Annotated in this window: 80 protein-coding genes, 2 tRNA genes and 3 pseudogenes (2 of these 85 running past the window's edge); 40 read left to right on the top strand and 45 right to left on the bottom strand. The window is 43.2% G+C overall.

Translation table 11 applies throughout. The annotated features are described in order from the left end of the window. From VYM24_RS11995 to VYM24_RS11975, 5 genes are all read right to left on the bottom strand, one after another. Positions 1–2,021, bottom strand: the 5' portion of a protein-coding gene (locus VYM24_RS11995) for a SusC/RagA family TonB-linked outer membrane protein (protein ID WP_330940127.1). Its footprint begins 808 nt before the window's first position; only the first 2,021 of its 2,829 coding nucleotides appear in the window; the start codon lies at positions 2,019–2,021; the stop codon falls past the left edge of the window. Positions 2,022–2,050: 29 nt separating this feature from the next. Further along, entirely contained in the window at positions 2,051–3,913 is a 1,863-nt protein-coding gene (locus tag VYM24_RS11990; RefSeq protein WP_291554247.1) for a RagB/SusD family nutrient uptake outer membrane protein, read from the bottom strand. Positions 3,914–3,925: 12 nt separating this feature from the next. After that, positions 3,926–7,075: a SusC/RagA family TonB-linked outer membrane protein gene (locus VYM24_RS11985; protein ID WP_291554249.1), complete on the bottom strand. Its 3,150-nt coding sequence runs from the start codon at positions 7,073–7,075 to the stop codon at positions 3,926–3,928. A 914-nt stretch (positions 7,076–7,989) separates the two neighbouring features. After that, positions 7,990–9,918 carry a sialate O-acetylesterase gene (locus tag VYM24_RS11980; protein ID WP_330940126.1) on the bottom strand — a complete coding sequence of 643 codons (1,929 nt, stop codon included), beginning with the start codon at positions 9,916–9,918 and terminating at the stop codon, positions 7,990–7,992. 26 nt (positions 9,919–9,944) lie between these two features. Beyond that, positions 9,945–12,440 (bottom strand): glycosyl hydrolase 115 family protein, encoded by a 2,496-nt coding sequence (locus VYM24_RS11975; RefSeq protein WP_330940125.1) that lies wholly within the window; start codon positions 12,438–12,440, stop codon positions 9,945–9,947. Positions 12,441–13,162: 722 nt separating this feature from the next. Here VYM24_RS11975 and VYM24_RS11970 point away from each other — a divergent pair. The 10 genes and pseudogenes from VYM24_RS11970 (at position 13,163) to VYM24_RS11925 (ending at position 25,509) form a co-directional block, all read left to right on the top strand. Continuing rightward, a pseudogene (locus tag VYM24_RS11970) lies at positions 13,163–13,400 on the top strand (hypothetical protein). A 400-nt stretch (positions 13,401–13,800) separates the two neighbouring features. After that, entirely contained in the window at positions 13,801–14,721 is a 921-nt protein-coding gene (miaA, locus tag VYM24_RS11965; protein ID WP_291554255.1) for a tRNA (adenosine(37)-N6)-dimethylallyltransferase MiaA, read from the top strand. Between the two features lie 79 nt (positions 14,722–14,800). Then, complete coding sequence (locus tag VYM24_RS11960) at positions 14,801–15,727, top strand: diacylglycerol/lipid kinase family protein (protein WP_291554257.1); 927 nt, start codon at positions 14,801–14,803, stop codon at positions 15,725–15,727. A gap of 36 nt (positions 15,728–15,763) precedes the next feature. Further along, positions 15,764–16,564 carry a 3-deoxy-8-phosphooctulonate synthase gene (gene kdsA / locus VYM24_RS11955; RefSeq protein WP_007212749.1) on the top strand — a complete coding sequence of 267 codons (801 nt, stop codon included), beginning with the start codon at positions 15,764–15,766 and terminating at the stop codon, positions 16,562–16,564. A 230-nt stretch (positions 16,565–16,794) separates the two neighbouring features. After that, positions 16,795–19,632, top strand: a complete 2,838-nt coding sequence (locus tag VYM24_RS11950) for a M16 family metallopeptidase (RefSeq protein WP_291554260.1) — start codon at positions 16,795–16,797, stop codon at positions 19,630–19,632. A 105-nt stretch (positions 19,633–19,737) separates the two neighbouring features. Beyond that, positions 19,738–21,231, top strand: a complete 1,494-nt coding sequence (locus VYM24_RS11945) for a DUF5687 family protein (RefSeq protein WP_330940124.1) — start codon at positions 19,738–19,740, stop codon at positions 21,229–21,231. 8 nt (positions 21,232–21,239) lie between these two features. Further along, positions 21,240–22,070, top strand: coding sequence for an ABC transporter ATP-binding protein (locus VYM24_RS11940; protein WP_330940123.1), 831 nt, complete (start codon positions 21,240–21,242; stop codon positions 22,068–22,070). Beyond that, positions 22,067–22,579: a C40 family peptidase gene (locus tag VYM24_RS11935; protein ID WP_330940122.1), complete on the top strand. Its 513-nt coding sequence runs from the start codon at positions 22,067–22,069 to the stop codon at positions 22,577–22,579. Before VYM24_RS11940 ends, VYM24_RS11935 begins: the two co-directional genes overlap by 4 nt. Before the next feature lie 36 nt (positions 22,580–22,615). After that, positions 22,616–23,500: a TraB/GumN family protein gene (locus VYM24_RS11930; protein ID WP_330940121.1), complete on the top strand. Its 885-nt coding sequence runs from the start codon at positions 22,616–22,618 to the stop codon at positions 23,498–23,500. A gap of 476 nt (positions 23,501–23,976) precedes the next feature. After that, positions 23,977–25,509, top strand: coding sequence for a PAS domain-containing sensor histidine kinase (locus VYM24_RS11925; RefSeq protein WP_330940120.1), 1,533 nt, complete (start codon positions 23,977–23,979; stop codon positions 25,507–25,509). A 342-nt stretch (positions 25,510–25,851) separates the two neighbouring features. Here the strand turns inward: VYM24_RS11925 and VYM24_RS11920 are convergent, their stop codons facing one another. The 9 genes from VYM24_RS11920 to VYM24_RS11880 all read right to left on the bottom strand — a co-directional run bounded on the left by VYM24_RS11920 (position 25,852) and on the right by VYM24_RS11880 (position 41,459). After that, on the bottom strand, positions 25,852–28,146 hold the full coding sequence (locus VYM24_RS11920; protein WP_330940119.1) for a GH92 family glycosyl hydrolase: 2,295 nt from the start codon (positions 28,144–28,146) through the stop codon (positions 25,852–25,854). 26 nt (positions 28,147–28,172) lie between these two features. Then, the gene (locus VYM24_RS11915) at positions 28,173–29,144 is read right to left on the bottom strand and encodes a glycoside hydrolase family 130 protein (protein ID WP_299096645.1); all 972 of its coding nucleotides are present in this window, start codon (positions 29,142–29,144) and stop codon (positions 28,173–28,175) included. A gap of 29 nt (positions 29,145–29,173) precedes the next feature. Then, on the bottom strand, positions 29,174–30,481 hold the full coding sequence (locus tag VYM24_RS11910) for an MFS transporter (RefSeq protein WP_330940118.1): 1,308 nt from the start codon (positions 30,479–30,481) through the stop codon (positions 29,174–29,176). A 13-nt stretch (positions 30,482–30,494) separates the two neighbouring features. Continuing rightward, complete coding sequence (locus tag VYM24_RS11905; RefSeq protein ID WP_291553244.1) at positions 30,495–32,771, bottom strand: GH92 family glycosyl hydrolase; 2,277 nt, start codon at positions 32,769–32,771, stop codon at positions 30,495–30,497. Between the two features lie 253 nt (positions 32,772–33,024). Next, the gene (locus tag VYM24_RS11900; protein WP_330940117.1) at positions 33,025–34,182 is read right to left on the bottom strand and encodes a DUF1735 and LamG domain-containing protein; all 1,158 of its coding nucleotides are present in this window, start codon (positions 34,180–34,182) and stop codon (positions 33,025–33,027) included. Positions 34,183–34,206: 24 nt separating this feature from the next. Beyond that, on the bottom strand, positions 34,207–35,325 hold the full coding sequence (locus tag VYM24_RS11895) for a glycoside hydrolase family 18 (RefSeq protein ID WP_330940116.1): 1,119 nt from the start codon (positions 35,323–35,325) through the stop codon (positions 34,207–34,209). Between the two features lie 35 nt (positions 35,326–35,360). Then, a complete protein-coding gene (locus tag VYM24_RS11890) occupies positions 35,361–36,980 on the bottom strand; it encodes a SusD/RagB family nutrient-binding outer membrane lipoprotein (RefSeq protein ID WP_330940115.1) in 1,620 nt (539 codons plus the stop codon). A gap of 14 nt (positions 36,981–36,994) precedes the next feature. Next, complete coding sequence (locus VYM24_RS11885; RefSeq protein ID WP_330940114.1) at positions 36,995–40,282, bottom strand: TonB-dependent receptor; 3,288 nt, start codon at positions 40,280–40,282, stop codon at positions 36,995–36,997. A gap of 256 nt (positions 40,283–40,538) precedes the next feature. Continuing rightward, positions 40,539–41,459, bottom strand: a complete 921-nt coding sequence (locus VYM24_RS11880) for a FecR family protein (protein ID WP_330940113.1) — start codon at positions 41,457–41,459, stop codon at positions 40,539–40,541. Between the two features lie 185 nt (positions 41,460–41,644). Here VYM24_RS11880 and VYM24_RS11875 point away from each other — a divergent pair, with 185 nt between their 5' ends. After that, positions 41,645–42,208 (top strand): RNA polymerase sigma-70 factor, encoded by a 564-nt coding sequence (locus tag VYM24_RS11875; RefSeq protein ID WP_291553260.1) that lies wholly within the window; start codon positions 41,645–41,647, stop codon positions 42,206–42,208. A gap of 74 nt (positions 42,209–42,282) precedes the next feature. Here the strand turns inward: VYM24_RS11875 and VYM24_RS11870 are convergent, their stop codons facing one another. Further along, positions 42,283–42,651, bottom strand: coding sequence for a hypothetical protein (locus tag VYM24_RS11870; RefSeq protein ID WP_299096657.1), 369 nt, complete (start codon positions 42,649–42,651; stop codon positions 42,283–42,285). A 373-nt stretch (positions 42,652–43,024) separates the two neighbouring features. On the opposite strand from VYM24_RS11870, the pseudogene VYM24_RS11865 reads away from it, so the two are divergent. After that, a pseudogene (locus VYM24_RS11865) lies at positions 43,025–43,347 on the top strand (IS66 family transposase); the annotation flags it as partial. A gap of 117 nt (positions 43,348–43,464) precedes the next feature. On the opposite strand, the gene VYM24_RS11860 reads toward VYM24_RS11865, so the two are convergent. The 11 genes from VYM24_RS11860 to VYM24_RS11810 all read right to left on the bottom strand — a co-directional run bounded on the left by VYM24_RS11860 (position 43,465) and on the right by VYM24_RS11810 (position 63,395). Beyond that, entirely contained in the window at positions 43,465–45,738 is a 2,274-nt protein-coding gene (locus VYM24_RS11860; RefSeq protein ID WP_299096659.1) for a GH92 family glycosyl hydrolase, read from the bottom strand. Positions 45,739–45,763: 25 nt separating this feature from the next. Continuing rightward, the gene (locus VYM24_RS11855; protein ID WP_330942240.1) at positions 45,764–47,719 is read right to left on the bottom strand and encodes a glycoside hydrolase family 97 protein; all 1,956 of its coding nucleotides are present in this window, start codon (positions 47,717–47,719) and stop codon (positions 45,764–45,766) included. Positions 47,720–47,852: 133 nt separating this feature from the next. Further along, the gene (locus VYM24_RS11850) at positions 47,853–49,811 is read right to left on the bottom strand and encodes a BT_3987 domain-containing protein (RefSeq protein WP_330940112.1); all 1,959 of its coding nucleotides are present in this window, start codon (positions 49,809–49,811) and stop codon (positions 47,853–47,855) included. 35 nt (positions 49,812–49,846) lie between these two features. Further along, positions 49,847–50,992 (bottom strand): DUF1735 and LamG domain-containing protein, encoded by a 1,146-nt coding sequence (locus VYM24_RS11845; RefSeq protein ID WP_291534689.1) that lies wholly within the window; start codon positions 50,990–50,992, stop codon positions 49,847–49,849. 12 nt (positions 50,993–51,004) lie between these two features. Next, a complete protein-coding gene (locus tag VYM24_RS11840) occupies positions 51,005–52,018 on the bottom strand; it encodes a glycoside hydrolase family 18 (RefSeq protein WP_073314851.1) in 1,014 nt (337 codons plus the stop codon). A gap of 25 nt (positions 52,019–52,043) precedes the next feature. Further along, positions 52,044–53,666 (bottom strand): SusD/RagB family nutrient-binding outer membrane lipoprotein, encoded by a 1,623-nt coding sequence (locus VYM24_RS11835; protein WP_291553274.1) that lies wholly within the window; start codon positions 53,664–53,666, stop codon positions 52,044–52,046. A gap of 13 nt (positions 53,667–53,679) precedes the next feature. Further along, positions 53,680–57,009, bottom strand: a complete 3,330-nt coding sequence (locus VYM24_RS11830) for a SusC/RagA family TonB-linked outer membrane protein (protein ID WP_291553277.1) — start codon at positions 57,007–57,009, stop codon at positions 53,680–53,682. Between the two features lie 190 nt (positions 57,010–57,199). After that, positions 57,200–59,479, bottom strand: a complete 2,280-nt coding sequence (locus VYM24_RS11825) for a GH92 family glycosyl hydrolase (protein ID WP_224321937.1) — start codon at positions 59,477–59,479, stop codon at positions 57,200–57,202. A gap of 38 nt (positions 59,480–59,517) precedes the next feature. Continuing rightward, a complete protein-coding gene (locus tag VYM24_RS11820; RefSeq protein ID WP_330940111.1) occupies positions 59,518–60,528 on the bottom strand; it encodes a FecR family protein in 1,011 nt (336 codons plus the stop codon). Between the two features lie 31 nt (positions 60,529–60,559). After that, entirely contained in the window at positions 60,560–61,120 is a 561-nt protein-coding gene (locus VYM24_RS11815; RefSeq protein WP_007212720.1) for an RNA polymerase sigma-70 factor, read from the bottom strand. Positions 61,121–61,160: 40 nt separating this feature from the next. Continuing rightward, a complete protein-coding gene (locus VYM24_RS11810; RefSeq protein WP_330942197.1) occupies positions 61,161–63,395 on the bottom strand; it encodes a GH92 family glycosyl hydrolase in 2,235 nt (744 codons plus the stop codon). A 136-nt stretch (positions 63,396–63,531) separates the two neighbouring features. Here VYM24_RS11810 and VYM24_RS11805 point away from each other — a divergent pair, with 136 nt between their 5' ends. The 5 genes from VYM24_RS11805 (at position 63,532) to VYM24_RS11785 (ending at position 70,674) form a co-directional block, all read left to right on the top strand. After that, positions 63,532–65,745: an HAD-IA family hydrolase gene (locus VYM24_RS11805; RefSeq protein WP_330942239.1), complete on the top strand. Its 2,214-nt coding sequence runs from the start codon at positions 63,532–63,534 to the stop codon at positions 65,743–65,745. A gap of 358 nt (positions 65,746–66,103) precedes the next feature. Then, complete coding sequence (gene rplU, locus VYM24_RS11800; protein WP_007212716.1) at positions 66,104–66,421, top strand: 50S ribosomal protein L21; 318 nt, start codon at positions 66,104–66,106, stop codon at positions 66,419–66,421. Positions 66,422–66,444: 23 nt separating this feature from the next. Next, positions 66,445–66,714, top strand: coding sequence for a 50S ribosomal protein L27 (gene rpmA, locus VYM24_RS11795; protein ID WP_007212715.1), 270 nt, complete (start codon positions 66,445–66,447; stop codon positions 66,712–66,714). 145 nt (positions 66,715–66,859) lie between these two features. Beyond that, complete coding sequence (gene serS / locus VYM24_RS11790; protein WP_291553290.1) at positions 66,860–68,134, top strand: serine--tRNA ligase; 1,275 nt, start codon at positions 66,860–66,862, stop codon at positions 68,132–68,134. 233 nt (positions 68,135–68,367) lie between these two features. After that, entirely contained in the window at positions 68,368–70,674 is a 2,307-nt protein-coding gene (locus VYM24_RS11785) for a bifunctional dihydroorotate dehydrogenase B NAD binding subunit/NADPH-dependent glutamate synthase (protein WP_291553292.1), read from the top strand. A gap of 270 nt (positions 70,675–70,944) precedes the next feature. Here the strand turns inward: VYM24_RS11785 and panD are convergent, their stop codons facing one another. Continuing rightward, positions 70,945–71,298 (bottom strand): aspartate 1-decarboxylase, encoded by a 354-nt coding sequence (panD, locus tag VYM24_RS11780; RefSeq protein WP_007212709.1) that lies wholly within the window; start codon positions 71,296–71,298, stop codon positions 70,945–70,947. 27 nt (positions 71,299–71,325) lie between these two features. Continuing rightward, on the bottom strand, positions 71,326–72,171 hold the full coding sequence (gene panC, locus VYM24_RS11775; protein ID WP_291551618.1) for a pantoate--beta-alanine ligase: 846 nt from the start codon (positions 72,169–72,171) through the stop codon (positions 71,326–71,328). A 246-nt stretch (positions 72,172–72,417) separates the two neighbouring features. Between panC and VYM24_RS11770 the strand changes: the two genes are divergently transcribed. Together VYM24_RS11770 and bamH are read left to right on the top strand one after the other, a co-directional pair. Next, complete coding sequence (locus tag VYM24_RS11770) at positions 72,418–73,242, top strand: glycogen/starch synthase (protein WP_007212707.1); 825 nt, start codon at positions 72,418–72,420, stop codon at positions 73,240–73,242. 20 nt (positions 73,243–73,262) lie between these two features. Beyond that, positions 73,263–74,792 (top strand): BamH family beta-barrel-assembly machinery protein, encoded by a 1,530-nt coding sequence (bamH, locus tag VYM24_RS11765; protein ID WP_330942196.1) that lies wholly within the window; start codon positions 73,263–73,265, stop codon positions 74,790–74,792. 94 nt (positions 74,793–74,886) lie between these two features. Here bamH and VYM24_RS11760 read toward each other — a convergent pair whose 3' ends face one another. From VYM24_RS11760 to VYM24_RS11750, 3 genes are read right to left on the bottom strand one after another with little or no spacing between them, the layout of a single operon-like run. Beyond that, positions 74,887–76,305 (bottom strand): glycoside hydrolase family 57 protein, encoded by a 1,419-nt coding sequence (locus tag VYM24_RS11760; protein ID WP_291551625.1) that lies wholly within the window; start codon positions 76,303–76,305, stop codon positions 74,887–74,889. Positions 76,306–76,323: 18 nt separating this feature from the next. Further along, complete coding sequence (locus VYM24_RS11755; RefSeq protein ID WP_291551629.1) at positions 76,324–77,595, bottom strand: glycosyltransferase family 4 protein; 1,272 nt, start codon at positions 77,593–77,595, stop codon at positions 76,324–76,326. 14 nt (positions 77,596–77,609) lie between these two features. Further along, the gene (locus VYM24_RS11750; protein WP_291551632.1) at positions 77,610–79,550 is read right to left on the bottom strand and encodes a glycogen debranching enzyme N-terminal domain-containing protein; all 1,941 of its coding nucleotides are present in this window, start codon (positions 79,548–79,550) and stop codon (positions 77,610–77,612) included. A gap of 191 nt (positions 79,551–79,741) precedes the next feature. Between VYM24_RS11750 and VYM24_RS11745 the strand changes: the two genes are divergently transcribed. After that, on the top strand, positions 79,742–80,443 hold the full coding sequence (locus VYM24_RS11745; RefSeq protein ID WP_330942195.1) for a rhomboid family intramembrane serine protease: 702 nt from the start codon (positions 79,742–79,744) through the stop codon (positions 80,441–80,443). On the opposite strand, the gene VYM24_RS11740 is transcribed toward VYM24_RS11745, so the two are convergent. The 3 genes from VYM24_RS11740 to VYM24_RS11730 form a co-directional block, all read right to left on the bottom strand. Further along, the gene (locus VYM24_RS11740) at positions 80,438–81,064 is read right to left on the bottom strand and encodes a LysO family transporter (protein WP_007212700.1); all 627 of its coding nucleotides are present in this window, start codon (positions 81,062–81,064) and stop codon (positions 80,438–80,440) included. The two genes, VYM24_RS11745 and VYM24_RS11740, sit on opposite strands and share 6 nt — an antisense overlap. Beyond that, positions 81,061–81,342 (bottom strand): LysO family transporter, encoded by a 282-nt coding sequence (locus tag VYM24_RS11735; protein ID WP_291551638.1) that lies wholly within the window; start codon positions 81,340–81,342, stop codon positions 81,061–81,063. Before VYM24_RS11735 ends, VYM24_RS11740 begins: the two co-directional genes overlap by 4 nt. A 407-nt stretch (positions 81,343–81,749) precedes the next feature. Then, the gene (locus VYM24_RS11730) at positions 81,750–82,349 is read right to left on the bottom strand and encodes a MarC family protein (RefSeq protein WP_291551641.1); all 600 of its coding nucleotides are present in this window, start codon (positions 82,347–82,349) and stop codon (positions 81,750–81,752) included. A 175-nt stretch (positions 82,350–82,524) separates the two neighbouring features. Between VYM24_RS11730 and VYM24_RS11725 the strand changes: the two genes are divergently transcribed. After that, positions 82,525–83,190 carry a Crp/Fnr family transcriptional regulator gene (locus VYM24_RS11725; protein WP_291551883.1) on the top strand — a complete coding sequence of 222 codons (666 nt, stop codon included), beginning with the start codon at positions 82,525–82,527 and terminating at the stop codon, positions 83,188–83,190. Between the two features lie 47 nt (positions 83,191–83,237). Here the strand turns inward: VYM24_RS11725 and VYM24_RS11720 are convergent, their stop codons facing one another. Continuing rightward, positions 83,238–84,476, bottom strand: coding sequence for a rhamnogalacturonan acetylesterase (locus VYM24_RS11720; protein WP_330942194.1), 1,239 nt, complete (start codon positions 84,474–84,476; stop codon positions 83,238–83,240). Between the two features lie 376 nt (positions 84,477–84,852). Continuing rightward, complete coding sequence (locus VYM24_RS11715; RefSeq protein ID WP_330942193.1) at positions 84,853–85,884, bottom strand: glycoside hydrolase family 88/105 protein; 1,032 nt, start codon at positions 85,882–85,884, stop codon at positions 84,853–84,855. A gap of 217 nt (positions 85,885–86,101) precedes the next feature. Between VYM24_RS11715 and VYM24_RS11710 the strand changes: the two are divergent. Beyond that, a pseudogene (locus tag VYM24_RS11710) lies at positions 86,102–86,785 on the top strand (beta-galactosidase); the annotation flags it as partial. A gap of 215 nt (positions 86,786–87,000) precedes the next feature. Here the strand turns inward: VYM24_RS11710 and VYM24_RS11705 are convergent. From VYM24_RS11705 to mscL, 6 genes are all read right to left on the bottom strand, one after another. Further along, the gene (locus VYM24_RS11705) at positions 87,001–88,617 is read right to left on the bottom strand and encodes a hypothetical protein (RefSeq protein ID WP_330942192.1); all 1,617 of its coding nucleotides are present in this window, start codon (positions 88,615–88,617) and stop codon (positions 87,001–87,003) included. Between the two features lie 12 nt (positions 88,618–88,629). Then, a complete protein-coding gene (locus tag VYM24_RS11700; RefSeq protein ID WP_330942191.1) occupies positions 88,630–89,784 on the bottom strand; it encodes a DUF4249 domain-containing protein in 1,155 nt (384 codons plus the stop codon). Positions 89,785–89,790: 6 nt separating this feature from the next. Further along, the gene (locus tag VYM24_RS11695) at positions 89,791–92,523 is read right to left on the bottom strand and encodes a TonB-dependent receptor (RefSeq protein WP_224321922.1); all 2,733 of its coding nucleotides are present in this window, start codon (positions 92,521–92,523) and stop codon (positions 89,791–89,793) included. A gap of 9 nt (positions 92,524–92,532) precedes the next feature. Next, positions 92,533–93,216, bottom strand: coding sequence for a hypothetical protein (locus VYM24_RS11690; RefSeq protein ID WP_291551656.1), 684 nt, complete (start codon positions 93,214–93,216; stop codon positions 92,533–92,535). A gap of 271 nt (positions 93,217–93,487) precedes the next feature. Then, the gene (guaA, locus tag VYM24_RS11685) at positions 93,488–95,041 is read right to left on the bottom strand and encodes a glutamine-hydrolyzing GMP synthase (RefSeq protein WP_291551658.1); all 1,554 of its coding nucleotides are present in this window, start codon (positions 95,039–95,041) and stop codon (positions 93,488–93,490) included. A gap of 350 nt (positions 95,042–95,391) precedes the next feature. After that, entirely contained in the window at positions 95,392–95,829 is a 438-nt protein-coding gene (mscL, locus tag VYM24_RS11680) for a large-conductance mechanosensitive channel protein MscL (protein ID WP_291551663.1), read from the bottom strand. Positions 95,830–95,968: 139 nt separating this feature from the next. Here mscL and gap point away from each other — a divergent pair, with 139 nt between their 5' ends. The 7 genes from gap to VYM24_RS11645 all read left to right on the top strand — a co-directional run bounded on the left by gap (position 95,969) and on the right by VYM24_RS11645 (position 103,270). Then, complete coding sequence (gene gap / locus VYM24_RS11675) at positions 95,969–96,979, top strand: type I glyceraldehyde-3-phosphate dehydrogenase (protein WP_118461732.1); 1,011 nt, start codon at positions 95,969–95,971, stop codon at positions 96,977–96,979. A 183-nt stretch (positions 96,980–97,162) separates the two neighbouring features. Next, complete coding sequence (locus tag VYM24_RS11670) at positions 97,163–99,220, top strand: M3 family metallopeptidase (protein ID WP_330942190.1); 2,058 nt, start codon at positions 97,163–97,165, stop codon at positions 99,218–99,220. Next, positions 99,217–99,738 (top strand): DUF4847 family protein, encoded by a 522-nt coding sequence (locus VYM24_RS11665; protein WP_330942189.1) that lies wholly within the window; start codon positions 99,217–99,219, stop codon positions 99,736–99,738. The genes VYM24_RS11670 and VYM24_RS11665 overlap by 4 nt, the downstream gene beginning before the upstream one ends. Positions 99,739–99,742: 4 nt before the next feature. Further along, positions 99,743–100,204 (top strand): dCMP deaminase family protein, encoded by a 462-nt coding sequence (locus VYM24_RS11660; RefSeq protein WP_330942188.1) that lies wholly within the window; start codon positions 99,743–99,745, stop codon positions 100,202–100,204. Between the two features lie 87 nt (positions 100,205–100,291). Continuing rightward, entirely contained in the window at positions 100,292–102,034 is a 1,743-nt protein-coding gene (locus VYM24_RS11655; RefSeq protein WP_044262110.1) for a S41 family peptidase, read from the top strand. Continuing rightward, positions 101,976–102,482: a 5-formyltetrahydrofolate cyclo-ligase gene (locus VYM24_RS11650; RefSeq protein WP_007215411.1), complete on the top strand. Its 507-nt coding sequence runs from the start codon at positions 101,976–101,978 to the stop codon at positions 102,480–102,482. The genes VYM24_RS11655 and VYM24_RS11650 overlap by 59 nt, the downstream gene beginning before the upstream one ends. After that, on the top strand, positions 102,479–103,270 hold the full coding sequence (locus tag VYM24_RS11645; RefSeq protein ID WP_330942187.1) for a histidinol-phosphatase: 792 nt from the start codon (positions 102,479–102,481) through the stop codon (positions 103,268–103,270). The genes VYM24_RS11650 and VYM24_RS11645 overlap by 4 nt, the downstream gene beginning before the upstream one ends. 3 nt (positions 103,271–103,273) lie before the next feature. Here VYM24_RS11645 and VYM24_RS11640 read toward each other — a convergent pair whose 3' ends face one another. Together VYM24_RS11640 and recF are read right to left on the bottom strand one after the other, a co-directional pair. Continuing rightward, the gene (locus VYM24_RS11640) at positions 103,274–103,564 is read right to left on the bottom strand and encodes a DciA family protein (RefSeq protein ID WP_007212658.1); all 291 of its coding nucleotides are present in this window, start codon (positions 103,562–103,564) and stop codon (positions 103,274–103,276) included. Further along, positions 103,561–104,673 (bottom strand): DNA replication/repair protein RecF, encoded by a 1,113-nt coding sequence (gene recF / locus VYM24_RS11635; RefSeq protein WP_330942186.1) that lies wholly within the window; start codon positions 104,671–104,673, stop codon positions 103,561–103,563. The genes VYM24_RS11640 and recF overlap by 4 nt, the downstream gene beginning before the upstream one ends. A gap of 297 nt (positions 104,674–104,970) precedes the next feature. Here recF and VYM24_RS11630 point away from each other — a divergent pair, with 297 nt between their 5' ends. The 4 genes from VYM24_RS11630 (at position 104,971) to VYM24_RS11615 (ending at position 106,525) form a co-directional block, all read left to right on the top strand. Beyond that, the gene (locus VYM24_RS11630) at positions 104,971–105,654 is read left to right on the top strand and encodes a tetratricopeptide repeat protein (RefSeq protein WP_044262115.1); all 684 of its coding nucleotides are present in this window, start codon (positions 104,971–104,973) and stop codon (positions 105,652–105,654) included. A 138-nt stretch (positions 105,655–105,792) separates the two neighbouring features. Further along, positions 105,793–106,287: a 6,7-dimethyl-8-ribityllumazine synthase gene (gene ribH / locus VYM24_RS11625; RefSeq protein ID WP_007212654.1), complete on the top strand. Its 495-nt coding sequence runs from the start codon at positions 105,793–105,795 to the stop codon at positions 106,285–106,287. Between the two features lie 73 nt (positions 106,288–106,360). Then, a tRNA-Tyr gene (locus VYM24_RS11620) sits at positions 106,361–106,443 on the top strand. 9 nt (positions 106,444–106,452) lie between these two features. Further along, positions 106,453–106,525 (top strand) — tRNA-Gly (locus VYM24_RS11615). 165 nt (positions 106,526–106,690) lie between these two features. Here the strand turns inward: VYM24_RS11615 and VYM24_RS11610 are convergent. Beyond that, positions 106,691–107,662 carry an AraC family transcriptional regulator gene (locus VYM24_RS11610; protein WP_291551695.1) on the bottom strand — a complete coding sequence of 324 codons (972 nt, stop codon included), beginning with the start codon at positions 107,660–107,662 and terminating at the stop codon, positions 106,691–106,693. Positions 107,663–107,732: 70 nt separating this feature from the next. On the opposite strand from VYM24_RS11610, the gene uxuA reads away from it, so the two are divergent. From uxuA to VYM24_RS11575, 7 genes are all read left to right on the top strand, one after another. Then, positions 107,733–108,905, top strand: coding sequence for a mannonate dehydratase (uxuA, locus tag VYM24_RS11605; protein WP_330942185.1), 1,173 nt, complete (start codon positions 107,733–107,735; stop codon positions 108,903–108,905). A gap of 25 nt (positions 108,906–108,930) precedes the next feature. Further along, positions 108,931–109,746 carry an SDR family oxidoreductase gene (locus VYM24_RS11600; RefSeq protein WP_044533066.1) on the top strand — a complete coding sequence of 272 codons (816 nt, stop codon included), beginning with the start codon at positions 108,931–108,933 and terminating at the stop codon, positions 109,744–109,746. Positions 109,747–109,868: 122 nt separating this feature from the next. Next, a complete protein-coding gene (locus VYM24_RS11595; protein WP_330942184.1) occupies positions 109,869–111,182 on the top strand; it encodes a Gfo/Idh/MocA family protein in 1,314 nt (437 codons plus the stop codon). Between the two features lie 797 nt (positions 111,183–111,979). Next, entirely contained in the window at positions 111,980–112,234 is a 255-nt protein-coding gene (locus VYM24_RS11590; RefSeq protein WP_330942183.1) for a hypothetical protein, read from the top strand. A gap of 455 nt (positions 112,235–112,689) precedes the next feature. Further along, on the top strand, positions 112,690–114,087 hold the full coding sequence (locus tag VYM24_RS11585) for an RtcB family protein (protein WP_330942182.1): 1,398 nt from the start codon (positions 112,690–112,692) through the stop codon (positions 114,085–114,087). Positions 114,088–114,152: 65 nt separating this feature from the next. Next, positions 114,153–114,854, top strand: a complete 702-nt coding sequence (locus tag VYM24_RS11580) for an RNA ligase family protein (RefSeq protein ID WP_330942181.1) — start codon at positions 114,153–114,155, stop codon at positions 114,852–114,854. A gap of 1 nt (position 114,855) precedes the next feature. Then, on the top strand, positions 114,856–115,343 hold the start of the coding sequence (locus VYM24_RS11575) for an AAA family ATPase (RefSeq protein WP_330942180.1). 619 nt of this gene lie beyond the right edge of the window; only the first 488 of its 1,107 coding nucleotides appear in the window; its start codon is at positions 114,856–114,858; the stop codon falls past the right edge of the window.

Genomic DNA, 115,343 nt, shown 5'->3' with positions numbered 1-115,343 from the left:
GGAATAATGGATGATGACGGATAGCCCACTTGTGTGAAATAAATCGGATACAATGAGCTGGTACGAGCCAAACCGCCATCCATCTTACTGGTGAAGAAATTGAAGTCGAATGTAAGTTGCCTGTTCCACATAGAACCACGCAACCCTGCCGTGAACTCTTTACGCTTCACGAAAGTCATGGCAGAGCCGTCTCCACGCTGGAACTCAGTAGCAGCCAGACCGTCATTGTCACCCCAACTATACCAACCACCGGGCTGTACCACCGGTTTGTAAAGGAAGTAACCGTCTTCATTGTCACTGGTAGTAATATCAAGATCCTGATTGATGATACCTGCCGAAGCAGTAAGCATCAAGTTGTCAAATATTGAATTTTCCATGAAATCTTCTTTTGCAAGATTCCATCCCAAAGTGACTGTAGGAGAAAACGCCGCACGGTTACCTTCGGGCAACTTTGTGGAATAAGGCATTGCAGCACTGAAATCCGCATAATATTTATGCTGATAGTTGTAGGATGCCTGAAAACCTAAATTGGCATTGGTAGTACGGTGATAATGTCCGCTACGTTGGGTCTGCCATGCATTGGCCAGCACCATGGCGAACACATTGTGGTCTTCGTTGAAAGTGTTCTGGTAATCGAACTGACCGGAAACGTTGTAGGTATAACGGTAGGCCGAATTGTTGATATTCTCAACACCACTTTTTTCATCCTTGCCATATTGCGTGATACTTGAAATGACATCATGCCCGTTATAGGTACTCCATACCGGTGCGAAAGTAGCATAAGTGCTACTATATCCCTGATCATAGGTAGAAGCATAGTCAATACCATATTTGGCACGGAAATAAAGTCCTTTAAGCAAGGGAGAAAGATTGACATCAAAACGCGTATTGAACTGGAACTGGCGGCTCACAAACTTATTGTCGCCGGCCGCGTATGCATCAGCCACCGGATTAGTGGGATTCTGCTGCGTACCACCAAAGAAGTACTTGCCATCTTGAATATAATTACTGTTAAGCACAGTGCTCAGGGAATTTTGGTCTACATCCTCAATATAACTCAACGGAATAAACGGAGACACCAGATGAGGACGTAACGTAGCAGCTTGCCCCCACCAGTCTACATTAGCCGAATAAGAATCATAAAACGTCACATTAGCATCAGCTTGCGCGGTGATAAGTTTATGCAACTTCATATCCACATTTCCACGAACAAAGAAACGGCTGATGTAGTTATCTTCCGTATTACCCACTTTAAGAAGCGAAGATTCGCGATAGTAACCGGTAGAAGTATAATATTTCACTTTCTCGCTACCGCCCGAAATTTCGGCAATCGCTTCCGAACGGTTGTATGCCTTCCTCAAATATTCGGAAGAATACATGTCGAAATCAGGATAACGATAGGGATTCAAACCCGAAGCATGATTGTAAATATCCTCCTGCGAGTAATTGGCAGTAAGACCATCATTGAGACGTGCCTCATTATAAAGGGTCATATACTCTGCCGAACCCAAATATTTCGGGTATGACTTAGGAGTATAAAAACCGCTGTTAGCGTGAATATTTATTCTGAGGTCACCCACTTCGCCACGCTTGGTGGTGATGGAAATGACACCTTTAGCCGCACGCGGACCATAGAGCACTACAGCAGAAGCTCCTTTCAAAAGGGTAATCTGGTCTATCTCGTGGGGAAGCACGTTATTCGCATCACGCACCATGCCATCTACTATGACAAGATATTCGTTGTTTCCCCAGATATTACCGTTAAAACCGCCAACTACATTGTCAACCAGACTCAAACTATAAGTTGTATATGTCTTTTCTGACATTTCTTTCATATCAATGACCGATACTCCACCCAACAGGTCATTACGGTCTATGGAACGAAATGCCACTTGCACCTTCTGAAGCGTATCGGCTTGGATTGCTTCCACCAAGTCAGCCAGCGTCTCTTGAGCGGCAACGCGTGTGTAAGCAAAGGCCAACGCCGCACAGAATACAAGTCCTTTATATATATGTTTCATTTTTTATAGTCTTTATGTTAATAAAACCATTACCAACCGGGATTTTGATAGAATTCCGGATACATCGTCACATCGCTTGTCTTGAACGGCAACCAATAGTGCTTACTTGTCAATTTACGTTCCGTCACCACCTCTTCACGGAAGTTTATAACTTTACGTTCTTTAGGCTCAGCCTTAGGGTCAAATGCCTCTGCACGATCAAACAGTTGCTTGGTTTTGATATTGTAAGGATATTCAGTCAGCAACTTCCAACGGCGCAGGTCATTGAAACGATGTCCTTCATAAGCCAGTTCCACGGCACGTTCACGACGAACTTCACCCATGAATTTCTCCAAGTCGGTTGTGTAGCCGTCAGCAACATCCCCCACACCTGCACGTTCACGGATCACATTCACCGCTTCTACAGCACTCTTTGAAAAAGAGGTAGATTTGCCGTTGGCAGAACCGTAGCCTTGCGCGGCAGCTTCGGCATACAATAAATATACTTCCGCCAAACGTAACCATGCCAAATGGAAATGAGTAGCTTTCCCATAACCATAGTCCTGATCACCCTTATTGGCACCCAATGGAATAAATTTATAGTTGAAATAGCCTGTACGACTGGTTTTCTGAGGATCGTTACAACAGTTTCCACCTTCGTAAAGATTGGCATACTCATACTCTTTATAGTCCGCTGCATTTTTGATCTGCTTGACACCATCGTAAATAAAGTTATTATAAAAACGAGGGTCGCGGTCTTTCCACGGCTGTGACTTGCTAAAGTTGGAGTTGGGATCATCAAGAGGCATACCGTTCGCCATACCAAAATAATTCACGTAATTAGCTGCAGGGCAAAGAATGATACCATCACCGTCACAAATATATGAAAGTTGATAGGAGTTCATCTGACGCCAGTAGGAATCAGCACCGAAAGTAGGGCTACGCATGATGGCTTCGGTACCACCGGGCATCAGCCAGTTCTGCTCTTTGGTATAGAACAGGTTGCTGTAATGTTCGAAATCTACCAAAGCATATTGGGTCTGGCCACCCTCTACCATTGCAAGTACCTTACCCAGAACTTCGGCAGCACGTTTACAATATTCCGCATCGTAAGAACGGTCACTGTTTTCCCCTCCGTTCTTCATCAAAGGACTACCGGCATAAAGCAGACACTTACCTAAATAAGAGAGTGCCCAGATTTTGTTGGGACGGAAAGCATTATTGCCTTTCGTACGGTTACCGGCAGCAGTATCATCCCAGTCGACTGGAAGCAGGTCAGCAGCACGCTGGAAGTCTTTTGCCATCTTCTCGGCATTTTCCTGATAGCTTTCGCGCGGCATATTGAACTGTTCGACTGGAGAAAGAGGTCTTTCCAGATATGGCAGACCACCCCAGTAAGTCGTCAGCTGAAAGTAGAACCAAGCACGGAAGAAATAAAGTTGACCTTCAAGAAAATCACGTTCTTCTTGTGTAGCATCCTTCAACATACCATTCTGCAGAGCCTCAAGACCAAGATTGGCCTGACGGATAGCATACCAGCCCCCTCCCCAAAGGGACTTGGCAAAACGGTCACCGTCCAGCGACCAACTTCTATCTAAGAAACAATCTCCCTTACCAATATAAGTACGATAGTTTCCACCATCAATGGCATATCCCATCAAGTACTCACCATTACCAGTAGTAATCACTTCATCGTCACCCCAGTTAAAAGAGCTAACCCAATAATGCTTTGCTAAATCGGGAATGACATTATACATTACTTCAATAAATCCTTGAAAATTATTAAAGTTCTTAAACGCATCTTCTTCTGAAAGAACAGAGTCAGAATCTCTTTCCAAATAGTCGGTACACGAAGTAAAAGCGAAACTGACGGAGAGCAATGCGAAAAGTATGTAAAAAATCTTATTTTTCATCTTCCGTTTATATTAAAGTGTTATTTTAAAACCTAAATTGAAACGACGCTGGGTAGGATATGCGCTCCATCCACCGGTATTCGATTCACGGTCATCAGGCATATCGGTCCAGAGGAAAAGGTTATTACCGTTGACAAACACCTTCAAGCTACTCAATCCCGAAGCCTTCAACCATTTCTCCTTAGAGAAAGTATATGAAAGTTCAGCATACTTCAAACGAGTGTATGAACCGTCAAAAAGGAAGCGGGTAGCATCTGTATATTTGCTTGCCTGATTCAGCCAGCGAGGCAGAGGTACATCAGCATTCTGATTGTCCGGACTCCAATAGCTGCCTTCGAAGAAAGCCGTATTTCGCGTACCACCCAAGCTGGTCAAGCCAACAGAACGGCTCACATTGTTTACTCCATAAAACTGAACGAAACAGCTCCAACCTTTATAATCGAAACCTATCTGAAGGTTCATTGTATTCTGTGGAATACCCGTATAGCCATAAGGAATATTATCATCCTGAGTAATCATACCATCGGCATCATAGTCAAGAATTATATAGTTACCCGGTTTACGGTTCTCATCATATTCATCATGTGCGGTACTACCATAAAGTTCATCCCAACTGTTGTAGTAGCCATGATCTACATACGAATAATTCTGATTAATGCCTTTGTTGGCCTTTTTCTGATACTCCGGCATAAGGCTGGGGTCATCCGCTTCCTTGATTTCACTTACGGCATGAGTAAGAGAAGCATTTCCCCAAAGACGCCAACTACGCGTCAGTTGCTTATTCCAACGGATTTCCAATTCGTAACCTTTGCTATCCACTTTGCCCAAATTGGCAATAGGAGCTTCCGTACCGAAGTATGAAGGAATAGCACGCTGAGTACCCGGAATCAAAATGTCGGTACGCTTTTCCTTGAAGTAGTCGAACGAACCGGAAATAACCCCTCCGAAAAATGCAAAATCTGCTGCAATATCAAGTTTAGTGGCCACCTCCCATTGAAGTTCCGGATTACCCATCTGTGTCTGTTGCCACCACTTGTAAGGACTTTTGGCAGGATCTACCCCGGTCAACGACTGACGATAATTGCCACCATTGCTCCAAACATCCATATAACCAAAACGATAATCTTTATTCCCTACCCGTAAGCCATCTTGACCAATCTGACCATAAGATGCACGGAGTTTCAACATATCCAACCACTTCAGGTTAAGCTTCTTCACCAAAGGTTCTTCCGAAACCATCCATCCGACAGCACCGGAATTGAAGAAAGCGAAACGATTTTCCGAAGAATAAAGGTCAGAACCGTTATAAGCACCATTATACTCCACCATATAGCGACTGGCATAATCGTAAGTCGCACGGAATACCCAGTTTTCACGACGAAAAGGTTGTTCGCTACCTTTTGCATATTGTTCGCGAGTGAAGTTACCCATAGCACCCACTGTATGATCACCAAATTTGTTGGAATAGTTCAACTGTACGGAATAGTCCATACGACGGTATGTTTCACCATTATTAACAGAACCCGCACCCGTTTTCCAAGCATTGTTATTCTTGAAGTCAAACTTATATAATGCATCTGTACTGATATCGGTGTATTCTTTACCAGTCTCAGGATCAATCCATTTGTGAGCTTCATCTTCCCAGTCAGTTGTATCATCCACACCACGGCCTGTTTCACGGAAAGCATTATCAAAAGCCAATTTAGCCTGCACGTTCAATCCCTTAAGCAGGAAACCAAGATCCTGTTCGAGGGTAAAGTCAGTATTCAAACGGTCATCGGTGGTATAGCCGATACCGTTAACACTAAGGTCTTCATAACTATTAGTAGCAGCCTGAGTTGGGTTAGGTTGGTAATATCCGAAAGTACCATCGCTATATACAGGCATAAAAGAGTCGGGTGCAATACCATAGAAAGCACTCCACACCAAATTTTCATACTGCCCCTGCGTGGCTTTCTTTACCGCATGAGAACCAGACAGATTAAGATGCAATTTGGTAGTCTTGGTAAGATTGAAGTCAAGGTTACTGCGTACATTTATACGATCATAGCTGAAACCCGGATCGTAACCTTTCACGTTGGTTACTTTCTTATATATATCTCCCTCATGTGCAAAGTCGGCGGAAGCAAAATACTTCACAAACTTCGTTCCACCACTAATGTTCACGTTGGCATTATAAGACGTAGCGACATCTTTCAACAGATAATCTACCCAATTCATATTAGGATAACGTTCTGCCTCAGCCTGATTCGCCGGATGACGATACTTATGCAAACGGTCCTGAGTCAGATAATAACTCCATGAATTCGGGTGATAAGCCAGTTCATTTTCTATAACTTGATTACGGAGTGAAAGCGCATCATACGCATCCATCATGTCAGGCAATTTAGAGTAAGTTTTCAGCGTCGTGCTGGCATTGACATTAATCACTGCCTTACCTTCTTCACCACGTTTAGTAGTAATCAAAATTACACCATTGGCACCACGCACACCAAATACAGCTGTTGCCGATGCGTCTTTCAATACAGAAATGGATGCCACTGAATTAATATCCACTGAAGCCATAGGACGTTCTACACCATCCACCAACACAAGCGGATCACTTGAGTTCCATGATGTCACACCACGAATAGTGATCTTCGGATCTTCATCACCCGGTTTACCTGTATCAGTCATGGTTACTACACCAGGAAGATTACCAGTCAGAGCCTGTCCCAAACTTGTCACACCACCCGTACGTTCCAAGGTTTTGGAATTGGTCTGTGCAATGGCACCTACAACTGAGGCTTTCTTTTGCTGACCAAAACCTACCACTACTACTTCTTCCAGTTGTTGGCTATCATCTTCCAAAATCACTTTAATCGGTTTTTGAACCGTTGCTTTCACTTCTTGTGATTTCATACCGATAAATGAAACAACAAGAGTTACATTATCACTAGGAACAGCCAACGTAAAATTTCCATCTATATCTGATATCGTACCTATTGAAGTGTTGCCTTTCACAACGATGGAAGCACCAATTACAGTTTCTCCAGTGCCATCAAGAACTGTTCCTTTTACCGTTACCCCATTTTGCGCTAAAGTTGGCAAGCAACTTAATAGCAACAAAACCAGCAGATAAGGGATCTTTTGGATTTTTTTTGTTACATTTTTCATTACCATTAGTTTAAGATATTAAAAACTACATTCTCTTTTTTCCACTAGCTATTATGGATAGCTTTAGCTGTCATCATACTTGCATTTCATAATCAATTAGTCTTTTAAGATTAATAATTCAACGGTTAATAATCATATTACTATTATTACATATATTAGCGTTTCATGCCATAGGAGGAAAGAAAAGTATTTTCCATACGTATCTCTCCAAACAATATAGCGTGCTTTTTCATAGCAGCAAATGTATGCATCAGAAATGGAACAGTGGGCACGATCATGCTACACATTTTTTTGATAGCATTACATCTTTCTTGTCGATGTTACATTCTTTTTTGACTGCATTTCATAAATCTGCATATCAATCTATTAATCAAACAATTACAAATAAGACAAAGAGCATATTTTGAGACATCACATAGTGGATAAAAAGCCTCTTCAAAGAGAAAAAAAATAAGCTAATAAAAAACCAAAAATTATGATATAAATGCAAGAGAAAACAATGTGGTAACGTATCACAAAAAATATGTAACCCACTTGTTAAAGCAAAAAAACAACTTTCCTTCATTTATTACGGCAACACATCCATTAACATTTTTAAGTCTTTTTGATTATATTCAACCAAGATCAGACTGGATATAGGACATCTTTCAGAAATGAATCTTAAACAATCGGAAGAAATCCCTCAATAATATCCTTAATTATAATTACCACGTACAGAAAGAAGCTTTTTGAGAACAGATACTTTATTTATCAAAGGAAGAATTAGAACAAAAAGAACTAATAGGAAAAAAGGTAAGATCCAAATTAAAAACGAGGTTGTCTCAATATGAAGTGACCCAAAAAGTTAGACAAAAAACTTTTAGATTCACTTCATATTGAGACAACCTCGTCTATTTTATGTATATTCAGTATTAAGTTTACTATCGTGATACATCCATTTGGAACGGCGAAGCCGGAAGCCCCGCTTTATTCTTCAAATTGGCCTCCTGGGGATTATCATCCCAGGCATAACGCACTTTTACCGGTTGAGTTATCCCTTCACTCCAGACCACCACTTTATTACCTTCCACGGTCGCCTCAGCCCATTTAAAACGTCCGTCCGCTCCCGCCAGCGCAAAACCTTTAAGTTGAGCTACAGGCATTAAGTCATCTGTTCCCGCCTCAAAAGACAGAATGATCTTTCCACTTTCAACAGATGCATCAGTACACAACGGACCGCTATGAACCACATCCTTATGCCCATATACCTGCTTCTTGACCTGAAGCGCTACCCTCCTTGCCAGTTCCTTCTTATTCAGCGGATGAATATCATTCCACTCTCCTAAGTCTATTGCCACAACCAAAGAGGTATTAGGCAACTTCAACGTCACCTGCCGCTGTGCTTCACGCATACCTGCCCAACCACTTTCCACAGGTTGCTGATGCATCTGCATAAAATTGGGTAGCTGCATAATAAAGAATGGCAAGTCTTCATCTGCAAATTTCACCCGCCAATCTTTAAGCATGGCAGTCAATAAAGCTTCATATTCACCCGGACGTCCTGCATTCGATTCGCCCTGATACCACAAAGCTCCCTTAAAAGTAAGATTCCGCAAAGGAAAAATCATGGAATTATACATACCAGTCGGAATGTTCTGAAAAGATACACCTCCTCTTCCGGCAGGCATTTCACAACCCAACCTATACTTCCATTGCTCGGACAAGCGAACCGTATCCCCATCTATCGCCATGCAATAGGGTTTACCTTTTACAAAGCTGGGACGACCACCGGAATTAATAAGACGTACCGTAACCAGATTCTCTCCCGCTTTCAACACCGATGCAGGAACTTTATAAATGCGCGGCGGATATTGATAGGAAGTAGTGCCTACAAAAACGCCATTCACATACACAGAGTCCGCATTTACCATACAGCCCAAACGCAATATGGCATCCTTCTCAGCCTGTCCGGATGTAAGGCAAATATTCTGCCGGAACCAGTGCGATCCACTTACCGGATAACCATCCTTACTGCCCAACTGATAAGAAAACATATTCACTTCCTCCCAGTCGGAATCATTCAATTCCGGTTCATACCATTTAACCGGAGCATGAAGACCTTCATCACCTTTATCTAAAGAGAGGTTCCAAAACCTCGACATCATTCCTCCCGCCTTATTCATCAATGCCTTGTATTCATCGGAGTTATAGATATCCCTCTCGCGCAGGTTCTTCGGGAATGCCTGAAGCGCATCTTCACTCATCCAGGCTTCAATAGAACTTCCTCCCCAACTTGAATTGATAATGCCGACAGGAACTTTCGTCTCATTATACATCTCTATTGCAAAAAAGTAAGGTAACGCGGCATAAGACTGGGCAACTTGCGGATTCAACGCTGTCCAGTTCATCTGAGATATATCTTCTTTAGGGCCATGTAAATCATTACCATAAGGAGTCTTGACATAGCGGATCATCGAATTCTCGTAAGTGGCAGTCTCCTTGCCAAACATATCCGCTACACGCGCCACCGTCAGTTCCATATTCGACTGTCCCGAGCACAACCATACATCTCCTATCAGGATATCCTTCACTGTCACTTCGTTCACTGTCAGCTCATAAGGACCACCGGCCTTCATTGCAGGAAGTGTTACCAGCCATTTGCCATTTTCATCGGTCACTACCGTGTATTTCTTCTTCTTGAGAGTTACTGTCACATTCTCACCCGGATCAGCCGTTCCCCATATCTTTATGGGACGTTCACGTTGCAATACCATCCCATCCGAAAGAACAGACGGGAGTTTCACCTTAGCCTCAGCCAACACGAAACAGATGCAGGCCAGCACTATCAATAAAGTAAATCTGTATTTCATAATCATTCCTTTCTCCATACTCTTTCTTATTTTACTGAACTCTCCGGCGCTCCCAAGAAAGAAGGTTTCAAACCTCCAAAGTCAATCATTATCTTCTGCATGACAAGTGCCGGATCAAGCGGACGGATGCGCAAGGTATGCTTTTCTTTCTTATCAAGCAAATGTTTCGTTTGGGTAGTGATGATGTGCTCCGCCTGCAATCTGCCAAGTTCACCTTTATAATCACCGTTGATGTTGACTATCTGTTCGTCGCCATCATCCAGTGAAACCGCATATCGCAGTCCTTTATAATCATTGAAATTCAATGTAGAAGAGAGACGTACGATAACTGTTGCTTCACCACTCTTCTCCGTTTCAAAGTCATATTCCAGATACATATCTTCTCCCGGAATAGCTGTGGAAGGCAAGGTAGTGACGGCTGACAAGGTACGTCCCAGATTAGGGATCGTAACCCAATTGGCAGATGCACCGTTCGCTGAACGGGTATAATGTTCTGCTTCAATAGATATATATCCATCCTTTTCTACAAACACAGGTAGCGCAGGAGCTATACGGGGCTCGGGTACAGAAGTCACTTTAGGCATTATATTGCGCTTCGGATCATTCCAGGATCTATATCCGATGTGAGTCTGATCCATGATATGATTCCATTTGCCCCCACTCATTACATGATTATAATGATAAGTCAGCACGGAGTCGCGCTCGAAACATGCACGTACCTTTTCCGCCCATTTATTGGCTTTCACATCATTGGCCTCTGCCAGTTTACGGTTCATTGCCACGGCATAGTACATATCATATAAGTTGGAACATGCCTGTATCGGGAAAAGTACCAGTTGGTCGAAAGCATCCCGGTATTCGGCAGGCATCAGATAATAAAGTTTCAAAGCATCCAGACACAATACAGCGTATTCATCTTTTACACTTTGCCATTCGTTATAATTTTCCAGGCTGTAAGTCCGGTCATTCAACATTTCCGGAGTAACCCTACGGTTGTATTTAGTATAGGTGTCGATCAGACGAGCCGCTTCTTCGGCATAGTATCCGCCAAATTGCTGACGACAGAAATCCACCGTATGCTGAAACAGATTATTTTCATTGAAACGTTTCGGTTCCCAGGCCATATCTAAAAAGAAGGTGATGGGATATTCCATCGGCTTCAAGTCACCTACGTTCACCACCCACAATTCGCGCACGCCATAGTCATAGGTCAGCATCATCTGCTCCCACGTGCGTTGTATCTGAGTAATATTTATCCATTTGGAGTTACGGGGAGCCCCTACATAGTCGAAATGATAATACATGCCGTAACCACCTTTACGAGGCTTCGCTTTCAAGTCGGGCAATTTACGTACATTGCCCCAGTTGTCATCACAGAGCAGCAGCGTTACATCGTCGGGCACTCGCATACCCTTATCATAATAATCCTGCACTTCCTTATAAAGCGCCCATACCTGCGGAGTTTCTTTTGCCTTCTTACCGGTTACTTTCTCTATGATTTTCCGCTGATCTTTCACGATATTCTGCAACAAGGAGATATTGGCATCTTCGCTCATCGGTTCATCGCCGTCGCCACGCATGGCAAGGGTGATCACCGCTTCCCAATCCTTGCAGCGTTCCATACCCTGCTGCCAGAAGTCGCGCAACACAGCACCGTTCGTAGTGTAATTCCACTCTCCTTTTCCACGACGTTTCCAGTCCTTTTGAGCCTGTCCCATCGGTTCATGATGGGAAGTACTCATCACAATTCCCATCTCGTTGGCCAACGGACCGTTCATCGGGTCATCATCGTAGAAAGCACTGTTCCACATGGCAGGCCACATAAAATTTCCTTTGAGGCGAAGCACCAGTTCGAACACCGTTTCGTAGAACTTACTATTGAACCCACCAAAGGTAGCAGACGCCCAGCCGCCTAAACTGGGCCATTCATCATTCAGGAAAATACCGCGGTACTTCACTGCCGGTTCACCATCGGTATATACACCTTCTTTAATAGATATAATATCATGCTTCTCCACCGGAACATCTGCCCAGAAATACCAGGGAGAGACACCCATCTGCCGGGAAAGCTCGTAAATACCGTAAATAGTTCCCCGCTTGTCACTACCTGCAATGACAATTGCCTCTTCTACTCCTTCCACGGGATGCTTCACCGTCTGAAGAATATATTTCTCACGTTTCCCCTTCAAATCTGCAGCTGGAATCTTTCCTGCCTGCACCAGTTGTTTAATCCATAAACTATTCTCAACAGAACCGACAATCAGCATACGGTTACCGGATGGGGAATGAATAATTTCCGGAGTAGCGCCTGTCACTTTACCTGCATCTGTCTGCAAATTAGCAACAGCCCTCAGCACTCCTTTATCTTCCTGCGAGTCTACCAGTATCGGATACGCCTTTCCTTGCTGTATCCAGGTAAAACCATTGCTCTTATTTGTCACAAAACGCTCTGCCGCCGACAAAGAGGGAAGTAACATGAAACTTACTAAACAATAAAAAATCCAACTAATTCTTGCTTTCATGGTAAGATACTTTTTAATTAACCTTCGTTTTGTACAAAGATAGTTCATTACAAAGTACTTTTCGAATCTTCGTGTTCCTATTTGCTACGGTCAATGTTACATCCCGTCTTTTCATGTTACATAAACTTACATTGATGTAACATCCGCTCAAAAAAATGGCTCTGGTCAGCCCTAAACCTGCATCTTGCCTTTGATTTACCTCCATCATTCATGTATAAGCCATGCAGTGCCTGCGGATAGATAAATCTTCAATATTTTCTTCGTTGTGAAATCTACTGCCATACTACCTTTATTTTATTGTCATTCACGCTCCACATCTTTTTGTCATCAGCGCACCCATAAAGCTTGATTCGTTATTATTAAGAAAAGAAGGAAACAAGGGGGATGGGTTGACAGCTGATTCATACCCCGTCCGCAATGAATAAAATGAAGTATCATCTTATACCTGAAAGACTGCAAGAAGAAAAAGAATATTGATGTATTGAATTACACTTGAAAACAAGTAATGCTATGATCCGGAACAAGTAATGTTGCGGATCATAGTATTGCTTGTTCTTATCAACAACAAACAATGTAATTTCAGGTAAGTCTGTATTCTGACCAATGCTAATTCGTGTTAGAACGGGTTATAAATAATCAGATTCTAAATCCTGATACCCAGACAAACAGATTGTAACCTGACTGAACAAGTTTAATGATATATTTGAAGTGTCATCCGGTTAATGCAACATCCCATCATGAGCAAACCTGTTTCTTTTTTGAGCGATTCCGAATGCCTGCAAGCCTATGATCTTATCACGCCTCAAATACCACCTCGGAGAATTGGCCTATCAATTAAATACCGACAACGAAAATATAATCCTGCACTACAAGGCTCTTCCCCACCTGTTAGAAAAAGGAGGGTTCGACCTCAGCCTCCGCAAATGGGCAGAACTGGTCAGTCTGAGGACAAAAGAATAAAAAAACAGTTCAAAGGTATGCCATTACATTGGAAGCCGTACCTAAGGAAAGGAAGTTATTACAAATAATGGGATGGAATCTTGAAAATTAGTGATTTGTCTGCAAAATACAGAAGCATAGGCATAAAAAAAGGAGTACCGCTGTACTCCAACCTTTGTTAACCTTAAATCTAATACTATGAAAAACACATTGCAAAGGTACGCACTTTTTTGAAAGTAACAAGTTCCGTGTGCGAAAACAACGTATTTATAACACCATTTAAGAGAAGACATTCTCTTTTTCACTTCCTTTTTCATATCTGGCTTTAAAACGAAGACAGGCCGCACTTTAGCATTAAAAATAATCAAGCTTATTTTGTATTGCTTTCGGTTTGCATTATCTTTGTAGAAAAAAACGACTTATGCCTGACTATGATTTGATAGCTATATTAGGTCCTACCGCTTCCGGTAAAACTCCCTTCGCCGCAGCACTGGCAGATGTTCTTGACACAGAAATCATCAGTGCAGATTCCCGGCAAATCTACCGTAGCATGGATCTCGGCACAGGTAAAGACCTGGTAGACTACACTGTGAATGGTAAACCAATCCCCTATCATCTGATTGATATTGCCGACCCGGGCTATAAATACAATGTTTTTGAATATCAGCGTGATTTTCTGATAGCGTACGAGACTATTAAACAAAAAGGGAAACTTCCTGTTTTGTGTGGAGGTACCGGTATGTATCTGGAATCCGTATTGAAAGGCTATAAGTTGCTGCCAGTTCCCGAAAATCCGGAGTTGCGTGCACGCCTTGCCGATAAATCCCTGGAAGAACTGACCGAGATGCTGAAGCAGTACAAAGCCCTACATAATACTACAGATGTCGACACCGTGAAACGAGCGATCCGGGCCATCGAGATAGAAGAATATTATGCACATACACCGGTAGACGAACGGGCGTTCCCGAAACTGAACAGCCTTATCATTGGTGTAGATATAAACCGGGAATTACGCCGTGCGAAGATATCCCGCCGCCTGCGTCAACGTCTGGACGAAGGGATGGTAGATGAAGTACGACGCCTGATAGAACAGGGCATCCAACCGGATGATCTTATCTATTACGGTCTGGAATACAAGTATCTGACTCTGTACGTCATCGGCAAACTGACATACGAAGAGATGTACAGGGAACTGGAGATTGCTATTCATCAGTTTGCCAAACGGCAGATGACCTGGTTCCGGGGAATGGAACGACGCGGCTTTACTATCCATTGGATGGATGCCGGGCTGCCTATGGAAGAAAAGATTGCTTTCGTACGAGCGAAACTCGAAGGGAATTAGTATCTTTGGGGCAACAAAGACAAAGACTGCGGGGAGAGTACAAAAATGATTATGTAGGACTTTACTAAGAGATAACAATATGAGTGTAGAACCCGAAAAGTGGGGAGTGATATACAATCCCAAAGCCGGCACACGGAAAGTGCAGAAACGGTGGAAAGAAATCAAAGAATATATGGACAGCCGAGGCGTGTCTTATGACTATGTGCAGTCAGAAGGGTTCGGATCTGTGGAACGTTTAGCCGGCATTCTTGCCAATAATGGATACCGCACCATTGTTGTGGTGGGCGGTGATGGAGCGCTAAACGACGCCATCAATGGTATCATGTCGTCCAATGCAGAAGATAAAAGAAAAATCGCCATAGGTATCATTCCCAACGGTATCGGAAATGACTTTGCCAAATACTGGGAAATGACTTCGGAATACAAAGATGCCGTAGATTGCATCATAAATAACCGACGCCGGAAGATAGACGTGGGATTTTGCAACTATTACGATGGTGAAAAGCATGTCACACGCTATTTCCTCAATGCAATCAATATTGGTTTAGGAGCCCGCATCGTGAAGATTTCCGACCAGACCAAACGTTTCTGGGGAGTGAAATTCCTGTCCTACCTTATGGCCCTTATCTCACTTTTCTTTGAACGGAAGCTCTACAGGATGCATCTCAAAATAAACGGAGAACACATCCGGGGACGTATCATGACGGTATGTATCGGCAGTGCATGGGGATACGGACAAGCACCGAGTGCCGTGCCGTATAACGGTTGGCTCGATGTATCCGTTATCTATCGCCCGGAGCTGTTACAACTCGTATCAGGACTGTGGATGCTTATCCAAGGACGTATTCTGAATCATAAAGTCGTGATGCCTTACCGTACCCAGAAGGTAAAAGTATTACGTGCACAAAATGCTTCGGTGGACTTGGACGGACGTATTCTCGACCGGCATTTTCCACTGGATATCGGAATTATGCATGAGGCGATAACATTGATTATACCCAACTAAGAATAACAATTAACGTTCACCATACACTAAATACTTATGATTGAATTAAAGAATAATCCTGCCGGAAACTTCTTTTTATTGGCAGGTCCTTGTGTGATTGAAGGAGAAGAGATGGCAATGCGTATTGCCGAACGTGTGGTAAATATCACTGAAAAATTACAAATACCTTATGTATTTAAAGGTTCTTATCGCAAGGCCAACCGTTCACGCCTGGATTCATTTATGGGAATAGGCGATGAAAAAGCGTTGAAAGTGTTACAGAAAGTACACGATACTTTTGGTGTACCTACGGTTACAGATATACATTCTGCGGAAGAAGCCGCAATGGCCGCCGAATATGTAGATGTACTGCAAATACCGGCATTCCTTTGCCGTCAGACGGATATTCTGATAGCTGCTGCAAAAACAGGAAAGGTGGTTAACATCAAAAAAGGACAGTTCCTGTCTCCACTCGCCATGCGCTTTGCTGCGGAAAAGGTAGTAGAAGCCGGAAATAAGGAAGTTATGATTACCGAACGTGGAACAACTTTCGGATATCAGGACCTTGTTGTAGATTACCGTGGCATTCCTGAAATGCAAACCTTTGGTTATCCGGTCATTCTGGATGTTACACATTCTCTGCAACAACCCAACCAGACAAGCGGAGTGACAGGTGGTATGCCGCAGCTTATTGAAACCGTTGCCAAAGCCGGTGTTGCGGTCGGTGTAGACGGATTGTTTATTGAAACACATGAGCACCCCGAAATAGCCAAAAGCGATGGTGCCAATATGCTGAAACTCGATTTACTGGAAGGACTACTGACGAAACTGGTACGGATTCGTGAGGCGATAAAATGATAATTTAGCGGGCGGATGCCCGCTAAAAATTGACAATTGACAGTTGACAATTGACAATTAGGCTGCGCTATATGAAGCTTAAACAATTATTCCGAATGATAATTGTCAACTGTCAACTGCGAAGCTCCGCTTCGATAAATTATCATTCATATAAAAAATAGATCCTTCCTGTGATTTCTCCTCTCCCTCTTCGACAAATAGGTCAAGAAACAATTTTAATTTTCATCAACATGAAACATTTATTTCACAGTTTACTGGTAGTAGCATTCGTTCTATGTGCCGGTTTCCAACAAGCGGTAGCGCAGCAAATGCAGTTCCCGCCCCTTCCCGTGGACAAGAATGTCCGTATCGGCCAATTAGACAATGGCCTGACGTATTACATACGCCACAATAAATTACCCGAAAACCGGGCTGAGTTCTATATTGCCCAGAAAGTAGGTTCCATTCTTGAAGAACCGCAACAACGCGGACTTGCCCACTTCCTGGAACACATGGCCTTCAACGGTACTAAGAATTTCCCCGGTGATGATAAAGGCCTCGGCGTCATCCCTTGGTGCGAAACCGTAGGTATCAAATTTGGTACTAACTTAAATGCTTATACCAGCATAGACGAAACTGTTTACAACATCAGTAATGCTCCGATTGACCGCGCCGGTGTATTGGACTCCTGTCTGCTGATCCTGCACGACTGGTCTAACTATATCCTGCTCAAAGATGATGAAATCGACAAAGAACGTGGTGTGATCCGTGAAGAGTGGCGCAGTCGCAACAGTGGTATGTTGCGCGTCTACACCGACCTGCTCCCGACTATATATCCGGGTGACAAATATGCAGATTGTATGCCTATCGGCTCTATCGACGTAATCAACAACTTCCCTTATAAAGATATCCGCGATTACTATCACAAATGGTATCGTCCCGACCTGCAAGGTATCGTTATCGTAGGTGATATCGACGTAGACGCTGTAGAGGCTAAACTAAAGGCAGTATTCGCCGATGTACAAAAACCGATAAATCCGGCAGAACGTACTTACTATCCTGTTGCTGATAATAAGGAACCCATCGTAGCCATCGGTACAGATAAGGAAGTAGACGACCCGTCGATTGAGATTTACTTCAAGCAAGACGCGACTCCTGATTCAGAAAAGAATAATGTAGGTTACCTTGCTTCACAATATATGACGAGCATGATCAGCAGCATGCTGGACGCCCGTCTGAGCGAATTGGTGCAAAGTGCTAACCCGCCGTTTACCCGTGCAAGCAGTGACTACAGCGACTTCTTTGTAGCCAAGACCAAAGAAGCCTTTTCGCTTTCAGCTTCAAGCAAAGCTGACGGCATTGAAACAGCCTTGAAAACCTTACTACAAGAGACTGAACGTGCACGTCGCTTCGGCTTCACCGAATCAGAATATGCACGCGCACGCGCCAACTATTTGCAGAGTTTAGAGTCTGCCTACAACGAACGCGAAAAGACCAAGCACGGTTCTTACGTAAGAGAATATGTACAGAACTTCCTGAATGGCGAGCCTATCCCGGGGATTGAAGCTGAGTACGCTATGATGAACCAACTGGCTCCGAACATTCCCTTACAGGCCATGAATATGGTAATGCAGCAACTCGTTCCGGATAGCAATCAAGTAGTAATAATTGCCGGTCCCGCAAAAGAAGGCTTGAAATACCCGACAAAAGAAGAGGTTATCAGCTTACTGAAAGGAATGAAAGATCTCGACCTGCAAGCATACGTAGACAAAGTATCTGACGAACCACTGATGAAAGAAGCTCCGAAAGGTGGCAAAATCATTTCTGAGAAAGAAGGCGACATCTATGGTAGTACAAAATTAGTTCTTTCAAATGGTGTAACTGTCTATGTAAAGAAGACTGATTTCAAAGCTGATGAAATCCGCATGAAAGGCACCAGTCTGGGTGGTAAATCTATTTTCCCCGACAAAGACGCACTGAACTTCGCCGTTATGGATAACGTAATTGCTGTAGGTGGTTTGGGTAACTTTAGCCAAGTAGACTTGACGAAAGTACTGGCTGGCAAGAAAGTTTCCGTCAATGCCGGTCTGGGAGCTACCACAGAAAATGTATTCGGTACCTGCTCACCAAAAGATTTTGAAACTATGATGCAGCTGACATACCTCACCTTCACCGCTCCCCGTAAAGATACGGAAGCATTCGAATCTTTTAAAAACCGTATGAAAGCTCAATTGGAAAGTGCACAGGCAAATCCTCTTTCTTCTATAAACGACTCTTTACAGAAAGCAATGTACAATAATCATCCGCGTGTAGTAATGATGAAACCGGAAATGGTGGATCAGATTGATTACGACCGTATCCTGGAAATGTACAACGACCGTTTCAAAGACGCCAGCGACTTTACATTCTACTTTGTCGGAAACATTGACCTTGAAACAGCCAAACCACTGATTGCCGAATACTTAGGTGCACTGCCTGCCATCAATCGCAAAGAGACCTTCAAAGATACGAAGATGAGTATACGCAAAGGTGTGTACAAGAATGAATATGCCAAAGAGCAACAAACTCCTACAGCAACCATCGTATTCCTGTACAGCGGTAAAGCTCCTTATACTTTAAAGAATGACATTTTGCTGAGCTTTGCAACTCAGGTTCTTGATATGGTTTATACTGAAGAAGTACGTGAAAAAGAAGGTGGCACATACGGTGTAAACTGCTATGGCGACTTACAGAAGTATCCGAAAGAACAATTATTGTTGCAGATTGTCTTCCAGACCGATCCGGCTAAAAAAGATAAACTGGCAGGTATTGTAGTAGACGAGTTGAAGAAGCTTGCAGCCGAAGGACCGTCAGACGTACATTTGCAGAAAGTGAAAGAGTACATGCTGAAGAAATATGCCGACAACCAGAAAGAAAACGGATACTGGATGAATAATCTGAACGATTACTTCTATTATGGCATGGACATGACAGAAGGATACACAGACATCGTAAACAGCATCACAGCTAAAGATATCCAGAAATTTGTATCTGACCTGCTGAAACAAGGGAATGAAATCGAGGTAACCATGACGGTACCCGACAAATAGTGATAAAGGATAAGTGATTAGTGATAAGTGACCGCATTCTCACTTATTACTAATCACTACCTTCCAATCACTCCATTAATCACTAACAACTAATCACTAAACAACATGAATCTATTTCTTGAGCTACGCAGACACGGGAAGTTAGCTGAAAAGCGGCATCCGATGTACGAGAAAAGTAAGTTCGGAAAGTTTTGGATGTACTTCATGAGTGTGTTCTGGGCAGGCTATCTCATTTTCTTCGGAACAACATTCGCTTTCGCCTTCGACGGAGGCGCCAAAGAAGCCTATCACGTAATGAACAGCGGCCTGATCTTCATACTCGCCCTGGACTTCCTTCTGCGTTTACCCTTCTTGAAAACACCGACACAGGAAGTTAAACCTTACTTACTGCTCCCTATCAAAAGGAGTCGTCTTATCGACTTCCTGCTCCTACGCTCGGGACTTAACAGCTTTAATTTGCTTTGGCTCTTTCTGTTTGTTCCGTTCGCTATTATCACTGTTACCAAATTTTATGGAATAGGAGGTGTATTGACCTACTGCATTGGTATTTGGTTGCTCATCGTATTCAATAATTACTGGTATCTGCTATGTCGTACGCTGATGGACGAACGCATCTGGTGGGTTCTCTTACCAATAGTCATATATGGAGGTATTGCAGCTGCACTTTTCATTCCAGATAACAGTCCGTTATTCAGTTTCTTCATTGATCTGGGCGAAGGATTTATCACGGGAAACATACTCACATTTATCTGTGTCCTGGTAGCCATTACCCTCATGTGGTTCATCAACCGGAGCATCATGCAAAAACTGGTCTACAACGAACTGAATAAGACAGAAGACACTACCGTTCAGGTAAAAACCGTATCCGAATACAAGTTCCTGGACCGTTATGGCGAAATAGGCGAATACATCCGTCTGGAGTTGAAATTGCTACTACGCAACAAGGTGTGCAGAAAGTCACTCTATTCCGTTACCGCCATAGTACTGATCTTCAGTCTCACCATCAGTTTTTCTGATATTTACGATGGAGGTATGCGCGACTTTTTCGTACTTTACAACTATATCATCTTCGGAATTCTCTTCCTCTCGCCACTGATGAGCTACGAAGGCAACTACATTGACGGGCTGATGAGCCGCAAGGAGTCCATCTATTCATTGTTACGTGCCAAATACCTCTTGTACAGTATCGCTCTCATCATCCCGTTTGTGCTGATGATACCAGGCATGGTGACGGGTAGAGTATCTGTACTGGGATGCATTGCCTGGATCGTATTTGTTCCGGGTGCCGTATACTTCTGCCTGTTTCAATTGGCAGTGTACAACAACAAGACGCTCGACCTGAACGCCAAAATGACCGGACGGCAAAATGTGGGTACCGGTTTGCAGAACCTCATTTCAGGAGCTGCATTCGGAGTGCCGTTGCTACTATTCTTCGTACTGAATGCGACGGTGGGTAAAGAAGTAACCCCATGGATTCTCTTAGTCATCGGCATACTATTCATCGCAACTTCAAGATGGTGGCTACGGAATGTATATCACCGCTTCATGAAGCGCCGATATAAGAATATGGAAGGATTTCACGATAGTAGACAAAAATAATAACGAATATGATAGAGATTAACCAACTTCAAAAAAACTTCGGCGAAAAGAAAGCCGTAGATATCGAGAAATATAGCATCTACCAAGGCGATATGTTAGGACTGGTAGGTAACAATGGTGCGGGTAAGACTACCCTCTTCCGTCTGATACTGGACCTGCTACAGGCAGATCTGGGAAATGTGACAATCAATGACATTGATGTATCCAAAAATGAAGACTGGAAACAATTCACAGGTGCTTTCATCGATGATGGTTTCCTGATTGATTACCTCACTCCCGAAGAATATTTCTACTTCATCGGTAAAATGTACGGTCTGAAAAAAGAAGAGGTAGACGAACGTCTGCTTCCATTTGAACGCTTCATGAATAATGAAGTCCTCGGACAAAAGAAATTCATCCGTAACTTCTCTGCCGGAAACAAGCAGAAAATAGGTATTATCTCCGCCATGCTGCATCATCCGCAATTGCTGATCCTGGATGAACCGTTCAATTTCCTTGATCCGAGTTCACAGTCCATCATCAAGCACCTGCTGAGAAAATACAATGAAGATCATCATGCCACAGTCATTATTTCAAGTCATAACCTGAACCATACGGTGGATGTGTGTCCGCGTATTGCTCTGATGGAGAATGGAGTGATTATCCGTGATATTCAGAATGAAAATAACTCAGCTGAAAAAGAGCTTGAAGACTACTTCAATATCAGAGTAGAAGAAGAAATTGAAGAAGAGATGATGGAAATGACGGCCCAGGAAACAGCAATTCAAGAAGTGCCAGTTCAAGAAACGCTCGTTCAGGAAACAATTGTTCAACCGGAAGAGAAAGAGAAACAAGCATGAAGAAATACCTCTCTTATATAGTTGCACTTATCGGACTGACCTTTAGTTTAAGTTCTTGCCATACATCAGCACCTCGTCTCGACTACAAAGCGCTGGCAAAAGCTTCTGTCCGCATGGGAATAGACATAAATAAGGAAGATAACCACAAATTGTACATAGCCTCTGCGGAGTGGATAAGTGTTCCCTACCGCGCAGGCGGTGACAATAAACGCGGAACAGATTGTTCCGGACTGGTATCACAACTCTATAAGCAGGTATACAACATCCGTTTATCCAGAAGCACCGACAAACAACTCAAAGAAAGCAACAAAGTCTCCCGTCGCAACCTGCGCGAGGGAGATTTGGTATTTTTCACCAGCCGTGCATCCAAGAAAAGAGTAGCACATGTGGGTATCTATCTTAAAAATGGAAAATTCATACATGCCAGCACAAGTAAAGGAGTTATTGTCAGCAGTCTCAACGAGCAATACTACACGCAATACTGGCTTCGCGGAGGGCGAGTAAAATAATAAGCAATATTCAAATAAACTTTAAATAGAAAAATAATGAAAAAGATTTTAGGTATTCTCCTTTTTATCGGCATCGCACTGAATGCCAATGCACAGTTACTCTGGAAAATATCCGGTAACAGCCTGGAAAAGCCCTCATACATTTTAGGAACACACCATTTAGCTCCGTTAAGCATAAAAGACAGCATTGCCGGCTTGCCACAAGCAGTAAACGGTACTTCACAAGTATATGGAGAAGTAGTTATGTCCGAAGCGATGTCCCCTGAATTCATGCAAACGATGCAGCAAAACATGATGATGGCGGGAGATACTACCCTTCAGGCTCTTTTTACCCCCGAGCAATATGAGTTAGTAGGCAAGGCTGTAAAAGAAAATCTGATGGCAGACATTGCCATGTTAGCTAAAATGAAACCGGCTTTCATCACCCAGCAATTGACTCTGATTTTATGTATGAAGCATTTGGGTGGTTTCAACCCACAAGAACAACTGGATACTTACTTCCAGCAACAAGCTATACAGAGTGGCAAGAAAGTAGGCGGTTTGGAAACTCCGATATCACAAATCAACATACTGCTCAATAGTCAGACATTGCAACGCCAGGCAAATCTGCTTTACTGTTTAGTAAGTGACATCGATAAAGCTATGGATCAAACTAAACGCTTGAACAATGCCTATAAAGCTCAAAACCTGGACGAAATGTTGAAACTGATGGAAGAGCGTGACGGCAACTCTTGTGACCCTCAACCGGGAGAAATGGAAGATCTGCTAGACAACCGCAACAAAGCCTGGATTGAGAAAATGCCTTCAATCATGAAGGAAACCCCTACTCTCTTTGTAGTGGGTGCAGGACATCTGCCGGGAACAAATGGTGTATTGAACCTATTGAAAGAAAAAGGTTATACAGTGGAACCAATGAAATAAAAACTATAAATTCTCTCTTTACTAACATTTTATAAACACGAAAACGATGAAAATATCGGGTGATTGCAAGTGATTGCAGTCACCCGTTTTTATCATAATCCCCCTTTTACTTCCTCAATTCTATACTTTTATGCACCACGATCCTTCTTATTTGAGAAAATAATCTTACTTTTGCACCAAAGTCTTGCAAGTTATAGCGATAATCTGCAATAATGACTTTATTTTATGAGAACGCAAGAAGCGAAAGTTATTATCCCTGGCCATTCGGAATCTGGAAAATTCAAAAACACTGCGGGGTAATAGCAACAGTTTCTTCACGTCTATGTTATTGTATACTTAGGCGTGAGGACTGTTGTCTATTTACAGTGTGGGCATTTTCCAGAGCCTCGAATGGTAATAGACATAACAGTCCTCGCGCTTTTTTATATATTAACCTCCGCCAAAGAGGATAGGCGGAAACTATAAAAACACTAATTATGCAATTTCCATTATTTGGAGAAATACAACTCTTTTTATTGCTCAGTGTTATATTTGTAGGGTTTCTATATTGGATAAACCGCAAATATAAGAGCTTTAATAAACAGATTATCAAGGCTATTGATATTCCAGTTTATTTAATAAACAAACAAGGTATTGTGCTTAAATTATTGAACGAGCCTACAGAAAAGGCTAACCTACTCCCACTCAATAACCTGGGGAAACTCAATCTCCGTAATTTGATTATAACCACTGAAGAATATCAAAAACATATAGCATTATTACAGAAAGTCCTGGAAACACATACTCCCGAAAGCCTGATTGTAAAGATCAAAGTAGAAACTGGGGAAGAATTATATGTTTCGGTACGAATGGTATATTTAAATCGAGAGCGCGTCATCGCTTTTGTACGCAATATTACAGAAAGCGAAAATCAACGACAGGAAAATGAAAAATACCGTTACTTTCTGGAAAGCATACTCGAAAACCTTCCAATCGCAACTACGGTAAAAGACAATAATAATAAAGGACTCTATCTTATCTGGAATAAAAAAGCCTCGGAAATGGTAGGAATATCATCAGAAAAAATTATCGGCCATCCTGAAAGTGAATTCAATCATCTGATGCCCGATAATTTCATACAGGAAACCGACAGGCAGGTAGCGGAAACAGGCCTTCCCCAGTCATACATCAAAGTTTTCTCCAATCCTAAGGGACAAAAACACACGTTATCCTTTCACAAAACGCTCGTTTCCTATAACAATGGACAAGAATGCTGGATAGTAAGTTCCGCACTGGATATAACAGAATTATTGGAAGCCAAAGAAAAAGCAGAAGAGTCCAACCGCCTAAAATCTGCTTTCCTTGCCAATATGAGTCATGAAATACGCACTCCCCTAAATGCGATTGTTGGCTTTTCATCCATATTATCCGAATACATTCAGAATGAAGACATGAAGGAATACGTACATATTATTGAAGAAAACAACCAACTACTCTTACAACTGATAAATGACATACTCGATATCTCACGCATAGAAGCAGGTATACTCGAATTCGTCGAAGGAAACATGAATGTCAACGATACCCTTCATGAAATATATACTACCGTCAAACTAAAAATCACATCTGACATTGATATCCGTTTTTTACCCGGCTTGGAACAATGCATCATTCATACGATACCCAAACGAGTAAAACAAGTTATAAACAATTATGTGTCAAACGCCATAAAGCATACCCCAAAAGGCTATATCGATATTGGCTATAACGTGCCACAAGAAGGCAAAATACGTTTTTTTGTACGAGATACCGGAACTGGCATTCCGGCTGAAAAACAGAAACACATCTTTGAACGGTTCGTCAAATTGGACAGTTTTAAACAAGGAACAGGATTAGGACTCTCTATATGCACCATGATCGCCGAAAGAATGAATGGTGAAATAGGAGTAAATTCAGTTCAAGGCAAAGGTTCCGAATTTTGGTTCAAGATACCTTATACCCCGGTTGAAGCATATACTTTGTCCCAATAAAGAGTACCAAACCCTTATATCTGCAATATAAAACCTTTAAAAGAAAAAAGGTATATTAGGATTTAATACCCAACATACCTTTATTCGTCATTAAGTACAAGACGAGATATCAATAGCCCCAAAAGCTGAAAATCTGTCTGAAATCACAATCTGATTATCAAATGATTACAAGAAGTTAGCTCCTTGTCGACAGGCTCCTTATTTTCAATCGACCAATAAGTTGCCATCTATAAAGAAACATGGATGCTCCCTATCTTTAAAACCTCCTAATCCAAAGTTTTTTTATCTTTTGCCTTATTTTTTACTTTCGTGCGATAAGTATATACAGTTATCTTCTTTATACTATCGAAGTATAAATCTCAGCGCTCCACCTTTTACCAGTTCTTCATGACTGATGCGGTAACGGGATAATTTCTTCCCTCCTAACTCCATCTCACGAATGTATAAAGATTCTGTTGAAGGGCGCTCAGTTTCTATCACCAGCCTATCGCTTTCCCAAGTATCAGAGTCAAGACGAATCACCACCTTATCGAATACAGGCGTAGTAAGGGTATAATACAGATCACCAGGACAGTCGGGGTAAAATCCTATCATATTAAAGATGGCCCAGGTAGACATGGTACCGGTATCATCATTACCGGGAATACCATCGGGAGCATTTTTAAAATACTTCTGCAAAAGCCTTTGAGTCTCTTTTTGCGTACGCCATTCTTCACCCTTGAAATAAGAAAAGAGATGAGCGTAGGCAATATCAGGTTCATTGGCAGGATCATAGAGACCATCGTCAAAGACACGCTGAAGTTTTTCAATGAAAGGTTTCTGTCCACCCATAAGACGGGCAAGACCTTTCACATCGTGAGGAACATAGAAACTGTAATTCCAGGCACATCCTTCATGAAAACCGGGATTCGGTTCAAAATTCTCTCCCTGTCTCGGATTGAAAGGTGAATAGAACTGACCGTCAGGCAGAATGGGGCGGAAAGTACCAAATTCCTTACTATAGTAGTGTTTATATCCCAATGAACGGCTATAAAAAAGACGGGCATCAGCCTGATATTTCTGCGCTTCTGCTTTTTTACCCTGTTCCGCTGCCCGTTTACCCAATGCATCCGCCAGCAGGGAAAGAGAATAATCCGCAATATAATACTCTAATGCATGAGAGACTGAATTATCGTACTGTTCACGCAAAGGAACATATCCCAATGACATATAATCATCATTATCCGGCCTTAGCAAATTCTCGGCACTGGGCAAAGTGGCAGATTTATACATAGCTTCATAAGCCAGATCGATATCAAAATCACGTAAACCTTTCAACCAGGTATCAACGATGACAGGAATAGACGGGTCACCCTCCATAGTCAACGTTTCACGTCCGTAGAGTTCCCATTTGGGTAGCCAACCATGTTCGCGATACATATCAAGCATGGAACGCACCATTTGTAACTGACGTTCGGGATAAACCAGCGTAAGGAGCTGGTGAACGTTACGATACGTATCCCAAAGCGAGAAAACAGTGTAACGGTCTCCTTTTGTTGTCAGAATCTGATCACTCTCCATGACGGGATACTGACCATTGACATCTTGCAGGATATTGGGATGTATCAATGTATGGTAAAGAGCAGTATAAAAGACCGTTTTCTGTTCTTCCGTTCCGCCTTCGACAAGGATACGCGAAAGATCCTCATTCCAACACATACGGGCATCAGCCAATACCTGACTGAAATTCTTTCCACTTTGCTCTGTATCCAGATTCAGACGGGCATTCTCGATGCTGACAAAAGAAACTCCCATTTGCACTTCAATCTGTTCACCTTCCGTCGTGTTGAAAGTAAGAAAAGCACCGATATCATCTCCGGCTATTTCCTTACGATAACGGGTATAAAGTTTGTAGCGTCCGTTGTCGGGATCCCATTCAGCTTCCACTCCGGTCATGGGCCGCTGCTTTTTCCAATAACCGCCGGATACCGGTTGCTTGTTAACACGCATTACAAAATAAATGGGAAATACTGCCTGGGGGTTATAACAGAAAGTTCCCAATAATTTCATACCTTCAAATTCAGTGTCACTCACCTGTTTCAGGAAAGCACCGGTTTCATTAGTCAGTCCTTCACCCAAATTCAGTAATACATGACTCTGTCCGGCAGGAAACGTAAAACGTGAAACACCCGTGCGGGAAGTGGCAGACACCTCAGTCTTTACATTATAGCGAGTGAGGAAATTACTGTAATAGCCCGGAGAAGCCTGTTCATCTTTATAACGACTTCCATATTCCTTATAATCTACAGACAATTCACCTGTAGTAGGCATCAGCAATAAAGATCCCAGTTCGGGACATCCCACACCGCTCAGATTGACATGCGAATAACCGGTGAAAAAACAATTGTGATACTCGTAAGGAGTAGACCACCAACGAGCATCTTTATCATACTTATTATCTTCCGATCCCATCACATTGAAAGGGACCACGGACATCATTCCATTGGGACAGACCGCTCCCGGATTAGTAGTTCCGAAATTGGTAGTACCGATGAAAGGATTGACATAGCTTATAGGTAAAGAACCCTCTCCACCTCCGGCAAACACCGGAAGCAGACAAAGGGCAGAAAGTGTGTAAGCCAATAAAATACGTTTCATAGTCGACTGATTCTTTAAGGGATTAACTATACAATGCTGTTTTTCTTCGTAAATTCTATGATTTCCGAAATATAACCAAAGGCCATGCCAACAACTGTATCGGCAGCGCCATAATACACAGCTACTTTATCTCCATCCTGCAAAGAGGCACAAGGGAATACTACATTGGGCACATCTCCCTGCAATTCATAAGGAGCAGCAGGTGCAAGCAGATACGGGCGGGTACGATATAACACTTTGTCTGGATTCTCTTTATCAAGAATAGCCGCTCCCATGGAATAGCGGAAACCGTTGCAGGTAGTAATAACTCCATGATAGAATATCAACCAGCCCTCTTCAGTAAGGAACGGAACAGAACCTGCCCCTATCTTCGTACACTGCCATGCACTTTCGGGGAAAGGAGTAACTTTCATCACACAACGATGTTCCCCCCAATATTTCATATCCGGACTGTAACTGATGTAAATATCTCCAAACGGTGTATGACCGTTGTCGCTCGGACGACTCAACATAGCATATTTACCATCTATCTTCTGCGGAAAAAGTACCCCGTTGCGGTTAAAAGGCAAAAAGGCATTTTCGCACTGGAAGAATTCTTTGAAGTCGAATGTATAACCGATACCAATTGTAGGTCCGTGGTAACCATTGCACCAAGTAATCCAATAACGATCTTCAATCCAAGTGACACGCGGATCATATTTATACTCGGACTCTATCATCTCCGTATTCCCCGCCTTAAAGCTGATGGGCTCGTGATTTATCTCCCAATTGATTCCGTCTTTACTAAAGCCTGCAAAGATATTCATCTGCACCGACTTATTGTCACAACGGAACACACCGGCAAACCCGTCTCCGAACGGAACTACCGCACTGTTGAAAATACTGTTGGAACTCGGAATGTGGTAACGCCCGATAACCGGGTTCTTAGAATAGCGCCACATGACATCTGAGCAACCTTCAGGACGTTCTTCCCAAGGTATTATAATTTTACTGTCCATAATTCTTCTTATTTATATTGTTAATAATATCATTTTTTCTTTTCATCCGGATAGGTAAACGGCACAAAATACGTTATCAGGAATGCCGGAATAGTAGCAAACATCGTGAAGATGAAGAATGTCTTATATCCCAACGCGTTACTGACAAAGCCACTGATAGAACCCGGCAACATCACACCCAAATTCATGATGCCTGAAGCAAAAGCATAGTGAGCCATCTGGTGCTTACCGGGTGCCACCTGCTGCATCATAAACAGCGACAGACCTACGAATCCGAAACCATAACCGAAATATTCAAGCACAATGGCACCGCCTATCAACATGCCATTCTCCGGCTGATAAATGGCCAGTAGCGTATAAGCCAGAAACGGAAGATTGAAAATGCAGCACAGTGAAAACAGCGTGCGACTCAACCCTCTGTGAGATATATAATAGCCGGCCAACAGGGAACCCAGCACAAATGCAGCCGCCCCATAAGTACCATAGTACAAACCTATCTCCTGTTCTCCCAATCCCAGACCACCGACTGAACGTTCCGCCTTCAGAAACAACGGCACTATCTTCATGACAAAGCCTTCGGCCAAACGATAAAGAATGATGAAAGTAATGTAATACCAGATATGTTTCTTCTGAAAGAAGTTCCGGATCACTTCCACCAACCGGTTCCAGGTTTCCTTGCCCGATGTCGTGCCCGTGGCAGCAGTTCCTCCCGAAGGCAACATACGCATGTGATACACTCCCAGCAATACCATTACGACAGCCAGAATGAACATAACCGTCATCCAAGCCTGTACTGTGGCTTCATGACGAACGGTCTCCTCCGCTCCCGGAACTCCCCCATAGTATTTCAGCAACCATCCTGCCAACCAAACTAACCCACCGGATGCGACAATCTTAGCAATATTATAGAAAGCACCTTGCCAACCGATATATTTAGCCTGATCCTGCTTATCCAATTCTGACATATAAACACCATCGGTTGCCACATCATGCGTCGCCCCGCTGAAAGCAATAATCGCCAGTAAAGCAATACATACGGCAAAGAAAGCCGGAAGATGCAACGCCAACGCTACCAAGGCAAAGCCTGTCCCGGTAATCAGTTGTGTCAACACTACAAAGAATTTCTTCGTTTTGAACATCTCCAGAAACGGACTCCAAAGGAATTTCAGTGTCCAGGGCAGCATAATCAGTGATGTCCACAAAGCAATCTGTGCATCATCAATGCCCAAGCCTTTAAACATCAGTACAGATACCATATTCAACACCACAAAGGGAAGCCCCATAGCAAAGTAGACGGTGGGTACCCAGGAAATCGGATTACGACTATTTCGACTCATACCTATTTGACTTTTATTTCAGCGGTTCACCGCCCATCGTTAATTCCAGAGTACCACCGTCTATCATATCTTGATGTGCAAAAAAGGGCGTATTCAGTTCTTTACCATTCAGGACCATCTTCTGCACATACTTGTTCTCGCGACTATTATTATGTGTTACGACGGTAAAAGTCTTCCCGCCTTTCAGGTGAATGGTTGTTTTATCAAATAAGGGACGGCCGATAGAATACACAGGTTTGCCCGGACATACCTGATAGAATCCCATTGCATTGAGAATGTACCAAGCAGACATCTGTCCGCAATCCTCGTTACCCGAAAGTCCGTTCGGATCATTAAAATAAAGTGTATGCAAAACTTCATCTACCAATTCCTGAGTTTTGTATGGCTGTCCTACATAATTGTAAAGATGTGTAATGTGATGACTCGGCTCATTGCCATGCGCATATTGTCCGATCAACCCTGAAATATCAGCAGATACCAGTTCCCCTTCCAAAGCGGAATTAGCCGTAAACAGTGAATCCAGTTTACCTATAAAAGCTTCACGGCCTCCCATCAATTCCACTAATCCTTCTACATCATGAGGTACAAACCAAGTCCACTGCCAGGCAGTTCCTTCACAATAATCATCACTGCGGTGATTGGAAGAACGGGGATTGAAAGGTGTACGCCAGTTACCCTCACTATCCAGCCCACGCATGAAACGGGTGGAAGGATCAAAATAATGCTTGTATCCTTTACCAAACTCGGCATATTTCCGCTGATTGTCTACATCGCCCTGTTCACCGGCAAGAACAGAAATACACCAGTCATCGTATGCGTATTCCAGCGCTTTGGCTACCGCCTCATTATCTTTATCGCAAGGCACATACCCAATCTTATTCTTCCAATATTTAGCCTGTGGCATCAGATGGGGCAATACCAAAGGAGGGCACTTTATCCCTGTCGTATCATATTCGGCAACACGCAAACAAGCCTGATAGGCCTCTTTCACGTCAAAATCACGGGCACCTTTCATATAAGCATCCGTGATGACGGAAGCCGCATGATAGCCGATCATCGTACCAGTATAGTTTCCGGCCAACTCCCACATCGGGAAGACACCGCCTTCACGCTGCTTTAGAAGAAGAGAACGGATAAATGCCTCATTCAAATCCGGATCTATGATGGTCATCAAAGGATGATAAGCACGGAAAGTATCCCATAAAGAAAAAATGGTATAGACAGGTTGGTCCACACTTCCCTGGTGAGGTTTCAAATCCATACCCAGATAGCGGCCATCAGCATCTGTAAACAGGTTAGGCTGCACGCCTGTATGATAAAGTGCAGTATAGAACATAGTGCGCTGATCAGCATTTTCTGTTTCGATATCTATCTTTGAAAGATAATCATTCCAGGACTGGCGGGCAGCCTTCTTCACTCCGTCAAAATCCCATCCGGGAATTTCAGCTTCCACATTCTTGCGTGCCCCATCCATATCGACAGCCGAAACGCCTACTTTCACAAGCACCTGTTCATTTTCTCCGGTTTCGAACTGCAATAAGACTTTAGCGGTGGGCAACAGCGGACCGTCTGCATCCAATGCCATAGAATCGGTCACTAATGTATAGGTGAAAGGCTTGGAGAACTTAGCATAGAAATTAATATATTGGTCGAAAGCCCAATATACGGTTTTCTTATGTCCGCGGATTTCCGTATCACTGATCACTTCCAGTACCATATCCTCATTCGTCTGACGTTGCAGACTATAATCCAAATCGAGAATAAACCCGGCATCCGCTGCTTTCGGGAAGGTATAACGATGAATAGCGGCACGTTTGGTTGCGCTCAGTTCTGCTTTGACCCGATAACGGTCTAAGTATACGGAATAATATCCCGGTTCAGCAGTTTCATTTTCATGAGAAAATGCGGAAGCATAGGCCATCTGCTGACTTTCCGTCCCCATAGCCTGATAGCTTTGCTGTCCTACGGTGGGCATCAGCAATACGTCACCATAGTCACCACAGCCGGTGCCATTGAGATGGGTATGTGAGAAACCGTTGATCGTGGAGTCAGCATAATAATAGCCGGAACAAGCATCCCACTGATAAATACGCGTATCAGGGCTGGGTTGAATCATCCCGTTTGGAACTACCGCTCCGGGATATGTATGTCCATGTCCGCCTGTACCGATAAAGGAATTCACGTAGGATGCGTGGTCTTGTTGCTGAAGCACATATGTACAACTACAAACCGCCATTCCCAGTAATAGGAAAGCACTCGCCTGCTTTGCAATGGATTTCATGTTTTTCATTATTAAATTCAGTTTAATGAGCATTGACGCTCTTTTTTGCACTATGTATCAATAATACAACTCACTTTGTTGAAATACTACCCTTAGAGTTTCAATTTTAATTTTAATTAGCATATCTCCTGTTGTTTCATTCTAAAACAGAAATGCAAGTTCCTGTAACTATTAACTACAAAAACTTGCATTTTACTGTAAAACAAGGCTTGTTTTTATAGTAAACAAGACTATAAAGCCTTTCTGAGCTTCAACTATAAAGTTATTTTATGGTTACCGGTTCATCCAAATCAATAATATTGAGAGCTGAACGTCCTCCATTGACCAGACCATCCATACCATGCCCCGAAGCATCTTTCACTTTCCAGGTATCTCCATCCTGGAACTGGTCTGTTCCGTTCAGTTTATAATAGGCGGCAAGTCCCTCTGATTTCGGATCAACGGTAATCATATTCTGCTTTATTTGGTTTTCCGTACGAGATACATTCCAAAGTCTGACTTCACTCATGCGACCAAAGAATGGACGTTCACCCCACATGAATCCTGCCACTTTTCCGATAAAGAACCCTCCTGCATTGGCCGTAAGGTCAAAGTTAGGCGTATCCCAAGTAGCTTCCGAAGCCTTCTCACCATTGATATAGATGGCAGCCTTTCCAGTTGGTTGGTCGTACGAGAATGCTACATGATACCATTTCTCTGCTTCCAGCCCTTTCGAAACGCTGAACTCCTTGCTACCGGCAATCTGCAAATGATTAGATAATACCAAAGGCGTATCGCCAATACGGAAAATCAACTTACCTTCACACCCCATAACCGTATTGTTACTTCCAAACCAACTCACATTAATCAATGCCTCATACGTAATGGAAGTGAACAGTGTACCCGGCATCAGAGGAACCTTGATATAGTTACTATAAACCTTAGCCACTTTCATAATACGTACCGGTTTAGTGACAACAAAGTAGACAATATCTCTTCCTTCAATAACAGGCAAAGAAGATGACTTGATACGCACTGGCAGAAGATAAGACTTTCCCTCTTCTATACTTTTCAGATTAGAAAACTGCAAAGAAACCAATTCCGCATACACCTGACCATTAGGCACTACAGAGGAGCCACTACCCAGCTTCACATTAGATGCCTCAAAAGTTTCATATTCCGTACCGTATTTCTTATTATACGCTTCTACAACGCTAGGATCCGCTACCTCATAGGACACCTCTACCGAAATAGGATATAAAGAAGATACCCGTGCCTGCAAATCATGAGTTATTGCTTCTGCATCAGTTACTTCAATTACATATTCCTTGTTTTCAAAATAAACCTTAGGTTCCAACAAATCACTTTCGCTATCATTGCAGCTACCTAACAGCATGACAATAAAGCAAAATGCTATATATTTCAATAAATATTTACTCATATCCTTTAGATTCTAAAATTTAATTTACTTATTTTCCTTTTTATTCCCCTGCTCAACTTTCCATTCATTGAACACACGTTGGTTAATTTGTATCGCTTGACGCATCCACTTATAATCAGGTGTATTGTCATAATCATTATCAAAGCGATAGGCTCCAACACCACCTTTATATCCTTCGTCAGGCATATGAGCTGCTTGCCTTAATAAAACCCCACCACTTGAAGCAGAAGACTCAAAGTCATCTGTTATAATGACCTTTTCAGGCATATTCCCCGGTACTGAAAAACCGGGTTGAGATGAACCGTAAGCCTGTATTATCCAATAATCTATATAATCATTTATTTCGTCAGAGAAACTATTAACATGACCATCAATACACAATAGTTTATGTCCTTTCCCTTCCGGGTCACTTTTAGGACCAATGTATTTCCCCATTTCTTTAACCAGAAATCCAATGTTTTCATTATGTAAAGTACCATCGGAATCATTAAAACCACTGACCGGTTCCCAGTCAATATCAAAGCCATCCCATTCACCTACTACCAATGAGTCACAAAGTGCTTTGGCAAAGTTGGATAATGCTTCCTCCAGATTTTCTGTATTATACAAATCATGAGAGGTAAATCCCCAAAAATCCCAACGTGCATATTTTCGTTCCGTTGCAAGTTTTGAATCAGACCATCCTTCTTCTCTAGCCTTCTTTTCCACTTCCGCATAAACAGAATTAGGGGTTCTTCCCTTTCCTAAATGCGAAAGCAGACTAACTTCCAACAATTTTATACCTTTTACTTTCTGCACAAATTCCTTGTCTTTCTTTTGTGCTTCCGTTATCTCGAATCTTCCGGGAGCACCACTCCACATAGATATAATATCCATGCTATCGGGTACAGAAGACAAATACCCCTTTCGCATCGCTCCCGATGGAGTCCAGTTAGAAAACCATCCAAACGCTACGGGACGACCATAGTTATTGGCGGTTGCTTTATATTCACGCAAGTTGGCATAATAAGCTTCACTCTTCGCATTATCCAAGGTGTTGTATCCACCGATGTGATCAATTTCTATATTTTCTACATCCGTACAAGATGTTGCCATCATGCTCAGTAACGGAATGATATATAATATTTTTTTTAATGCTTTCATATTCTTCATTATTGTATTAAAACTGTTTCTATAGATTATCGCTTACAATCCCACCATAAACAGGTAGAAGACTTATCTTCACCGCCCTGACCATTATTAAACAACTGCAAAGCAGCTTTTAACTCTTCTGTATCTTTGAAACTTGCGGGATAAATCATACGGCGAACGCCTCCTTCAACAGTAGCCCCTTGGAATGAACCTTCGTTCACCATTACAGGATTCAAATCCGGATAACCGGTTCTTCTCCATTCTGTCCAGGCCTCCTGGCCATTCGGAAAGAGTGCGATCCATTTCTGAATGATAATTTTCTCCAGTTTCTCTTCCTGACCACCCTCAAACTTGGCAGTAACAGCATGAGGTGCAGCAAAACTACAAGAATAACGTCCTCCAAATTCATGTTTTACAGGTATCTCATCAGAGTTCATATAGTTATCAACAGAAGCGGAAATGCCATTTTCCTGGAATGACATTGCAATACCTTGTTTATAGAGTTCATCGGCACTTCCAAACTCGCCTCCCCATACCAAAGCAGCTTCAGCACGTAAGAAATAAACTTCAGAAGCACGCATCCAGTAAGTAGGAGTACTATCTTCTATTTTAGGTTTAGAGAATAACTTATAAACATCATTCTGACCATAACGATGTCCGGCTGGTACAGCTTGATATTTTTTACCATCGTCAGCTAATTGTCCAAACTCGCTAGTTGCATCTACCGGCTTGAAATAAGCACTTAAACGAGGATCTTTATAGCCCATCAAATAAGAAAATATAGACGATCCCATACGTGTTTCATTGTACTGTTCAGACAACCAGTTAATGTTGTTGCGGAAAGTAATGCCTGCCCCCACACTCATTTGCGCTTCTTCATCCTTATTAGTCATTACACCAATAGAGTGTGTAACTGCCTGAAGTGCATATTTTTTAGCCATTCCCTCATCGGCAAAACGAATACGTATAGCCAAACGAAGCATCAATGAATTGGCATACTTCACCCATTTCCTAGTATCCCCCGCATAAACGGCATCGAAATCTTCCATCAGAACGACCCCACCTTCAGCTTTCAACGTCAATACGTCAATGGCCTCAGTCAAATCCTGAAACATGGCCGTATACACATCTTTCTCTGAATCAAAAGGAATGTTCATTGTTGCATCCGCCGCATGAGAATAAGGTATTGGTCCGAACGACTCCAGCGCTTTGTGCCATGCTGAAATTTTCAGTATTTGCGCCAATGCAAAAACTTCAGGGGTATTGTTCTTTTCAGCAGAAGCTTTCAATTTTTTCCAAGGAACGAGCACATTCGTGTACGCACTTGTATAGGTAGACGAAATCATAGCATCCAACAAATAATAAGTCGGGTGCGAATTGCCTCCCCAATCATTATTCTGTCCGAAAAAACCACTCCAACAATCTCCTGAAAGATGATAAGCAGTCTGATAAAGATTAATAATATCCGTATCATCGGCTTGTGTCCCCACAGGAAAAACTGTTTTTTGCATACTTGTCACTGATCCACCTACAGCAAAGCCATCTCGTATACCTTCTTCGTCAGTCATTCCCTGACGATCTGTATTGATATTCTCATAATCACATGACACTAATAGCGACATGGCGCATATACTTGCTAAGAGTTTATATTTATTTATCTTTTTCATAATAAAGCGGTCTATTACAATTTAAATTTAATACCAAAGCCAAAGCTACGCACGCTTGGCTGCATAAAATAATCATTACCTTGCCCGTAAGTAGCGGTAGAAGGGGTCAATTCGGGGTCAAACGGAGCTTCACAATACAACATCCATGGATTGTTTGCGATAAATGAAAGTGTAACGTCCTTCAGCACATTTTTAAACCATTTGTTAGGCAACGTATAACTGAATGTCAACTCTTGTAAACGGATATTAGTAGCACTGTAGACATAATATCCGGAAGTTTCATAACCTCCCGTACCAATCATCTGATAATAAGTCTTTGCATCTACTCTACCTTGTCCCGGCAATAAGGCACCTCCCGCATCACGTGCTTCAGCCGAACGTTTTGAGACACCAAAACGATCAAGCAATGCCTCGGTAGAAGACGTTACTATACCACCAAAGCGTCCATTAATTAAGAAACTTACCCCAAATCCCTTATATGACAAGGCGTTGTTCCATCCCATATTAAAGTCTGGAGCTACCTTTCCTAAATAAACGGGGTCACCAGCTTCTACACCATACGTACCATCGGCTTTTATTTCCACATACCCTTGGTGATCTTTCTTCAGGAACGTATTGGCATAAATATCATGAATGCTGCCACCCTCTTTTAAGATAATACGGCCTTTATCTTTCTTCACTTCAGAAATTTGAATCGGATCATCCAACAAATCGGTATGATAGCCATTTACCATCTCTTTGATTTCATTGATATTGCGTGAGAAAGTGAGTGTAGAAGAAAAAGCCAGTCCATTACTTAACTTATCATTGTAGCCTAATGAAGCTTCCCAACCACGGTTCTCCACATCACCCGCCTGCAGATAAATCTGTTTATAACCGGTAAATTCCGGAAGGCTTCCCAAGAAAGTCTGGTTCTTTGTATTAGAATGATAGTAAGTGATCTCCGCACTCAGTTTATTCCACAAGCGCAAACTCAAACCGAATTCATACGATTTAGTACGTTCTGCCTTGAAGTCAGTGAACGGATAAATAAAGGTCTCTTTCATAGCACCGCCTGAAATAGGTGTTGTCACCGTACCCGGAGTCAACCCCGAACGGGAAATCGGTGCACCAACTTCGGTGAACGAACCACGCAACTTCAGGTAAGAGATGAATTCAGGCAATTTCACCATCTCGGAAACGATGGCTGACAAACCGACAGAAGGATAAAAGAAAGATTCTTCATTCGTGTTTACGAGGCGAGAGTTCCAGTCATTACGTCCGGTCAGCGTCAGATAGAGCATACTCTTCCAGCCTAATTCCACATTGGCAAAAACAGCATGATTGCGCACACGGCTATCACCTCCCTTTTCAGAAATACGGCCGTTGGCGGGATCTATATTGACAGCATTAAAATCGTTGGTTACACCAAGCAAAGTGCCCTTATACCCTCTCTCTAACAACCAATAATTGGAATAACTCCAACCCAAGTTGGCAGAAAGACTGAAGTCCTTGATACGCTTGTTGATATTCATCATAAAGTCGGCATATTCCTGACGATCGTTATAATTACTGTATCCGTAATGTCCTTTCTTACCTTCTGCAAATTTCTGATCAGAAGTGGCGAAAATCTTACGTTCAAACAGTACCTGAGTATCATCCATTCTAAAACGGGCAGCAGCATTCAACCAATCGGTTATATTATAAGTCAATCCTACATTGAACATATAACGACTCTTTTCATTGGTAGCCACATTACGATATGCCGTCCAATAAGGGTTTTGAGAAGCATAAACCGGATCTGCTACAGGCCAATTCTGCTGAGGAATCTTACGCCCGTCATTGTAGGTTTCAAATGTTTTAATCGCTTCAAAACTCTCACCACGCGGGAACAGATAGGCAGCCATCACCGGATTCCAATACTGGCCTTGCGAAACCATATTTCTATCTTTCTGCTTCACATAAGATGCTCCAAGATCAAGCTGCAACTTATCATTAAAGAAGGTAGCGGTATTGCGAATGGTAAAGTTCAGACGGTCATAAGCGTTATTAGGCACGATACCTTTAGAATTGGTAGACGAAATAGAAGCGAATGTCTGGTTCTGTTTTGTCCCCGTAGTCAATGTCAATGAATTGATGAAGTTGGTACCTGTATTGAAGAAATCATTCTTCGGGTCGTAGTTTGACGGAGTTGCCAGTTTTTCTCCCCAGCTATCATACGCATCCTTCTTGTTTCCATACGTATTCTGAAAATCCGGAGTCATATATGCCTTGCTGAATTCGGTAGAAGAAGAGACAGAAATTTGCAGTTTACCTTCCTTACCTTTCTTTGTAGTAATCAGGATCACACCATTGGCGGCACTACTACCATATAGAGCCGCAGCCGAAGGGCCACTCAGTACAGAAAGGCTTTCAATATCTTCAGGGTTAAAATCTGCAATACCTTCAGTGCCGGCTTTGCCTTCACCCATAATGCCGCTATCCGTATTCCCCATATTGGTGTTGAATAAAGGAATACCGTCCACCACATACAAAGCATTATTATCACCTTCGATTGACTTTGCGCCACGCATCACCACGCGGGTAGCGCCACCTACACCACTGGCACTTTTATTGATGCTTACACCGGCAATTTTACCATTCAGGGAATTAACAAAGTTAGCATCTTTCACTTTTACAAGTTCATCCTGATCAACCTTTTGTACATTATAGCTCAATGCTTTCTCTGCACGTTTAATACCAAGAGCTGTAACAACCACTTCATTCAGCTTCTGTGCATCTTCTTGCAGCAAAATATTCAAGGCCTGATCGTTAACTATGGTTACATTCTGTGTAGTATATCCCACATAAGATATTTCCAGTACATCACCTTTATTTACGATCAGATTGAACTGACCATCCAAATCCGTAATGGCACCGGTGGGAGCATTTTTTACTTTGACATTCACACCGATCAGCGGTTCTCCGGTTGCATCTTTCACCACACCGGTCACTTTTATCTGAGGTTCCTGCTGGGCAACCTGTTTGGTAGACAGAATGATTTGTTTGTCCATGACCGTATACGTAACATTGGTCCCACGGAAGATATCATTCAGCACATCTATAATTTTCCCGGATTTATTTTTCACCGAAACTATACGATTCGTCTGAATCGTCTTATCATTATAAAGGAATACATAATCGGAGTTTTCCTCTATTTTATTCAACACTTGCTCTACAGAAACATTCTCCATAGAAAAAGGCATTCGGGTGCGCTGGGCATACCCATTCTCGGCGGGAAGCTGCAATACAACAGCAAAAAGTAGTATCAGACTTATCCTCATAGGTAAAGGAAGTTTTATATTTAAGGTATATTTAAGGCATAATGCATTAAATGAATGATTATTTTTCATACATTTGCGGTTAACTAAAGTTTATTACTCAATGAACTAAGGTTTGATTCCCGGTTAGCGTTTGCGAGACTCTTTTCCGCGAATCTTTAAAATCTCCTGGAAGGAGGCTGTGGGGACAGCTTTCTTCCTTTTTTGTTTTTCATTTCTTTATGCTATATCATAGGCTCTTCAGGTTTTTAAAAGGTTACTAATATAAGTTGACTGTAATTTTTGTCTTCGTAAAGGTAGCATCCGCCTGTTGCGCCGCATCTTCCACCTTCCACTTCAGTGCTGCCGATTTTGCCAGATAATCCAATATCTGCGGCAAAGTTTCGCTCCGGAAAGTAGCCCGGTATCTATATTCTTTTCCAGACCTATTGTTAAACTGAATTTCCACATTGAAATGCCGTGACAGACGCTTGAAGATTTCTTCCAGCGATGCATTTCTGAATATTAATTTTCCATCTTTCCAGGCTACCTTCTCGTAAACATCCACTTTATGCTTTGTCCATTTCTGACTCTGTTTCTCGTAAATCAACTGTTCACCGGGCGACAATACCATTGTTTCCCGATTGGGGGTTATCACATTTACCTTACCTTTTTCCAGCACAGTTTCTATACAGTCATCCTCCTCATAAGCAGCTACATTGAACTTCGTACCATATACATATACGCTCAACCCATTCGATGTGTTTACATAAAAAGGACGTTCCCTGTCGGCCTGAACTTCAAAATACGCCTCACCTTTCAGATCTACATTCCGATTGTCTTTCCGGAACACCGTCGGATAACGCAGAGTACTGCCGGCATTCAACCATACTACAGAGTGGTCAGGAAGTTCATATCGTATCACTGATCCCATGGCTGCCGTTACTTCGGCATATTTCTCGTCTACTACCGGTTTATGGAAATACAGATATCCCAAAGTCAACGAAGCCAGCAACAATGGCAACGTCAAAAATGCAGCGTAACGCATACATTGATTGTAAATCATCTTCCGCCGACTGCTTTTTATCTTTTGTCGCATCCGCCGATAAGCATGCTCCACATCAATAGATTCTATTTCTTTAATATCATCTCCCAATGCCTGCGCTTTTTGTAGCAATGATTCGGGATTCAAATTTTCCATAACTCCTGTTCAAAAAAAATGTATTTATAATTGCAATTACATATATAATACAACTGGGATTTTTAAAAGGGACAAGCAAACTGAGATTTTTTTTCATTCCGGCAAAAAAAAGAAGAAAAAGAGCATTATGTTACTTTCTTATTATATATTTGCCCGATTAAAACGCTTCAACAAATCTAATTAGTATGAAAATATCTTTCCTAAGACATGATAAGGAACAGGCTTTCAAGCTACTTTACGAGGAATATTACGCACCTTTCTGTCTGTATGCAAAAAGATTTATAGAAGATAAAGAAACACGAGAAGATATTGTTTCCGACGTATTTACTTCACTATGGGATAAAATAGAAACTTTTGAGGCAGACTCTGATACCACATTAGGCTACATTAAGATGTGTGTAAAAAATAGTTGTCTGAATTTCCTAAAACATCAGGAGTACGAATGGAATTATGCGGAAATAATCCGCAAAAAGACTCCTGTCTACGAAACCGAAGCGGACAGCGTATATACATTGGATGAACTTTACCGGATGCTATATGAGACTCTGAACAAACTTCCTGATAATTACCGTACCGTCTTTATCGAAAGTTTCTTCAAAGGGAAAACCCATGCAGAAATTGCAGAAGAGTTGAATCTCAGCGTGAAATCTGTCAACCGCTATAAACAAAGAACTATAGAATTGCTTCGCAATGAGTTGAAGGATTATTTACCTCTTCTACTCTTATTTATCGCTTCCGGAAGAGCTTAAGAAGAATACACACCGGATAAGTGACAAGCTACGCAGCCTTCTTTCCGAACCGAATCACTTTGACTCCATTCTTTTCATTTTTGACGGTGGCCGCCGTTATAAGGTCCCCTGTTTCCAGCCTTGGGATAAGTTCTGCTGAGGATTTGCTGTTGCCTTTGGGTCTTGTTCTTTTCCGTAGCTGTCCTTTCTGGCACTACTATCTTTATCCCTGTTGTTCCAATTTCAACAAAGATATTGACGGCCTTTGTGGTAGAGTGCTCCGATACACAGGTTCCCCCTTGCAGGAAGAGAGCTGTCATGTCTTTATAGAACGTTCCCGCCGTCAACTGTCCCTTCTGTATCGCACCGACAGTGAGTATATCATCTGGAATCCCGTCGCCTGAGTACAGGTTTGTATCGTCTGCACCGTGAGGAAGTCTCCATCGGTTTCCTTCCCATCCCATGGAGCCGCCTGAATGAGCTCCTGACCGTACACAAACCTTCCAGGAAACAGGCGTGGTCTAATCTGTAAGCTGCATGTTGGATTACTTGTCAAATAACATTCATCAATTCCGGTGTAAGTAAACCGTTCTTCCGGCAGGACTACACCTTTTCTCCCGGATGGCTACACCCTTTGGAGGTGATGGCCACACCATCCATAGAAAAGGGTGTAGCCTTGCAAAAGTTGTGCCATAGCTATCTCTTGAGCGGGTACAGGCCGGTTTTACTATATTCCGTCCCGATATCATCATGTAACATTTTCATACTTCCGAAAGTTTTTTGCAAAAAAGTGCTTCTTTAAATGAATATTAGCCGGAACGGAATTAGGAAGAAGTGAACGAGCTGCAGGAGCTGGTCCGTAACAGCTATTATGTCATGACCGATGAAACGCCTCACCCCGCTTTGGAGAATGACCGCCCGGGAACACTACACCTGTACTGTCGGGTGCATGTCAAGCGCAAGTTCGTGGAGGCCAAAGGAAATGATCCGCCAAGGACAAAGCATGCGTTGGACGAAATAGAGAAACTTTATGAGGTGGAGAGGAGAATAAAATCAATCCCAAAGAATGGATGGAGGATGTACTGATAAGAATGCAGGATACAGAAATGGAAAAAAGCAATGATTACTCTGGGTTGTTACCTTTTAACTGGAAGAAATGAACAACGGAGCTGCTCTACGTAAAACGCCTGTGATTTGGAAAATCTCAGGCGTTTTACGTAGAGCTGAGGAAACAAAGAGAGGTGCAAGAAACCGAATGCTTACGACCTCTTTTCGTCCTATTTCTTTTCAATCACCAGTTTATCCCCCATCGTCAACTCTAACGTTCCACCGTCCACAATATCCTGATGGTTGAAGAAAGGTTCCACCAACTCCCGACCGTTCAAAAGCATCTTCTGCACATACTTATTTTCGCGACTGTTGCCATGCGCTACAACTGTGAAAGTTTTTCCATCCTTCAGTTGTATGGTTGCCTTATTGAACAGCGGCCGGCCAATGGAATACACAGGCTTACCGGGACACACCTGATAGAATCCCATCGAATTGAGAATGAACCATGCCGACATCTGCCCACAGTCTTCGTTGCCCGACAAGCCGTCAGGATCATTGAAGTAAAGGGTATGAAGCACTTCGTCCACCAATTCCTGCGTTCTCCAAGGCTGACCGACATAATTATATAGATGTGCGATGTGGTGGCTTGGCTCATTTCCATGCGCATACTGCCCTATCAGACCTGAAATGTCAACGGATACCGATTCACCTTCCATAGCCGAAGGAGCGATGAACAAAGAGTCCAGCTTGCCGATAAAAGCCTCACGGCCTCCCATAAGATCCACCAATCCGTCCACATCATGAGGCACGAACCAAGTCCATTGCCAGGCGGTGCCTTCACAATAATCATCATTGCGGTGATTGGAAGAACGAGGATTGAAAGGCGTGCGCCAGTTACCTTCACTGTCCAGTCCGCGCATGAAGCGGGTGGAAGCGTCGAAATAAACCTGGTATCCTTTGGCGAACGCTGCATATTTCTCCTGATTAGGTCTATCACCCAGAGCTTCCGCCAATAGCGAAATGCACCAGTCATCATAAGCATACTCCAATGCTTTGGCCACCGATTCGTTGTCTTTATCGCAAGGCACATAGCCTATCTTGTTCTTCCAGTATTTGGCTTGCGGCATCAGATGAGGCAATACCAGCGGAGGACAGTGGATGCCGGTGGTATCATATTCCGCAGCACGGATGCAGGCTTTGTAGGCGTCTTGCACATCAAAATCACGATAACCTTTTGTGTAGGCATCGGCAATGATGGATGCGGCATGATAGCCAATCATGGTTCCGGTATAATTGCCTGCAAGTTCCCACATAGGGAAGATGCCGCCTTCGCGCTGCTTCAGGATGAGCGAACGGATAAAAGCCTGGTTCAAATCCGGATCGATAATCGTCATCAGGGGATGATAGGCACGGAAAGTATCCCACAAAGAGAAAACCGTGTAGACAGGATTTTTCACACTGCCTTGGTGGGGCTTCAGGTCCATGCCCAGATAGCGTCCGTCGGCATCCGTAAACAGATTGGGTTGTACACCCGTATGATAAAGTGCGGTATAGAACATAATCCGCTGGTCATCATCGTTGGTTTCAATATCTATTTTCGACAGATAATCGTTCCATGAATTGCGGGCGGCACTGCGCACACTGTCAAAGTCCCATCCGGGTATATCAGCCTCCACATTCCGGCGTGCTCCGTCCATATCCACGGCAGAAACTCCTACTTTCACAAGGACTTGTTCGCCGGCTCCGGTCTGAAACTGCAACAATGCTTTAGCCGTGGGCAGCAACGGTCCGCCTTCGTCCAGTGCCATAGAATCGGTCACCAAAGTATAGGTGAACGGTTTGGAGAACTTGGCATAGAAATTAATGTATTGGTCGAAAGCCCAATATACCGTCTTCTTACGCCCGCGTATCTCGGTGTCGCTGATTACTTCCAGTTCCATTTCTTCATTCGTCTGGCGTTGCAGACTGTAATCCAGGTCAAGGATGAATCCCGCATCTTCCGCTTTCGGGAAAGTATAACGGTGGATAGCCGCACGCCGGGTGGCGGTCAGTTCAGCCTTCACTTTATAGCGATCCAGGAACACCGAATAATAACCGGGCTGAGCCGTCTCGTTCTCGTGAGAGAAAGCGGAAGCATAAGCCATCTGCTGACTCTCCTCTCCCATCGGATGATAGTCCTGCTTGCCCACGGTAGGCATCAGCAACACATCACCATAATCTCCACAGCCTGTACCGCTGAGATGCGTATGCGAAAATCCGTTGATGGTAGAGTCAGCATAATAATAACCGGAACAAGCGTCCCATTGATAAATGCGTGTGTCGGGGCTGGGTTGAATCATTCCGTTAGGCACCACCGCCCCCGGATAAGTGTGCCCGTGTCCTCCCGTACCGATGAAGGGATTGACGTAGGATGAGTAATCCTGCATTGCCGGCGTACAACCGTACATCAGCAAAAGAAGACCGCTCATCAGCATAGAATTGATTTTCATGTTCTTCTTCATATTTTGATTGTATTACGTTTTCATGTCAGGCAGGCATAAAGCTGATGGCTTGTCCGCCGCCTCTTGCCATAGAGACTGTCAGGGTGTCATCGGCAGTCACCAGTTTCTCAATGATTTCATAAGCCGTAGGATTAAGTTCCCAGTCGGCACCCTCTCCATCGGCATAGATTAAGGCACGGTATACCCTACCCTTTTCCAAAAAGTCTAACTTAACATCCACTTTACGCGCTTCTTCATTCGTTGCAGCTCCCAGGAAGTACTTATCTTTTGCTCGACGGACAATGACCACAAACTCTCCCGGTTCACCGGCCAGCGCTTCCGACCAGTCACAGTCGGCATCAAAGTCGCGAAAGAACTGGAAAGCAGGATGTCCTTCGTAGTTCTCGATCATGTCCGCCGCCATCTGCAAGGGGGAGTAAAGTATCACCCAATTGGCTATCTGCTTTGCCAATGTGGTGTTGATGCGGCAGTCTTTGCTGTCCTTCATATTCCACTGCTTGCGGTGTGGGGACTTCTTGGCCCGCTCGTACATGATGTCGAATATGCCGGGCGTATAATCCATAGGACCTGCCAGCAAACGGGTGAAAGGCAGCATCACATGATGCTCGGGCGGATTACCTTCACTCCAGGCGTTCCATTCCATACCACGGGCACCCTCACGGGTCATCATGTTGGGATAGGTGCGACGGATACCCGTATCTTTGATAGGTTCGTGCACGTCGAGCGTAGTATGATATTTAGCGGCGGTCTCCACTACTTTACGGTAATGGCGCACGTTGTATTGCCCGTGATGGTTGTGCCCGTTGGGGAGTCCGCCGGCATAACCGGTCTTCACACTATGGACGCCCAGGTCGGCATACCATTTGTAGGCTTTATCCAGCTGCTTCTCGTAGTTGAGGATGTTGCCACCGGTTTCATGGTGTCCGATAATCTCAACGCCTTTTTCACGGGCGTAGCGGGCTATCTCTTTTATATCGAAATCAGCATAGGGCTTAGTGTAGTCAAATGTCTGCGTCCCGCCCCAGTTTTCCCAGCCTTCGTTCCAGCCTTCGTACATCACTGCTTCTATGTTGTTGGCGGCGGCAAAGTCAATATATCGTTTGGCATTCCCGGTGGTAGCGCCGTGACGGTCGTTGATGACCCAGCTTTCCACGCCCAGATGCATTCCCCACCAGATGCCCACATATTTCATCGGACGTATCCAGTCCGTGGTTTCCAGTGCACACGGTTCGTTCAGGTTGAGGATGAGTCCTGAGTTAATCAGTCCCACTGCTTTCGGGGCAATCTGCAAGGTGCGCCAGGGAGTTTTAAAACGTCCTCCGGCTATGCGGGCTTTTATGCCGTCGGGCCAGGGAGCCAGTTCGGCCTTGAAGTGGCAACCTCCGGTATTCTTCAGTGTCATTTCGGGGAAGTCCGTCAATGCGGCTTCGTGGATGCTGGCGTATATGCCGCCTGTCTTGAAGGTCATGGGAGTATTGGCATTGTCTATCCGGCTGACAGGCTGTGTACGATATAGCAATTCGTATGTTTCAGAATTGGCAGGTATGGACCACGAAGTGCCATCCTGTGCTATATTGAACGCAGTCAGTTCGTCTGTCACCAGAATACTGTCAGCTCCGGGAACTTCATATTCATAGCGAAATCCTAATCCATCATCGAAAATGCGGAAACGCAAAGTCAGTTTCGTGTTTACCGCATCGGACAAGTGAACAACCATTTCGTTGTAATGGTTGCGGATGGTTTTGTTTTCTCCCCAAGGTTGGGTCCAGGTTTCGTCATGGGTGGTGAAGTCGGTGTTTATGACCTTGAAACCTTCGGCAAGATTCACTCCGTCCTTGGCTGTGAAACCTAATAAAGAAGGGGTGATGAAGACGGTGTCTCCTACACTGACTTGATAAGTCATGCTATTATTACCGTCCAAAGCAAAGGCTAAACGGATGTGCCCATCGGGAGAAGTGACCTCTGCCTGTTTGAGAGGCATACAACCGCTCAACAGAAAAGAGAAAAATAGGACTAATGATATAAGATGCTGTTTCATGCTGCTGATTATATTACGAGCCTCATCCTGAGGTCAAGACAAGGCTCGTATTGACAAAGGTTAAACACTAATCTTATCAGTTCTTCACCAATGTGTAATTTTCTGTAATATGATATTTCACATCCATATGGGGCGGAACAAATGTTCCATCCACATCATGACATGGATCAATACCCCAGCGGTTGCCAGGTCCGGTCATATTAATAACTGTTCCGCCTACAGTGACGTATCCGCTGATCGGGTTCGTATAATCATAGAAACTCCAGACATTTACCTTTCCATATGTTCCCAAACGCATTTCCCATGTGATGGGATCCGCTTCGTCTGCTTCATGAATTGTTTGCGGACAAGAAATATAGATAAACCCGTCATAATCATTGTACTCCATTACCAACGGATATTTATTGGTAATTTCAGGATAAGTACCCCAGCCATATACATAATAACTCTTTCCTGCTTCCTTTTCCTCAATACGGATGTTGAACTTTTGCGAACCACCCCAATCCCACCAACGTGGATTATTCTCTTCATCTACATATACATACAAAGAATTGCTGGAAGTAACTGACCATTCACCCAGATAGGATTCGTAAATAGCCCTCGTAGCGTTAATGGTACTGAAACCGGTTCTTTCATAATACTTACCAGTCCACTCTACTTCGTCATCATACAGCACTTTAGATACTGCTGTGAAGTAATGGTCGTAACTAAAAATTCCAGGTTCAGGATTATAGAACACCTGCAAACCATATCCGGCATCTTTCAAATCCTGAATAGTTTCTTGATTAAAGTTATCCCAACCACCAGTATATTCTTTGTTAATCTTCAATGAATAAGGACCATACTTAGACTTAGGCAGCCCTGCAAAGTTTTCCTCACGCCCTTTCGCATATCTCTGATAAGTTCCATAGCACATATAATCCACCAATTCACCTGCACTTTTGCCCTCCACAGAACCGTTAGGAGCATCATATAGCAGATATTCATAAATACCTAATAATTTGTCAGGCATAATCTTACGGCACTCATACATCAGGCGGCAATAATTTGCACTGGAACGCTCTTCAAACCCCGGACTTGGATTCTCCGAATAATTTGAATACTCATCGTCAAAATCGAAACCATCCAAACCATAAATATCAGCATAAGCTTTCAATTCCTTAGCAAAATCTTCGGCAGCTTCCTTAGATAAACTACTCATACCGGATTCATCGTGATTGCCCAGTATAGTCATATTCACCTTAATACCTTTTGCCTGCAAAGGACGAATAATCTGATCAGCATTCTTCAACAAGAAAGAAACTTGATCATTACAAAATATATGCGCACGTCCCGTTTTACTATCCACGTTGATATTAGCGGCAAAAATGCTGACTACATCAAAGAAAGGAGTCCCATCCTTAGCCATCGTATATTCACCGCAGTTCAGAATATTTTCATTATTCACCTCTACAAAACAAAGTGTTTTAACATCACGAGCAGTTCCACGCACAGGATATGTAGGTTGTGGCTTTACCAAATAAATGTATGTCTGATTGTTGGTAGAAACAGTTGCACCACCGTCTGCTGTAGCTGAAATAGCTACAGCGTAAGTTGTACCTATCGTGCCTCCCGCACTGATATTCAATTCCATCGAAGCAGACTTCTTTTCACCGGCCTTCACTGTAATCTTACCACCATTAGCTAAACCCAATTTATCAACCGGATACATTTCGTAAGATGTATTATTGGCCTCATTATATGCTTCCAAAGCATCTTTGTCTATTTTGAAAGTCACCGCAACATCCTGCTCTGCTACCTTAGTCAGCTCAAAGAAAAGATGTCCTGTTCCCGCTTTATCTCCAAATAGAGTAATTGGAGTGAGTTCACGCGCTCCGGCTGCAGACCTTACATAGCCATATACACCGTCCACAGTCTCTAACTTGTCAGTAGACCCACTTATTGTAAGATCATCTTCACAGCCAGTAAAGACTGTTCCGGTGCATACAAATACGGCAGCCACCAAACTTAATTTTATATTATTCAGATATTTCATAATAAGCATCTGTTTTTTTATTTAAAGAAAATGATTTATTTCTCAGGCAATGCCACTTCAACCCAGGAAATCGGGTCTAGAGCCATCCCATTATTTCCGTTACCTGTATAATCAGTAACTGTCTGACCTGTTCCTTCATCAAACTTCCAGTAAGCCACCAGTCCTTCCGAATCCGGTTCCACCAAATAAAAATGGTTTTTAGCATTGATTTCGTCCGCAGTCAATACTTTGTTCCAGATGCGACATTCTGAAATTTCACCTTCCAACCAACGGTCACGGTTATAAGAATGACCAATCCAAAAACCATTGCCTTCATCTGTCATGGTTTGCCCCCAGTTTACAGCACCAGCATCTACCGTATCTTCCAGTTTATTCTTACCATTAATATAAACTATCATCTTCTTGGCATCCGCATCATATGTTACAGCAATATGTACCCACTCTCCCGTAGGAATAGACAGGTCGGCAGAGGTTACGTTGTGATCCGGATTAGCAATCTGCAACTGATTCTGCGGAATGCCGGCATCTCCAATACGTATCAGGAATTTTCCTTCAATGCCCATAATCGTCGTAAGCATCTTGTCGAACTTGCTGACACGAATCAGTGCTTCAGCTGTCATTTGTCTCAGATTATTAGCCACTTCCGGCCTCTTCCAATCTACATGAATAGAATTTTTGGTAATATTACCCACCACATTTATCAATGCGGCACCCTTCAAGACATAATACATGGTACGTGCACTTTGTAAAACATCAATGCCTGCCTGTTCAATGGTTACGGGCAATACATATACCTGTTCACTATCCAAACTTAACAGATTCTTGAATTTTACCATTACAGCCTCCGAGGTAACAGTACCTGCCGGAATAACAAGTTCTGTATTCTCTAAAGAATAGTATTCCACCGGCAGACTCTGAGCCTTATCATAATAAACGGCATTATACATTTCAACCAAAGACATATCGGCCTTTAAAGACACGTTTATATCTTTTTCTTCAGGTTTAGCCAAAGCCAATTGGAATTGACCTTCCGCTGTTTCTGTCTTCAGCAATACAGTGCTGGCCTTGACAGAAGTGCTTATATACACACGGTTATCGAAATTCTCAGTATCATCGCTGCAAGCTGCAAACATCCCAGCCAATAATGCTATTGATACTAAATATAAATTTTTCAGTTTCATAATATTATTCTTTTATTTACGAGGAGAAGGATTCATAATATTAATAGCCTCTTTCACACATGGATATATAGCATCAGCATTATAATAATCATTCTGAATGTTGTATATCGCAATACCAGCTCTGGTATAGTCAGCAGAGGGTTCCGTAATCCAATAAGCAGCTTCTTTAATAGCTCTTGCCTTTTCATAAAATCCAGTTTTGGTGTCGGCAGCATCCATAGAGATAGTCGAAACCGCCACAACAAAACGATCTGTCGGGGTACCAGCCGAAAGCATAGCCTTACGTGCAACTACCGATAATTCCTCAACAGCATCTACGTCATCCGTTGCCAGAATGATATGACGGCATTCTGACAGTACAGATTGCCCTATCAGATTCTCCGGATAGCCCTGAAAAGTTAACAACTTATTTGTATTGGCTTGTTTCCAGGCCATAACAGTTCCCCAAAAAATATCCTGATTCGCCTTGGCCTCTTCCTTATCAGCCGCAGACATATAAATAGGATTTTTTCCTTTGTATTCTGCAATTATACCGTCAAAAGAAGATTCATAACTTATCAGCCTATCTACTTCTGCCTTCAAATAAACACTAAAAGTACCTGTCTCTACCCCCTCTTTCACTTTATCTGTATATTCTTTCTGTATGCGGTCAAAACTGATTGTAAAAACCACTTTTGTACCTTTTCTACGTACAGTAGCCATATCCGCTAACTCAAATTCAGCCAAATCCGCCGGATACATCATCGAAACAACATCCAAGCTGTCGGGAATATCCGAAATGTGATGAGCACGACTGTAAGGTGCTTTTACACTATTGTCAAACCAAGCGTATGCCACCTTATGGTCGTCAGAACTTTTATATGCATTCAAGTTCTCCAAATATTTGGCATAAAGTTCCGGACTCTGTTCTTCGAGTCCCGGGCGATTGATATCGATACTTTCAACATCAGTACATGATACCAACAAAGCCATGGTCAATATGGGAAGCAACGCTCCAAATATCTTATTACTTTTATTTCTTTTCATACTATTCAATGATTATTTTGAGTAATTATTTAGCAGGCTTACAATCCCACCAGATTCGGGTTGCCATTGTATCACCTTTCTTATTACTTGATTCCTTAGTAAGTGCAGAAACAGCGGCATCGAGATTTTCGCCATTCTCACGATACTCATCAGCAGGATAAGATAAACGGCGTGCTCCCTCAGCATCATCCACTACCCCGTCACTTAGATTGTGCATCGCAGGCATCAACTTAGGATATCCTGTACGACGATATTCCGACCATGCTTCCATAGTGCTCGGGAAAATAGCAATCCACTTCTGAGTAATGATTCTTTCCAGCTTCGTTTCAAAATCTGCCGCATCATCCCAAGCAACAGTTATCGTAGAATTAGTAGAGCCTGAGTAATCATATTTCTGCCCATCCTCACCCTTTAACGGGTCTTTGTAGACAGTTGGTAATCCTGTAGAATTAGTCAGATAAGCAGAAGCACCTGAAACACCACGCTCATCAAAAGAAAGACTAACAGCTTCTTCATACAGTGCTTTAGCCGTTCCACCCATATTCCACCCACGAAGAGCACCTTCTGCCCGTAAGAAAGTGACTTCTGAAGCTGGGAAGATAAGCATATTATCACTCACCGTCACCTTCATACAAGAATAACCTTGAGACCATGAATTATACTGTCCCTGTCTGATACCACGACGCAGACCAACATAGTCTTCCGTACCTTTATAAGCTCCTTTCGTAGCAAACGTAGACTTATCATAATAAACTTCACGACGAGGATCACTATAACCATTCATGTAACAAACCAAATCAGCAGAAATACGAGCATCACCCCAGTTTGGCATGAAACGTTCCCATGGATTGTGATCCACAACTTTATGGTAAGCACCATCCGTACTTACAGTCATTACACCGATTTCCGAATTAACTGCTTCTTCAGCTTTTTGCTTTGCCAGACTCTCGTTAACATATACAATACGCATAGCCATACGAAGTTTCACAGAATTAGCAAACTTAGCCCATGCTTTGGTATTACCACCATAAATACGATCACCACTGGGATTGAAATTCTGAGCAGAATAAGTAGTAAGTACATCTATAATGTTATCCAAATCTTCAAACATTTTCTTATAAACTTGTTCCTGAGAATCGTAGCCCGATTTTAAGGCATTGTTAACACCCACCTGAGAATAAGGTATCGGACCATACGTATCAGTCACGCGCAACATAGTGCAAATGCGGTATAACTCTGCCAATGAGAGATATACTTCATCCTCACATTGCTCTTTCAACTGAAAGTAATTGGGATAGAATTTATCATAAAAATCCGCAAAAGGTATTCTCAGCCAAGCCTCAGACGGATTATAAGTAGCAAAACGCCCCGACCAGCCGGTACCTAAGTTAGAGTCTGCAACATAACCGGAAAATCCGCCAGGCATTAAACAATCCACATACTGAGAAAAGTTTTCCTGTTCAGGCATCATCACATCCTGCATATTCAACAGAAGTGCACTAAACAAGTAATCGTCTGGCAACATCTGATCCAAATCCGGTTCATGCGGATTCTTGTTATAGTCTATATAATCTCCTGTACAAGCCACACTACCGAACAATATTGCTCCCGCAGCCATGATTTTTGCTATTGTACTATTTATTTTCATACTTTTCAATCTTTTAGAATTTAAGTTTCAAATTGAATCCCACGCTACGCAAGCTTGGCATCATAAAGTAATCTACACCCTGATAATAGTTATTACTTGTGGAAGCCACAGCCTCTGGATCGAAAGGAGCCTTACTATAAATCATCCACAAATTGCGTCCTACCAAAGAAAGGGTAATATCCATCACATTCTTCAATTTAGCTCTGGGAATAGTATAACTAATAGATGCTTCTTGCAAACGTAAGTTAGTGGCACTATAAGTATACATTTGCGGAATACCGCTATCGCCACCTATCGCTGTGTACCACTTTTCCGCACTAACTACATCTCCCCCATTGATGATTACACCACCATTGTCACGTGCTATAGCCGAAGCTTCAGATACCCCATTAGCATCAAGAGTAGCTTGTGTAGCCGAATAAACAATGCCACCCAAACGAGCCGTCAGCAAGAAACCAAAACCAAAGTTCTTATATTGAAAATCATTGCGCCATGCCATATTAGCTTTAGGAAATACAGAGCCAAGCTTTATTCCTTCTTTCAAACTCTCTGTCTTAACAGAACCGTCAGCATCCACATAGATATTATTATTGGCATCACGCTTCAAATCGGACATAGAATAGAGATCGCCCAAGGAACCACCTTCTTTCAAAATAAAGTGAGCATTCGACAATCCTTTCATATCCAGTTGTGTCTTAGAAATTACTTCACCTGTCACCGGATGTACATACCCGTCAATCAAACTAAGTATCTTGTTTTTATTGGCACTGAATGTATAATTGGTGTTCCAAGTAAATTTATTCCAAGTATTCTTATAACCCAAAGAAAGCTCAACACCACGATTACGTACATTACCAGTCTGCGCATAGAAAGTACTATAACCTCCGGTAGGTAATTCTTGGGTGTCCATAGTCTGATTATAAGTTTTAGTATTATAGAATGAAACATCTAAGTTAAAGTTCTTCAGGAAACGAACTGTAAGACCGACTTCCCAAGAGTCAGTACGTTCGGGTTTCAAATCATACAAAGGATAAGCTGACTTTGTACTATACTTACCTGTTGAGCTATCCCATTCAAAAGTAGGATAAGCCAAGAAACGCTTGAATGGCAAACCTACCGATGCCCATGAAGCACGCAGCTTAAGATATGAAATACTTTCCGGCAAAGTTAATATCTCAGACAAAAGAACTGAAGCACCCACTGAAGGATAGAAGAAAGACTTCTGTACAGACTTTGGACCTGCCAGTTGTGAAGGCCAGTCATTACGTCCTGTCAATGTCAGATAATAAGTATTTCTATAGCCAACCTCCGCAGAAGCGAAAACAGACTGCGTTTGTTCACGATAACCAGTTTCCTCACGCTTGGTGGTCTGCTTGTCCAACTGAGTTATTGAAAAATAGTTAGCCAAGCCATCAGCTGGAATAGGGCCTTTCACACCCATCGCTTCTGAACGAGTATCTGAATAAGAAGCACCAATATTAGCTGTCAACGACCAATCTTCACCAAAACGTTTATTAATATTAATCAAAAAGTCTGCATATGTTTGTTTATCACGTGTATTCGTTACACCATAATAACCATTTTCAGAACCTTCAGCAATAGTCGGTTCAGTTGATGCATAATATTTCTGAGTATAATTATTCAATGAATTGTCAATACGCACACGTCCGGCAATATTCAACCAATCCAAAATATCATAGGACAAAGATGCACTCAACATATAACGATCTTTATCGTTCTCACGCAAATTACGATAGTTAATCCAATAAGGATTCTGCAAACGATATGAACCACCACCCTGTGGCCAATATTGCGTATATAATTTACGAACTGGATCATAGCGTTCAAACATCTTATATTCTTCCCAATCGTTGCCACGTGGGAATAAATAAGCAGAAGCTACAGGATTGGCATAAATACCTTGATTAGTCATATTACGGTCTTTCTGCATAATGTATTGCGCACCTACATCCAACGTCATCTTATCGTTCAGGAGTTGAGTCGTATTACGGAATGTAAAGTTATAACGTTCATATTTATTATTAGGGACAATACCACGAGAATTTACAGCAGCAGCTGATAAGTAAGTTTGATTATGCTCTGAACCGGTAGATAGCGAAAAAGTTTCCGTCCCAATAATACCAGTCTGGAAATAATCACTTTTTGGATCATAGCCATAACGATTGCTGGAATTTAAGCGGGTTCCCCAGCTTCCGTCAGTACCTGACGTACCATACCAATCCTGAAATTTGGGCATCACAAAAGGATTCAACATCTCAGTATTACTAGATACTGTTAAAGAAACACGTCCTGCTGCACCTTTCTTAGTCGTGATAACAATAGCACCATTGGAAGCGTTACTACCATACAAAGCGGCAGCGGCAGCACCTGACAACACAGACATCGATTCAATATCTTCCGGATTAATATCGGCAATAGCCTCAGTAGTACCTTGTGAGTCAAACTCACTTGAACCACCGGCAGAACTTAGACTATACATAGGGATACCGTCAATTACATAAAGTGCATTTGAAGACTGTTCAATTCCTCTGGAACCACGCATCACTACTTTACTTGCACCACCGACACCTGAAGAAGAAGCATTGATATTCAAACCGGCAACCTTACCATTCAAAGAATTGATAAAGTTCGCATCCTTCACTGCTAAAGCTGACTCTGCATTTACTTGAGTTACATTATAACTCAGTGCTTTTTCTGCACGCTTGATACCCAAAGCAGTTACCACCACCTCTTCTATCAGTTGTGAGTCAGTTTCCAACATCACATTGATAGCATTCTGTCCTTTGGCTGCAACCTCCTGTGGCTTGTAACCCACATAGGAGAACTGTACCACCGGATTTGCCTCAGTAGTAGTCAGCGTAAAGTTACCATCAAGGTCAGTGATACACCCAATGCTTGTACCCTTTATTAATACATTCACACCGATAAGAGGTCCCATATCATCCGATACCTGTCCGGTAATGGTCCGTTCTTTACCTTGCTGATTACCTTCTTGCGGTGCAGCAGACTTCTCTGAAAGATAAACAATATTATCTTCTACTTTAAAAGAAATGTTTTTTCCTTTCAAGATAGCATTCAAGGCATCTTCTATAGATGCGTTCTTCACTTTGACATTCTCCACTGCCATAGTAGCGAGCTTGTCGTCATAGAAAAATTGATACTTAGATTGAGATTTGATCTGTTCGATAACTGTACCTAACGTCGTACGAGAGACATTCAAATTCAGTTGGGCAAAGGTCCACTGAACGGATACAGTCATGAAGAACAAGACTAATAAAGCTCGTAGAAATTTCGAACTTTGAAAAGCATGATTGTTGTTCATAAACAAAGTTTAAAGGTTACACATTGGTTAATTTTAATCGGCCGGGAGATTCTATTTCCTGGTCGTCATATATAAAACAACGACTATAAAAAATACACTTACTACAAAATGATATTTTTTTTCATTAAATGAAAAAGGGAATAGTTTTATTTCCTATTCCCTTCTTCTTTACATTATTAACTTCAGTTTTTTATTTCTTTTTTATTTCATTGGAGAAAGAATACGGGTAATCTTCCGCCTGTGTTCCTCGTTGTAAATTAGGTTTGCTACCCATATCAAATTTCAAGACACCGCCCTTTAGCAGATCTCCATGCTTCAGATAATTCTTCGTATACGTGTTTCCATCCAAGCGAAGCGATTCGATGTACATATTTTCAGAACTATTATTAGCAGCATCGATCACCAATGAATTACCATTTTCAAAATGAAGCGTTGCTTTTTTAAACAAGGGAGCACCCAAGACATACTCATCGGTTCCCGGACAAACGGGATAGAAACCTAATGCCGAGAATACATACCAGGCAGAAGTCTGCCCGTTATCTTCATCTCCACAATAGCCGTCAGGACCGGGCGTGTACATGCGATTCATCACCTGACGCAACCAATACTGAGCTTTCCAGGGCTGACCGGCATAATTATACATGTAAATCATGTGCTGTATCGGTTGGTTGCCATGAGCATAATTACCCATATTCATCACCGTCATCTCACGTATTTCATGGATTACCTGGCCATAGTAGCTGTCATCGAATAAAGGAGGAACGATAAATACCGAGTCCAACATTTCAACAAAGACTTTTTCACCACCCATCAGATCAATCAAACCTTGAGGATCGTGGAATACAGACCAGGAATAATGCCAGCTGTTTCCTTCCGTAAAGGCATCTCCCCACTTCAAGGGTGAGAAAGGAGCCTGGAACTGTCCATCCTTATTGCGTCCACGCATCAACAGGCTTTCCTTATCGAACACATTTTTATAATTCATAGCACGGTCAGCAAAAAGCTTCAGTTCCTTCTTCGGACGGTTCAGGGCTTTTGCCATCCGGTAGATGCACCAGTCGTCATAGGCATATTCCAAAGTGCGGGCAGTGTTCTCATTGATTTTCACATCGTAAGGAACATATCCCAATTCATTATAGTATTCATAACCGAGGCGACCGGTAGAAGAAACTTCCGGATGCACATTCTTTGTTCCGTGGATAAGACCTTCGTACAAGGTAGTTACATCATCCACTTTAACACCTTTCAGATAAGCGTCGGCAAGTACAGAAGCGGAGTTATTACCGATCATACAACCGCGATGTCCCGGACTTGCCCATTCGGGGAAGAAGCCACTTTCCTTATACGTATTGATAAGACCTTCCTGTATCTGTTTGTTTACTGAAGGGTACATCAGGTTGAGGAAAGGGAACAGACAACGGAAAGTATCCCAAAAGCCTGTATCAGTATACATATATCCGGGCAAAACTTCTCCATTATAAGGACTGTAGTGAACTGGATTTCCAGCCTCGTCAAACTCAAAGAAAGCACGCGGGAAGAGTACTGAACGGTACAAGCAGGAATAGAAAGTGCGATACTGATCAAGGTTACCTCCATCCACTTCTATTTTTCCCAATACCTGATTCCAGGCATCTTGTCCTTTCTGAACCAAAGTTTCAAAACTGTCACTCCCCAGCTCTTTCAGATTTCTGTCTGCTTGCTCAAAACTGATAAAGGAAGAAGCCACACGGGCATGTACAATTTCTCCCTTACGGGTTTTGAAACCGATGATGGCTCCCGCATGTCCTGCTGTTTGTTCACTCTGGTTTTCAACCAAAGCACCGTCAGCAACAGAAGCCTGATAACTGAAAGGCTTATCAAATTCTACAACGAAATAGTTCTTGAAGTTATCAGGAACTCCACCGCTGTTACGGGTGGTGTATCCGATTATCTTATTCTGCTCAGGAATGATCTTAATATAAGAGCCTTTATCAAAAGCATCTACTACAACATATGAATTCTCGTTCTCAGGGAAAGTAAAACGGAACAAAACGGCACGTTCAGTGGGGGTAAACTCTGTCACAACATCATGTTCGGCAAGATACACCTTATAATAATAAGGTAATGCGACCTCTCCTTTGTGTGAGAACCAACTGGCACGTTTGTCTTCATCAAACTCTGGTTTGCCTGTTACAGGCATGATGGAGAACTGACCGTAATCATTAATCCACGGACTGGGCTGGTGGGTCTGCTTGAAACCACGAATCTTATTAGCAGTATATACATATTGCCAGCCATCTCCCATCTTTCCGGTCTGCGGAGTCCAGAAATTCATACCCCAAGGGCGTGCGATAGCCGGATATGTATTTCCCGTAGAAAGTTCAAAAGAAGACAATGTCCCCATCAGCGGGTTGACGTATTGCGTAAAATCTTTGGCTTGAGCCCAGAGAGCACAGCCTAAACAGCAAATCGATAAAAGCAGTTTCCTCATATTATTATGTTTTAAGATTATATACTTCCGATTTTTACCTATTTCTTTGAAGACAGAAATACACTATTTCCCACAATTTTATATTCAATGGGAAGCGCATTCGTACTCTTAATCAGATTCAGAGTCTCCTCTACACTATCTTTCTTCTTTAATGTACCGGAATATGTCTTTGTAGCATCCATATCAGGCGCCAGAATAATCTTCACCCCATAAGAATTCTCCAAAGTACGGGCAATCGTAAATATGTCAGCCTTTTCAAAGACAAACTGATTATTATGCCAGTTTTCAATGCCTGTATCCACCTGTTTCACTACCAGACGGCGAGTTACAGCATTCAATTCCGCTTTTTGTCCCGGAGCCAATACGATCATGCCTTCTTCGTGATTACCTTTCACTTCAATCTCTCCCTTTATCAGTGTAGCTACCGCAGAACGGTTAGTCTTGTCACTCTTTAAGTTGAAGACTGTTCCCAAAACTCTTACCTGCATGGCTTCACTGCGCACTATAAAAGGTTTCGCCGTATTTCTCTTTACTTCAAAATAGGCTTCCCCTTCTATATATACATTCCTTCCCTTTTCTGAGAATTCACGTGGATACTTTAAAGTAGTATGTTTGTTCAGCCAAACCTTAGTGCCATCAGGCAACATTAATTCTTTCACTTCATCACGGGCAGTGACGGCAACCAATTTGCTCTCTTCACTTTGTGACTGATAAATATGATAACTCAAACCGGATATAAAAAAGATACCTATGAACATAGCGGCATACCGCATCCAGGTATTCAATCTTCTCACCTTATTTCGTTTAGCTTCTTCTTGTGCCAGCCGTTTGAACAGCTGCTTTTCAGCTTTTTCTATCTTCTTTTCATCCACAAATTCTTCACTCTTTCCCAGATGATATATCTGCTCTATCCTGAACAATTCACGAGCGTTACCGTCCGATTCGTCCAGCCATGCATTTACCTTACAGAGCTCTTCTTCAGAGCATTCCCCCATAAGGAATTTGGCCATCAATTCTTCATCCAACTTATTCATTCCTTCCTTCATCATACTATTAAAACAACCGTTTCGCTAAAAACACTTATACCTTACCTAATAAAAACAGGACTAACATAAAGTTCAGGTAACCCAACCTCTCACGCAGAAACTTCAAGGCTTTATACATATGAGCCTCCACGGTCCGCAATGATATCCCCATAGTATCTGCTATTTCCTTATTCTTCATATCATGCAGATAGCTGAGTCTAAAGACCGTCTTACACTTATCCGGCAATTCATTTATAGCCTCGGAGAGTTCCTTTCTGAGTTCACGGTCTTCTATCCTCTTCACGACATCATTACTGTCCGGCTGATAAAACTCTATTCTTTTCTGGTTGATCTCCGTCACTACAGCTTCATAAGTATTCTTGATATCCCGGTGCTTCAGTACATTCAAAGCACGGGTATACACCGCCCGATACAGAAATGCCTGTATCTGCTCTCCTACCGTTATCGTATCTTTCCGCCGCCACAATTCTACAAATACATCTTGTACTACGTCCTCCGCTTCTTCATCACCCACGATGCGCGTGGCATAGAAAAGCAGATTGGCGTAGTACTTACGGAAAAGGAGTTTATAAGTCAGGTCAAAGTTATCACTCATAATCCCACAATTATATTATCTGGCACCATCCATCACTCTATCACTCTATCTCATACCACACTTTATCTGGTTTATTCCCCATCTCAAATTCAAAGATAGAACCATTCATTATTTGCTCATGCGTGATATAACTTTTATCATAAGGCTTTCCGTCGAGTTTTACCGACTGGATATAAATATTCTCTTTGCTGACAGCCGGTGCCAATATCGTAAATGTTTTACCGTTAGCCAGATGCATCTTCATCTCAGGATACATGGGAGTACCTATCTCATATTTGCCGCTAATCGGGTCTACCGGATAGAAGCCCATTGCACTGAACACATACCAGGCAGACATCTGACCACAGTCTTCATTCCCGCACAAACCGACAGGTGTATTCCTATATAATTCATGCATCACCTCAGCTGCATACTTCTGAGTCTTCCAAGGTTGCCCTATGGCATTAAACAAATAAATGACATGGTGACTCGGTTCATTACCATGTGCATACTGCCCGATCATTCCAGTACTGAAAATAGGCAGATCTTCATCCGCAGAAGGATTGTAAGTGAACATACTATCCAGTTTCTGGGTAAAACGTTCCTTGCCTCCAACCAGACTGATCAGCCCATCAACGTCTTGTTGTACAGACCAGAAATATTGCCAGCCGTTACTTTCGCAAATATGCGGAGTATAATCATCCGGACTGAAGTTCTCAATGAAGGTTCCTTTGTTATTCCGCGGTTGCATGAAGGTTGTATGAGAATTATACACATTCTTATAATTCAGAGAACGCTTATAAAATTCATCTGCTATTTGCTTTTCGCCCAGTTTCTCCGCCATACGGGCAATGCAATAATCATCGTAAGCGTATTCCAGGGTTTTAGAAAGTGACCAGTTCTCTGAATTATAGTGATCCGTTACATCATAAGGCACATAACCATATTTTTTATATAATCCTATTCCACGATATTCATCAATATTGGCTGTAGCTACACATGCGGCTAAAGCTTTCTTCGGATCAAAATCCCCAATCCCTTTCAAGTAAGCATCCACTATGACGGGAACTGCATGATAACCTATCATCATATCCGTTTCACTTCCATAGAAATTCCATACCGGGAGACGTCCGTTCTGTTCAGAAAAGGCTAGAAAGGATTTTACCATATCATTTACACGCTGTGGTTCGATATAGGTATAAAGGGGATGAGCGGCACGGTAGGTATCCCATAATGAGAAAGTACTGTAGTTGGTCCATCCGTCTGCCTGATGCACTTGCTTATCAGGGCCATAATAGGCACCATCCACATCGCTATAGATAGTAGGGGCCAGCATGGAATGATAAAGGGCTGTATAGAACTTAACTTTCTCGTCAATGTCATTGCTCTTGATTTCTACTTTGGAAAGTTGCTCGTTCCAGTTCTTACGGGTTGCAGCCAGATACTTGTCAAAATCGTCCGCCGGAGCTTCAGCAGCAAGATTGCGTGCTGCGCCTTCCATACTTACCCCCGAAATAGCTGTGGTGACAAGAATCTGTTCCCCTGCACTTGTGTGGAAATCAAAACGGGCAATAGCAGAGCTACCTATACGCTTACCGTCTTTGATGACAGCAGCAGTATCTAACTGTACGGATGCAAACGGTTTAGAAAAACGGGTACGGAAATAAATGTGCTGGTCGCGTGCCCAACCGTCAGAAAAACGGTATCCTTGAATGGTTACCGAATCGAGTACTTCAATGCGGGTATCATTCGTAAAGTCCCAGTTCATAGCTTTCCGCAGATTGAGGAATATAGCTGCGTCCGCTTCAGGAAAAGTATAACACTGAATGCCACAACGCTCGGTTGCTGTCAGTTCCACGTTGATATCATAATCTTTCAGCCGCACCTGATAATATCCGGCACTGGCTGTTTCTTCATCATGGGAAAATAAAGAGTGAATGCCCAACGGCGCATCTGCTTCTTTATAAGGCAGAGTCACGGGCATAAAAGATATATCATATAAATCACCGGCTCCCGTACCCGAAAGATGAGTGTGGCTGAAACCTGCAATCGTGCTGTCCGGATAGAAATAACCGGAGATGCGATCCCAGCCAGGAAGACCATTATCGGGGCTTAACTGCACCATACCGAACGGTGCCTGCGCTCCAGGATAAGTATTTCCTGTAAAATCGGTACCAATAAAAGGATTGACGTACTTTGTTGCATAACACTCAGTTTCCGCATCCGGTTGTTGGGATACACACGCTGAAAAAGAGAAAAGAAGCAAAATCCAAAAAGATAATTCTGATAGTTTCATAATATTACATAGTTAACGTATGTATGGAACAACTCAGCGCAAAGAAACACTTAGCAGTTTTTAAAATAAATTCATAGTGCGAACAAATATAGTCAGAAAATTCCAATTAATTTATAACTTTGCCGCAAAAAGCGACATGGGCTATACGACTTATCTCTTTGACTTTGATTACACGCTCGCAGACTCTTCTCGCGGCATTGTTACTTGCTTTCGCAATGTGCTCAATAAACATGGCTATACAAATGTGACCGATGAAGACATTAAACGCACCATCGGGAAAACATTGGAAGAATCTTTTTCTATCCTGACGGGAGTGACGGATGAAGAGCAGCTGGCCGGTTTTAAAAGTGAATACAGGAAAGAAGCGGACACCCACATGACAATAAACACCGTGCTTTTTCTGGAAACCAAGTCTGTACTGCTGGCCCTGAAAGATGCGGGTGCATTCATAGGTATCATCTCCACCAAATACCGTTACCGAATTAAGGAAATGCTCGACCAACATTTCCCCGGCAGCTTCTTCAATATCATTGTCGGCGGAGAAGATGTACAAACGGCCAAACCTTCGCCCGAAGGTTTGCTACTTGCCATAAAACAATTACACGTCACCAAAGCCGAAACCCTCTATATTGGTGACAGTACAGTAGATGCTGCCACAGCCAAAGCTGCAGGTGTAGACTTTGCAGGTGTAACCCATGGAGTAACTACCACCGAAGAATTAGCCAAATACCCACACTGGAAGATTATGAGTTCACTGGAAGAACTACTGGAAAATGACGAGCAACCGACCCATGATAAACAATCTGCTGACAACGAAGACTCGACTGCCAATAAAGTGATACCTCAACATCCGGTTGTCAGTACGCCTGCGGTTCCGGCTGTTTCCGCTTCTCCCATTTCTCCCGCTCCCCGCAGAAGAAAGATGATCAACATTTGGCAAATACTGATTTTGACAATATTGCTATGGCTGTCTTTTGAAGAAGGGGAAGATAGCAATGTTTTCATGTATTGTTTCATACTGGTGCTCTGGTACATTCTCAGCAAACGCAGGGTGCTCCCCAACCGGGTTTTGGAATTTATCTCACCTTGGTGGTCTCCTTGCAAAGCACGACTTCGCGCTCTCCACATCAAGATGGTGCGTGGAAAGGAAATCCCTCCCATCAGCGAAGAAGATAATATCTGCCTGAATTGTGATACTGTCTATATGGGCAGTTATTGCAACCGTTGCGGTCAAAGCCGGAACACTCCCCGCTACCGCTTCAGTAATGCATTCAGAAATATATTGGGAGGATTCACCAATATTGACAATGGCTTTGGTCGAACACTTCTGGATTTACTCTACCGCCCGGGATACATGATCAGAGACTTCATTGCCGGCAAACGAATCTTATACTTCCGCCCCTTCCAGACACTATTTGTACTTGCCGCCCTTTACATCATGGCCGTGCAACTAGTAGATCCTGAAGCCTTGAAAGAGAAAAAGGGAAAGACTCCGGAAGTTCAAAGGCAAGAAATAGTCGCTGCACGTGAACAATTGCAAAAACGTATAGAAACAGCAACAGACCCGACTACCCAAAATATCCTGAATAAAACGATAGAAGGTCTGGATAAAAAACTGGAAAATCTGGAAACAGAAGATTCTACGGACATCCGGAAGAAGAATCTGATAGCTGCACGTGAGCTATTGCAGAAACAGATGAAAGAGACCAAGAAACCAGACCAAAAGGAGGTTTTGGCCCAAACAATAAAAGAACTGAATCAGGATCTGGAAAAACTGAAAACCCCAAATACCTTTAAAAAGGATAACATCACCCTCCAAATAAATGGTGATGAAGATGACGAACTCATAGATGAACTTCTGGAAGGTGGGTCATCAATATTTAATAAGCTTGAAAAAGCCATTCACAATACACCTTTTCTGGAAAAAGTATGGAATTTACTAAAAAGTTGGGGACATGGTAACAAGGCATTCCGTATTATCGCCACATTACCCCTCTTTGCTCTGGCAACGCTTATGGCTTTCCGTCGTAAAAAGAACAAACTGCGCTATAATCTGACAGAGCATGTATTTATACAGGCTTACATTGCTTGTCAGATACTCTTGCTCAGTATCATAGTGCTTCCTTTCAACGGCAGTGCACAGGTAGACGATTTATACGAATTACCCATATTATTCATCTTTGCCCTTTTCTGCCTGGATTATAAGCAACTGTATGGATATACTTGGTGGAGAAGTTTCTGGACTACAATACTGATGTTCTTCTATAGTTTGATACTGCTTATTATCTTTGCCATTATTGTAGTGGCACTGATAGTTGCGGCGGTCTATATACTAAAGCCGCTTTTGTAATTTTTCAGGTATGGTTCGCATCAAAACAGGATCCGAACCATACCTGCTCCGTAGCAAACAGATCTCAAGTACGTTTTATATACATTCCGATTTATACAAGAGAATATTTTACCACTGATTACCAAAAGGTTACAAGCAAACTCTTAACTTCTTGTAAGCGGGAAACTACTCCCGTTCCGCTTTCCTTACATAGAATGGAGGTAAACCATTTTTTCCGCAAAAAGAAGATAAAACACTTGCCTGTTCCGAAGAAAAGAAGTATTTTTGCGCCCGATTATTCCGCACCGGGTTCGACAAAGTGCTTTCTAAGTGATTAGAGACCACCCGACGGAGCTAACTTATAGATCATACATAAGAAATGTACGCAATTGTAGAAATCAACGGTCAGCAATTTAAAGCAGAAGCTGGCAAAAAGCTGTTTGTACACCACATCCAGAATGCAGAAAACGGTACGACAGTAGAATTTGACAAGGTTCTTTTGGTAGACAAAGACGGTGCAATCACTGTAGGCGCTCCTACTGTAGAAGGTGCAAAAGTTGTTTGTCAGATTGTATCCAGCCTGGTAAAAGGTGACAAAGTTCTCATTTTCCACAAGAAAAGAAGAAAAGGTCATCGCAAGTTGAACGGTCACCGTCAACAATTCACAGAGTTAACAATTACAGAAGTAGTAGCTTAATCAATTTAAAACAGTAAGAAGAAATGGCACATAAAAAAGGTGTCGGTAGTTCTAAGAACGGCCGCGAATCACAGAGCAAGAGATTAGGCGTTAAGATATTTGGTGGCGAAGCTTGCAAAGCAGGCAACATCATCATTCGTCAAAGAGGTACTGAATTCCACCCGGGTAATAACATCGGTATGGGTAAAGACCACACTCTTTTCGCTTTAGTAGACGGAACTGTACAGTTCAAAGTAACCAAGGAAGACAGACGTTATGTATCTGTAATCCCTGCCGAAAGCACAGAAGCGTAAGTTTCAGAATAAAAAATAAAGATGAGGGATGCAATCTGATGGATTGCATCCCTTTCTTTTTATAGTTTCTTTTTTGTATTACTTCTGATTTACACTATCTTTGTGCTCTCAAATCAAGATTTTAATCAAAACAAAGTATCAAGATATGCTTACCATCAAACAAATTACAGAAAACACCGACGCGGTGATCCGCGGACTGGAAAAGAAGCATTTCAAAAATGCGAAAGAAACAATAAACCAGGTAATTGCCTTTAACGACAAAAGACGTAGCACACAGTCTGTATTAGATAATAACCTCTCTGAAGTAAACTCGATTTCCAAATCCATCGGACAATTGATGAAAGAAGGAAAGAAAGAGGAAGCAGAAACTGCCAAAAGCCGTGTAGCCGAACTTAAAGAAGCCAACAAGACTTTGCAGGCGGAAATGGATCAGGCTGCCGAAGATATGCAGAATCTACTCTATACCATTCCTAATGTACCTTATGATGAAGTACCCGAAGGTGTAGGTGCTGAAGATAATGTAGTAGAGAAAATGGGCGGTATGGAAACCGAACTTCCCAAAGACGCACTGCCTCACTGGGAACTGACAAAGAAATATGATTTGATAGATTTCGATTTGGGCGTGAAGATAACAGGAGCCGGTTTCCCGGTTTATAAAGGAAAAGGCGCGCAGTTGCAACGCGCGTTGATCAACTTCTTCCTGGACGAAGCCCGCAAAGCCGGTTATCTGGAAATCATGCCTCCGACAGTGGTTAATGCCGCTTCCGGTTACGGAACAGGCCAGTTGCCCGACAAGGAAGGTCAGATGTACCATTGCGAAGTAGACGATTTATATCTTATTCCGACAGCTGAAGTTCCTGTAACAAACATCTATCGTGACATGATTCTGGAAGAGAAGCAACTTCCTATCAAGAACTGTGCTTACACGCAGTGTTTCCGTCGCGAAGCAGGTTCTTACGGTAAAGATGTACGCGGCTTGAACCGCTTGCACGAATTCTCTAAAGTAGAATTGGTACGCATTGACAAACCGGAACATTCCAGACAATCTCATAAAGAGATGTTGGATCATGTGGAAGGATTATTGCAAAAACTGGAATTACCATATCGTATCCTTCGCCTATGCGGTGGAGATATGAGCTTTACAGCCGCCCTTTGCTTCGACTTTGAAGTTTACTCCGAAGCACAGAAGCGTTGGCTGGAAGTAAGTTCGGTTTCTAACTTCGATACTTATCAGGCCAACCGCCTGAAATGCCGTTACCGCAGTGGAGAAAAGAAGACAGAACTTTGCCACACATTAAACGGATCTGCATTGGCATTACCACGCATTGTTGCCGCTTTGCTGGAAAACAATCAGACACCGGAAGGTATTCGCATCCCGAAGGCATTGGTGCCGTATACGGGATTTGAGATGATTGACTAAAAATAGCTGCGCTATACGAGCGGGTGAATAATAATTCGCTCCTACATAGGTAACCACAGACATTTATATGATTACGTCTATACAACCTGGTAGGGGCGAATTATCGTTTGCCCACATCAGTTATACAGCTTTTTAGAAGAAACTTTCTTTGTTTTTACCAAATAACCCGTATCTTTGCAAACCGTAACAATCTGAAAGTGATTACGTAATTATACCAACAAAATTTATAGATAATGAACAAAATCATTAGCAAAGAACATTTTTCTGAAAAGGTTTTTAAATTAGAGATCGAGGCACCTTTAATTGCCCGCTCACGTAAGGCAGGACACTTCGTCATTGTACGTGTAGGCGAAAAAGGCGAACGTATGCCATTGACTATTGCGGCGGCTGACACCGTACGCGGTACTATCACTTTGGTAGTACAGGAAGTAGGTCTCTCCTCTACCCGCCTTTGCGAACTGAATGAGGGCGATTACATCACCGATGTGGTAGGTCCGCTGGGACAAGCTACTCATATTGAAAACTTCGGAACAGTGGTTTGTGCAGGTGGTGGTGTAGGCGTGGCTCCCATGCTCCCTATCGTACAGGCTTTGAAAGCTGCCGGTAATCGCGTTATTGCCGTACTTGCCGGACGTAGCAAAGAGCTGATTATCCTTGAAAAAGAAATGCGCGAAAGCGCAGACGAGGTCATCATTATGACCGATGACGGTTCTTACGGACGCAAAGGATTGGTAACCGAAGGCGTGGAAGAAGTCATTAAACGGGAGAAAGTGAACAAATGTTTTGCTATCGGCCCCGCTATCATGATGAAATTTGTTTGTTTGCTGACTAAGAAATATGAAATACCGACTGATGTTTCGCTGAATACGATCATGGTGGATGGTACAGGTATGTGCGGTGCTTGTCGTATTACCATCGGTGGAAAAACCAAATTCGTTTGTGTGGACGGACCGGAATTTGATGGCCATCAGGTAGACTTCGACGAGATGTTGAAGCGTATGGGTGCTTTCAAGAGCATCGAACGCGAGGAGATGCACAAGCTTGAAGAAGACGAATCCTGCAAAGCTGTACCGGAACCGACACAAGAAGCAGACGAGAAAAGTCGTAATGCTGCCTGGCGTCTGGAACTTCGCAAAGCAATGAAGCCGAAAGAACGTACCGCAATTCCACGTGTTGAAATGAACGAACTCGATCCGGAATACCGTTCGCACAGTCGCAAAGAAGAAGTAAACCAGGGACTTACAGAGGAACAAGCTCTGACGGAAGCTAAGCGTTGCCTCGATTGTGCAAATCCAGGCTGTATGGAAGGCTGTCCCGTAGGTATTGATATTCCTCGTTTCATCAAAAACATTGAACGTGGAGAAATACTCGAAGCTGCCAAGACACTGAAAGAAACCAGCGCTCTGCCTGCTGTTTGCGGTCGTGTTTGCCCACAGGAAAAACAGTGCGAAGCTAAATGTATACACCTGAAAATGAAAGAGAAGCCGGTAGCTATCGGCTATCTGGAACGCTTTGCCGCTGACTATGAACGTGAAAGCGGACAAATTTCAGTACCGGAAATCAAGGAAAAGAATGGTATCAAGATTGCCGTTATCGGTTCCGGACCTGCCGGACTTTCTTTTGCCGGAGATATGGCTAAATATGGTTACGACGTTACTGTCTTCGAAGCCCTTCACGAGATAGGCGGTGTATTGAAGTATGGTATCCCCGAATTCCGTCTGCCGAACAAAGTGGTGGATGTAGAGATTGACAATCTTGCCAAGATGGGAGTTAACTTCATTAAGGACTGCATCATAGGTAAGACTATCAGTGTGGAACAGTTGGAAGAAGAAGGTTTCAAAGGTGTATTCGTAGCATCCGGTGCCGGATTGCCTAACTTCATGAACATTCCGGGAGAGAACTCCATCAATATCCTGTCATCCAATGAATACCTGACACGCGTCAACCTGATGGATGCAGCAAGCGAAGACTCTGATACTCCGGTGCCTTTCGGTAAAAATGTAGCCGTTATCGGTGGTGGAAACACAGCTATGGACTCAGTGCGCACTGCACGCCGCTTGGGTGCTGAACGTGCCATGATTATCTATCGTCGTTCCGAAGAAGAAATGCCTGCACGTATCGAAGAGGTAAAACATGCGAAAGAAGAAGGTGTTGAGTTCCTCACACTGCATAATCCTATCGAATACATCGCCGACGAGCAAGGAAAGGTAAAACAAGTCATCTTACAGAAGATGGAGCTTGGCGAACCGGATGCATCCGGTCGCCGCAGTCCTGTAGCTATCCCGGGTGCAACGGAAACCATTGATATAGATCTGGCTATCGTCAGCGTAGGGGTTTCTCCCAATCCGATTGTGCCTTCTTCTATTCCGGGACTGGAAATGGGACGTAAAGGCACGATTGCCGTAAACGAGAACATGCAGTCATCTATTCCGACCATTTATGCCGGAGGTGATATTGTTCGTGGTGGCGCTACCGTTATTCTTGCTATGGGTGATGGGCGCAAGGCTGCTGCCTCAATGCACGAGCAGTTGAGCAAATAAGTAGAAAAGCCATTGCTTGTCAAGAGCAAGTTTACATAACATTAACAAAGCGGAAAGATTTCGGTCTTTCCGCTTTTCTTTTTCAGGAACAGATGATCTGTTTACTCCGATTACACCATTCATTCGTCCTAAACAGATGGTATGTTTCGAGCGATTACATAGTATGGGTATGTTATGGACCAAAAACATAGTATCTTCCGATAAACCCTACATACAGGCACAAAAAAGAGGGGCAACTTGCATCACCCCTCTTACTATCTTCGTTCCCGCTTATTTCACCACTTTGTTCGTTGCCGGATCAGGGAAAATCACCGACGGCTTAAACGACTTGGCTTCTTCAAAGTCCATCAAGGCATACGACATAATAATGATGATATCATCCGGCTGCACTTTGCGGGCTGCCGCACCATTCAGGCATATTTTGCCCGAACCACGTTCACCTTTAATAATATAGGTTTCAAAACGTTCGCCATTATTGTTGTCGGCTATATACACTTTTTCACCGGCAATCATATTGGCCGCATCCAGTAAGTCCTCGTCAATCGTAATGCTTCCCATATAATTGAGGTTAGCTTCCGTGACGCGAGCGCAATGGATTTTCGACTTCAGCACTTCAATCATCATAAGGTCTGATCTCTCTTTTTAGTTTTATTACTCTTTATACTTAATGTTGTCAATCAGGCGGACCTCACCACAGAACACTGTAATGCAACCTACAGCATACGCCGTATCTTCCCAATTGGCAATTTTCTGCAACGTGTTGCCATCCACCAGTTCAAAGTATTCCAGACGCAAACCGGGAGCGGCCGCTATGGCATCTTCTACAAACTTCTGAGTCTCAGCAACTGTATGAGAAGCCGCAAAGGTACGACTTTCAAATAATGTTTGCGATATTTTTAAAGCATTTTTGCGTTCTTCGACAGATAAACGTGCGTTGCGGCTACTCAGAGCCAAGCCATCCTCTTCACGTATAATAGGGCATCCCACTATTTCCAACGAATAATTCATCTGACGCACCATCTCGCGAATGATAGCCAACTGTTGAAAATCTTTCTCTCCGAAATAAGCGCGATCCGGCTTCACTGCATCAAACAGTTTACTCACAATCTGGCAAACACCATTGAAGTGTCCCGGACGAAACGCGCCTTCCATCACTGTGTCCAACGGCGCATAGCTGAATTGGCGCGTATCAGGTTCAGGATACATCTCCGCAACCGAAGGGGCGAACACAAACGCAGCGCCACAAGCTTCCAACAAAGCACAATCGGCATCCAGCGTACGGGGATATTTCTCTAAATCATTCTTGTCGTTAAACTGTGTCGGGTTTACAAAAACACTCACTACCGCAGCATCATTCTCTGCAACACAACATTTCACCAATGACGCATGACCAGCATGTAAGGCACCCATTGTAGGTACCAATCCTACCTTTTTACCTTGGGCCCGTAAAGCCGAGAGTCCGGCCTGCAAGTCCTTGATAGTATGTACTATTTCCATTTTTATAGGTTATATAATAACTTAGTTGTTCGCAAAAACGGTGCAAAATAAACTATTATTTAGCATATAAAGAAGAAATATCGCAAATTAATGCAAAAGTTCTACTTGGACAACAACCTGCTTTAAAGCAATGTAGCACTGAAAAACAAGCAGTTAACAATTCATAAGGAATTATAGAGTCGCCTTATTTGCTCAAGTGCCCGATTTTTTTTATATCTTTGCAGAATAATTGAGAACATTGTTATTATGACAAAGGCGAACAAGGTTTTATTTATTACCCAAGAGATTACTCCTTACGTACCAGAATCCGAAATGTCCCTTGTAGGCAGAAACCTACCTCAAGCAATCCAGGAAAAAGGCAGAGAAATTAGAACATTCATGCCTAAATGGGGGAATATCAACGAGCGCAGAAACCAATTGCATGAAGTGATACGTCTCTCCGGTATGAATCTGATTATTGACGATACCGACCACCCCCTTATTATTAAAGTTGCTTCCATTCAGTCTGCCCGCATGCAGGTTTATTTCATCGACAACGATGATTATTTCCAGAACCGCCTGGAAACAGCGGATGAGAATGGTGTGGAATATGAAGATAATGACAGTCGTGCCATTTTTTATGCACGCGGTGTATTGGAAACAGTTAAGAAGTTACGCTGGTGCCCGGATATCATTCACTGCCATGGCTGGATGACTGCCTTAGCTCCTTTGTATATAAAGAAAGCATATAAGGACGAGCCCTCATTCCGTGACGCTAAAGTAGTATTCTCCGTTTTCGAAGATGACTTCAAAGAATCGTTTAATGCTGATTTTGTAAACAGATTGGTATTGAAAGGTGTTACAAAGAAGGATGTAGCTCACCTGAAGGCTCCTGTAGACTACGCTACGTTGTGCAAACTGGCCATTGATTATGCAGACGGTATTATCCAGCAAAGCGAAAAAGTCAACGAAGAAGTGATGGAATATGCTCGACAATCTGGAAAACCCATTTTAGAATATCAGACTCCCGAAACATTTGCCGATGCTTGCAATGAGTTCTACGACAAAGTATGGGAAACAGAACAAAAATAAACAAGATAACAAAGAAAACTATGAAAGTGAAGTTTTTAGGCGCTCTGCTATTGACAGCAACCCTTACTTTCTTTGGTTGCGACGATAATACCGGTACATTAGGAATAGGAATGTTACCCGGCTCTGACGGTATTACCGCACTGACCACAGAATTTCCCGTCACTACACGTTCCGTTGTCGCTGACTCTGTATTTGCCAAAACCAGTACAGGTTATGTAGGGCGTTTTACAGATCCTCTTTTCGGATACTACGAAGCGAGTTTCTTGACTGAGTTGAACTGTATAGATGGCTTTAAATTCCCTGAAAAATATGATTTTGATAAAAAAACAGGGATTCTGACAGGCGATTCAATATCAGGTGCACGTTTAGTTGTTTTCTATTCCAGCTGGTTCGGAGATTCGCTGAATGCCTGCCGTATGAGTGCATACGAATTACAAGCCGAACTGGACCGTAACCGCTATACCAATATCGAACCGGCAGAATATTACAGACCGAAGGGTGCGCTACCCATATTATTAGGTCGCAGAGCCTATACAGCCTACGATACAAGCGTAACTGACGAAGAAAGAAACGCAACGGATGAATATGGCAACAAGACCTACTATCCAAGTGTGGTTTTTACGCTGGACAAGGACACTTATGGAAACAACTGGTTTAATCTTAGTAAAGAACATTCTGAATACTTCAAGAACTCTAAAGAGTTTATTAAAAATGTATTCAAAGGTGTGTATATCAAAAGTGACTATGGGGACGGAACAGTTCTTTACGTAGACCGCGTAGACTTACAAATGAGATATCACTTCTTTGTAATAGACACTGCTACTAACGTTCCTTACAAACGGAAGCAATCAGGTTTTGAGGGTCAGGACTCTACCGCTTACACTTGGCGGACTGAGTTTGCTTCTACTAAAGAAGTAATCCAGGCCAATCAGTTCCTTAATTCGGATAAAATCAAAAAACTTGCTGCAGAAGGCGAACATACTTATATTAAATCTCCTGCCGGAATCTTCACAGAGGCTGAATTACCTTATGATAAAATCTACCAGGAATTATCCAATGACACACTGAATGCGGTGAAACTGACATTCACCAATTACAATAAGCAAGACAGCCCATATGAGTTCAGCATGAGTGCTCCAAGTAATGTTTTGCTATTACGCAAAGTAGACTTCAAGAGTTTCTTCGAAGAAAACAAATTGCCGGACAACATCACGTCTTACACCGTAAAGCATAATAATGTGGCAACCAATCAGTACACATTTAATAATATTGCCCGTTTAGTTACTACTTGCATTCAAGGAAAAGATGCCGCAATGAAAAAAGCCAAAGAAGAAGCAGGCGATAAATGGAATCAGGAAGAATGGGAAAAAGACTGGAGAACGGTATATCTGATACCTGTTTCAGTCACCTACGACACTACAAGTTCCAGTACTTCCAGTACAATGACAGGTATCCAAAACGATCTCCAACCCGGATATGCTAAATTGAAAGGCGGTCCACAAGGTGAAGCTCTGAAATTGGAAGTAACTTATACTAGATTCAATAAATAACTTCTCCCCCAAAATAAGTAAAGGTACAAAAAAGCCTTCCGCTCAAATAGAACGGAAGGCTTTTTTATTAATGTATTTTCCTAAGAAGGAAAACTTACTTGGCAGTCTCTTTCTTGGTTGTTGCTTTCTTCACAACAGGTTTCTTCTCAGCTGCTTTCTTTGCAGCAGGAGTTTTAGTCTTGGCAGTAGTAGTAACCTTAGCCTTTGCCTCAGCAGTCTTTTCTTTTTCCAGTTTAGCCTGCAACTTTTCCACCTCTTTGTGTAATTCATCTATCTCGTCACCCTGATTCTTGATAGTCGTCAGCAAGGCATTCAGTTCCTCATTATCTATATCCATCGGATAAAGAGATTCTACCCGCTTGATGAAATCACCTAAAACATTCATATAATTAGTAAAAGCATCATAAGGAGACTCATAGATTCCCCTGTTCAATCTAATACCACTATTCTTCGTTGTCATGAATCGGAAGTTATTACTTGCTTGCAAATAATCCCAATCCTGCTTGATGCGACGATCATCGGATAGATGAATGCGTTCGGCAATACTATACAATTTATTGAAAGCTTCACGCTGCATACTGTTGCCCAACCAGCAACTGGTATCTCTTTCCTCATCTACCCAGGACATTGGATACGGAACATCCAGTTGAGATACAGATTTTAATTTAGTGATAACCTCCGTCGGTGTAGAGAAAGTAATACCTTTATCCTTTGCACAAGCAGGCAATGCCTTCAGGAATTCCAGTATGTTGGAAGAAAGCGGCTGTGACATTCCCAATGCACTAAGTTCCATAAAGATGTTGATAACCTGTTCTTCTTGTGGCAGAGCATCAATCCAACCAATATACTTATCGGCAAACAGTGGATATTCATTCCATTCGGAATTAGAGAAGCGCAAACTGATATCATCTGAAAGCTTGAAATCACGCAACAACAGTTTCAGGTTCTGGTTATAACTGCAATGATACACATAGTGCGGACTCTTCCATCCTAAAATATGTTTTGCACCTTCAGTCAGCATACCCTTAAAGCCCATACTTGCCACCAATCCTCCTATTTCATCAGAGTAAATCAGGCTGGAGTTACGGAATACTTTCGGTGCTTTACCGAACATTTGTTTCATCTTAGCACTCTGGCGCTTCACTTCTTCCTTGAAACAATCTTCATTTGCCAAAGAAGAAAGGCCGTGAGAATAAGGTTCGGCCAAGAACTCGCAACAACCTGTATCATTCAACTGGTGTAGCAGGTCAATCACAGCCGGCGCGTGGATTTCCAATTGTTCCAAAGCAACACCGGAAATAGACAAAGCCACCTTGAATGCACCGCCGGAATTTTTCGCCATCTCAATGAGGGCGCTCAATGCCGGAATATAGGAACGTTCGGCAACTTCGTTGATACTGTATTCGTTGGCATAATCATCATAATAATAATGATTCGTACCTATATCAAAGAAACGATAGCGTTTCAGGTGAATGATTTGATGGATCTCAAAATAAAGACAGATCGTTCTCATATCTATATTGTTTTATTGTTATCTATTATATTGTTTAATAACCTCTTCGTAGATGCGGCGCACTTTCAGTCCCACATCTTCCCACTTAATAGCATCCACTTCTTTCTTACCTTCATCACGCAAATACTCGTAAAGGGCAGGATAAGTGCAAATAGCATAAATTGCATCTGCCATAGCGTGAATATCCCAGTAGTCAGTCTTGATACACTTATCTAATATCTCGGCACAGCCGGATTGCTTAGAAATAATAGTCGGTACACTACATTGCATAGCTTCCAAAGGAGAAATACCAAAGGGTTCGGAAACAGACGGCATAATGTACACATCACTTGCCTTCAACATTTCGTACACCTGACTTCCTTTCATGAAACCTGGAAAATGGAAACGGTCGGCAATACCTCGTTCGGCCACCAAACGGATCATCTGATTCATCATATCACCATTACCAGCCATTACAAAACGGATATTACGTGTACGGTGCAGCACCATAGCGGCAGCCTCAACAAAATATTCCGGACCTTTCTGCATGGTAATACGCCCTAAGAAAGTCACAACTTTTTCATTCGGCTTCTTCTGCGGTACAATATCCTGTATCTCTTGCGGAAGCGGAGAAACGGCATTGTGCACGGTAGATACCTTGCGGGGATCCTGAAAATATTTATTAATCACCGTCTGACGAGTCAGTTCACTCACACACATGATATGATCGGCATGATCCATGCCATTCTTTTCTATGGCATACACAGTAGGATTCACATTTCCACGACTACGGTCGAAGTCAGTGGCATGCACATGGATTACCAGCGGTTTACCGGATACCTGTTTGGCATGAATACCTGCCGGATAGGTCAGCCAGTCGTGTGAGTGGATGATCTCGAACTCCTGCTGGCGTGCCACCACACCGGCCACAATGGAATAGTTATTGATCTCTTCGTGCAAGTTGGCCGGATAGCGGCCGGAAAACTCGATACAACCGAGATCATTGGTATGCAAATAATTGAAATCGGCATAAATATGATCACGCAAATCATAATAGAGTTGGGGGTTCATGTAAGAACCTACACGTCCCTGAACATAATCCCAGTTTACATCACGCCACACTACCGGAGTGCTATTCATGCCAATGATGCGTAAGAAGCTCTGATCTTCATCGCCCCATGGCCTTGGAATACAGAAAGTAATTTCCATATCTTCCTGCTGGGACATCCCCTTCGTCAGACCGTAGCTGGCAGTTCCCAAGCCACCTAAGATATGCGGGGGGAACTCCCATCCAAACATTAAAACTTTCATTTTCGTTCCTCCTCTTATAAATTATACTTAGACAACAATTTCAGGATGCGCAGTATTTCGGCCACATTCATGGCAAAAGACACTGCACCGCGACCTCTGAACGGTGGATTACCATCGAAGAGTTCGGGGAGCGAACCGATACAATGACTCGTCATCTCATCTTCAAAACCAATCAGATAACGCTCCACGAATGATACACCGCTCATCTTGTAAATACGCAGGTACGCCTCCATATAGAAGCCCATAAGCCACGGCCAAGCTGTACCCTGGTGATAAGCATAATCTCTCTGAATCTGAGGACCGACATAGTTCGGATTATATCCTCCACTCTTCGGACTGAGAGTACGCAACCCTTTCGGAGTAAGCAACTCTTTCGTCACGATATCAAGCACCTGCTTTTTCTGCGCCCTATCCAGCGGGGAATAATCGAAGGCAACGGTAAATATCATATTGGGACGGACGCTCCAGTCCATCATAAATCCATCCACATAATCGAACAGATAACCACACTCATTACGGAATACCTCTACAAAAGACTTTCCGGTCACTTCCGCCTGCGCATCCAGTTCGTCCGCCAGATGCACATTGCCGCCCTCACGAACCAGATCGGCTATGAAACGAAGTGCGTTATACCACAAAGAGTTCACTTCCACAATGTATCCCGTACGCGGGGTTACAGGACGACCATTCACCGTAGAATTCATCCAGGTGATAGCCTTCTCCGTCCCGTTGGCATACAGTAAGCCATTTTCGTGCAGGAAAAGATTATCATGCTTACGGCTACGGATATAGTCCATGATATCTTCCAGCAAACGACCATATTTCTGGCGGCACTGTTCACGCGAGGTATCCTTAGCATACTGCTGTAAAGCCCATACAGCCCACAACAATACATCCGGATCTTCCATCTCATATATTTTATAACTCGATGGTTCTCCACTGATAAACTCCCGGATAGCTTTTTCGGCAGTCACCATAACATCTTCAAACTCATCTTGTTCATCCACTGCCAACGTCAAGCCGGGCAAAGAAACAAACAAGTCACGGGCACGACACTTAAACCAGGGATATCCCGCTAATACATAGTGGTTCTCCCCCTGCTTGTTGTGAAACTGGTGTGCCGAGTTTTGCAGACAGTGATAAAAACTGTCGCGCGGCGTGCGGTCAGCAACTTCCGCCTCAAAAGTCTGCTTCAGTTTACGCGGAGAAATTTCGGAGATACCGGCAGAGAAAACAATACTCTCCCCTTTCTTTATATCTACCTCGAAATAACCGGGAACATACAGGTCTTCATTGAAGTCATATCCTCGCTCCTGTTCTTTAGGATACTCGATGCCACGATACCAATCCGGCTGATAATGGAATTCATTCTTCTTGTTCAGTTGCATGAAGAGTTCGGGATAGCCGGGATACATACAGGTTTTCACACCATTTTCCACCAATTGGTAGTCACGGTTCGCCTGCGGATTTTCGTGCGTATATTCGCGTACACTGCGAAAGGCCAAAAAGGGGCGGAAACGAAGTGTGGTTGCCGAATGGGCATCTACCAAGGTATAGCGAATCAAAATCCTGTTCTCATGATGTACAAAAATCTTTTCTTTACGAAGAATTACGCCTCCTACACGGTAAGTCGTTGCCGGGATATGTTCGCAATCGAATTCACGGATATACTTATGCCCGTTAGGACTAAAGTGGTCTCCCTGATATTTATGCAACCCCAGATTAAACTCCGCACCGTGCTGAATTACCGTTTCATCTAAAGAAGATAGCAGCACATGATTTTCATCGTCGAGATTGGGGACGGGAATCACCAACAGTCCGTGATATTTGCGTGTGTTACAATCTACAATCGTTGTACAATGATAGGCTCCTGACTTATTTGTCCGAAGTATCTCCCTTGGTAAAGATTCTTCCAGATTGATCATCAGAGTCTTGTCAAATCGTAAATAACTCATAGTTGTGCATTATTTAAAGGTTAATTGTTCAGGTATCATGTTCCATACCTCGCATGCTATGCCTACGGGTATGGTACTGATGCCAAAAATACAAATTAAAGACAATACGCAAAATAAAAAGTTCATTTATTTTCGTTTTTTACTTAAATATTCGTAGCATTGTACCAAAATAACAGAAACCAGTACTAAACATGAAGCAAGATGTACGCCGGATAGCCCTGGCAGCGGTTATACCGTTATTCCTTATTTTTATTCTTTACTTGCTAAAGTTCCTTGAAGTCGGTATGGACTGGGATTTCAGGAGGTTAAGTGTGTATCCTATGGAACAAAGAGGGGTATTCGGCATCTTTGCGCACCCGTTAGTACACGGCAGTTTCAAGCACCTGTTGGCAAACACTTTGCCGTTATTCTTTCTATCGTGGTGTTTGTTCTACTTTTACCGGCACATTGCTTCCTATATATTCTTTGCCATCTGGATAGGCTGCGGCGCACTCACCTTTCTTATAGGTAAACCGGGATGGCACATCGGAGCCAGCGGCATCATCTACGGCCTGGCCTTCTTCCTTTTTTTCAGCGGTATCCTGCGAAAGCATGTACCATTGATTGCCATCTCCTTATTAGTTACCTTTCTTTATGGCGGGCTTATCTGGAATATGTTCCCATTCTTTGCCAAAGAAACCACCTCATGGGAAGGGCACCTCAGCGGAGCGATTGCCGGCACCATCTGTGCCATAGCATTCATGGAATACGGACCTCAACGACCGGACCCGTTTGCAGATGAGGAAGAAACACCCGATGAAGAGTCCGGTGAAGAGGAGAAGGAATATGAGGAAGAAGAAAATACAAAAGTAAAAGCAGACTGCAATAAACTGGAAGAAGATCCGGCATCATAGTTTGCAAAACATAGAAACAAAGAATGGTACACTCATATCAATGAGCAAGCCATGAAAAATAGCTATAGGCACCATCTCTTTCCCGGAATAGCGGGTAATTACCGGCAATATCACATCCATTGAATTGACACCGGCCGCTGATATAGGTGCCAATCTGCCGAAGTATCGCACCAATAGCGGTGCACCCAGCAGAGCCATCATTTCCCTGAATATATTGGCCAGCAGAGCAATTGTCCCCAACTCCGTAGCCAGTTGAAGTCCGATTGAAGCTTCCTTGAACTGCGTTATCAGCACAGAAGAAAGAGAATAATAAGCAAAACCACTCCCCACCGCCATACAGTCAAATATACTCCAACGGCTAAGCAGCAGACTGGCCAATGCAGAGAAAAGCAGAGTTCCACCAATAGTAGCCAACGGAATCAGCAAGAACTTCAGGCGGAGCTGAGAAATCATACTCTTCAGTTCTTTATTGGAACCGATACTGATACCGATCTGGAACATCAATGCATACAATATATAGATAGACATATTACCTGTCTTCAAATCCACCGGGAGATACCCCAAAGCTCCCAAAAGACATCCGCCCACAAAAAATCCCAATACAATCAAACTATCTTTCATACCTTTTCCTTTTTAGAAGTGAAAAACAATTTTAACACAAGCCATGAAGCCAAAATGCTTCCTACAGTAGCAGATAAAGCCAATAAGGCTGCCTGCCATCCAAAAGAGAACAGATTATCTACAATCAGTCTGTTGGACCCTATAGTGACGCCCAAAACAAACAGTAACAAAAATACTGTATAAGATATGGATACCTCCACTTTGCGCAAAAACGATATACGACGCAAACCATAACCGATTATTATGCCTAAGATCATCAGGCCAAGTATTTTAAACATATCAACTCTAGTTTAGATCATACGCGGAGCAACAACCTGCCGGACAGAGGGGTTTATTCCTTCGCTCCCACTGGCAAGTATGCAACAACAACCGCAATTACAAAATAATTAGTAACTGAAAAATAGAATACCGATATTATTATATCCAGCAAAAAAGAAAAATAATGTAGGATAACTTAGATGAAACCGCTAAACCAATGTACATGCACGACACTACAGCAACAGATTTGTTCGTTCTGCAGCAATCGTTTCAGAGGATTATATGTACATAAATGTTTCATCATTGTCTTGAATTTGGGGTGCAAAGGTATAGCTTTGCTGCATATTTTCCAAATATATATTCAATAAAATAAAGAAAAGGCTCAGTATAAGCCACATTTCAACAAAAGATTAAAACTGGAGAATATTTATGTTTTATGTAACGCCTCCACCAGCAACGTAATGTTCGCCATAAACAGCCTTACCGAAATGGCCAACAGAATGATACCGAAAAACTTACGGATAATATAAATACCGCCCTTACCCAGGAAGCGTTCCACACGCCCGGTCATACTAACAACAAAATACACCCATATCATATTCAGCACCAAAGCAACGATAATATTAACACTGGCATACTCCGCACGGAGGGAAAGCAAAGTGGTAAATGCACCGGCACCCGCCAGCAACGGGAAAACCAGCGGCACTAAAGTCGCTTCCTTAATAGGTCCCTGATTCTTAAATATCTCTACATCCAGAATCATTTCCAATGACATCAGAAAGATGACAAATGCACCGGCCACCGCGAACGATTCAATATCCACATGAAATAACTTTAACATCATGTCTCCTGCGTAGAAAAAGCCAATCAACAATGCAAAAGATATTAACGTAGCCTTCAATGCGTTCACTTCTTTGCCTTTTTCCTTCAAATTGATAATGATAGGAATAGAACCAATGATATCGATAACTGCGAACAGTACAATAAAAGCACTGATCATTTGTTGTAAATTGAATGCTGCAAACATGCGTCCCTCCTTTTTTTTGCAAAGATAATCGATTTTTATGCATTCCGCAAGATTTAATTACCTGAATGAATAGCACGTTTAAGAAATAATAAAAAAAACAAAAAGAAAGGCAAAGTGTTTACGGTACATAGCGATTATGCTTACATTTGTTTTCAAACAAGAAGTTGATAAAGATATGGAAACGATGTATGACACCCTGCTCCAATTGCCACTGTTTCAAGGACTCGCTCATGAGGACTTCACTAATATATTGGGAAAAGTAAAATTACATTTCACCAAGCATAAAGCTGGAGAAACTTTAGTAAAAAAAGGAACAACATGTGGACAGTTAATATTTATCTTGAACGGGGAAATCGCTTCATCCACCTCATCCACAGATAACTCTTACACCTTCACGGAGTATTTTCAGGCACCATACCTGATTGAACCGCAATCTTTGTTCGGCATGAATACGTCTTACGTATCCACCCACATAGCTCGCACAGAAGTAAATACCGTAACTATCAGTAAGGCGTTTGTAATGAACGACCTGTTCAGATATGAAATTTTCCGCCTCAACTATATGAATATCATCAGCAACCGGGCCCAAACGTGCTATAACCGTTTGTGGACGAAAGTTCCGGAGAAGCTTGAAGCGCGGATCGCAGATTTTATCCTCTCCCACGTCGAACGTCCTTCCGGAGAAAAGATACTGAAAATCAAGATGGAAGAACTTGCAAATGCCATCAATGATACACGATTGGGAGTATCGAAAGCATTGAATGGCATGCAAGAAGATGGCCTGTTGGAATTACACCGGGGAGAAATAGTGATTCCGGATATAGAGAGGTTGATTCCCTAAAACCTCTCTCAATTACCGTCCGGCTTTTCCAGTTCCGTAAACGGACTTTAATTCCACTTAAAAGTTTCGCGAGCATCCGGACAGGCAGGATCATATCCTTCATTATCCGTCCGTAAATACTTCACCAAAGGTAATCCGGCTTGTTTCATTCCTGCAATAACGCATTTGGCTATCTGATAAGCACCATACAGATTAAAATGAGTATTATCCGCCAAAGGTTTGTCTTGCCCCGGATAAGTATTGGCAGGATAGTGTACGAAAGCATGCTTGGATTCCTCCACTCCCATAGCCTCATACAGAATACGCGTCATGGCATGCAGGTCTATTAAAGGAATATTTTCCTTTTCCGCCAGCCAGCGCACTGCATCGGGAAAGTCAAGATGGGTATCTTTAATCTTTCCATTTTCATCGAAGCTGCGTCTTTGGGTAGGAGTTACCAATACGGGGTGCACTCCACGGGCACGGGCTTCATCAACAAAGGTTTTCAGACTTGTCATAAAAGAATAGAAGGCACCTTTGCCGGGATCTTTCTGCTTCTGATCGTTGTGTCCGAATTCCATGAAGATATAATCTCCCGATTTCATCTGCGTCAAGGCTTTCTTCAAACGCCCGGCAGCAATGAAAGTATTGGCAGACTCTCCGGATTCGGCATAGTTGGCAAAGCAAATGCTATCGGTAAAGAAACGGGGAACCATCTGTCCCCCACTGGCCCAGGGCTCATTATCCTGATCCACTACAGTAGAGTTACCGCATAAAAAGACTGTAGGAACATTTTCTATACGCTCAATTATTAGTTCGGTCAGCTGAGGAGTATCTCCGTTAAACTCTAAAGTCAGCTTGCCATCCCAATTCAGCTTGCTGCGTTCGCGCGGCTTGATGCGCACATCTTCTTTGTCGGAGATGTGGATATCGCGTTTGTTAATGGTAAAGGAACAAGGAAGCAATTCTCCTTTCTTTGTTTTTACATTTTCGTAAAAGAGACGGCGTGATTCTCCTCGGAGTGTCGTCTCTCCTGCACTGCGTTTACTGCCAATGATGGCTGTGACGTGATAGTTCCCGTCCGGTACGGCAACTGAAAAGAAGAAAGGAGTGTGGTTCTTTCCATCCGGAGACGGAGAGAGATCATATCCGTAGCCTTTCGCATTGGCATACCGATCAGCAGATGTTATCTTGATATATCCGTCCTTCGTTTTCTTACCGGAGTTAAAGTCGAACTTGTAACTTTGTGCTCCGGCATTCAAAGTTATAGATAGTCCTAAAATTATTAATGCAATAAGCTGTCGCATACTTCTTTCATTTTATGTTAGTTAATTCGTCAGATTAATAAATGATAATTTAGCGGGTGAAAGAATTGGTACGCGGATGAGGCGGACGAATGCGGACTTTAATCTTTTAGACGCGGATGACACGGATGACGCGGATTTTTAAAGCTGCGCTATACATATCGGCATATCACACCGAAGGAAAAAAGAATCTGCGTCATCCGTGTCATCCGTGTCTGAAAGATTACTTGCACGCCGAAGGAGAACCTGGCTCCAGCGCTACGCTGGTAAATTATCATTTATATGCAAAGAAAAAGAAAAGGAACGACTTCACAGCCCCTCCTTCCTCCTAATTGATTCTTTTATCAATTATACTATAATCTATGAAATCTGTTACTAATTAATTCAATTTATACACTTCCGTACCAGCCAGCAAGAAACATCCTATACCATAATCCTCAAAATCAGGTATTTTATCATAAGTCACCGGCTGGCCATCCTTTGGTTCCTTTCCCGTTCCCTGTACATATCCCAGACACCCGTCCGGATGAACAGCCTCCCGCACCATCGCATTCCAGGCCTTCAGCAATACCGGAAGATACTCTTTTTTATCCAGCAAGCCATTACGCACGCCCCAAGCCATTCCATAAACGAACAAAGCCGTACCACTTGTCTCTTTCCCACCGAAGTTTGCCTCATCATGCAAACTCACATTCCAGAAACCATCCTTACGCTGGCATTTCTTTATTGCCTTACTCATGGCCAGGAAGTCATTGACATAATCCGCACGATGCACCTCATCCGCCGGAATTTCTTCCAACACCCGTACCAGTGCGGCATAAGCCCAACCATTGCCCCTACTCCAATAACAATCTTCCCCATTCGGTTCTTTATAAGGCGGAACAAAATCATGATCTCTCCACCACAGCCCGTCTTTAGGGTTGAACAGTCCGTTCTTGGCATATTCATTGCGGGTATAGCTATACAATTCCCACATTTTATCAGTATATTTCCGCTCTCCTGTCAGTTTACCCAGCTTAGCATAAATAGGCATCGCCATCTGTATGGCATCCACCCACCACCAATCATTCACCTGCGGAGTATTAACCACCATGTCAATATTGACCTTGATATTCTTAATCATCTCCGGATCAGGACAGATATTATACAATTCGATATTATGATAATCGGCCCACTGATAAGCGTAATCATAATACTCTTCCCGAGGAAAAACGGAGTGCAACGCCATCAACCCTTCATAGTATACTCCCCTTGTCCAAATATTGCTGGGACGAATAATACCATTATAAGACGGAGTACGATAGTCCGCGTACTTCTTCATGAAGTAATTATTCACTTTTATTAAGGTTTCGAGCGTCTCTTTCCTATCAGGCAATCCTTGCGTACTGATGCTTCCGTAAACGAGACTCATTAGAAGGAAAACTCCTATTAGCTTCTTTTCATGATGTGGTTATTATGTATCCATTATTCCGTTCAATTAATTCATGCTGCGAAAATAGGACATTTCACTGTCCCAGCGAATGGAAACATGTACATTTAATGGAAATTCATCTAAAAGAGTCCTATATTACAGGAAATTGCACTATTTTCCATAGGCTCTTTTTCACGGGCAACTTACCTTTGCATATATAATCATACATCATAAACCCATCAAGAAGAACATCCATGAAGTAGTGATGTGTACCTCCACCGCCACCCCGCCCGTCTGGCTAAGCCGCAAATACCCTGAAATTCTGATTAAACACGAAGACGGAACACTCCTCGACCACGGTGCACGCCAGCACGCCTCCTTCTCTTCTCCCCGCTATCGGGAACTTACCTACAAAATGATAGAAAAACTGGCACAACATTATGGCAACGATCCCCGCATTGTGGGCTGGCAACTCGACAATGAGCCTGCCGTACAATTCGATTATAACCAGGTCACGGAAGTAGCGTTCCGTGATTTCCTAAGGAATAAATATCATAATAATATCAAAGAATTGAATGATGCCTGGGGCACTGCTTTCTGGAGTGAAGTCTACTCTGCTTTCGATGAAATCACTCTCCCCAAGACCGCACAGAGGTTTATGAATCATCACCAGATATTGGATTACCGGCGCTTTGCAGCCCGGCAGACCAATGACTTCCTGAACGAGCAATGCCTGCTGATTAAGAAGTATGCCCGCAACCAATGGGTAACCACCAATTATATTCCCAACTACGATGAAGGACACATCGGTGGAAGTCCCGATCTGGACTTTGTGAGCTATACCCGCTACATGGTTTACGGTGACAACGAAGGTATCGGGCGTCGCGGATACCGGGTAGGTTTGCTTTAAGGTGATGGCTATTGGAACCGGAAGCTATAACCCTTTCAGGTGGAAGAATAAGACCTTTCAGGTTCATCTCATAATCCTCTTATGCAAAAGATGGCATCTTTTGCTGCGAAAGGTGCCATGTTATGCTACAAAAGATGGCATCTTTTGATGTTAAAGATGGCATCTTTTGTATGAGGATACTAAGAGAAGAGCCTGAAAGGAATATACTATCGTACTACAAACTCACCTTGTACTTGTACACGCTCACCTTTACTGTTAATCCCTTGCAGGGTTGCCACATAAGTTCCTTTCATATCCGATGTGTAGAAACTGACAGTATTCGTTGCAACCGTAATGTCCGGATTCCAATAAAGCGTGTGGCGGAAATCGGGAATACGTGAATGCAGTTGCTCTTCCGAGTCATATACCGGAGCTGTAAAAGCAGGACGGTTCTGTGGAAATTCATAAGCAAACAGTTGAGAATTCTCATCCAGACGCAGTCCGGGAAGGGTTCCACGATGTGTTATCAACGAAACGATCCCATCGTACAGTTTACCGCCAAACGTATATCTGCCGCTATACTGATGAATATAATGCAATAAACGCGCATTATAGTCCAATACCGCATCATGATCTTCAATAGGAACTCCGTCTATCAGTACCAACGCTTTTAAAGTACTGAACCGCTTTACATCATCCTGTAATATCCTGATAATCGTTGCGCCATCCGCCTTGCTTACGCGTACTCCCATTACAAATTCTACAAAAACTTCACGAACCGTATTGAAACGAACATATTCGTCCAGATTATAACTGAGCGAAGGCGTGAAATCGTGCAACTGTTCCAACACAGCTTGTCCGTGAGTGGAATCTACCGGTAAGATGTGGTGTAATTGCGCCCCGATACTACGTTCTATCAATGCTTCCTCATCATATGCCAATCGAAACTTGGGAAGTTTCGCGGGCAGCACTTCTGCAAAAGGAGAAATTACTTCCAACCGGCCCGTACGTCCTTTTCCCGGCAAAGCTGTCAGCACTATATCCTGAGTATTCATGATTTCCGAGGTATAGAAGGCATAAGTGCCATCGGACTGCAATTGTCCGTCAAAGATACGGATATCCTTTCCAACACACGACAGCCGGGCATCCACCGAATCGGCCGATGCTCCTATTAATCTTCCGGTCACGATGTGTCCTTCGCACTCGGCAATAAAGTGTTCTCCGGTAGCCTTATTGTTTTTTTGCACTTCAACGGCAGACGGAAAAGCCTGTAACGCACAATCCCTTCTCACCACAGACAAAGAAAGATCTTTCAGATCACCCGGCAGTTCCGGTAGCTTCAAAATCACCTTACTGCGATTTCCATACACGGCTTTATCGGTTGACAAACGTAACGGCGAAAGTAGCGGATTACCCGAAGTCAAAGAAATCGAATCTTTTAATAATTCCACCTCATCTCCGTCCGTGGCCTGACTGGCGTTCAGAACAGCAATATATTTCTTCGGGAAGCGGTCTGCCGAATGATTTCTCATATACCGGGTATAAGCCGTAAGCTGATAAGCACCCGAATGCATGGTTTGCGGGAATCTGATACGCCCCCATCCGGTTCCATTCTTCAAGGCAATCTTACCTTGTGCATACACCTGACGCATATCGCTGATCTCCACATAAGCTACTTTACTGAACGGAGCTTCTGCCGAATCGGTCACACAGACTTTTATCCACATGTCTTCTCCTGCCAGATAATTATCCTTATCCGTATATATTCGCATACATTCAGTGACCTGCGCCTGCAAGCCCAGCACCGAAATCAAACCAATAATGATCGATATAATTCTTTTCATAATACTCCGATATTAATATTCCCTGTCCGGTAACGGCCAGAAAGAAGGTTTATTGAGAGTCGCACCCAAGCTACGCACATCAGTACATTCCTTTTTAGCCCACTGATACCCCGTTATTTCAGAAAAAGCAATGCGATATCCTGCCATGTATAAATCGTAATTGGTTTTACCTTCCGTTTCCTCGTCCGGGAAAAGACTACAATTATACGGATTATCATATTGTATATCATTGGTAGAAATATAAAGGCGATACTCGCTTACATTCATATTAACTCCCACATAGCCAATGGCCTGTTTATCCGAATTGCTGCAAGTGATATTAGTAGGCAGTTCCGAGGGTTGGGGAGTGAATAAACCGCCCATCTCTTCGCTCAACTTTATTTTGTTCTCATAATACTCGAACTCTCCTTTTGACAAGGCTCTCTGCTTCATCAACGTACTGTAATAATACGAGGCGCGGAGATTGTCGGAGGTAAAAGAATACATCTTTTTATTTTTCAACAGATTTTCGGCATTCGATTCCGTAGAGCCAACAAGAGTTTTAGTGGCCTCCGCATGAATCCAGCCTTGTGCATAAGGCGCTTTTTCATAAGTATGCACTTCATCTGTCACAGGATCATATATCCATTTAGAATAAAATACCGCCCTTACTTCCCAGTCTTCCTCATAAGTCCAGATATAATATGCCGGTCCTGCGGTTCCTGCATTGCGCGTAGAGAGGCGAATGTATATATCCCCGTAATCTTCCGGCTGTTCAAAAGTGACCTCTTCGATTGCAGCCGTTTCTATCGGATACTGTAGTTCAGAATTATACGTATCCCCTTCATATACAATTTTCAGTCCGTAACGCACTTGCTTATTCAGCGTCCCTATCCGTACCTGATACCGCCCGTCACCAATGGAAGTTCCCGCTATGCGCGAACCGTCTTCTCCCACAACACTGACATCGGCTGTAATCTGATTATATCCCGGAGGCAAGCCATTTTCATTTAAGGAGAAAGTACGGCTCAATGAAAACACGACAGTACTGTCTGATATGATATTACCTTCAACCACCAGCAAGCCTACACCGTCGTCCGGAATTTTTGCATCGAATTCATCTATACAGTTGCTCAAAGTAAAACAGAGCAAACTTACCAGGATTATTATATTCGTTCTTTTCTTCATATCCCTTTAGAATTTTATGTTATAAGTAATAAAAGGAATAGGAGCGCCGAAAATGGACATCTTATATCCCTGCACACTACCATTCTCAGATACATAATAAATGGAATAAACATTTTTCCTTCCGGTCAGATTGTAGACACCGAAGGAAATAGAACTATGCGTCAGCAGAGTCAGATGATGGCTCGGCTCTATATTGAAAGCAAGATCAAGACGGAAGTAATCGGGAACCCGGTAACTGTTACGGTCCGTGTAGTACACCTGCATGGATTGCAATCCCTGGTCGTAATATTGTCCGGCGGGAATGGTAGTAGGACGTCCCGTACTATAATCCATATTGAAAGACACACTGTAACGACGGGTAAACTTATAGTTTCCCACCAACTTGAAGTCATGCGGTTTGTCATACTCCGTCGGATACCAGTCTCCGCCATTGACCGGACGGGCTATGCGCGGGTCATTCTGACGCAGGAAAGTACGCGAATACGTATAACTGGCCCATCCGTTCAACTTGCCGGACGGCTTCTTTACCTGAAATTCAACGCCATAGGCATATCCTTCCGTATTAATCACATCCGTTTCCAGATGATGGTTCATGATCAGCTTAGCCGAACTGCGATAATCCAGATAATCGTTCAGCTTCTTATAGTACCCTTCCACCGACAACTCCAGTACCTGGCCGGGTGTATTATAATATGCCCCTGCGGCCAGCTGCCAGCCATTTTGGGGCTTAATATTCGTATCACTCAGCTTCCAGGTATCCGTAGGCGACATAATGGTAGTATTCGATACTTTATGAATATACTGCCGCATAGTGTTGAAACCAGCTTTTACGGAGAAGTCATCATTGAAAGCATAGCGGGCGGACAGTCTGAACTCCGGTCCCTGATAAGTCTTAACCACTTTTCCACTACCCACTGATACAGAGTCAACAACGGTGGTGGAAGAAGGAAGCATGCCATCCTGATAAGTATAATACGTGCGCGGGCCCAAAAGATTGAACATGGAATAGCGTATACCCGCATTTACGGACAGCTTAGGGGTTATCTCCCATTGATCCCCAATATAAATGGCACTTTCCAGCGCTTTATCCTTTTGAAGCTGGTCCCATTTCACCAGTGAACTTTCATGCAGTGGTTCATAAGTCCCTGAGTTAATATTATAGAACTGGCTCATGAGTCCAAAGTTCAAGGTATGGTTATTATCCAGTTTGTAACTAAAATCAGCCTTTCCAAACCACTGGTTGATAGCGAATGACAAGCGCGCGGCTGCCGCCTCTTCTACCGATTCATCATTCCGGTAATCATAATGATCATAACCGAAAGAGAAATTTGCCGTCAGTTTCTCAGAGAATATGCTTCTCCAGTTTGCAGAGAAGTTCATATTGTTGTAAGCGTATTTCTGGTTATCGTTAAAAGCGAAACGGTCATGACTGTAATAACCGTATATATTTAGTTTATTACGCTCATTCAATGTATGCGAGAATACGCCTCCCAAATCGTAAAATCCGGCTTTACCATCACGGTAACCACTCTTTTCGGGCAGTATCTTCATGATCCAGTCCGAGTATGTGGTACGCCCGCTCAAAAGCAGTGAAGTCTTCTCTTTAATGATCGGTATTTCAAGATTCAGCTTACTGGTGACAAGTCCAATGCCCGCCGAACCCGTAAACTTCTCCTTACTCGCCTCTTTACTTGTTATATTCAGCACGGATGCAATACGCCCTCCATACTGGCTGGGAATACTGCTTTTATAAAGTTCCGCATCCTTTATCATGTCCGAATTAAAGGCGGTGAAAAAACCGAATAAGTGGTTCGGATTATAAATAGTTCCATTATTCAGCAACAACAGATTCTGGTCGGCAGCACTTCCGCGCACATTATAGCCACTGGATGCCTCACCCACTGTTTTGATACCCGGAAGAGTTTGAAGCATCTTCAGTAGATCCACCTCACCCATAGCTGTAGGAATGTTCTTCAGTAAACTGGGCTGAAACTTCTCCATTCCCAACTGAGTGCTCCTTACATTCTGCACACGTCCGGAGACGATGAGAACCTCATCCAACAAATGGTTTTCTTCTTCCAGTTCTATGTGGGTAGCTCCCTCTCCATACACCATAAACTGCCGGCGTGTTTCCTTTATATTCAATCCATTGATTTCAATGGTATTATATCCGACGGGGAGCTTAATGGTAAAATTCCCCTGACGGTCGGTAGCTGTGGCAACCCACGGTTCCCGGTGAACGATGTTAATGCCTTCCAGATTCTGTCCGGACTTGAAATCCGTTACTTTTCCGGTCAGCACCACCATCTCTTCCGAAGAAGGCTTATATCTGTTCCCTATCTCATAAACCTTATTCTCCGAAGAAGATTTTACGACAGGAATAAAAGAAGAGGCTTGTTCTTCTTCCTTCATCTGTTCTCCTTTCAAGATCGGGGTAAGCGTGGTAGATAAAAAAACTTCGGGCAGAACGAAGATCTGGTTGCCATAGACAGTAACTTTATAACGCGTTGCAGTCAATGCTTGTCGCAGACTCTCGGCAGTAGGTTTTAAGGTCTCAGCCTTTTTCACTTTAAACGGCTCTGCAATCGTCGTATAGATGCGGCACGAAGTGTTTTTCTCAACGGCATCTATCAGTTCAAAAATAGAAATACTATCTCCTGCCTGCTGCTGTGCAAATGCCACGAAAGGGGATATTATAAACAGAATGGCTGCTATATACCTTATTTTATATATTGTCATAACTATTTCTTAATTAATTAGAGAATCTGCATGTCTTGTCAACTCAGTCAACGACTCTGCACGAAAGAGCGTATTAAAACTCAATTGCTCTTCCTTTGCATACTTCTTCAATTGTTTCTTGTAAGCCGGAAAAAGCTTCAGAAAACTGGAACGGGAAGTCACCGTATAGTCCACTCCATCTTTAGACAGCACAAAACGTGCAGGCTTTTCGAACCGTCTATAGCTGATCCGTCCTTTCTCAACAGGCGTCCCCATTTTGCACTGGACATACTGAGTCAATCGCATTTGCGGACTATCATATAGGATTGCGGCGAAAGTATCGTTATGCGGCACAAACTTTTTATCTCCGATAATGAAATAGTCTACTTTCCTCATGTCAACCTGGAGGAGTATTCGTTTTTCGGGAGTAATTACGATCAATTGCTTCTTAAAAGTATCATATCGAAGTTGCAGGTCGGTATACACTAATCCTCCATAGCAAACCGCTCCCTTCTTAAACTCATCCGTATCCCAATAAGGATGGTTTATATAGAGATATGGACTATAGCCCACTTCCACTTTACTGGTATAAAGCGCTGCATAATCTCCTGCCGCTTTCCTGAATTCATCAGAAAGAGACTGCTGTGTATACACCGGAGACAAGATACAGAATGTGCATAACAGGATAAGTAAATATACCTTTCGAATGTCCATAAAATATTAAGATTTAAAAAAGGATGCCTTTAAAAGACAATTATTTGCCTAAAGGAAGCAATTAATAATAAAGAAGTGTGCATAAAGGTTAAAACATTTAGATTTATTAAGCATTTCGATATGGAATCAGAAGAATAAACTGCATAAATATTGAAAAGCTGTGATAAATCTCCCTAATATTCTGTTCATAGAACCTTGCCGGGGGAACAACAAAATAGCCCCGACTATTATAAAGTCAGGGCTATCTTAATATTATATAGAAAATTTCTTATTATTCCCACTCTATCGTTGCAGGCGGTTTTGACGAAATATCATAGGTTACACGGTTCACCCCTTTCACCTTATTAATAATATCATTGGAAACCTTACCCAGGAATTCGTAAGGCAAATGTGCCCAGTCTGCCGTCATAGCATCCGTAGAAGTCACAGCGCGTAGCGCAATGGCACGTTCATACGTACGTTCATCTCCCATCACACCAACTGATTGTACGGGGAGCAAGATAACGCCCGCCTGCCAAACCTGATGATAAAGAGAAGTTTCGCTACCATCAGCTTCTTTCACTTTCCAGTCACGCAAACCCTGAATAAAGATATCATCCGCATTTTGCAAAATAGCTACTTTCTCCGGAGTAATATCACCCAAAATACGTACAGCCAAACCCGGTCCGGGGAAAGGATGACGAGTAATCAAATGTTCAGGCATACCCAAACCGCGACCTACACGGCGAACCTCATCTTTAAACAACAAGCGAAGCGGCTCACAAAGTTTCAGGTGCATCTTTTCAGGTAAACCGCCTACATTATGATGACTCTTAATAACCGTACCGGTAATGGAAAGGGACTCGATACAATCAGGATAGATCGTACCCTGTGCCAGCCATTTCACATCTTTAATCTTATGAGCCTCCTCATCAAATACTTCGATAAAACCCTTGCCTATAATCTTACGTTTTTCCTCAGGCTCCGTTACACCTGCCAGTTCTGCAAAGAACTTGGCACTGGCATCCACGCCGATAACATTCAGACCGAGACATTCATAATCGTGCAGTACATTCTTGAACTCATTCTTACGGAGCATACCGTGATCTACGAAGATACAAGTCAGATTCTTGCCGATAGCACGGTTCAGCAATACAGCAGCTACGGAAGAATCCACACCACCGCTCAAACCGAGGACCACCTTATCGTCACCCAACTGTTCCTTCAATTCAGCAACCGTTGTTTCAATAAAGGAAGCAGCACTCCAGTCCTGTTTGCAACCGCAAACATCCACCACGAAATTCTTCAGCATCTGTGTGCCATCTTCGCTGTGAAATACTTCCGGATGGAACTGTACCCCCCACACCTTTTCGTTCTCTATCTGATAAGCAGCAATCGCCACCTTATCCGTCGAAGCTATTTTTTTGAAATTGGAAGGGATAACCGTAATTGTGTCTCCGTGGCTCATCCACACCTGTGTATTTTCCTTCACGTTCTTGAACAGCACATTATCCTTATCAAAAGAGCTCAAATGTGCACGTCCGTACTCACGACTTCCGGCAGGTTCCACCTTGCCGCCATTGGTATAAGCGATAAACTGCGCACCGTAGCAGATACCCAGAATAGGATACTTTCCACGAATTTCACTCAAATCAGCTTTAAATGCACTTTCATCGTATACAGAGAACGGGCTTCCTGAAAGAATAACCCCCTTTACACTCTCATCCCCCTCCGGGAACTTATTATAAGGTAAAATTTCGCAATACGTATTCAATTCACGGACACGACGGGCTATAAGCTGCGTAGTCTGCGAACCAAAATCAAGAATGACAATCTTTTCTTGCATATAATCTGTATGGATTTAATTAAAATGTTCCGCAAAAGTAGAAAAAAGTAAGAAAATAACGGGAATAATAGCCAGAAAATCTATATTTCATAACATAATTAATGAATTTGGTAGCCGGAAAGACACATAGAACATAGTAAAAGCCACTTTAAAAATATCACTGAGGATCAATACATTACAAGGAGTTAACTCCTTGTTGACAGGGAATAAATTGTTCCGTTTTTCCTACCGCCTATAACCCGAACCGTATCAGGTCCGTATTTGCTCCGTACCTAAGCGTTTGGAGCAGACACGGACCAGGTACGGGCCAGACACGGACCGGGTACGGTGAGGATTAAATTTTGTTCTTTTTATCGTTTTTCTTTCAAGATATCCCTGATTTCCGTCAGCAAGACCTCTTCTTTGCTAGGTGCGGGAGGAGCAGGAGGTGCTGCGGGAGCTTCCGCCTCCTTCTTAGCCGTCAGCTTGGTCAGCAACTTGATGAACAGGAAAATAGAAAAAGCGATAATGAGAAAGTCAAACGTCACTTGCAGGAAATTTCCATAATTCAAGGTTACGGCGGCAATCTCTTTACCGTCCACAACTTCAGCAGGTTTCATCACCCACTTCAGATCCGTAAAGTTCACGCCTCCCACCAATAAACCAAGAGGCGGCATGATAATATCTGCCACAACAGAAGATACTATTTTACCAAACGCGCCACCGATGATTACACCGACAGCCATGTCTATCACATTGCCTTTCATGGCAAATGATTTAAAATCTTGTAAAAATGAACTTTTTCCCATCACTTCCATTATTTAATTATAAAATTAAGTGCGAATATAAAAACATTTTCTTACTTTTGCACCGCATTTCAAAAATAAATGCGCAAGAGAAGAGAGATATTTGAACAAATATTATAAAACCCTTAAAAGTTTAAACAAAATGATTAAAGTAGGTATTAATGGATTCGGACGTATCGGACGTTTCGTATTCCGCGCTGCAATGAAAAGAAACGATATCCAAATCGTTGGTATTAACGACCTTTGCCCGGTTGACTACTTGGCTTACATGCTGAAGTATGACACTATGCACGGTCAGTTCGACGGAACAATCGAAGCAGATATTGAAAACAGCAAACTGATCGTTAACGGCCAAGCTATCCGCATCACTGCAGAAAGAAACCCGGCTGACTTGAAATGGGATGCTGTAGGTGCAGAATACGTAGTTGAATCTACTGGTTTGTTCCTGAGCAAAGACAAAGCTCAAGCTCACATCGAAGCTGGTGCAAAATACGTGGTAATGTCTGCTCCTTCTAAAGATGACACCCCGATGTTCGTTTGCGGTGTAAACGAAAAAACATACGTGAAAGGTACTCAATTCGTATCTAACGCTTCTTGTACTACTAACTGTTTGGCTCCTATCGCTAAAGTTTTGAACGACAAGTTCGGTATCTTGGATGGTTTGATGACTACAGTTCACTCTACAACTGCTACTCAGAAGACAGTTGACGGTCCTTCTATGAAAGACTGGAGAGGTGGTCGTGCTGCTTCTGGCAACATTATCCCGTCTTCTACTGGTGCTGCTAAAGCTGTAGGTAAAGTAATCCCTGCTTTGAACGGCAAATTGACTGGTATGTCTATGCGTGTTCCGACTTTGGACGTATCTGTAGTTGACTTGACAGTTAACTTGGCAAAACCGGCTACTTACGCTGAAATCTGTGCTGCTATGAAAGAAGCTTCAGAAGGCGAACTGAAGGGAATCCTGGGTTACACTGAAGATGCAGTAGTTTCTTCTGACTTCTTGGGTGACGCTCGTACTTCTATCTTCGATGCAAAAGCTGGTATCGCTTTGACTGATACTTTCGTAAAAGTTGTATCTTGGTATGACAACGAAATCGGTTACTCTAACAAGGTTCTTGACCTGATTGCTCACATGGCTTCAGTTAACAACTAATAAGCAGAGTACAAAATAATATTTAAAACAGGCAATCTCGACGAGGTTGCCTGTTTTTTGTTAAAATACAACGGGTTGTTCATTAAATCAGCTATTTTTTTTGCACTTTTGCGGTTAGATTATTTTTACCGAACCTAAGTAAGTATGATAAAATTAAAACTAACACTAACATTACTCTGCTTTATGAATATAATACAGGCTCAAAACCCTTTTTTTGAAAAGTATTCTACGCCTCACGGTACTATCCCGTTTGAAAAGATAAAGACCGAACATTATGAACCCGCCATTCGTGAAGGCATCAACCGTCACAATGCGGAGATCGATGCTATCACCAATAATCCGGAAGCGGCTACATTCGCCAACACGGTCGCTGCTTACGAGAAGTCCGGCGAACTGTTGAACCAAGTCAGCACTGTATTCGGCAATCTGCTGAGTGCGGAAACCAACGATGACATGCAGGAACTGGCAAAATCCATCATGCCGTTGCTGAGCGAACATGGCAATAACATCACTCTGAATGAGAAGTTATTTGCACGCATTAAGGCAGTGTATGACCAGAAAGACCAGGCTAATCTTACTCCCGAGCAAAACAAGCTGCTGGAGAAAGTGTACAATAGCTTTGTTCGCAGTGGAGCTAATCTCGAAGGAGAAGCCAAAGAGCAATACCGTGCTCTGAGCAAAGAACTTAGCTTGCTAACCCTGCAATTCGGAGAAAACAACCTGAAAGAAACCAACGACTATAAACTGGTACTGACAGACCCTGCACAACTTGCCGGCCTGCCGCAAAGCGCCATTGATGCAGCCGCAGAAACTGCCAAAGAAAAAGGCGTGGAAGGATGGGTATTCACTTTGCAGGCCCCCAGCTATAGCCCGTTTATGACGTATGCTAGTAACCGCGATTTGCGCTGTAAGCTTTATATGGCATATAATACCAAATGTACCCATGACAATGAAACCAACAATCTGGAGATTGTAAAGAAGCTTGTTAATACCCGTCTGGCTATTGCGCAACTTTTGGGATACAGCAGTTTTGCTGAATATAACCTGAAAGAGCGAATGGCAGAAAACAGCGGCAATGTATATAAACTGCTGGATCAGCTACTGGATGCTTACACTCCCACCGCCAAGCAAGAACATGCAGAGGTAGAGGCTTTGGCACGCCAACTGGAAGGCAGTGACTTCACAGTAATGCCTTGGGACTGGTCTTATTATTCCCATAAACTGAAAGACCAGAAGTTCCAGATAGATGATGAAATGCTCCGTCCCTATTTTGAACTGAGCAAGGTAAAAGAAGGTGTATTCGGTCTGGCCACCCGCTTGTATGGTATTACTTTCAAGAAAAACAACGATATCCCGGTATACCATAAGGATGTGGATGCATATGAGGTATTTGATAAAGACGGTAAATTCCTGTCCGTGCTCTATACAGATTTCCATCCCAGAGAGGGTAAACGCGCAGGTGCATGGATGACTTCTTATAAAGAGCAATGGATTGACGAGGCAACCGGTGAAAACAGTCGTCCGCACATATCTATCGTGATGAACTTCACCAACCCGACAAAAGACAAACCCGCCTTACTGACATTTGGTGAACTGGAGACATTCCTGCATGAATTTGGGCATAGTCTGCATGGTATGTTCGCGAATTCCACCTATGAAAACCTAAGCGGTACAAATGTATATTGGGACTTTGTGGAACTTCCCTCTCAATTCATGGAGAACTTCGCTATTGAAAAGGAGTTCCTCCACACATTTGCCAGACATTATAAGACTGGAGAACTCATCCCGGACGAATTGGTACAACGCATTGTAGATTCTTCTAATTTCGATGCCGCTTATGCCTGCCTGCGTCAAGTTAGCTTTGGATTACTGGATATGGCATGGTACACCCGTACTACCCCATTTGATGGCGACGTGAAGGTTTATGAAAAAGAAGCATGGAAGAAAGCACAGATTCTTCCTATGGTAGAAGATGCCTGTATGAGTACACAGTTCTCGCATATCTTTGCCGGAGGTTATTCTGCCGGATATTACAGCTACAAATGGGCGGAAGTTCTGGATGCGGATGCTTTCTCACTGTTTAAACAAAAAGGAATCTTCAATCCGGAAGTAGCCGCTTCCTTCAGGGAAAACATTCTTTCCAAAGGAGGAACAGAACACCCGATGACACTATACAAACGCTTTCGCGGACAAGAACCAACTATTGATGCATTATTAATCAGAAATGGAATAAAGAAATGAAAAAGATGAAGACCTATATACAGTTACTGTTAATCGCTCTCTTCTTACCCGTATTGAGCGCTTGTGATCAGGAAGACGATGTCATTGACATCTTCACCGGAAAAACCTGGTACATGACTTACATTGCAGTGGAAGGACAAAACAAAATGTACGACTTCTGGCAAAACGATCAAGATGCCAGAGAAAAAAGTTTTAAGACGATTACAGGAGATAATTACACTTTAGTGTTTGAAGGTGCTAACGTAAACGATGTAGCAATCGGGACTTTTAGCGGGAAAGCCACCAGCGCTTCTGTCAATGGTGACTGGAGTGCAAATGGGGATAATCGGGAATTAAATATTACCATAAAAAATGGAGGAGGTACCGATGGGGATAAGTATTTAGGTAAGGCCTTTATGGACGGACTAAAGAGTGCATTCAAATATGGAGGTGACAATAAGAATCTATATATTTATTACAAAGAGGGACAGACTGTAAAGTTCATCTCTTTCGCTCCACAACGTAACTCAGGTAATTAAGACTATGGAAGGTTCTGCTAAAGAAAAACAAGAAGCGCTGGACAAGCGTTATATACGTATGGCAAGTATCTGGGCGGAAAATTCATATTGTAAACGCCGCCAGGTAGGTGCACTCATCGTCAAAGATAAAATGATCATTTCTGACGGGTATAACGGAACGCCTGCCGGTTTTGAAAATGTATGTGAAGATGATAATAACGTTACCAAACCTTACGTGTTGCATGCCGAGGCGAATGCAATCACAAAGATAGCATGCTCTAATAACAGCAGCGACGGTGCCACTATGTATGTCACCGCTTCACCATGTATCGAATGTTCCAAACTGATTATCCAGGCAGGTATCAAACGGGTGGTTTACTCCGAGAAATACCGTTTGGAAGACGGTATCGAACTTTTGAAGCGTGCAGGTATCGAGGTAGTATATGTAGCTACACGTGATGAGCTACAGGCTACAAGTAAAGAATAAAGACCTTAAACAAACAATAAACTAAAATCTACGAACCACCAGCCACCACTCGTAGCTTGTAGCTCGTAGCTAACAACTTTTAAGAACATGAGTACAAAAAACTCTTCCCGCTTTACCCCGCTCGTCATTGCAATCAGCGTGGTAATGGGAATTCTGATCGGAACATTTTATGCCAGGCATTTCGCCGGAAATACGCTGGGCATTATTAATGGCTCGTCCAACAAGCTGAATGCTTTGTTGCGGGTTGTTGAAGACCAGTATGTAGACACCGTCAACATGACGGACCTTGTGGAAAAAGCAATGCCACAGATATTGGCTGAGTTAGACCCCCACTCTACTTACATTCCTGCCCAGAATCTGGAGGAAGTTAATTCAGAGTTGGAAGGCAGCTTCAGCGGTATCGGTATTCAATTCACCATTCAGGATGATACGATTCATGTGAACAGTGTCATTCAGGGTGGTCCGTCCGAGAAGGTAGGACTGATGGCGGGTGACCGCATCGTTATGGTAGACGACAGCCTGTTCGCCGGAATAAAACTGACCAATGAGAAAGCCATGCGCACTTTGAAAGGTCCAAAAGGAACCAAAGTAAAACTGGGTGTCAAACGTGCTACAGAAAAAGATTTGCTGGACTTCGTCATCACCCGCGGTGATATTCCACAGAATACAATTGATGCAGCTTATATGCTCAGCAATGATTATGGATACATTCAAATCAGTAAGTTCGGACGTACCACTCATGTAGAATTGCTGAATGCTATCGCTCAACTCAGTCATCAGAATTGTAAGGGAATTATTATTGACTTGCGCGACAACACCGGTGGTTACATGGAGGCTGCCGTGCGTATGGTGAATGAGTTCCTGCCGGAAGGACAACTTATTGTCTATGCCCAGGGACGCAAATACCCCCGTATGGAAGATTATGCCAACGGAACAGGCAGTTGCCAGAAAATGCCTTTGGTTGTGCTGACCAATGAAAGTTCGGCATCCGCCAGTGAGATCTTTGCAGGAGCCATTCAGGATAATGACCGTGGTACAATCGTAGGACGCCGTTCCTTCGGAAAAGGATTGGTACAACAACCGATTGACTTCAGCGATGGCTCTGCTATCCGCCTGACAATCGCCCGCTACTATACTCCATCCGGCCGTTGCATACAACGTCCGTATAAGAACGGTAAGGACGCCAAGTACGAAATGGATTGGCTGACCCGCTACGAGCATGGTGAATTCTTCTCTAAGGATAGCATCAAGCTGGACGAGAATTTACGCTACTCCACCCGTTTGGGACGTCCCGTTTACGGTGGTGGTGGTATTATGCCGGACGTATTCGTACCGCAGGATACCACAGGAACCTCTTCTTATCTGATTGAAGTGCTCAATAAAGGACTGACTTTACAGTTCAGTTTCCAGTATTCCGACCGCAACCGGGCTAAACTGAATGAGTTCGAAAATGAAGAAGACATGCTGAAATATCTTCGTCAGCAAGGCATCGTAGAACAGTTTATCCGTTTTGCAGACAGCAAAGGAGTGAAGAGACGCAATATCCTTATTCACAAGTCCTACAAGCTGATGGAAAGAAACCTTTATGGAAACATTATCTATAATATATTAGGCAGGGAGCCTTATATAAGGTATATCAACCAGGGCGATCCTACCGTACAAAAGGCATTGGAAATTCTGGAGAACGGCGAAGCATTTCCCAAAGCTCCGGAAGATGTTGTGAAAGAAGAAACGAAAGATGAAGGAAAGAAAAAAAGAACTGCGGAAGCGTATGGCATTGTTAAAGACCCGGCACGGGCTTACCACTACGCATCAATCCCAGTCTGCTGAAATACTTGCCGCCCTGGAAGCCCATCCGGCTTTCAGGGCGGCACATATCGTCCTGCTCTATTATTCACTGAAGGACGAAGTCGATACGCATGAATTTGTCCGGAAGTGGAGCCGTGAAAAACGGATATTACTTCCAGTTGTCGTAGGTGACGATCTGGAATTGCGTGTCTATACCGGTCCCGAAGATCTGGCAACAGGAAGTTATGGTATTGAAGAACCTACCGGAGAACTCTTCACCGACTATGCAGCTATCGACTTTGTCGCCGTTCCCGGCGTAGCTTTCGATAACGCAGGTAACCGTCTGGGTAGAGGCAAAGGTTATTATGACCGACTGCTCCCCCGCCTCACGGCTTTCAAAGCCGGCATCTGTTTTCCTTTTCAACTAGTGGAAGAAGTGCCTGCGGAGCCATTCGACATCCGCATGGATACGATTATAACAATTCAATGAAAACAAATTATCACACTCATACTACCCGTTGCATGCACGCTACGGGTAGCGACGAAGACTACGTGCTCAGCGCCATCAAAGGCGGCTATCAGGAACTAGGATTTTCAGACCACACTCCATGGAAGTACCACACCGATTATGTGGCTGACATGCGTATGCTCCCCGAAGAATTACCCGGATACGTAGAAAGCCTACGCTCGCTCCGCGAGAAATACCGGGATCAGATCAGTATCAAAATCGGATTGGAATGCGAGTATTTTCCCGCTTATATTCATTGGCTGAAAGAAAAAATCAAAGAATATCAACTGGATTATATCTTGTTCGGCAATCACCATTACCATACAGATGAGAAGTTCCCTTACTTCGGGCATCATACCGAGAACCTCGATATGCTGGAACTCTATGAAGAGAGTGCCATCGAGGGAATGGAAAGTGGTTTATTCTGCTGTTTGGCTCACCCAGATTTATTCATGCGCTCATATCCTCAGTTCGACCGCCACTGTAAGCTAATCAGCCGCCATATCTGCCGCACAGCCGCACGCCTCCATATTCCGCTGGAATATAATATCGGTTATGTAGCTTATAATGAGGCGCACAATTTGCAGACTTATCCCTGTCCGGACTTCTGGCACATTGCTGCCAATGAAGGTTGTACTGCTATCATCGGACTGGATGCGCATAACAATAAAGACTTGGAAACGCCTGTTTATTACAACCGTGCCATAGATGAATTGAAAGCATTGAAGATACAGAGAGTGGATAGTTTATCACTAATCACTCACCACTAATCACTATCTAAATATGATATTCGTGATTACCTGCGCACCTACGTGGCGGTTCAGGTTGCGTACCAGCAAATCACGTCCCATCATCAGTTCCTGGCGCAGGGCGGCAGAAGTCAGATGGACATATAAAATCTGATTGCGGATATAGAGTTCGCGGGTATAAGAAGCAATAGTGGGGCCAAGGATTTCTGCCCATGAATTGATGAGCCGCTGTTCATTGAGTGGCGATTCCAGACTCTCCTGCCGAAGGAAAGTACGTATCAGTTTACCTATTTGTTCGGCATCGTTACGCTTCATGCTTCATCCTCCTCCCGTTCCGTTATGCCCCCTTGATCTACCTGGAACATTTTGTAATCGCTGCCTACCTTATGAAGAATGCGATCCAGATGTTCCCGGTTCGTATCTGTTATGAATATCTGCCCGAAGTTATCACCGGCTACCAACTTGATGATCTGCTCTACGCGGGAGGCATCCAGTTTATCGAAGATATCATCCAGCAGAAGCAAAGGTACTGTGGTGCCAGTCCTTTTCAGGAAATCAAACTGAGCCAATTTCAGGGCAACAAGATAGGTTTTGTTTTGCCCTTGCGAACCTTCCCGCTTGATAGGAAAATCACCCAGAAGCATATTCAGTTCATCTTTGTGAATTCCATGCAGAGAGTATCCCATAATCTGATCACGCACACGACTTGCTTTTATTACATCTAACAGGGATGCGTCACGGGCATGCGAATCATAAGTCAACCCTACCTGCTCCTTATCTTGTGAAATAAAAGAATAAAATGACTGGAAAATAGGAATGAATTCACTGATAAAAGCCTCCCGCTTACGGAAAACAATCTCACCGGCCTGTGCCATCATCTCTTCCCAAATGAGGAACAACTCTTCTTCTACCGGCACTTCACTTTTCAGCAAAGTATTTCGTTGAGCCAACGCTTTATTATAGCGTATCAGAGCTTCCAGATACTCTTTATCATACTGCGAAATTACGACATCCATAAAGCGCCGACGCTCGTCACTGCCTCCGGCAATCAATTCAGAGTCGGCAGGAGAAACCATGACCAGAGGCAAGAATCCGATATGATCGGACAAGCGGGTATATTCCTTTTTATTCCGCTTGAATTGTTTCTTTTGCCTGCGCTTCATACCGCAATAAATCTCTTCCGGCGTACCGTCAGGAGCTTCATAGAAGCCTTGGATGACAAAGAATTCCTGATCATGGCGGATGTTTTGCGAGTCAATGGGATTGCCCGAACTCTTACAAAATGAAAGGAAATAAATGACATCGAGCAAATTCGTTTTTCCCATGCCGTTCTGTCCGAAAAAACAGTTCAACTTGGGTGAGAACAAGAGCTCAACTTGTTCCAGATTCTTATAATTAAGTATGGATATACGTTTCAGTATCATATTACAGCGGTAAATTCAGTTACAAAGATAATGCAAAATCTCGATTTAGTGAGCGAAAAGAGAATTCATTCTTTTTTCCGAATGTGAGAGATTTATCTAAACCGAATGTAATACAAAATAAGCATGCTTATTTTTAATGCGGAGGTGAAGCTTAGCTCATCAAAAAATAGGAAGAATTTCGGGTTTTCAAGTGTAAAAGAAAAAAAGATGCCGCTAAATTTCGTTGATACCTATAAAAAAGTTACTTTTGCGGGTCGAAATGGCTAAATAAGAATAATAACAAAAAGAATATATAAAATGGCAGAACAAAAGAAAGCTAACGAAGCCCTGAATGTGGAAGAAGCATTGTCACAATCGGAGGCATTTCTCATTAAAAACAAAAAGGCAATTATCGGCGCTGTAGTAGCAGTAATTATCATCGTAGCCGGTATAGTAATGTACAAGAACCTTTATGCTGAACCGCGCGAAGAAAAGGCACAGGCTGCATTGTTCAAAGGACAGGAATACTTTGAGGCCGACCTTTACGAACAGGCATTGAATGGCGACAGTATCGGATTCGTAGGTTTCGCTAAAATTGCTGACGAATACAGTGGAACCAAAGCTGCCAACCTGGCAAAAGCATATATGGGTATCTGCTACGCTCACCTGGGACAATACGAAGCTGCAGTGAAAGCACTGGATAGCTTCAGCGGAAAAGACCAGATGATAGCTCCTGCAATGAAAGGTGCAATGGGTAACTGCTACGCACAATTAGGCCAGCTGGACAAAGCTGCTTCTATGTTGCTGAGCGCTGCAGACGAAGCTGATAACAATTCACTCAGTCCTATCTACTTGCAACAAGCCGGAGAAATCCTCGTTAAGCAAGGCAAGTATGACGACGCTATCAAAGCATATACCAAGATTAAGGACAAATATTTCCGTTCTTACCAGTCAATGGATATCGATAAGTACATCGAACAAGCCAAACTGCTGAAGAAGTAATATACCTTATTATATAGTATATCAGACACGGGTTACACAGATTTTACACGGATAAAAAAGAAACAACCGTGAAATCCGTGTAATCCGTTTCTTTTTTTATCCCCCCTTTTATTTTTAATTATTAATTTTAGAATAACTATGGCAACAGCTTATCATAACCTTTCAGACTACGACTTCAACTCTGTTCCTGATGCTAAAGAAATGAAGTTCGGCATTGTTGTTTCTGAGTGGAACTTCAATATCACCGGAAAACTTTTAGAGGGTGCAATGAATACTTTAAAAAAACATGGTGCCAGAGACGAAAACATTTTGGTGAAAACAGTTCCGGGTAGCTTTGAATTAATTTTTGGAGCCAACCAATTCATTGAATATAGTAATGTGGATGCAGTTATTGCAATTGGTTGCGTAGTTAGAGGAGATACTCCACATTTTGACTATGTTTGTATGGGAAGCACCAACGGAATTGCCCAACTAAACGCAACTGGCAACGTACCAGTGATTTACGGATTAATTACCACCAATACGATGGAGCAAGCCGAGGACCGCGCCGGTGGCAAACTGGGTAACAAAGGTGACGAATGTGCAATTACTGCAATAAAAATGATCGATTTCGCTTGGAGTTTACAAAAATAGTCGTATCTTTGCACCGCAATTGAGAAACAAAGCTACTCAATGAGAGAATTAAGATAGATTTCAAAGTGCAAAAGGGCAAATACCAGAGTGGCCAAATGGGGCAGACTGTAAATCTGCTGTCTTTCGACTTCGGTGGTTCGAATCCATCTTTGCCCACAAAAAATTGCGGAAGTAGCTCAGTTGATAGAGCATTAGCCTTCCAAGCTGAGGGTCGCGGGTTTGAGCCCCGTCTTCCGCTCTTCTGAAAATCAGATAGTTATCGCAAGATTTCTATCTGATTTTTGTTTTTAAAGGGTGCTGAATTTGCATATAAATATGCGGTTGAAGTCAACCAAGAAGTCAACCGAAAAATTCTATGAGTGCAACAATCAATGAATACATAGACCAAAAATAATCTTACTCTTTATTTCATAATATTACTCCTATACTGCGTCGGCGTCAGATTAACCAACTGCTTAAACGTGCGATTGAAATGAGTGATCGAATCGAAGCCACATTCCACAGCTATCTGCGAAATATCCATCTCTCCCAATGCTAACAACTTACAAGCATATCCCACACGCATTTCCATCACATACTGCAAAAGCGTCTTCCCTGTATTCTCCTTGAAATAACGACAGAAGGCGCTAGAGTTCATGCTCGCCATTCCGGCAATTTCATTCAATTTAAGGTTACGGGTGTAGTTATTGTTTATAAAGGAAATGATTTTATCAATCCGCTTGTTCCCCAGCGTAGGAAACTTTTCGTAATAATGCAGACTTGCCAGCGTCTTTCTTTGCGGACAGCCAGCCAGCTCCTGCAACAAATCCAGCAATCCGCTTATCTGATGAAAACCACTTAATAAAAGAAAGCCGGAGAGTAACTCCCCTACCCGGGTTGCATCCTGTTTCGGAAAGATGATGCCTCTCTTCGATTCCTCCAACAGCATTTTGATTTGCAGAAACTGAGGATAATAATCAAAGGAATACTGCATAAAGTTCTGCTCAAACTGAATGATAGTCCCTTGCACGCGTGAAGTGGCGTTCTCCGAACCATAAATATCATTGCTTCGCATGTAATGGGGTAAATTAGTGCCGAACAGAATCACATCACCCGCAGAGAACTTCTCAATGCAGTCGCCTACAAAGCACAGACCATGACTCGCCTTTACGTAAATAATTTCATACTGGCTGTGGAAATGCCACGGATAAGTGAAACGATCATAATCGTAATGCCGCGCCTTAATCGGATTCGACTCCGATATAGGCAACTTTTCATTTATAATCGGTCGGCGCATATATTCTGCAAAGTTTAATTCACACACAAAGATAAGGAAAGACAATAGAAATGCTACCGCATACATGCAAAAATCCGCATATATTCTGCAAATATCCATTTATCTCAGCATTATTTTTGCACGTATATTTGCAGTCAATAATCAGTTAAACTATTAATATATAAATGTTATGGAAAAAACCTGGAGATGGTTTGGCAAGAAAGACAAGATCACGCTCGACATGCTGCGGCAAATCGGTGTGGAAGGAATTGTGACCGCCTTGCACGATGTGCCCAATGGTGAAATATGGACCGAAGAGGCTATCAACGATCTGAAAACCTATATCGAGTCTTACGGCCTGCGCTGGTCTGTAGTAGAAAGCCTGCCTGTTTGCGAAGCGATCAAGTATGCCGGACCGGAACGCGAACAATTGATAGAAAACTATAAAGTTAGTCTGGCAAACTTGGGCAAGTGCGGTGTGAAAACCGTATGCTATAACTTTATGCCCGTTATCGACTGGATACGCACGGATTTGCAACATCCTTGGACAGACGGTACTTCGTCACTCTATTTCGACCGTGTTCGCTTCGCTTACTTCGACCTTCGAATCCTCGGACGCGAAGGAGCCGAAAAGGACTATTCCGCCGAAGAACTGGCAAAGGTTGCAGAACTGGACAAGACCATTACCGAAGCAGAAAAGGATGATCTCATCGACACGATCATCGTAAAGACGCAAGGTTTCGTCAACGGAAATATCAAAGAAGGAGATAAGAATCCGGTGAACATCTTCAAGAAGCTGTTGGCCCTCTATAAAGGCATCGACCGTAATATGCTGCGCGAGAACATGCGTTATTTTCTCGCCGCCATCATGCCTGTCTGCGAAGAATATGGTGTGAATATGTGCGTGCATCCCGATGATCCTCCGTTCCAAGTGTTAGGTTTACCGCGTATTGTCACCAACGAAGCGGACATCGCCTGGTTCCTGAATGCAGTGGATAACCCGCACAACGGACTGACCTTCTGTGCCGGTTCCCTCAGTGCAGGCGAGCATAACGATACCCGTGAACTGGCAAAGAAATTCGCCAAACGTACTCACTTTGTCCACCTGCGCAGCACGGCTGCCATGTCCGGAGGCAATTTTATAGAAAGCTCGCACCTGACCGGACGCGGCCATCTGATTGACCTCATCCGCATCTTTGAGAAAGAAAATCCGGGACTTCCTATGCGCGTAGACCACGGACGGATGATGCTGGGTGACGAAGACAAGGGATATAACCCCGGATATTCATTCCACGGCCGTATGCTGGCATTGGCACAGGTAGAAGGAATGATGGCTGTAGTGCAAGACGAAATAAACAATTAAAAACTAATAATTAAATAAGGAGATTATGAACGAACAATTCAGTATTGCAGGTAAAATAGCCGTTATCACCGGTGCAGGTGGTGTATTGGGTGGCAGCATTGCCAAATGTTTCATGGAGCAAGGCGCCAAAGTAGTAGCCGTTGACATCCGTCAGGAACAACTGGACAAACGTGTAGAAGAACTGAAAGCTTACGGTGAAGATGTGATCGGCATCGTAGGTAATGTATTGGACATCGCCAGCCTTGAAAAATTGGCTGATGACATCGTTGCCAAATGGGGACGTATCGACATCCTGCTCAACATTGCCGGTGGCAATATGCCGGGTGCTACGCTGGCTCCCGACCAGAACTTCTTCGACATGGACGTTACCTGCTGGGAGAAAGTGACTAATCTAAACATGAACGGAACCGTTTATCCTTCTATGGTATTCAGCAAAGTGATGGCCAAGCAAGGTAAGGGGTGTATCGTAAATGTATCTTCCATGGCTGCTTACAGTGCTATCACCCGCGTTCCGGGTTACTCGGCAGCCAAGACAGCTGTTGCTAACTTCACTCAGTGGCTGGCAAGCGAACTCGCACTGAAGTATGGAGACGGCATCCGTGTGAATGCTATCGCTCCGGGGTTCTTCATCGGTGACCAGAACCGTGCCGTGCTTATCAATCCTGACGGTTCGCTGACAGACCGCAGCAAGAAAGTTTTAGCCAAAACTCCGATGAAACGCTTTGGAGATATCAACGAACTGAACGGCGCCGTACAATTCCTGTGCAGCGATGCGGCAAGTTTCGTGACGGGTGCATTGCTGCCGATAGATGGCGGATTTAGTGCATTCAGCGGAGTATAATTATCCTTGCTATTCAAAAGCATTTTCAATTTTATTCCAAAAAGCTGCTTCTAAGAGGCAGCTTTTTTTATTGAGAATAAATATCTTTGTAGCAATTTCAATTTAACCTATACACTATTTCAATGAAAAATGAACCTCCTACTCATGTCCTGGGCCTGGCTCATCCTCCTATTCCCGTTGTACGCATCGGACTCATAGGTTTAGGCAATCGCGGATTACTCACACTGGAGCGTTATATGCTCATAGAACACGTAGAGATCAAAGCTTTGTGTGAGATACGTCCCGGAAACCTGGCAAAAGGACAAGCTCTACTGACAAAAGGCGGACATCCCGCCGCAACCGGTTATACCGGAGAAAACGGCTGGCAACAGATGTGTTACAACCCTGATATCGACCTCATCATTATATGTACGGACTGGCTGACGCATACCCCTATGGCCACCTATGCCATGAGGCAAGGCAAGCATGTCGCCATCGAAGTGCCCGCCGCCATGACCGTAGCCGAGTGCTGGCAACTGGTAGACACCGCTGAACGCACCCGCCGTCACTGCATCATGCTGGAAAATTGTTGCTATGATGCCTTTGCCCTGACCACGCTGAATATGGCAAGACAAGGTCTGTTCGGTGAAATCATGCACGTGGAAGGTGCTTATATACACGACCTGCGCTCCATGTACTTCAGCGATGAAAACCAAGGCGGTTTCCATAACCACTGGAACAAAGCTTACTGCATGGAACACACCGGAAACCCCTATCCCACTCACGGTTTAGGTCCCGTATGCCAGATCCTGAATATCCACCGGGGCGACCGTTTGAATTACCTTGTATCCATGTCCACCCACCAGGCGGGAATGACGGAATATGCCCGTCTCACTTTCGGCAAAGAATCTCCCGAAGCACAACAGGCTTACCTGTTGGGAGATATGAACACCACCCTCATCCATACCGTCAAGGGAAAAACCATCCAGTTACAATACTGCACCGTCCATCCGCGCCCTTACAGCCGTTCGCACACCATCTGCGGCACGCAAGGATTTGCACAGAAATACCCGGTAGCCACAATCAGTCTGGAAGATGCACATAGCGGAGGGGGGCTCGGTACAGCCGCCGGAAAGGTAGCCAGCGTAACCACTGAAGAACTCTTGCAACGCTATCAACATCCTTTTACAGCTACCATCGGCAAAGAAAGCGCCCTCAAAGGTGCCCCAAACGAGATGAACTATATCATGGATTACCGCCTCATCTACTGCCTGCACCACGGACTTCCTCTGGATATGGACGTTTACGATGCCGCCGAATGGTCGTGCATCACCGAGCTTAGTGAGCAATCGGTACTGAATGGCAGTCGCCCGGTAGAAATACCCGACTTCACGCGGGGCGCATGGAAGACTTTTCCCAGCGTTTCAAGACAGGAAGAAAAACAGATAACACTCTAATAACCATAGCATTGCATTTACCGATTATTTTTCTCATAATGTAAAAGCATTTACCGCAGGATGTAACGGCCTTTACATCATATTGTAACGACCTTTACATCGGTATGTAACGACCTTTACCTCGGTATGTAAATAGAGTTACCATGTGGGGTTAATAAAGTTACCCCAGCATGTTAATAAAGTTACCATTTGGAGTAATTGGTACTCTGCCTATATTAATTCAACTATAAACTCGCATTATTAATCTTTTTCGCTTATATTTGCAATGTACTTCACGACGGAGTACATTTTTTAGAATTTAGTTTAGTCGCTGCTGGAACTGCAACTCTATAGAGGTGAACTAAACTGAATAGGCATTCGTATGTTCTTGAAACTTACGATATACGCGTCTATTCAGTTTATTCTTCACCTCGGGTTGTTGCAGACCTCAGCAGTAGGATAGACTGTTTTAGGCGCGTTACATATGCAAACACCCATTATCAAATCCTACAAAGTACTCACGAGACAAAACTCCCGATGGTACAAAATAATCTTGCTTATACAACAAGGAAAAACATCTGCCATGTATATTATAAAAACGCAGGATCGTGAAGTGCTTGAAACCCTCAGTTCAACATGCCTCAAAGAAGTAAGAGACAAAATACAGTTTGTCAGTAATTTAATACTCGGAAAGCCTCAGTCCAGTCCTATCTATCTAGCATTCTATTGCAGATTTATTCATTTAGAGCATCAGCATTACTCATGCACAATGAAGAACTATCACATAAACTACATTTTATAACTCAATTTCAAATACTATGAAATACTCATCACACCCCTACAACAGAAGAAAACGAAATCTCTTCCTCTTTATACACATTGCCGCTTTCTGCATATACATGACATTGATTCTGGTACTTGCGATCCTTCGTGTTACGTTGGAAGAAAAATACATAGTGATAAATTCACTTCAAAAACAAATACAACAGTATAAAGAAATACCCACTACTCCCCTATCTCACAAATACAGGGAATGGTGGGATGAGTATGGCTTAAAAGACGATCATCGCTAATTTTATCTCTCAAAACTTACCCATTCTTTAGAATATTTTTGTCTGGACTATACCATACATACTCCAAGGATTGATGCTGTAAGAAGACACTCTAACTGTTTACATCTGCAAAAAAACGTTCCTTTTCCTTGTATACTTTAAAAAGATGCATTACTTTTGCCGCCATTAAACACAGTATTCACCCCTTTAAAACTGAAAGAAAGGGACTAATTTATGTTAGAACTATAATATCTCAGCCAGGACTAAGTTGACTCATCGGGATGATGGGGCTTTGCAATTTTCTTGATTAGTCCTACAATCACATTTATAATTTTATTATTATTCACTTCAATGCAGTGGACAGATAGCGTTGTATCTATCATCATCCCTCATGCATTGGGTACAAAACGCATATTGCACTGCCCCGCTTTGAGGCGGGCAGCCCATGCCGTATGCATACACATGAAAAAGAAAATATGGGAATACGATTAAAAGATTTAAGTAAGCTGGGATATAGAGACAATGTAGCACGCAGTCTGGCAGTAGCCATCGTCGGCAAACATTGCAAGCACCAAAGCAAAGAACAGATTATCAAGACACTGAGCGATGTGCTGGAAAACCCCGATACTTATAAAGAGAATGAGACATGGGGCAAACTGGCCGAACACCTGTCCCCCACTCTCATTGAAAAGAAGTTCACAGCATACGACTTGCTCGACGAGCCGTTGCCCTATAAAACCTATGGCGGCAAGTTCATAGAAACCCTTGCCAAACAGCAGATGAATCTGGCTATGAGGCTCCCCGTCAGCATAGCCGGTGCACTGATGCCCGATGCACATGCCGGATACGGTCTGCCCATCGGTGGTGTACTCGCCACGGACAATGCCGTCATCCCCTATGCCGTAGGGGTGGATATCGGTTGTCGGATGAGTCTGACGGTGTTCGATGCCAAAGCGGATTATCTGAAAAGATACTCGCATCAGATAAAAGAGGCACTGAAAAACTACACCCACTTCGGCATGGAGGGCGGCCTGACCTTTGCACAGGAGCATGAAGTGACAGAACGGGAAGAATTCCGTTTGACATCTCTCCTGAGGGACTTGCACGGAAAGGCCATCCGCCAGTTGGGCAGCTCCGGTGGTGGGAATCATTTCGTGGAGTTCGGAGAGCTTCTTCTGCAAGGAGAAAATGTGCTGGGACTGCCCGAAGGCAATTATATGGCATTGCTGTCACATTCCGGTTCGCGCGGACTGGGAGCAGCTATCGCCATGCATTACAGCCGGATAGCCCGTGAAGTCTGCAAACTGCCACGTGAAGCGCAGCATTTTGCCTGGCTCGATTTGGACTCGGAAGAAGGACAGGAATACTGGATGAGCATGAACCTGGCGGGCGACTACGCCCGTGCCTGTCACGAACAGATTCATCTGAACCTCTCGAAAGCTCTTGACCTGAAGCCAATAGCGAACGTGAACAATCACCACAACTTCGCCTGGAAAGAGGAGATTGCACCCGGACGCACCGCCATCGTGCATCGCAAAGGGGCCACTCCTGCACAGGCAGGACAACCGGGACTTATCCCCGGAAGTATGGCAACTCCCGGTTACCTGGTAGCAGGTCGGGGTGTGAAGGAGTCGTTATGTTCCGCTTCGCACGGTGCCGGACGGGCTATGTCACGCCAGAAGGCAAAGGAGAGTTTCACCCAGTCGGCTATGAAGAAATTTCTCTCGCAGGCTGGGGTCACACTGATTGGGGGCAGCATCGAAGAGATGCCGTTAGCCTACAAGAACATAGACCGGGTGATGCAACCTCAGGAGACATTGGTAGAAGTGCAGGGCAAATTCATACCGCGCATTGTAAGGATGAATAAAGAGTAAGAGGCTAGTATTCAGGAGCCGTTGATTTAAAGTAAATGAATGATTTAAAAAGAAAGGAGCAACTTATGTTATCAGAAAAATATGGTCGCACGTATCATTATCCGTTTTCTCCCGGAACGACTAGTGACGACCGCATCAACCATACGTATTGGGAAGACATTCAACAGATAGAAACCCTGATACACACCGAAAAGCTGGACGGAGAAAATAATTGTCTGAGCCGCCACGGTGTATTTGCCCGCTCGCATGCAGCACCCACCACCTCACCGTGGACCAGGGAGCTGCGCGAGCGTTGGGAACTCATGAAAAACGATTTGGGGGACATCGAGATATTCGGTGAAAACCTGTATGCCATACATTCGATAGAGTATCGCAAACTGAAAACACACTTTTATGTGTTTGCCGTACGCTGTCTGGATCAGTGGCTGTCGTGGGAGGAAGTGAAATTCTATGCCGCTCTGTTCGACTTGCCTACGGTGCCCGAATTACGAGTGGAAACGGTAGAAGGATTGACGCGGGAAGCATTGCAGCAACAGGTCGTTAGTCTGGCGCAAGAGCCGGGTGTGTTCGGGACACGCGATCCGCAAACAGGTGCAGATTGTACCCGCGAAGGTGTAGTCACCCGTAATATAGATGAATATCCTGTAAGTGAATTTGCCCGCAACGTATTCAAGTACGTACGCAAGGGGCATGTGAAGACCGATGAGCACTGGACACGCAATTGGAAGCGTGCCCGCCTCATCTGGGAAATAGGAAAGGAGGAATAAAATGAATTGGAAACTGACAGATAATAAAAATTGGGACTCACTGGAACAACAGTTCCGGTGGGTACAAGATATGAACTTCGTAGTGCAGCACCATTTGCATCACGAAGAAGGTAGTGTGGCCGTGCATACCCGCATGGTACTGGAGGCATTGCAGCAACAGCCGGAATACCGGGCTTTGCCCGCACAGGAACAGGAAATATTGTGGACGGCAGCTTTACTTCATGACGTGGAGAAACGTTCTACTTCGGTAGATGAAGGAAGCGGTATTATCACTTCCAAGGGACATGCCAAACGTGGGGAATATACGGCACGCACGATCCTTTACAGGGATATTCCTACTCCGTTTCATATCCGAGAAAAGATTGCTGCGCTGGTGCGTTATCATGGTTTGCCGGTTTGGCTTATGGAGCGGGAGAATCCTGTAAAGAAGCTGTGCGAAGCATCTCTCAGAGTGGATACACGTTTACTGAAAATGCTTGCTGTGGCGGA

It is taken from the genome of Bacteroides sp. MSB163, assembly GCF_036416795.1.
Taxonomy (GTDB): Bacteria; Bacteroidota; Bacteroidia; order Bacteroidales; family Bacteroidaceae; genus Bacteroides; species Bacteroides maternus.
Note: the sequence above shows the minus strand (reverse complement) of the source record. Positions and strands in the feature narration are given on the sequence as shown.

Excerpts from the sequence above, each read along its gene's own strand:
- VYM24_RS11990 (WP_291554247.1), bottom strand. The coding sequence starts at position 3,913 with ATGAAAAATAAGATTTTTTACATACTTTTCGCATTGCTCTCCGTCAGT.
- VYM24_RS11985 (WP_291554249.1), bottom strand. The coding sequence starts at position 7,075 with ATGGTAATGAAAAATGTAACAAAAAAAATCCAAAAGATCCCTTATCTG.
- VYM24_RS11980 (WP_330940126.1), bottom strand. The coding sequence starts at position 9,918 with ATGAAATACAGATTTACTTTATTGATAGTGCTGGCCTGCATCTGTTTC.
- VYM24_RS11975 (WP_330940125.1), bottom strand. The coding sequence starts at position 12,440 with ATGAAAGCAAGAATTAGTTGGATTTTTTATTGTTTAGTAAGTTTCATG.
- miaA (WP_291554255.1), top strand. The coding sequence starts at position 13,801 with ATGCCTGACTATGATTTGATAGCTATATTAGGTCCTACCGCTTCCGGT.
- VYM24_RS11960 (WP_291554257.1), top strand. The coding sequence starts at position 14,801 with ATGAGTGTAGAACCCGAAAAGTGGGGAGTGATATACAATCCCAAAGCC.
- kdsA (WP_007212749.1), top strand. The coding sequence starts at position 15,764 with ATGATTGAATTAAAGAATAATCCTGCCGGAAACTTCTTTTTATTGGCA.
- VYM24_RS11950 (WP_291554260.1), top strand. The coding sequence starts at position 16,795 with ATGAAACATTTATTTCACAGTTTACTGGTAGTAGCATTCGTTCTATGT.
- VYM24_RS11945 (WP_330940124.1), top strand. The coding sequence starts at position 19,738 with ATGAATCTATTTCTTGAGCTACGCAGACACGGGAAGTTAGCTGAAAAG.
- VYM24_RS11940 (WP_330940123.1), top strand. The coding sequence starts at position 21,240 with ATGATAGAGATTAACCAACTTCAAAAAAACTTCGGCGAAAAGAAAGCC.
- VYM24_RS11935 (WP_330940122.1), top strand. The coding sequence starts at position 22,067 with ATGAAGAAATACCTCTCTTATATAGTTGCACTTATCGGACTGACCTTT.
- VYM24_RS11930 (WP_330940121.1), top strand. The coding sequence starts at position 22,616 with ATGAAAAAGATTTTAGGTATTCTCCTTTTTATCGGCATCGCACTGAAT.
- VYM24_RS11925 (WP_330940120.1), top strand. The coding sequence starts at position 23,977 with ATGCAATTTCCATTATTTGGAGAAATACAACTCTTTTTATTGCTCAGT.
- VYM24_RS11920 (WP_330940119.1), bottom strand. The coding sequence starts at position 28,146 with ATGAAACGTATTTTATTGGCTTACACACTTTCTGCCCTTTGTCTGCTT.
- VYM24_RS11915 (WP_299096645.1), bottom strand. The coding sequence starts at position 29,144 with ATGGACAGTAAAATTATAATACCTTGGGAAGAACGTCCTGAAGGTTGC.
- VYM24_RS11910 (WP_330940118.1), bottom strand. The coding sequence starts at position 30,481 with ATGAGTCGAAATAGTCGTAATCCGATTTCCTGGGTACCCACCGTCTAC.
- VYM24_RS11905 (WP_291553244.1), bottom strand. The coding sequence starts at position 32,771 with ATGAAAAACATGAAATCCATTGCAAAGCAGGCGAGTGCTTTCCTATTA.
- VYM24_RS11900 (WP_330940117.1), bottom strand. The coding sequence starts at position 34,182 with ATGAGTAAATATTTATTGAAATATATAGCATTTTGCTTTATTGTCATG.
- VYM24_RS11895 (WP_330940116.1), bottom strand. The coding sequence starts at position 35,325 with ATGAAAGCATTAAAAAAAATATTATATATCATTCCGTTACTGAGCATG.
- VYM24_RS11890 (WP_330940115.1), bottom strand. The coding sequence starts at position 36,980 with ATGAAAAAGATAAATAAATATAAACTCTTAGCAAGTATATGCGCCATG.
- VYM24_RS11885 (WP_330940114.1), bottom strand. The coding sequence starts at position 40,282 with ATGAGGATAAGTCTGATACTACTTTTTGCTGTTGTATTGCAGCTTCCC.
- VYM24_RS11880 (WP_330940113.1), bottom strand. The coding sequence starts at position 41,459 with ATGGAAAATTTGAATCCCGAATCATTGCTACAAAAAGCGCAGGCATTG.
- VYM24_RS11875 (WP_291553260.1), top strand. The coding sequence starts at position 41,645 with ATGAAAATATCTTTCCTAAGACATGATAAGGAACAGGCTTTCAAGCTA.
- VYM24_RS11870 (WP_299096657.1), bottom strand. The coding sequence starts at position 42,651 with ATGGGATGGGAAGGAAACCGATGGAGACTTCCTCACGGTGCAGACGAT.
- VYM24_RS11860 (WP_299096659.1), bottom strand. The coding sequence starts at position 45,738 with ATGAAGAAGAACATGAAAATCAATTCTATGCTGATGAGCGGTCTTCTT.
- VYM24_RS11855 (WP_330942240.1), bottom strand. The coding sequence starts at position 47,719 with ATGCCTCTCAAACAGGCAGAGGTCACTTCTCCCGATGGGCACATCCGT.
- VYM24_RS11850 (WP_330940112.1), bottom strand. The coding sequence starts at position 49,811 with ATGAAATATCTGAATAATATAAAATTAAGTTTGGTGGCTGCCGTATTT.
- VYM24_RS11845 (WP_291534689.1), bottom strand. The coding sequence starts at position 50,992 with ATGAAACTGAAAAATTTATATTTAGTATCAATAGCATTATTGGCTGGG.
- VYM24_RS11840 (WP_073314851.1), bottom strand. The coding sequence starts at position 52,018 with ATGAAAAGAAATAAAAGTAATAAGATATTTGGAGCGTTGCTTCCCATA.
- VYM24_RS11835 (WP_291553274.1), bottom strand. The coding sequence starts at position 53,666 with ATGAAAATAAATAGTACAATAGCAAAAATCATGGCTGCGGGAGCAATA.
- VYM24_RS11830 (WP_291553277.1), bottom strand. The coding sequence starts at position 57,009 with ATGAACAACAATCATGCTTTTCAAAGTTCGAAATTTCTACGAGCTTTA.
- VYM24_RS11825 (WP_224321937.1), bottom strand. The coding sequence starts at position 59,479 with ATGAGGAAACTGCTTTTATCGATTTGCTGTTTAGGCTGTGCTCTCTGG.
- VYM24_RS11820 (WP_330940111.1), bottom strand. The coding sequence starts at position 60,528 with ATGATGAAGGAAGGAATGAATAAGTTGGATGAAGAATTGATGGCCAAA.
- VYM24_RS11815 (WP_007212720.1), bottom strand. The coding sequence starts at position 61,120 with ATGAGTGATAACTTTGACCTGACTTATAAACTCCTTTTCCGTAAGTAC.
- VYM24_RS11810 (WP_330942197.1), bottom strand. The coding sequence starts at position 63,395 with ATGAAACTATCAGAATTATCTTTTTGGATTTTGCTTCTTTTCTCTTTT.
- VYM24_RS11805 (WP_330942239.1), top strand. The coding sequence starts at position 63,532 with ATGGGCTATACGACTTATCTCTTTGACTTTGATTACACGCTCGCAGAC.
- rplU (WP_007212716.1), top strand. The coding sequence starts at position 66,104 with ATGTACGCAATTGTAGAAATCAACGGTCAGCAATTTAAAGCAGAAGCT.
- rpmA (WP_007212715.1), top strand. The coding sequence starts at position 66,445 with ATGGCACATAAAAAAGGTGTCGGTAGTTCTAAGAACGGCCGCGAATCA.
- serS (WP_291553290.1), top strand. The coding sequence starts at position 66,860 with ATGCTTACCATCAAACAAATTACAGAAAACACCGACGCGGTGATCCGC.
- VYM24_RS11785 (WP_291553292.1), top strand. The coding sequence starts at position 68,368 with ATGAACAAAATCATTAGCAAAGAACATTTTTCTGAAAAGGTTTTTAAA.
- panD (WP_007212709.1), bottom strand. The coding sequence starts at position 71,298 with ATGATGATTGAAGTGCTGAAGTCGAAAATCCATTGCGCTCGCGTCACG.
- panC (WP_291551618.1), bottom strand. The coding sequence starts at position 72,171 with ATGGAAATAGTACATACTATCAAGGACTTGCAGGCCGGACTCTCGGCT.
- VYM24_RS11770 (WP_007212707.1), top strand. The coding sequence starts at position 72,418 with ATGACAAAGGCGAACAAGGTTTTATTTATTACCCAAGAGATTACTCCT.
- bamH (WP_330942196.1), top strand. The coding sequence starts at position 73,263 with ATGAAAGTGAAGTTTTTAGGCGCTCTGCTATTGACAGCAACCCTTACT.
- VYM24_RS11760 (WP_291551625.1), bottom strand. The coding sequence starts at position 76,305 with ATGAGAACGATCTGTCTTTATTTTGAGATCCATCAAATCATTCACCTG.
- VYM24_RS11755 (WP_291551629.1), bottom strand. The coding sequence starts at position 77,595 with ATGAAAGTTTTAATGTTTGGATGGGAGTTCCCCCCGCATATCTTAGGT.
- VYM24_RS11750 (WP_291551632.1), bottom strand. The coding sequence starts at position 79,550 with ATGAGTTATTTACGATTTGACAAGACTCTGATGATCAATCTGGAAGAA.
- VYM24_RS11745 (WP_330942195.1), top strand. The coding sequence starts at position 79,742 with ATGAAGCAAGATGTACGCCGGATAGCCCTGGCAGCGGTTATACCGTTA.
- VYM24_RS11740 (WP_007212700.1), bottom strand. The coding sequence starts at position 81,064 with ATGAAAGATAGTTTGATTGTATTGGGATTTTTTGTGGGCGGATGTCTT.
- VYM24_RS11735 (WP_291551638.1), bottom strand. The coding sequence starts at position 81,342 with ATGTTTAAAATACTTGGCCTGATGATCTTAGGCATAATAATCGGTTAT.
- VYM24_RS11730 (WP_291551641.1), bottom strand. The coding sequence starts at position 82,349 with ATGTTTGCAGCATTCAATTTACAACAAATGATCAGTGCTTTTATTGTA.
- VYM24_RS11725 (WP_291551883.1), top strand. The coding sequence starts at position 82,525 with ATGGAAACGATGTATGACACCCTGCTCCAATTGCCACTGTTTCAAGGA.
- VYM24_RS11720 (WP_330942194.1), bottom strand. The coding sequence starts at position 84,476 with ATGCGACAGCTTATTGCATTAATAATTTTAGGACTATCTATAACTTTG.
- VYM24_RS11715 (WP_330942193.1), bottom strand. The coding sequence starts at position 85,884 with ATGAGTCTCGTTTACGGAAGCATCAGTACGCAAGGATTGCCTGATAGG.
- VYM24_RS11705 (WP_330942192.1), bottom strand. The coding sequence starts at position 88,617 with ATGAAAAGAATTATATCGATCATTATTGGTTTGATTTCGGTGCTGGGC.
- VYM24_RS11700 (WP_330942191.1), bottom strand. The coding sequence starts at position 89,784 with ATGAAGAAAAGAACGAATATAATAATCCTGGTAAGTTTGCTCTGTTTT.
- VYM24_RS11695 (WP_224321922.1), bottom strand. The coding sequence starts at position 92,523 with ATGACAATATATAAAATAAGGTATATAGCAGCCATTCTGTTTATAATA.
- VYM24_RS11690 (WP_291551656.1), bottom strand. The coding sequence starts at position 93,216 with ATGGACATTCGAAAGGTATATTTACTTATCCTGTTATGCACATTCTGT.
- guaA (WP_291551658.1), bottom strand. The coding sequence starts at position 95,041 with ATGCAAGAAAAGATTGTCATTCTTGATTTTGGTTCGCAGACTACGCAG.
- mscL (WP_291551663.1), bottom strand. The coding sequence starts at position 95,829 with ATGGGAAAAAGTTCATTTTTACAAGATTTTAAATCATTTGCCATGAAA.
- gap (WP_118461732.1), top strand. The coding sequence starts at position 95,969 with ATGATTAAAGTAGGTATTAATGGATTCGGACGTATCGGACGTTTCGTA.
- VYM24_RS11670 (WP_330942190.1), top strand. The coding sequence starts at position 97,163 with ATGAATATAATACAGGCTCAAAACCCTTTTTTTGAAAAGTATTCTACG.
- VYM24_RS11665 (WP_330942189.1), top strand. The coding sequence starts at position 99,217 with ATGAAAAAGATGAAGACCTATATACAGTTACTGTTAATCGCTCTCTTC.
- VYM24_RS11660 (WP_330942188.1), top strand. The coding sequence starts at position 99,743 with ATGGAAGGTTCTGCTAAAGAAAAACAAGAAGCGCTGGACAAGCGTTAT.
- VYM24_RS11655 (WP_044262110.1), top strand. The coding sequence starts at position 100,292 with ATGAGTACAAAAAACTCTTCCCGCTTTACCCCGCTCGTCATTGCAATC.
- VYM24_RS11650 (WP_007215411.1), top strand. The coding sequence starts at position 101,976 with ATGGCATTGTTAAAGACCCGGCACGGGCTTACCACTACGCATCAATCC.
- VYM24_RS11645 (WP_330942187.1), top strand. The coding sequence starts at position 102,479 with ATGAAAACAAATTATCACACTCATACTACCCGTTGCATGCACGCTACG.
- VYM24_RS11640 (WP_007212658.1), bottom strand. The coding sequence starts at position 103,564 with ATGAAGCGTAACGATGCCGAACAAATAGGTAAACTGATACGTACTTTC.
- recF (WP_330942186.1), bottom strand. The coding sequence starts at position 104,673 with ATGATACTGAAACGTATATCCATACTTAATTATAAGAATCTGGAACAA.
- VYM24_RS11630 (WP_044262115.1), top strand. The coding sequence starts at position 104,971 with ATGGCAGAACAAAAGAAAGCTAACGAAGCCCTGAATGTGGAAGAAGCA.
- ribH (WP_007212654.1), top strand. The coding sequence starts at position 105,793 with ATGGCAACAGCTTATCATAACCTTTCAGACTACGACTTCAACTCTGTT.
- VYM24_RS11610 (WP_291551695.1), bottom strand. The coding sequence starts at position 107,662 with ATGGATATTTGCAGAATATATGCGGATTTTTGCATGTATGCGGTAGCA.
- uxuA (WP_330942185.1), top strand. The coding sequence starts at position 107,733 with ATGGAAAAAACCTGGAGATGGTTTGGCAAGAAAGACAAGATCACGCTC.
- VYM24_RS11600 (WP_044533066.1), top strand. The coding sequence starts at position 108,931 with ATGAACGAACAATTCAGTATTGCAGGTAAAATAGCCGTTATCACCGGT.
- VYM24_RS11595 (WP_330942184.1), top strand. The coding sequence starts at position 109,869 with ATGAAAAATGAACCTCCTACTCATGTCCTGGGCCTGGCTCATCCTCCT.
- VYM24_RS11590 (WP_330942183.1), top strand. The coding sequence starts at position 111,980 with ATGAAATACTCATCACACCCCTACAACAGAAGAAAACGAAATCTCTTC.
- VYM24_RS11585 (WP_330942182.1), top strand. The coding sequence starts at position 112,690 with ATGGGAATACGATTAAAAGATTTAAGTAAGCTGGGATATAGAGACAAT.
- VYM24_RS11580 (WP_330942181.1), top strand. The coding sequence starts at position 114,153 with ATGTTATCAGAAAAATATGGTCGCACGTATCATTATCCGTTTTCTCCC.